The 112,578-nt window shown below is 62.9% G+C and carries 110 protein-coding genes, 1 other RNA gene and 4 pseudogenes (2 of these 115 running past the window's edge); 43 read left to right on the forward strand and 72 right to left on the reverse strand.

From position 1 onward, the window contains the following. Together tilS and ybgF are read right to left on the reverse strand one after the other, a co-directional pair. Positions 1-1,006, reverse strand: partial view of a tRNA lysidine(34) synthetase TilS gene (gene tilS, locus V1273_RS30435; RefSeq protein ID WP_334380160.1) — the 5' portion only. 26 nt of this gene lie to the left of the window's left edge; 1,006 of the gene's 1,032 nt are visible here — the first part of the coding sequence; its start codon is at positions 1,004-1,006; the stop codon falls past the left edge of the window. 50 nt (positions 1,007-1,056) lie between these two features. Next, positions 1,057-2,202, reverse strand: a complete 1,146-nt coding sequence (gene ybgF / locus V1273_RS30440) for a tol-pal system protein YbgF (RefSeq protein ID WP_334380159.1) — start codon at positions 2,200-2,202, stop codon at positions 1,057-1,059. Between the two features lie 181 nt (positions 2,203-2,383). On the opposite strand from ybgF, the gene V1273_RS30445 reads away from it, so the two are divergent. Beyond that, positions 2,384-3,259 (forward strand): alpha/beta fold hydrolase, encoded by an 876-nt coding sequence (locus tag V1273_RS30445; protein WP_334411796.1) that lies wholly within the window; start codon positions 2,384-2,386, stop codon positions 3,257-3,259. A gap of 55 nt (positions 3,260-3,314) precedes the next feature. On the opposite strand, the gene pal is transcribed toward V1273_RS30445, so the two are convergent. From pal to V1273_RS30460, 3 genes are all read right to left on the reverse strand, one after another. Further along, positions 3,315-3,806, reverse strand: a complete 492-nt coding sequence (gene pal, locus V1273_RS30450) for a peptidoglycan-associated lipoprotein Pal (RefSeq protein WP_057838504.1) — start codon at positions 3,804-3,806, stop codon at positions 3,315-3,317. 302 nt (positions 3,807-4,108) lie between these two features. Continuing rightward, complete coding sequence (locus tag V1273_RS30455) at positions 4,109-4,849, reverse strand: N-acyl amino acid synthase FeeM domain-containing protein (RefSeq protein WP_334411797.1); 741 nt, start codon at positions 4,847-4,849, stop codon at positions 4,109-4,111. A 151-nt stretch (positions 4,850-5,000) separates the two neighbouring features. Beyond that, positions 5,001-6,887 (reverse strand): putative bifunctional diguanylate cyclase/phosphodiesterase, encoded by a 1,887-nt coding sequence (locus V1273_RS30460; RefSeq protein WP_334411798.1) that lies wholly within the window; start codon positions 6,885-6,887, stop codon positions 5,001-5,003. A 78-nt stretch (positions 6,888-6,965) separates the two neighbouring features. Between V1273_RS30460 and V1273_RS30465 the strand changes: the two genes are divergently transcribed. After that, complete coding sequence (locus V1273_RS30465) at positions 6,966-7,475, forward strand: hypothetical protein (RefSeq protein ID WP_334411799.1); 510 nt, start codon at positions 6,966-6,968, stop codon at positions 7,473-7,475. A gap of 47 nt (positions 7,476-7,522) precedes the next feature. Here V1273_RS30465 and tolB read toward each other — a convergent pair whose 3' ends face one another. The 4 genes from tolB to tolQ all read right to left on the reverse strand — a co-directional run bounded on the left by tolB (position 7,523) and on the right by tolQ (position 11,130). Then, a complete protein-coding gene (gene tolB, locus V1273_RS30470) occupies positions 7,523-8,854 on the reverse strand; it encodes a Tol-Pal system beta propeller repeat protein TolB (protein WP_334369033.1) in 1,332 nt (443 codons plus the stop codon). A gap of 71 nt (positions 8,855-8,925) precedes the next feature. Next, entirely contained in the window at positions 8,926-9,849 is a 924-nt protein-coding gene (locus V1273_RS30475) for a cell envelope integrity protein TolA (RefSeq protein ID WP_334369034.1), read from the reverse strand. Between the two features lie 53 nt (positions 9,850-9,902). After that, positions 9,903-10,379, reverse strand: coding sequence for a biopolymer transporter ExbD (locus tag V1273_RS30480; RefSeq protein WP_065743115.1), 477 nt, complete (start codon positions 10,377-10,379; stop codon positions 9,903-9,905). 37 nt (positions 10,380-10,416) lie between these two features. Next, on the reverse strand, positions 10,417-11,130 hold the full coding sequence (gene tolQ / locus V1273_RS30485; RefSeq protein WP_028351338.1) for a protein TolQ: 714 nt from the start codon (positions 11,128-11,130) through the stop codon (positions 10,417-10,419). Positions 11,131-12,239: 1,109 nt separating this feature from the next. Here tolQ and V1273_RS30490 point away from each other — a divergent pair. Further along, positions 12,240-13,133 carry a ferritin-like domain-containing protein gene (locus tag V1273_RS30490; protein WP_334365073.1) on the forward strand — a complete coding sequence of 298 codons (894 nt, stop codon included), beginning with the start codon at positions 12,240-12,242 and terminating at the stop codon, positions 13,131-13,133. Positions 13,134-13,243: 110 nt separating this feature from the next. Here the strand turns inward: V1273_RS30490 and V1273_RS30495 are convergent, their stop codons facing one another. The 12 genes from V1273_RS30495 to V1273_RS30550 form a co-directional block, all read right to left on the reverse strand. Continuing rightward, a complete protein-coding gene (locus tag V1273_RS30495) occupies positions 13,244-13,618 on the reverse strand; it encodes a hypothetical protein (protein ID WP_334365074.1) in 375 nt (124 codons plus the stop codon). Between the two features lie 26 nt (positions 13,619-13,644). Next, a complete protein-coding gene (locus V1273_RS30500; protein ID WP_334411800.1) occupies positions 13,645-16,773 on the reverse strand; it encodes an efflux RND transporter permease subunit in 3,129 nt (1,042 codons plus the stop codon). A 14-nt stretch (positions 16,774-16,787) separates the two neighbouring features. Beyond that, positions 16,788-18,443, reverse strand: coding sequence for an efflux RND transporter periplasmic adaptor subunit (locus tag V1273_RS30505; protein WP_334365077.1), 1,656 nt, complete (start codon positions 18,441-18,443; stop codon positions 16,788-16,790). Between the two features lie 637 nt (positions 18,444-19,080). Further along, positions 19,081-19,566: a DUF2852 domain-containing protein gene (locus V1273_RS30510; protein WP_334365078.1), complete on the reverse strand. Its 486-nt coding sequence runs from the start codon at positions 19,564-19,566 to the stop codon at positions 19,081-19,083. 108 nt (positions 19,567-19,674) lie between these two features. Further along, a complete protein-coding gene (locus tag V1273_RS30515) occupies positions 19,675-20,400 on the reverse strand; it encodes a TetR/AcrR family transcriptional regulator (RefSeq protein WP_334365079.1) in 726 nt (241 codons plus the stop codon). Positions 20,401-20,520: 120 nt separating this feature from the next. Continuing rightward, positions 20,521-20,886, reverse strand: coding sequence for a hypothetical protein (locus V1273_RS30520; protein WP_334380151.1), 366 nt, complete (start codon positions 20,884-20,886; stop codon positions 20,521-20,523). A gap of 80 nt (positions 20,887-20,966) precedes the next feature. After that, positions 20,967-21,392, reverse strand: coding sequence for a YciI family protein (locus V1273_RS30525; RefSeq protein ID WP_334365081.1), 426 nt, complete (start codon positions 21,390-21,392; stop codon positions 20,967-20,969). A 153-nt stretch (positions 21,393-21,545) separates the two neighbouring features. After that, on the reverse strand, positions 21,546-21,962 hold the full coding sequence (locus tag V1273_RS30530; RefSeq protein ID WP_334365082.1) for a YciI family protein: 417 nt from the start codon (positions 21,960-21,962) through the stop codon (positions 21,546-21,548). Positions 21,963-22,095: 133 nt separating this feature from the next. Next, positions 22,096-23,304 carry a serine hydrolase domain-containing protein gene (locus V1273_RS30535; protein WP_334380150.1) on the reverse strand — a complete coding sequence of 403 codons (1,209 nt, stop codon included), beginning with the start codon at positions 23,302-23,304 and terminating at the stop codon, positions 22,096-22,098. 94 nt (positions 23,305-23,398) lie between these two features. Further along, a complete protein-coding gene (locus V1273_RS30540; protein WP_334380149.1) occupies positions 23,399-23,767 on the reverse strand; it encodes a nuclear transport factor 2 family protein in 369 nt (122 codons plus the stop codon). A gap of 11 nt (positions 23,768-23,778) precedes the next feature. Then, positions 23,779-24,432: a glutathione S-transferase family protein gene (locus V1273_RS30545; protein WP_334365085.1), complete on the reverse strand. Its 654-nt coding sequence runs from the start codon at positions 24,430-24,432 to the stop codon at positions 23,779-23,781. 54 nt (positions 24,433-24,486) lie between these two features. Next, positions 24,487-25,032, reverse strand: a complete 546-nt coding sequence (locus V1273_RS30550; RefSeq protein WP_334365086.1) for a dihydrofolate reductase family protein — start codon at positions 25,030-25,032, stop codon at positions 24,487-24,489. 115 nt (positions 25,033-25,147) lie between these two features. On the opposite strand from V1273_RS30550, the gene V1273_RS30555 reads away from it, so the two are divergent. The 3 genes from V1273_RS30555 to V1273_RS30565 all read left to right on the forward strand — a co-directional run bounded on the left by V1273_RS30555 (position 25,148) and on the right by V1273_RS30565 (position 28,492). Beyond that, positions 25,148-25,645: a winged helix-turn-helix transcriptional regulator gene (locus V1273_RS30555; protein WP_334365087.1), complete on the forward strand. Its 498-nt coding sequence runs from the start codon at positions 25,148-25,150 to the stop codon at positions 25,643-25,645. A 208-nt stretch (positions 25,646-25,853) separates the two neighbouring features. Then, positions 25,854-27,539: a methyl-accepting chemotaxis protein gene (locus V1273_RS30560; RefSeq protein WP_334411801.1), complete on the forward strand. Its 1,686-nt coding sequence runs from the start codon at positions 25,854-25,856 to the stop codon at positions 27,537-27,539. A gap of 164 nt (positions 27,540-27,703) precedes the next feature. Then, entirely contained in the window at positions 27,704-28,492 is a 789-nt protein-coding gene (locus tag V1273_RS30565; RefSeq protein ID WP_334411802.1) for an SDR family NAD(P)-dependent oxidoreductase, read from the forward strand. A 32-nt stretch (positions 28,493-28,524) separates the two neighbouring features. On the opposite strand, the gene V1273_RS30570 is transcribed toward V1273_RS30565, so the two are convergent. After that, positions 28,525-28,749: a hypothetical protein gene (locus V1273_RS30570; RefSeq protein WP_334365090.1), complete on the reverse strand. Its 225-nt coding sequence runs from the start codon at positions 28,747-28,749 to the stop codon at positions 28,525-28,527. Between the two features lie 269 nt (positions 28,750-29,018). Between V1273_RS30570 and V1273_RS30575 the strand changes: the two genes are divergently transcribed. Beyond that, positions 29,019-29,456 carry a hypothetical protein gene (locus V1273_RS30575; RefSeq protein WP_442893678.1) on the forward strand — a complete coding sequence of 146 codons (438 nt, stop codon included), beginning with the start codon at positions 29,019-29,021 and terminating at the stop codon, positions 29,454-29,456. Positions 29,457-29,571: 115 nt separating this feature from the next. On the opposite strand, the gene V1273_RS30580 is transcribed toward V1273_RS30575, so the two are convergent. The 6 genes from V1273_RS30580 to V1273_RS30605 all read right to left on the reverse strand — a co-directional run bounded on the left by V1273_RS30580 (position 29,572) and on the right by V1273_RS30605 (position 33,433). After that, positions 29,572-29,985 carry a VOC family protein gene (locus V1273_RS30580; RefSeq protein ID WP_334411803.1) on the reverse strand — a complete coding sequence of 138 codons (414 nt, stop codon included), beginning with the start codon at positions 29,983-29,985 and terminating at the stop codon, positions 29,572-29,574. A 161-nt stretch (positions 29,986-30,146) separates the two neighbouring features. Then, complete coding sequence (locus tag V1273_RS30585; RefSeq protein ID WP_334411804.1) at positions 30,147-30,683, reverse strand: SRPBCC family protein; 537 nt, start codon at positions 30,681-30,683, stop codon at positions 30,147-30,149. A gap of 32 nt (positions 30,684-30,715) precedes the next feature. Then, positions 30,716-31,129 carry a DoxX family protein gene (locus V1273_RS30590; RefSeq protein WP_334365093.1) on the reverse strand — a complete coding sequence of 138 codons (414 nt, stop codon included), beginning with the start codon at positions 31,127-31,129 and terminating at the stop codon, positions 30,716-30,718. A 286-nt stretch (positions 31,130-31,415) separates the two neighbouring features. Beyond that, entirely contained in the window at positions 31,416-31,718 is a 303-nt protein-coding gene (locus tag V1273_RS30595) for a hypothetical protein (protein ID WP_334411805.1), read from the reverse strand. Positions 31,719-31,796: 78 nt separating this feature from the next. Further along, positions 31,797-33,068, reverse strand: coding sequence for an RNA polymerase sigma factor (locus tag V1273_RS30600; RefSeq protein WP_334411806.1), 1,272 nt, complete (start codon positions 33,066-33,068; stop codon positions 31,797-31,799). Continuing rightward, the gene (locus V1273_RS30605) at positions 33,065-33,433 is read right to left on the reverse strand and encodes a YciI family protein (protein ID WP_028349210.1); all 369 of its coding nucleotides are present in this window, start codon (positions 33,431-33,433) and stop codon (positions 33,065-33,067) included. The genes V1273_RS30600 and V1273_RS30605 overlap by 4 nt, the downstream gene beginning before the upstream one ends. Positions 33,434-33,857: 424 nt before the next feature. Here V1273_RS30605 and V1273_RS30610 point away from each other — a divergent pair, with 424 nt between their 5' ends. Continuing rightward, positions 33,858-34,823 carry a 2-hydroxyacid dehydrogenase gene (locus V1273_RS30610; protein ID WP_334380145.1) on the forward strand — a complete coding sequence of 322 codons (966 nt, stop codon included), beginning with the start codon at positions 33,858-33,860 and terminating at the stop codon, positions 34,821-34,823. A 215-nt stretch (positions 34,824-35,038) separates the two neighbouring features. Here the strand turns inward: V1273_RS30610 and V1273_RS30615 are convergent, their stop codons facing one another. Beyond that, complete coding sequence (locus V1273_RS30615; protein WP_334411807.1) at positions 35,039-35,698, reverse strand: TetR/AcrR family transcriptional regulator; 660 nt, start codon at positions 35,696-35,698, stop codon at positions 35,039-35,041. 108 nt (positions 35,699-35,806) lie between these two features. Here V1273_RS30615 and V1273_RS30620 point away from each other — a divergent pair, with 108 nt between their 5' ends. Next, positions 35,807-36,451 carry a glutathione binding-like protein gene (locus V1273_RS30620; protein WP_334380143.1) on the forward strand — a complete coding sequence of 215 codons (645 nt, stop codon included), beginning with the start codon at positions 35,807-35,809 and terminating at the stop codon, positions 36,449-36,451. A 172-nt stretch (positions 36,452-36,623) separates the two neighbouring features. Here the strand turns inward: V1273_RS30620 and V1273_RS30625 are convergent, their stop codons facing one another. From V1273_RS30625 to V1273_RS30665, 9 genes are all read right to left on the reverse strand, one after another. Continuing rightward, on the reverse strand, positions 36,624-37,190 hold the full coding sequence (locus V1273_RS30625) for a TetR/AcrR family transcriptional regulator (protein ID WP_334365098.1): 567 nt from the start codon (positions 37,188-37,190) through the stop codon (positions 36,624-36,626). 4 nt (positions 37,191-37,194) lie between these two features. Beyond that, positions 37,195-37,662, reverse strand: a complete 468-nt coding sequence (locus V1273_RS30630) for a nuclear transport factor 2 family protein (RefSeq protein WP_334365099.1) — start codon at positions 37,660-37,662, stop codon at positions 37,195-37,197. Between the two features lie 67 nt (positions 37,663-37,729). Next, positions 37,730-38,182, reverse strand: a complete 453-nt coding sequence (ybgC, locus tag V1273_RS30635; RefSeq protein ID WP_334365100.1) for a tol-pal system-associated acyl-CoA thioesterase — start codon at positions 38,180-38,182, stop codon at positions 37,730-37,732. A 216-nt stretch (positions 38,183-38,398) separates the two neighbouring features. Continuing rightward, positions 38,399-39,310, reverse strand: a complete 912-nt coding sequence (locus tag V1273_RS30640) for a metallophosphoesterase (protein WP_334365101.1) — start codon at positions 39,308-39,310, stop codon at positions 38,399-38,401. 203 nt (positions 39,311-39,513) lie between these two features. Next, on the reverse strand, positions 39,514-40,563 hold the full coding sequence (ruvB, locus tag V1273_RS30645) for a Holliday junction branch migration DNA helicase RuvB (RefSeq protein WP_334365102.1): 1,050 nt from the start codon (positions 40,561-40,563) through the stop codon (positions 39,514-39,516). Beyond that, positions 40,560-40,979, reverse strand: coding sequence for a cytidine deaminase (locus tag V1273_RS30650; RefSeq protein ID WP_065726757.1), 420 nt, complete (start codon positions 40,977-40,979; stop codon positions 40,560-40,562). The genes ruvB and V1273_RS30650 overlap by 4 nt, the downstream gene beginning before the upstream one ends. Positions 40,980-41,020: 41 nt before the next feature. Beyond that, positions 41,021-41,638: a Holliday junction branch migration protein RuvA gene (gene ruvA / locus V1273_RS30655; RefSeq protein WP_028349220.1), complete on the reverse strand. Its 618-nt coding sequence runs from the start codon at positions 41,636-41,638 to the stop codon at positions 41,021-41,023. Between the two features lie 292 nt (positions 41,639-41,930). After that, entirely contained in the window at positions 41,931-42,458 is a 528-nt protein-coding gene (gene ruvC / locus V1273_RS30660) for a crossover junction endodeoxyribonuclease RuvC (protein WP_334365104.1), read from the reverse strand. Between the two features lie 231 nt (positions 42,459-42,689). Beyond that, on the reverse strand, positions 42,690-43,436 hold the full coding sequence (locus V1273_RS30665; RefSeq protein WP_065743088.1) for a YebC/PmpR family DNA-binding transcriptional regulator: 747 nt from the start codon (positions 43,434-43,436) through the stop codon (positions 42,690-42,692). A gap of 200 nt (positions 43,437-43,636) precedes the next feature. Between V1273_RS30665 and V1273_RS30670 the strand changes: the two genes are divergently transcribed. The 4 genes from V1273_RS30670 to V1273_RS30685 all read left to right on the forward strand — a co-directional run bounded on the left by V1273_RS30670 (position 43,637) and on the right by V1273_RS30685 (position 49,406). Beyond that, positions 43,637-45,406: a methyl-accepting chemotaxis protein gene (locus V1273_RS30670; protein ID WP_334380139.1), complete on the forward strand. Its 1,770-nt coding sequence runs from the start codon at positions 43,637-43,639 to the stop codon at positions 45,404-45,406. A 294-nt stretch (positions 45,407-45,700) separates the two neighbouring features. Continuing rightward, entirely contained in the window at positions 45,701-46,180 is a 480-nt protein-coding gene (locus tag V1273_RS30675) for a (2Fe-2S)-binding protein (RefSeq protein WP_442894174.1), read from the forward strand. Then, the gene (locus V1273_RS30680) at positions 46,177-47,193 is read left to right on the forward strand and encodes an FAD binding domain-containing protein (protein ID WP_334365107.1); all 1,017 of its coding nucleotides are present in this window, start codon (positions 46,177-46,179) and stop codon (positions 47,191-47,193) included. The genes V1273_RS30675 and V1273_RS30680 overlap by 4 nt, the downstream gene beginning before the upstream one ends. A gap of 5 nt (positions 47,194-47,198) precedes the next feature. Continuing rightward, entirely contained in the window at positions 47,199-49,406 is a 2,208-nt protein-coding gene (locus tag V1273_RS30685; protein WP_334411809.1) for a xanthine dehydrogenase family protein molybdopterin-binding subunit, read from the forward strand. Between the two features lie 13 nt (positions 49,407-49,419). Here V1273_RS30685 and V1273_RS30690 read toward each other — a convergent pair whose 3' ends face one another. The 5 genes from V1273_RS30690 to V1273_RS30710 all read right to left on the reverse strand — a co-directional run bounded on the left by V1273_RS30690 (position 49,420) and on the right by V1273_RS30710 (position 52,025). Then, positions 49,420-50,241, reverse strand: a complete 822-nt coding sequence (locus tag V1273_RS30690; RefSeq protein WP_334365108.1) for a TIGR00282 family metallophosphoesterase — start codon at positions 50,239-50,241, stop codon at positions 49,420-49,422. Between the two features lie 3 nt (positions 50,242-50,244). After that, positions 50,245-50,820: a 5-formyltetrahydrofolate cyclo-ligase gene (locus tag V1273_RS30695; RefSeq protein ID WP_334380136.1), complete on the reverse strand. Its 576-nt coding sequence runs from the start codon at positions 50,818-50,820 to the stop codon at positions 50,245-50,247. Between the two features lie 197 nt (positions 50,821-51,017). Continuing rightward, positions 51,018-51,178, reverse strand: a non-coding RNA gene (gene ssrS / locus V1273_RS30700) — 6S RNA. 140 nt (positions 51,179-51,318) lie between these two features. Next, positions 51,319-51,702, reverse strand: a complete 384-nt coding sequence (locus tag V1273_RS30705; RefSeq protein ID WP_028349229.1) for a cell division protein ZapA — start codon at positions 51,700-51,702, stop codon at positions 51,319-51,321. Next, on the reverse strand, positions 51,699-52,025 hold the full coding sequence (locus V1273_RS30710; RefSeq protein ID WP_334365110.1) for a DUF4164 domain-containing protein: 327 nt from the start codon (positions 52,023-52,025) through the stop codon (positions 51,699-51,701). Before V1273_RS30710 ends, V1273_RS30705 begins: the two co-directional genes overlap by 4 nt. A 287-nt stretch (positions 52,026-52,312) precedes the next feature. On the opposite strand from V1273_RS30710, the gene tkt reads away from it, so the two are divergent. The 8 genes from tkt to V1273_RS30750 all read left to right on the forward strand — a co-directional run bounded on the left by tkt (position 52,313) and on the right by V1273_RS30750 (position 61,733). Continuing rightward, a complete protein-coding gene (tkt, locus tag V1273_RS30715; RefSeq protein WP_334365111.1) occupies positions 52,313-54,298 on the forward strand; it encodes a transketolase in 1,986 nt (661 codons plus the stop codon). Between the two features lie 140 nt (positions 54,299-54,438). Further along, positions 54,439-55,446 carry a type I glyceraldehyde-3-phosphate dehydrogenase gene (gap, locus tag V1273_RS30720; RefSeq protein ID WP_334365112.1) on the forward strand — a complete coding sequence of 336 codons (1,008 nt, stop codon included), beginning with the start codon at positions 54,439-54,441 and terminating at the stop codon, positions 55,444-55,446. Positions 55,447-55,575: 129 nt separating this feature from the next. Further along, positions 55,576-56,772, forward strand: a complete 1,197-nt coding sequence (locus V1273_RS30725; RefSeq protein WP_334365113.1) for a phosphoglycerate kinase — start codon at positions 55,576-55,578, stop codon at positions 56,770-56,772. A gap of 50 nt (positions 56,773-56,822) precedes the next feature. Continuing rightward, a complete protein-coding gene (gene fba / locus V1273_RS30730; protein WP_057842772.1) occupies positions 56,823-57,890 on the forward strand; it encodes a class II fructose-bisphosphate aldolase in 1,068 nt (355 codons plus the stop codon). A gap of 114 nt (positions 57,891-58,004) precedes the next feature. Further along, positions 58,005-59,030, forward strand: coding sequence for a class I fructose-bisphosphate aldolase (locus V1273_RS30735; protein ID WP_334411810.1), 1,026 nt, complete (start codon positions 58,005-58,007; stop codon positions 59,028-59,030). A gap of 2 nt (positions 59,031-59,032) precedes the next feature. Next, complete coding sequence (locus tag V1273_RS30740) at positions 59,033-59,743, forward strand: thiamine phosphate synthase (RefSeq protein WP_334411811.1); 711 nt, start codon at positions 59,033-59,035, stop codon at positions 59,741-59,743. Positions 59,744-59,752: 9 nt separating this feature from the next. Further along, positions 59,753-60,898 (forward strand): tetratricopeptide repeat protein, encoded by a 1,146-nt coding sequence (locus V1273_RS30745; protein WP_334380131.1) that lies wholly within the window; start codon positions 59,753-59,755, stop codon positions 60,896-60,898. A 40-nt stretch (positions 60,899-60,938) separates the two neighbouring features. Then, positions 60,939-61,733, forward strand: a complete 795-nt coding sequence (locus V1273_RS30750) for an inositol monophosphatase family protein (protein WP_334380130.1) — start codon at positions 60,939-60,941, stop codon at positions 61,731-61,733. A 200-nt stretch (positions 61,734-61,933) separates the two neighbouring features. Here V1273_RS30750 and V1273_RS30755 read toward each other — a convergent pair. After that, positions 61,934-62,130, reverse strand: a pseudogene (locus V1273_RS30755) (transposase); the annotation flags it as partial. A gap of 279 nt (positions 62,131-62,409) precedes the next feature. On the opposite strand from V1273_RS30755, the gene V1273_RS30760 reads away from it, so the two are divergent. After that, the gene (locus tag V1273_RS30760; protein ID WP_334411812.1) at positions 62,410-63,342 is read left to right on the forward strand and encodes a hypothetical protein; all 933 of its coding nucleotides are present in this window, start codon (positions 62,410-62,412) and stop codon (positions 63,340-63,342) included. A 143-nt stretch (positions 63,343-63,485) separates the two neighbouring features. Here the strand turns inward: V1273_RS30760 and V1273_RS30765 are convergent, their stop codons facing one another. Continuing rightward, complete coding sequence (locus V1273_RS30765) at positions 63,486-64,646, reverse strand: Crp/Fnr family transcriptional regulator (protein ID WP_334411813.1); 1,161 nt, start codon at positions 64,644-64,646, stop codon at positions 63,486-63,488. Positions 64,647-64,747: 101 nt separating this feature from the next. Beyond that, positions 64,748-64,993, reverse strand: coding sequence for a DUF1127 domain-containing protein (locus tag V1273_RS30770; protein ID WP_334411814.1), 246 nt, complete (start codon positions 64,991-64,993; stop codon positions 64,748-64,750). Positions 64,994-65,132: 139 nt separating this feature from the next. Here V1273_RS30770 and V1273_RS30775 point away from each other — a divergent pair, with 139 nt between their 5' ends. The 3 genes from V1273_RS30775 (at position 65,133) to V1273_RS30785 (ending at position 67,941) form a co-directional block, all read left to right on the forward strand. Next, positions 65,133-66,683, forward strand: a complete 1,551-nt coding sequence (locus V1273_RS30775; protein WP_334411815.1) for a winged helix-turn-helix domain-containing tetratricopeptide repeat protein — start codon at positions 65,133-65,135, stop codon at positions 66,681-66,683. 224 nt (positions 66,684-66,907) lie between these two features. Then, a complete protein-coding gene (locus tag V1273_RS30780) occupies positions 66,908-67,150 on the forward strand; it encodes a hypothetical protein (RefSeq protein WP_442894122.1) in 243 nt (80 codons plus the stop codon). 236 nt (positions 67,151-67,386) lie between these two features. Continuing rightward, entirely contained in the window at positions 67,387-67,941 is a 555-nt protein-coding gene (locus tag V1273_RS30785; protein WP_334365124.1) for a thioredoxin family protein, read from the forward strand. Between the two features lie 343 nt (positions 67,942-68,284). Here V1273_RS30785 and V1273_RS30790 read toward each other — a convergent pair whose 3' ends face one another. Then, on the reverse strand, positions 68,285-68,776 hold the full coding sequence (locus tag V1273_RS30790) for a peptidoglycan-binding domain-containing protein (RefSeq protein WP_334380120.1): 492 nt from the start codon (positions 68,774-68,776) through the stop codon (positions 68,285-68,287). A gap of 418 nt (positions 68,777-69,194) precedes the next feature. Here V1273_RS30790 and V1273_RS30795 point away from each other — a divergent pair, with 418 nt between their 5' ends. Continuing rightward, a complete protein-coding gene (locus V1273_RS30795) occupies positions 69,195-69,440 on the forward strand; it encodes a hypothetical protein (RefSeq protein WP_334365127.1) in 246 nt (81 codons plus the stop codon). Between the two features lie 462 nt (positions 69,441-69,902). Here the strand turns inward: V1273_RS30795 and V1273_RS30800 are convergent, their stop codons facing one another. The 3 genes and pseudogenes from V1273_RS30800 to V1273_RS30810 form a co-directional block, all read right to left on the reverse strand. After that, positions 69,903-70,325: a hypothetical protein gene (locus V1273_RS30800; RefSeq protein WP_334380118.1), complete on the reverse strand. Its 423-nt coding sequence runs from the start codon at positions 70,323-70,325 to the stop codon at positions 69,903-69,905. A gap of 11 nt (positions 70,326-70,336) precedes the next feature. Further along, positions 70,337-70,558, reverse strand: a complete 222-nt coding sequence (locus V1273_RS30805) for a hypothetical protein (protein WP_334365129.1) — start codon at positions 70,556-70,558, stop codon at positions 70,337-70,339. 121 nt (positions 70,559-70,679) lie between these two features. Continuing rightward, a pseudogene (locus tag V1273_RS30810) lies at positions 70,680-70,943 on the reverse strand (hypothetical protein). 377 nt (positions 70,944-71,320) lie between these two features. On the opposite strand from V1273_RS30810, the gene V1273_RS30815 reads away from it, so the two are divergent. The 3 genes from V1273_RS30815 to V1273_RS30825 all read left to right on the forward strand — a co-directional run bounded on the left by V1273_RS30815 (position 71,321) and on the right by V1273_RS30825 (position 72,949). Then, positions 71,321-72,109, forward strand: a complete 789-nt coding sequence (locus V1273_RS30815) for a mechanosensitive ion channel family protein (protein WP_334411816.1) — start codon at positions 71,321-71,323, stop codon at positions 72,107-72,109. Between the two features lie 2 nt (positions 72,110-72,111). After that, entirely contained in the window at positions 72,112-72,441 is a 330-nt protein-coding gene (locus V1273_RS30820; protein WP_334365131.1) for a hypothetical protein, read from the forward strand. Positions 72,442-72,673: 232 nt separating this feature from the next. After that, positions 72,674-72,949 (forward strand): hypothetical protein, encoded by a 276-nt coding sequence (locus V1273_RS30825; RefSeq protein ID WP_334365132.1) that lies wholly within the window; start codon positions 72,674-72,676, stop codon positions 72,947-72,949. A gap of 304 nt (positions 72,950-73,253) precedes the next feature. Here V1273_RS30825 and V1273_RS30830 read toward each other — a convergent pair whose 3' ends face one another. The 3 genes and pseudogenes from V1273_RS30830 to V1273_RS30840 all read right to left on the reverse strand — a co-directional run. Next, positions 73,254-76,409 (reverse strand): multidrug efflux RND transporter permease subunit, encoded by a 3,156-nt coding sequence (locus V1273_RS30830; protein WP_334411817.1) that lies wholly within the window; start codon positions 76,407-76,409, stop codon positions 73,254-73,256. A 9-nt stretch (positions 76,410-76,418) separates the two neighbouring features. Continuing rightward, positions 76,419-77,624 (reverse strand): efflux RND transporter periplasmic adaptor subunit, encoded by a 1,206-nt coding sequence (locus tag V1273_RS30835; protein WP_334380115.1) that lies wholly within the window; start codon positions 77,622-77,624, stop codon positions 76,419-76,421. Between the two features lie 297 nt (positions 77,625-77,921). After that, positions 77,922-78,281: pseudogene (locus tag V1273_RS30840) on the reverse strand (DUF1488 family protein); the annotation flags it as partial. 569 nt (positions 78,282-78,850) lie between these two features. Here V1273_RS30840 and V1273_RS30845 point away from each other — a divergent pair. The 3 genes from V1273_RS30845 (at position 78,851) to V1273_RS30855 (ending at position 81,496) form a co-directional block, all read left to right on the forward strand. Further along, positions 78,851-79,846, forward strand: a complete 996-nt coding sequence (locus tag V1273_RS30845) for a flagellar motor protein MotA (RefSeq protein ID WP_334365135.1) — start codon at positions 78,851-78,853, stop codon at positions 79,844-79,846. Between the two features lie 175 nt (positions 79,847-80,021). Next, complete coding sequence (locus V1273_RS30850; RefSeq protein ID WP_028349258.1) at positions 80,022-81,047, forward strand: peptidoglycan -binding protein; 1,026 nt, start codon at positions 80,022-80,024, stop codon at positions 81,045-81,047. After that, positions 81,047-81,496 (forward strand): GNAT family N-acetyltransferase, encoded by a 450-nt coding sequence (locus tag V1273_RS30855; protein ID WP_334411818.1) that lies wholly within the window; start codon positions 81,047-81,049, stop codon positions 81,494-81,496. Before V1273_RS30850 ends, V1273_RS30855 begins: the two co-directional genes overlap by 1 nt. Before the next feature lie 18 nt (positions 81,497-81,514). Here the strand turns inward: V1273_RS30855 and V1273_RS30860 are convergent, their stop codons facing one another. Then, positions 81,515-83,368 (reverse strand): ABC transporter ATP-binding protein/permease, encoded by a 1,854-nt coding sequence (locus V1273_RS30860; RefSeq protein ID WP_334411819.1) that lies wholly within the window; start codon positions 83,366-83,368, stop codon positions 81,515-81,517. 180 nt (positions 83,369-83,548) lie between these two features. Here V1273_RS30860 and rpmE point away from each other — a divergent pair, with 180 nt between their 5' ends. Then, positions 83,549-83,776 (forward strand): 50S ribosomal protein L31, encoded by a 228-nt coding sequence (gene rpmE / locus V1273_RS30865; RefSeq protein ID WP_057833964.1) that lies wholly within the window; start codon positions 83,549-83,551, stop codon positions 83,774-83,776. Positions 83,777-83,961: 185 nt separating this feature from the next. On the opposite strand, the gene rcdA is transcribed toward rpmE, so the two are convergent. Together rcdA and V1273_RS30875 are read right to left on the reverse strand one after the other, a co-directional pair. After that, on the reverse strand, positions 83,962-84,474 hold the full coding sequence (rcdA, locus tag V1273_RS30870; RefSeq protein WP_334365141.1) for a protease adaptor protein RcdA: 513 nt from the start codon (positions 84,472-84,474) through the stop codon (positions 83,962-83,964). A gap of 503 nt (positions 84,475-84,977) precedes the next feature. Next, complete coding sequence (locus V1273_RS30875) at positions 84,978-85,169, reverse strand: DUF1192 domain-containing protein (RefSeq protein ID WP_065726730.1); 192 nt, start codon at positions 85,167-85,169, stop codon at positions 84,978-84,980. Between the two features lie 121 nt (positions 85,170-85,290). On the opposite strand from V1273_RS30875, the gene V1273_RS30880 reads away from it, so the two are divergent. After that, the gene (locus tag V1273_RS30880; RefSeq protein ID WP_334380111.1) at positions 85,291-86,289 is read left to right on the forward strand and encodes an NAD(P)H-quinone oxidoreductase; all 999 of its coding nucleotides are present in this window, start codon (positions 85,291-85,293) and stop codon (positions 86,287-86,289) included. A 121-nt stretch (positions 86,290-86,410) separates the two neighbouring features. Further along, positions 86,411-89,287, forward strand: a complete 2,877-nt coding sequence (locus V1273_RS30885) for an EAL domain-containing protein (RefSeq protein ID WP_334365143.1) — start codon at positions 86,411-86,413, stop codon at positions 89,285-89,287. Between the two features lie 95 nt (positions 89,288-89,382). On the opposite strand, the gene V1273_RS30890 is transcribed toward V1273_RS30885, so the two are convergent. Continuing rightward, complete coding sequence (locus V1273_RS30890; RefSeq protein WP_334365144.1) at positions 89,383-89,667, reverse strand: DUF7662 domain-containing protein; 285 nt, start codon at positions 89,665-89,667, stop codon at positions 89,383-89,385. A 133-nt stretch (positions 89,668-89,800) separates the two neighbouring features. Between V1273_RS30890 and V1273_RS30895 the strand changes: the two genes are divergently transcribed. Further along, positions 89,801-91,327: a GGDEF domain-containing protein gene (locus V1273_RS30895; protein WP_334411820.1), complete on the forward strand. Its 1,527-nt coding sequence runs from the start codon at positions 89,801-89,803 to the stop codon at positions 91,325-91,327. A gap of 84 nt (positions 91,328-91,411) precedes the next feature. Here the strand turns inward: V1273_RS30895 and galU are convergent, their stop codons facing one another. Then, positions 91,412-92,290, reverse strand: coding sequence for a UTP--glucose-1-phosphate uridylyltransferase GalU (gene galU, locus V1273_RS30900; RefSeq protein WP_334365146.1), 879 nt, complete (start codon positions 92,288-92,290; stop codon positions 91,412-91,414). A gap of 231 nt (positions 92,291-92,521) precedes the next feature. Between galU and V1273_RS30905 the strand changes: the two genes are divergently transcribed. Both V1273_RS30905 and V1273_RS30910 read left to right on the forward strand, forming a co-directional pair. Further along, positions 92,522-93,916 (forward strand): lytic murein transglycosylase, encoded by a 1,395-nt coding sequence (locus V1273_RS30905; RefSeq protein WP_334412293.1) that lies wholly within the window; start codon positions 92,522-92,524, stop codon positions 93,914-93,916. Between the two features lie 171 nt (positions 93,917-94,087). After that, positions 94,088-95,803: an SGNH/GDSL hydrolase family protein gene (locus V1273_RS30910; protein ID WP_334411821.1), complete on the forward strand. Its 1,716-nt coding sequence runs from the start codon at positions 94,088-94,090 to the stop codon at positions 95,801-95,803. Between the two features lie 139 nt (positions 95,804-95,942). Here V1273_RS30910 and V1273_RS30915 read toward each other — a convergent pair whose 3' ends face one another. From V1273_RS30915 to V1273_RS30925, 3 genes and pseudogenes are all read right to left on the reverse strand, one after another. Further along, entirely contained in the window at positions 95,943-96,317 is a 375-nt protein-coding gene (locus tag V1273_RS30915) for a CsbD family protein (RefSeq protein WP_334411822.1), read from the reverse strand. A 93-nt stretch (positions 96,318-96,410) separates the two neighbouring features. After that, a pseudogene (locus V1273_RS30920) lies at positions 96,411-97,146 on the reverse strand (SDR family NAD(P)-dependent oxidoreductase). A 27-nt stretch (positions 97,147-97,173) separates the two neighbouring features. After that, a complete protein-coding gene (locus V1273_RS30925) occupies positions 97,174-97,758 on the reverse strand; it encodes a GNAT family N-acetyltransferase (protein WP_334411823.1) in 585 nt (194 codons plus the stop codon). A gap of 24 nt (positions 97,759-97,782) precedes the next feature. Between V1273_RS30925 and V1273_RS30930 the strand changes: the two genes are divergently transcribed. Both V1273_RS30930 and V1273_RS30935 read left to right on the forward strand, forming a co-directional pair. Beyond that, positions 97,783-98,562, forward strand: a complete 780-nt coding sequence (locus V1273_RS30930; protein WP_334365153.1) for an SDR family NAD(P)-dependent oxidoreductase — start codon at positions 97,783-97,785, stop codon at positions 98,560-98,562. 100 nt (positions 98,563-98,662) lie between these two features. Continuing rightward, a complete protein-coding gene (locus V1273_RS30935; protein WP_334365154.1) occupies positions 98,663-99,550 on the forward strand; it encodes a TauD/TfdA dioxygenase family protein in 888 nt (295 codons plus the stop codon). A 138-nt stretch (positions 99,551-99,688) separates the two neighbouring features. Here V1273_RS30935 and V1273_RS30940 read toward each other — a convergent pair whose 3' ends face one another. After that, positions 99,689-100,339, reverse strand: a complete 651-nt coding sequence (locus V1273_RS30940; RefSeq protein WP_334380105.1) for a YqgE/AlgH family protein — start codon at positions 100,337-100,339, stop codon at positions 99,689-99,691. A 137-nt stretch (positions 100,340-100,476) separates the two neighbouring features. Here V1273_RS30940 and V1273_RS30945 point away from each other — a divergent pair, with 137 nt between their 5' ends. Continuing rightward, positions 100,477-101,310 (forward strand): protein-disulfide reductase DsbD domain-containing protein, encoded by an 834-nt coding sequence (locus V1273_RS30945; protein ID WP_334411824.1) that lies wholly within the window; start codon positions 100,477-100,479, stop codon positions 101,308-101,310. A gap of 135 nt (positions 101,311-101,445) precedes the next feature. Here the strand turns inward: V1273_RS30945 and V1273_RS30950 are convergent, their stop codons facing one another. Further along, positions 101,446-101,718 (reverse strand): hypothetical protein, encoded by a 273-nt coding sequence (locus V1273_RS30950; protein WP_334411825.1) that lies wholly within the window; start codon positions 101,716-101,718, stop codon positions 101,446-101,448. A gap of 92 nt (positions 101,719-101,810) precedes the next feature. Beyond that, entirely contained in the window at positions 101,811-101,963 is a 153-nt protein-coding gene (locus V1273_RS30955; protein WP_334380102.1) for a hypothetical protein, read from the reverse strand. 304 nt (positions 101,964-102,267) lie between these two features. Here V1273_RS30955 and V1273_RS30960 point away from each other — a divergent pair, with 304 nt between their 5' ends. Both V1273_RS30960 and V1273_RS30965 read left to right on the forward strand, forming a co-directional pair. Further along, positions 102,268-103,626, forward strand: a complete 1,359-nt coding sequence (locus V1273_RS30960) for an oligosaccharide flippase family protein (protein WP_334411826.1) — start codon at positions 102,268-102,270, stop codon at positions 103,624-103,626. A 544-nt stretch (positions 103,627-104,170) separates the two neighbouring features. Further along, the gene (locus tag V1273_RS30965; RefSeq protein ID WP_334380099.1) at positions 104,171-104,998 is read left to right on the forward strand and encodes a sulfite exporter TauE/SafE family protein; all 828 of its coding nucleotides are present in this window, start codon (positions 104,171-104,173) and stop codon (positions 104,996-104,998) included. A 137-nt stretch (positions 104,999-105,135) separates the two neighbouring features. Here V1273_RS30965 and V1273_RS30970 read toward each other — a convergent pair whose 3' ends face one another. The 8 genes from V1273_RS30970 to V1273_RS31005 all read right to left on the reverse strand — a co-directional run. Continuing rightward, positions 105,136-105,924 carry a 3-hydroxybutyrate dehydrogenase gene (locus tag V1273_RS30970; RefSeq protein ID WP_334411827.1) on the reverse strand — a complete coding sequence of 263 codons (789 nt, stop codon included), beginning with the start codon at positions 105,922-105,924 and terminating at the stop codon, positions 105,136-105,138. A gap of 5 nt (positions 105,925-105,929) precedes the next feature. Continuing rightward, complete coding sequence (locus tag V1273_RS30975) at positions 105,930-107,105, reverse strand: patatin-like phospholipase family protein (protein ID WP_334365161.1); 1,176 nt, start codon at positions 107,103-107,105, stop codon at positions 105,930-105,932. A gap of 137 nt (positions 107,106-107,242) precedes the next feature. Then, on the reverse strand, positions 107,243-107,740 hold the full coding sequence (locus V1273_RS30980; protein ID WP_334365162.1) for a CAP domain-containing protein: 498 nt from the start codon (positions 107,738-107,740) through the stop codon (positions 107,243-107,245). Between the two features lie 91 nt (positions 107,741-107,831). Next, positions 107,832-108,881, reverse strand: coding sequence for a sulfate/molybdate ABC transporter ATP-binding protein (locus tag V1273_RS30985; RefSeq protein ID WP_213248446.1), 1,050 nt, complete (start codon positions 108,879-108,881; stop codon positions 107,832-107,834). Beyond that, positions 108,871-109,848, reverse strand: coding sequence for a sulfate ABC transporter permease subunit CysW (gene cysW, locus V1273_RS30990; RefSeq protein WP_334411828.1), 978 nt, complete (start codon positions 109,846-109,848; stop codon positions 108,871-108,873). The genes V1273_RS30985 and cysW overlap by 11 nt, the downstream gene beginning before the upstream one ends. A 10-nt stretch (positions 109,849-109,858) precedes the next feature. Beyond that, positions 109,859-110,665 (reverse strand): sulfate ABC transporter permease subunit CysT, encoded by an 807-nt coding sequence (cysT, locus tag V1273_RS30995; RefSeq protein WP_334369038.1) that lies wholly within the window; start codon positions 110,663-110,665, stop codon positions 109,859-109,861. A gap of 69 nt (positions 110,666-110,734) precedes the next feature. Continuing rightward, a complete protein-coding gene (locus tag V1273_RS31000) occupies positions 110,735-111,724 on the reverse strand; it encodes a sulfate ABC transporter substrate-binding protein (protein WP_334365164.1) in 990 nt (329 codons plus the stop codon). A gap of 137 nt (positions 111,725-111,861) precedes the next feature. Further along, positions 111,862-112,578, reverse strand: the 3' portion of a protein-coding gene (locus V1273_RS31005; RefSeq protein ID WP_442893781.1) for a phosphoadenylyl-sulfate reductase. The gene runs 6 nt beyond the window's last position; the window shows 717 of its 723 coding nt (coding positions 7-723); its start codon lies beyond the right edge, outside the window — the gene reads right to left on this strand; the stop codon is at positions 111,862-111,864.

Here is a 112,578-nt window from a genome sequence, read left to right on the forward strand (position 1 = left end):
CTGCATCGACATAAATTCGGCCTCCGGTAAGGCTGATCGCGGCCCCGGCAAGCGTCTGTTTCAGTCTTGATTGCTTTTGGCCGTTCGCAATGGCGTTGTCCAGCACTGCCAGCAGCGCCTCGACCTTGCCGAGTTCCGCAGGTCCTTCGTGACCGGCCCGGTCAATCGCGCGCTTGAGCAGCCGAAGCCGGATTTCCTCGGGCAGACCGGCAAACGCCTGGGCATCGAACCCGAAGCGCGTGGCATCATCGCGATCTCTCACCGCGAGATAGCGCTCGGCGCCGTCGGCCAGCACTTCAATCGCGGCATTCGCCCGCGCCAGCCTTGATGCCAGCCGCGCCAGATTTCGGCTGTCACCGCCCTCCTCTGCCAAAGCCGGCATCAATGCACGCAGCCGCGGCCGCGTGAAACTCACGTCGCGATTGGTGGGATCATCGGCAAAGGCGATCTTTGCCTTGTCCAACGTCGCAACGAGCCGGGACTTCGGGATGTCCAGCAACGGCCGCGCCAGCCACACGCCCTCTCGCTCGCTCTCGCGCGCCATCGCCGCGAGACCGGCGATGCCGCTGCCGCGCAGCATCCGCATCAGCAGTGTCTCGGCCTGGTCGTCGCGGGTATGCGCGGTCAGGATGTGCGTCGCGCCGCTCGCCCGCGCAGCTTTCGCCAGCAGGCGATAGCGCGCCTCCCGCGCTGCGGCCGGCAAGCCGGTCTTCGGCTTGGCGCCGGTCCAGCGCAGCGTGCGATGGGGCAGATCGAGCGAGCGGGCGAGACGCTTGACCTCGCGCGCCTCGCGGGCGGCCTCCGGCCGCAAGCCATGATCGACAGTGACGGCGATCAACCGCGGCCCGCGCGACAGCGCACGGCGCCAGCGAGCGGCAAGCCACATCAGGGCAAGGGAATCGGGCCCGCCGGACACCGCCAGCACGAGCGCGGGCGCGGCCTTCCAGTGCGCGAACAGCTCTTTCGCTTGCTGTACCGAGATCGGCGCGTGGTCGTCATCAGGCATGGCATCGCCAGTCTATTCGAGACCGATGGCGGCCTCGACCGGCTTATGCTTTAGCACTTAACCCGCTTTTGCTCACGATCGACGGCGGCTTTGACGCCGGCAGATGCGCGCGGATATTTCCGCGTCACCTCGCCGAGAGCTGCGCAGGCGGCTTCCTTTTCCTTCAGCGCCGCCAGCGACTGCCCGAGCCGCAAGAGCGCGTCCGGCGCCTTGCCTGATTTGTCGAACTTGGTGGTCACGCCGAGGAACGCTTCGGCGGCGTCGCGATATTGCTGGCGCTGGAAATAGCTTTCGCCGAGCCAGTATTGCGCATCCCCAATCAGCGGATCGCTCGGATATTTCTGCGCAAAGTTCTTCATGGTCTCTTCGGCCAGCGCATAATCCTTGCGCTGCATGTAGCCGATGCCGAGATCGAACTCGTCCTTCGACGTGGCCGAGGGCGGCAACGGGGTCAGCGCGGCGCTGGCGCCGGGCCCCGGGCCGCGCGGCGGCGGTGCGGCTGCAGCGGGCGGCGGCAAGGCACCACCGGGATCGCGCGGACCGCCCAGATTAAGCGGCTCACCGGGTCCGCGTCCGCCGGGCGCGCCGACCGAAGCTTCATTCGAGATTGGCAATTGGCCGCCGCCGAGTGCACGCGGCGCACCGGGAGCGTTGGGATTCTGGCTGGGGTCGAACGCGTCGCCGCGGCGGCGGCCGCCGACCGCCGGGGCTGCCGGCTCCTGCACGATGGGCGCCGGCGAGGCGATCTGCGGTTGCCGGTCATAGCCGGGCTGGGCCTGCGGATAGCCCTGCGGCTGGCGAGCCCCCTGCTGCGGATAGGCTTGTTGGGGATAGCCCTGTTGCTGCGGCGGGCCGGGTTGAATTGGAGGCGGTGCGGCAGCCACGCTGGGCTGCGCCGCCGGAGGCTGGCCGCCCGGTGCCGGCGGCGCGGCGCCGAGCTGACGCAGCCGCTCTTCGAGCTGGCGGTTGCGGTACTGCAGTTCCTCGTTCTGGCCGGTCAGTTGCCGGAGCTGGTTTTCCAGCCGCTGGATCCGCATCTCCAGATCGGCGTCGTCGGACTGCGCCTGGACTTGCGGGGAGCCTTGCGGAGAACGCTCCCACGGGAACGTGATCTGTGCGGCCGAGGGCTGCACAGACAAAGCCAGCATCGCGGCAATCGCCGCGGCGCCGGCAGCATTGAGGAATCTGAGTGACATTTTGCCCTGACGACGAAAATCACGTGTCAAACGAAAGCAGAACACATTGAGAGAGGGAGTACGCCAGAATTGTGACTGGCGTTTCCGAATCGGTTCGCTGCAGCCCGGTATGGTTTAGTATCCCCTTCAAGACAAGCCGCCCGACGCGGCCGACCGTTCACAAATCGAGGGAGACCCGCCGATGCACGTGTCCGTGAACGGGGTGCGGCTGTTCTTTGATGTCGAGGGCGCGAAATTCGTCCCCGACGGCCCGGTGATGCGGGAAAAGCCGACCGTCCTCCTGCTCCATGGCGGCCCCGGCTTCGACCATTCGATTTACAAGCCTGCCTACTCCGCCTTGGCCGATATCGCCCAGATCGTCTATCTCGACCATCGCGGCAACGGCCGCAGCGAGGACGGTCCTCGAGAGGCCTGGAAGCTAGTGCAATGGGGCGACGACGTGCGCGGGTTCTGCGACGCGCTCGGCATCATCGACCCGATCGTGCTCGGCGCATCCTTCGGCGGGATGGTCGCGCTGGCCTATGCCACGCGTCATCCCGACCACCCGTCAAAGCTGGTGCTGATCAGCACCGAAGCCGCTGGAGACACCTATCTTGACCGGCGCGTGGCGCTATTCGAGCGCTTCGGCGGGCCCGAAGTGGGCGCGCTCGCGCGCAGCAGGTTCCTGGACGTCGACAGCCCGAGAGATCAAGCCGCGGTCGACGCTTGGCGAAAACTCGCCTTCCCCATCTATACGCGGACGCCGCGCGACCCGAACCTCGGAAGCCGTACGATCGTAAAGGCGGCGGTGGGGCTGCACTTTTCCGCAAAACCGGGCGGTGAGAGCCACACCTTCAACATGTTCCCCGACCTCCATCGCATTCAATGCCCGACCCTTGTGATGGGTGGCGAGGACGACCCGATGCATCCGATCGAAAGCCAGGCGGATATCGCGGCTGCCCTGCCGGCCCATCTGGTGCAGTTCGAACGGTTTGCGAACTGCGGCCATGCCGTGGTGCCGGATGCTCCTGAACGGGCGATGGCGGTGATCCGGGACTTCATCGCCCGCCCAAAATAAAACCGGCGCCCGAAGGCGCCGGTTCTGAATTTCTATTTCTGCGACGGCCGAATGCTTATGCGCCGGCGTTCAGCACCGTGACGGCGCGGCGGTTCTGCGACCAGCAGGAGATGTCGTTACAGACCGCCACCGGGCGCTCCTTGCCGTAGGAGATCGTGCGCATGCGGTTCGGGTCGATGCCGCGCGAGGCGAGATAGCTGCGCACCGATTGGGCGCGGCGTGCGCCGAGCGCGATGTTGTACTCGCGGGTGCCGCGCTCGTCGGCATGGCCTTCGATGGTGAAGGAGTAGCGGTTGTAGGTCTGCAGCCACTGCGCCTGCTTCTCCAGCGTGGCGATCGCCTGCGGGCTCAGATCGGTCTGGTCGCTCTCGAAGAAGACGCGGTCGCCGACATTAACCACGAAGTCCTGCTGGCTACCCGGGGTTGCCGCGCTGGCCATCGCGCCATCGGCGCCGACGTTGTTCTTGGCGCAGGCGCCCATCGACAGCGCCACAGCGACCACAGCCGCCAGCTTCCATCCCTGGAGGATACGCATCTGGTATTTCATTCCGGAGCCTCCAACGCTCACGTTTTTCGACTGTTGTCTGGTCTACAGGTCGATGGTTAAGCAAACATTCCGTCAACCTTGATGGAACCTTGCCAGACCCGATCAAATGCCGACAAACCGTGAAAAGCGACTGCGATAGTTAATGGTTTGTAAATGTGGCGCGAGGGTGAAGGCAAGTGCGCAGGGGCCGAAATCACCGGATTTGCGGCGTTTGGGCCACGGTGACCCAGGAATGACAAGCCGCGGAATTCGGATAGGTCCCTATGGGGCCGGATGGTCTGGTCCGTCGTTGTTCGGCCGGTTCAGGAAATCGGAACGATCGAGGCCTGCTCGAAAGATCTGACGACCCCGCGCGGCGTGGAATGGCGCTCACCGGCGCGCTGGAACAGCATCCGCCGCTCGACGGACGTCGAACGCATGATGGGAAAACGGGTCATGACCTTTTCCCGCACGGCCCGGTAATCGGACGCCATCAATGCCACCTTGGGCAAGAAGCCCGGAAACGAACGCGGTTCGGCAATGACCTCGGACATGAAGACCCGGCGATAGAACGCCTGGTGCTCGGCACGAACGAGCGCGAGCCCGGTATCGGCGTTGAAATGCTCGCATGCCATATAGGCCAGGCGCACCGTCAGGTAGGGAAGGTCAGGGAACCGCCTCGCTTTTTCGGGGAGCGCAGCAAGACGAAGCGGATCGATGAAAACTTCACCTTGATCGAGGCGCGGGTGAAGAACATCCCCGAACAAGTCGGCTGAACCGGAAATCCGACATTCTGACGTCACGACGTTGAGGCGGATAGAACTGCAGAGTTCTCCGTCAACATAGATTCCGAAAATCCAGGCGTTGAGCGCATCGTCGTAGTGATCGCTGACGCGCTGAGACTCTGACGGTGCGGTTACGCCGCCATGCAGATAGGCTTTGTACCGCATCAAATAGATGCAATCTTTTTCCTCGGGAGTTTCCATGAGTCGGTAATCGACTCGATCAGACAACCCTGACTCCGGCCCAAAGAGCGAAGTGCGCGGTTCGGCTCCGGCCTTCATCTGTACTCCTAACCTTCCACAACAACTTCCACGAGTGCGAAAGATTAACGGCTCCTTAACAAAATTGCAAAGGCTTAGACACGTTAGGGTTAACCTTGCAGCCCGCAAAAACCCGGAGTAGCCGTCGAGAGCACGAACATATTGGGACTGATTACGCTGACGCGATCGATCGCGAAGAAACAGCGATGAGCTGGTCGTCAGGCATGCGGCGACCGTGCGACGCATTGAGCAACTGCCGGACGCGGACGGCCGGGACCGGCGGGCTGAACAGGTAGCCCTGCGCTTCGGTTACCGCCCCGTCGGCGCTGATCAATTCGAGTTGCTCGTTGGTCTCGATGCCCTCGACCACGACCGACATTCCAAGATCGGCTGACAGCCGCGCCACGCCGCGCAGGAGCGTCAGCGGACGGTCGCTATCGATCCCTTCCAGGAAGGAGCGGTCGATCTTCACCTTCTGCAATGGGAAGTTGTGCAGATAGCTAAGGCTCGAATAGCCGGTGCCGAAGTCGTCGAGCGAGATCCGCACGCCGAGCGAATGCAATTGCGACAGCACGTCGTGGGTCAACTGCGTGTTACGCAGCAGCGAGGATTCGGTGATCTCGATTTCGAGCCGGTTCGCCGGCAGGCCAGAGACCTCGAGTGCATAGCGGACTTCGCTGAGCACGTCGCGCTGATGGAACTGCTGCGGCGAGAAGTTGACGGCAACGCTGACGGCTTCGGGCCATTTCATGCATTCCATGCAGGCCTTGCGCAAAATCCAGCGGCCGAGATCGACGATCAGGCCCATATCCTCGGCGATTGGAATGATATCGGTCGGCGAAACCGTGCCGCGGACTGGATGATTCCAGCGTATCAGCGCCTCGCAGGTCGATATCCGGCCCGACTTGAGGTTGACCAGTGGTTGGAAGAACAGCTCGAACTCCTCGTTGGCCAGCGCCTTGCGCAGATCCAGTTCGAGGATACGGCGGGACTCGACGATTTGCGCCATCTCCTCCCGGAAGAAGCAGAAGGTGCCGCGGCCGTCGGCCTTGGCGCGATAGAGCGCCATGTCGGCATTCTTGAGCAGTGTGTCGGCGCTGACGCCGCGCGAGGTCATGGCAATGCCGACGCTGGCGCCGATCTCGACCAGATGGTTGTCGATCTTGTAGCGCTCGCTCAGGCGATCGACGATGCGCCGCGCGAGACCGGCGGCGTCGTCGGGAGACTGGATGTTCTGCTGGAACACCACGAACTCGTCGCCACCGAAGCGCGCCACGAAATCCTCGGGCCGCAGCATCTCGCGCAGGCGAGCGGCCACCGCGCACAGCAACTGGTCGCCGCAGGGATGGCCGAGCGTGTCATTGACCTGCTTGAACTGGTCGAGGTCGACGAACAGCAGCGCCGACAACTGTTCGGCGCCCTGCTGGGCTGCCAGAAGATGTCCGATCTCGTCGCGGAAGTTGACCCGGTTGGGGAGTTCGGTGAGCTCATCGTAGCGGGCCAGATGGCTGATCTTGGCTTCGGAGTTGCGCCGCTCGGTAATGTCTTCCAGGAGCACCACCGCGCCGCCGCCGGCCATCGGCTGGAAGGTCCACGATAGCGAACGGTTTCTGGTGATGTCGGGGTCGGCGGTGATGACGTCCTTGGCCTGTGAATTCTCGATTTCGGCGAGGATCATTTGTCCACTCGCCGCCGAGATCGATCCGGCAATCACGCAGGCGGCGATGATGTCGGGCGCGCTCGCGCCCTGGTGCACGAGATCTTCGGACAGATCCATCATTTCGCAGAAGCGGTGATTCATCACGGCAAGCTGTCCGTCGCCGCGGAACATGCACAGACCGTGGGGCATGTTGTTCAAGGCGGTATCGAACTGTCCGGCGAGCGCCGCCTCGCGCTCGCGCGCCAGAAGCGCCCGCAAGAATATGCCGTGCAAATTGGCCGACATCTGCATGACAACGATAAGGAATGCCGCGGTGATAACCGACATCGCGACGTAATAGGGCGTGCCACGCAGCGCCAGCGCGATCACGGTTGGACCGAAGGCAAGTGCAGCCTGCAACTGGAATGTCCATTGCCGTCCATAGGCCCTGCCTGCGCCTCCCGATAAGACCCCCGTAATGACGGACAAACAGATCATATGGGCGACGGCATCGTCGCTGCTCAGCATGGTGACGGCGCCCCATATGCCGATTGCAGCGGCCTGGATAATCGCCCCGATCTGATATCGCTTTTTCCACCGCTCAGCTTCATCGGCCGTCAGGTTCGCTTTGCACGCTTGGTAGCGTTGCAAATCGAAAGCCCGGATCGCACCAGCCAACAGGAGAAGCCCGACGCACACCCAGATCAGATTTTCGCCGGTCTTCAGCGCGGTCAGGCTCGACGCCACGGCCAGGAAGAAGATGCCGACGTGCACCGGACCTTGAGTTTCGAACAGCGAATCGATCAGCGCCGCCGCAATCTTCGGCGATATCTGTCGCTGATCTGGCTCTCCGCTCTGATTTGCGAGCTGCATAGGGGGTGTACTGGCGTCCTGGTCGGATGCGTAGTTTTACCCTCTGGAGATGAAGTCTTTCTGAGGGAACATCGTTACCGAGACGTTGCCTTCGATGGACAAGCAACAAAATTGCCTGAAAAATCAGCAGGCTAGGCAATGCTTGCCGATCAATGACAGGCCGTCCGCGCGGCCCGGTTCCATTATGACAGGAGCGGAGACCACGCCGGGTCGGAGGCGAAACCGGGCGTTGGTACGCGCAATTCGTTGCGACCGGAGATATCGACCGTGTACAGCGACGGCCCGCCGCTGCCGCCGGGGTCGCGGAAGAACATGACGACCCGGCCATTCGGCGAAAAAGTCGGACCTTCGTTGTGGAAACCGGAGGTAAGAATGCGTTCGCCCGAGCCGTCGGTCTTCATGATGCCGATGGCGAACGCGCCGCCGCCCTGCTTGGTGAAGGCGATGTAGTCGCCGCGCGGCGACCACACCGGCGTCGAATAGCTGCCCTCGCCGAACGAAATGCGCTGCGCCCCACCGCCGGTGGCCGGCATCACGTAGATCTGTGGCTTGCCGCCACGGTCGGATTCGAAACAGATCCGGCTGCCGTCGGGCGAATAGGACGGCGAGGTGTCGATCGCCGGCGTGTCGGTCAGCCGCGTCGTCGATTTCGAGCGCAGGTCCATCACGAACAGGTTCGAGTTACCGCCCTGCTGCAGGCTCATGATGATGCGCTGGCCGTCCGGCGAGAACCGCGGCGAGAACGACATGCCGGGGAAATTGCCGACGATCTCGCGCTGCCCGGTCTCGACGTTGAACAGATAGACACGCGGATCGCCCTGGCCGAATTCCATGTAGGTGATCTCTTGCGTCGACGGCGAAAAGCGCGGCGTCAGCACCAAATCGGAGCCCCTGGTCAGATACCGGACATTGGCGCCGTCCTGATCCATCAGCGCCAGCCGCTTGACTCGGCGCTCTTTCGATCCGGTCTCGTCGACGAAGACGACGCGGCTGTCGAAATAGCCCTTTTCGCCGGTCATGCGTTCGTAGATCTGGTCGGAGATGATGTGCGCGATCCGCCGCCAGTATTCCGGCGAGGTGAAGTATTGCTGGCCGGTGAGCTGCTGGTTGGTGTTGATGTCCCAGAGGCGAAATTCCGCTTTCAGGCGGCCATCGCCCTGCCGCGTCATCCGGCCCGTCACCAGCGCCTGCGCGTTGATCTGCTTCCAGCTCTGGAATTGCGGCGCAGTGTCGATGTTGGTGATGCGCTCGATATGAGCAGCCTGATCGATCGGCGCGAACAGCCCGCTGCGCTTGAGATTGTTGGTGATGACCTGCGCCACGCCGACGCCAACCTCGGCATCGCCGGGCGTGCCCGCCACGAAATTCGGAATCGCGATCGGCAGCGGAACGAACTCACCTTCAGGGATGGGGATCCGCTTCGGCGCCTGTGCGAAGGCATTGCGACCGCCGGCGACCGCGCCAAGCGCAGCCATTCCGGTAATGATCTGCCGGCGGTTCAGGCGGAACGGCATTTTTGGCAATCCATCTTTGTCAGTCATCGCTTCGATCTTGCTCATGTGTGATCGCCAACGGGCGAGCGCAATCAGACTTTTTCTTTGAACACCGGCGCGAAGTATTTCCATTCCTCATAAAACGCCGCCGGCAGCTTGTACGGCTGGCATTCGATGATCGCGCGTAACGCGCTCTCCTGATAGACCCGCAGGAACGGCGTCGCCGGAACGCCTTCCGGAACCGGCGCGCCCTCAAGCGTGCCGTCGCGCTTCAGACGGATAGCAAACGCGACTTCAGGCTTCTGCGATTCTATCCCGCCATAGGGCTTCTTCCAGCAGCGCTCGACCTGCCGCTGGAACATCGAACCCCAGGTTGCGGAATTATCCGCAGCTGCGCCCTTGGCCGTGCCGAGGGCCGCATTGGAATTCAACGTGTCGCCGGTCGTGGCCTGACGCGACGGATCACGCTTGTCGAGCAGGGCCGCGATCTGGTTCTGATCGAAGTGCCGTTCCACGATTCTCTGCTTCTGCGGCTCCGGCGGCTTGGCGGCCTGCACCGGCTTGGGCGGCGGCTTCTTTTCTTCCTTCTTGAGGGTGTCGCCGATCGGATCGACCTTCGGTGGATCGGGCTTTTTCTCGACCTGCTTCGGCTCTTCCTTCGGCTTCTCGACGACCTTTGGCGGATCGGGTTTCTTCTCGACCGGCTTCTCCTCGACCTTCGGCTGCGGAGGCGCCGCGGTCTCGGTCACGACAGGCGCTTTCTCGGTGACCTTGCCGACGGCGTCATCGACCGGCTTGGCTTCGGCAACCTTCTCGACCAGCGGCTTCGGGTTTTCCTTCTTGCCGGTCTTCATGCCCGCCATCACCTTGGCAAGCTGGTCGGACGAAACGACATCGACAGCCACCGACTCTTCCGGCGGCATTTCGAGCGCTTTGGTCGAGAACGACAGCATCACCCACCCCAGCACGAGGACGTGCAGGGCAACCGACGCCATCACCGTCTTGTCGACCTTGATCTTCACCTGCGCTTTTCCGCTCCGCCGTCAATCACCGCGCGCCGCTGCATGGCTCAGGAGCCCTGCTCCGGCACGATGACGATATTCGCCTTGAACCCTGCCGTCCGAATATACCCCAATAATTTCATCATATCCGTGTAACAGACGTCCTTGTCCCCCCGCAGGTATACCACCCTCTCGGCCTCCGACCGGGTCTCCTTGATCGCCGTTATCTTCGGCAGGAGCTCATTGGCCGGAATCAGCGTGTCCCCGAGATAGAGCTCGACGTTGGAATTGCAGGCACCGCCGGTGCGCTTGACCGACAGCGTCAGCGGCGGCGCGTTGGCTTGCAGTTGCTTGCCGCCGCCGGCGACGGGCAGATCGATATCGATGGTCGAGGTCATCAACGGCGCCGCCACCATGAAGATGATGAGCAGCACCAGCATCACGTCGACCATCGGCGTGACGTTGATCTCCGCCATCACCGCGGCACGACGCCGGCCGCGACGGCCACCACCGCCTCCGGCCGAACCTGCCATGTTCATCGCCATGATCTTGATCTCACGATGCGCTCGTCATTGGCCGCCCTCACGCCCGCTCGTCGATCTGGCGGGACAGGATGGCTGAAAACTCGTCGGCAAAACCTTCCAGCCGCTGCGCCTGCCGGTTCACCTCGGACGTGAACTTATTGTAGAAAATCGTCGCCGGGATGGCGGCGATAAGACCGATAGCGGTCGCAAACAGCGCCTCCGCGATGCCGGGCGCAACGACCGCGAGCGAGGTGTTTTTCGAGGCCGCGATCGACTGGAAGCTCGACATGATGCCCCAGACGGTTCCGAACAGGCCGACGAACGGGCCGGCGGAGCCGACGGTTGCCAGCACCAGAAGCCGCCGCTCCAGCCGCTCGACCTCGCGGGCGATCGAGACGTTCATCACCTTCTCGATCCGCATCTGCAATCCGGCAAAGGAGCGCGACTGGCTCTCGAACGAGCGCTTCCACTCGCGCATGGCGGCGACGAAGCACGCCGCCATCGATTGCGTCGGTTTCGCCGAAAGCGCGCGATAGAGCTCCTCGATCGACTGTCCCGACCAGAACGCCTGTTCGAAGCGGTCCATCGCGCGCTTGGTGCGCGAATAGAGGAAAATCTTGTCGATCGCGATCGCCCAGACCCAGACCGAGCAGGCGAGCAGGCCCAGCATGACCGACTTCACGACCCAGTGGGCCTGCCAGAATAACGCGATCAGCGACACGTCGGCCGAGACGAGCGGCAGAGCTGACGGAGCCACGTCGGCGGGATTCATGAGTAGTATCCTCTCAACGCAAGTGTCCCTAATTCCTCCGGGAGCAAATGGCCGCCGGTTTCACAGCCGCGCGTCGGGCGCGGCGATTTGCGCCAGCGCGAGAGCCTGTTTCCTGTCGCATGGGGGGCCCGCCGAAAGCCGGGCATTGCTTCCCCTGCCAACATGTCAAAACGAGGGCTGCCAGCGCGTCATTCCGTCCCTAACCAGACGCTAAGCTTAGTTAACTTTCGGTTACCAATAGGGAATTCCACTGCCGGAAGTCCAGTGCGGCCGGGCGGTTACGGGGCTCTGGGGTCCGAGTTCCAGGCCCGGATAGGTCGTGCCGGCCGGTGGCTTCGCTCTTCGAGACGGCCGCTCCGCGGCTCCTTCAGGGCGAGAGAACAAGGAATTTGCCGTCGTCCTGCGAACGCAGGGACCCATACTCCGCGGCCGCTATGATTGGAAAGGACCAGATGACAAAGACCTCGCAAAACCAATTGCCGCCGGTGGTTATGGGTCCCTGCCTTCGCAGGGACGACGGAAGAGCTTTCGGACTCAATTTCAAAGAGGTGACATACCTTCACCTTCTCGCGACGCATTGGCGCCCGAGGTTTGCTCTTTACTTCCCGCCCTCTCATTTGGAGGGCGCAGGGAAGACCGGGTGCTTGCTGCACCCGCGGTCTCGTGTGCAAAGTGCGCCAAAGAACACGCACACGAGCATACAGGTACGGCGGAAGCATCCCGGCCTTCCCTGCGCAATGGCTTTACGGCTTACTTCGTGCTCTGCCGTGAGACGGGCGGAGTTATGCCGATGATTTGCCCGTCATGTTAAGCGGAATATTTTTGATTCTTTCTGATTCCTGGACTTGCACGATTTCTGAAAATCAGAAGTGATTTGCCTACGGCGCATTCGCGCCTTTGTCCACTCTTGCATGCACAGGCCAAGCATGGCTCAGCGGCCTCACGACGTCGTGCCTGCCTGGTTTCGAGCTCGCTTGGAACGCGACCTGCCGCCTAACGTTGTACCGCCCCAGCACTGGCTGGGTACCGAGGTCGCGCCATGAGCGCCCTCAATAGCGCTGAACAGCGAGTGGCGCGGCCCCTCGATCCAGAACGGAGGAGGCTACGCCATGGATGCATTGCGCATTTCCCGCCGGCAATCGATCGCCGGCCTATCCGTCGCAGGACTCGCAGGACTGCTTATTCCACCTGCCTATGCCCAGCAGAAGCGCGAGACCACGGGCGTTGGGATCGGCAAGAAGGGAGCAGCGATCGACGACGAGGACATTTTCACCTTCGCGCTGAACCTCGAATATATGGAAGCCGAGTTCTATCTGCGTGCAACGACCGGCAAGGGCATCAGCGATACCGATGCCGGTATGGATGCCGGCAGGGTGGTGGGCGGCCACGAGGCCCAATTCAAAGAGAAAGCGATCCGCGAGTTCATTGAAGAGACGGCGGAGAACGAACTGGCCCACGTTCGCTTCTATCGCAAGACGCTTGGTCGAAGCGCCATTTCAAGACCAGCGATCGACTTCGACGCCGGCTTCAAGGCTGCTGCTCAGGCAGCCGGATTGCCTGCCGATTTCGATCCCTTTGCCGATGACATGTCGGTCCTGCTCGGCGGCATGCTGTTCGAGGACGTCGGCGTGACTGCCTATACGGGCGCGGCTCCCCTGCTCAAGAAAAAGGAATTCGTGGAGGCTGCGGCGGGGATACTTGCTGTTGAGGCCTACCACATGGGAATGGCGCGCTCCCAGCTCTACATGATGGGCGAGAAGGCATGGGACGCCGCCAACGCAATCTCGGATGCACGGGATAAGATTGACGGGACACCCGAAAAAGAAGACGAGGGGATCAGGGTCGACGGCAAAGCCAACTTCGTGCCTTCGAACCCCGACGCGATCGCCTTCCATCGCACGCCGCAGGAGGTGCTGCGTATCGTCTATCTGACCGACAAGGCCGGCGTCAGCAAGGGCGGGTTCTATCCCAATGGAATGAACGGAGAGCTCAGGAGCACCTGACGGTTCGCAGGTTGGCAAAGCAACGGGTCGCAACTACGGAAAACCAGGCGTCAGCACCTGCCGTTCGTCATGGCCGGGCAAGCAAGCCCAGCCATGACCGGCAAACGAGATTAGTCGAAACGCGCGTTCGTCGTTTTTCCGTCCGGCCCGGTGAGCTGAACCGCGCCCTTGACGGTTTGCTGAAGTGGCGAACCGGCCTTTCCTGCAAGCGCGCCCGACTCGCCCGGCCGTAGTTCGATCCTTTCCGCCCTGCCGCCAACCTGAAAGATGGCGACGCCTTTGAAGCCGGCGGCATTCATCGGCTTTTCGTCGGCGTCGCTGATGAAGATTTCAATACTATCGCCCTTGGTCACGAGTTCGGCGTGATAAGGTTTTGCTTCAGCAAGGCGCCCGCCATGCGGCCCCTTCGATGAGTGAGCCGCGGCTGGCGAGGCCATCAAGGCAATCAGAAGCGCAAAACGAACGACAACGCTTGTGTGTCTCATGTGAATTCTTCCTTTTCCGCGTTGCGTCAGTAGGAGTGAGCCGGAGCGGTTCGTTTGCCCGTGTCGTCGGCCTGCCGCTGCAACAAACGCGCAAGCGGCTTTTTCCCGAACCACAGGAACAGCACCGGCGTCACGACGGTATCGAGCAGTGTCGCGCTGACGAGGCCCCCGAAGATCGTCACCGCAACGGGATGGAGAATCTCCTTGCCCGATTCATCGGCGCCGATCAGGAGCGGCACCAGCGCCACCCCCGCCGACAGCGCCGTCATCAGGACCGGTGTCATCCGTTCGAGGCTTCCCCGGACGACCAGCTCCTTCCCGAACGCCATGCCGTCGTGCAGCGCCAGATTGATATAGTGGCTGATCTTGAGGATGCCGTTGCGCGCGGCGATGCCGGTGAGCGTGACAAAGCCGACCAGGCTCGCAACCGAGAGCGGCTGATCCGTGATGGCCAACGCGGCAACCGATCCGATCAAGGCGAGCGGAATGCCGCCCATGATGATCAGCGCCAGCACCGCGGACCGATAGCGGCTGTACAGGATCGAGAAGATCAGAGAGAGCGAGATGAGCGCTAGAATGCCGATGGTCCGGCTCGCTTCTTCCTGCGCCTGGAAGGTTCCTTCGAGGCTTGCGGTCACGCCCGATGGCAGTTTCGCCGCTTGCAGCTCGCCGCGAATTCCCTCGACCAGCTTGGCCATGTCGGCCTTGGCGTCGGAATTTGCGAGGATGACGATGCGCCGCCGTCCGTTTTCCCGCAAAATCTGATTGGGTCCGTCGGTCTCCGTGATATCGGCGATCTGCCGCGCCGGTATCCATCCGGTCGGCGTCTTGATCAGGAGATCGCCGAGCTTTTCCGTGGTTCGCAGACGGTCCGGCAGGCGCATGACAACGTCGAAGCGGCGATAGCCGTCGACGACGCGCGATATCACGCGGCCGCTTGACAGCCGCGACAATTGCTCGACAACCGCGCCCGGCTGAACCCCGTAAAGCGCGGCGCGGGTATAGTTGACGCGGATTTCAAGCTGCGGAATTCGCACCTGCTTTTCGACCTGGAGGTCCTTGATACCGGGCAGACCGGCGATCCGGCTCCGGATTTCCTCGGCGGTACCGCGCAGGGTGTCGAGATCCTCGCCGAACAGTTTCAAGGCGATCTCTGCCCGGACACCGGAGAGCAGGTGATCGAGCCGGTGCGAGATCGGCTGTCCGACGTTGGCGGATAGCGGCAGGACAGCGAGGCGCGAACGTATGTCGGCAACGATGTCCGCCTTCGCACGATCCGAATGCTTCAACGCGACCTCAAGGTCGGAGGAATGCACGCCTTCCGCATGCTCGTCCAGCTCAGCGCGGCCAGTCCTCCGGCCCACGCTGATCACCTCCGGGACGTCCAGCAGCAGCCGTTCGGCGATTGCGCCGACGCGGTTGGATTCTGCCAGCGAAACGCCGGGATTGAAGGCGAGGTTGATGGTGAACGTGCCTTCGTTGAATGCCGGCAGAAAGGCGCGCTTGAGCTGGAACGCGCCCCATCCCGCCGCCACCACCGCGATCAAGGTCAGCGCCAGCAGAAGCTTCCCGCGGACGAAGGCCGCATCAAGTGCGGCGCGGTTGATGCGCTTGAGCTGTCGCACCAGCCAGCCTTCGCCCTCCGCCATGCGTTTGGCACCCGGCAGCAGGTAATAGGCCATGACCGGCGTGAGCGTGATCGACACCACAAGGCTTGCGAGAATGGAAATGATGTAGGCTTGGCCGAGCGGGGCGAACAGCCGCCCTTCGACGCCGGAGAGCGCGAACAACGGCACGAACACCAGCACGATGATCGTCGTCGCATAAACGATGCCGGAACGGACTTCGCTGGAGGCGGCAACGACGACGTCGAACACGCTCCGCGAATTGCCCTGCTCCCTGTTTTCCCGCAGCCGCCGAAAGATATTTTCGACATCGACCACCGCGTCGTCGACAAGCTCGCCGATGGCAATCGCAAGTCCGCCGAGCGTCATCGTATTGATCGACAGACCAAGAAGCTTGAAAACGATCGCCGTGGTCAGGATCGATACGGGGATGGCCGTGAGCGAGATGGCCGTGGTGCGCCAATTGAGAAGGAATGCGAACAGGATCACCGAAACGACGATGGCCGCCTCAATCAGAACCCGGCCGACATTACCGAGCGAATTCTCGATGAAGTCCGCCTGGCGAAAGACGACCTCGTCGGCCTTGATGCCGAACGGAAGCGACGGCGCGAGTTCGGAAAGCGCCTGCTCGATCTGACCCGTCAACCGCACGGTATCGATGCCGGGTTGCTTTTCGACCGAGACAATGACGGCGGGCTTGCTCATATACCCGGCATCGCCGCGCTTTATCTTGGGCGCGAAGTCGACATCCGCGACCTGACGCATGTAGACCGGCCTGCCGTCGATGGTGGCCACGACGATGCTTCGCAGATCCTCCAGGCTTGTCGTCCGTCCGATATTCCGGATCAGGTACTCGCGGGTGTTCTGGTCGGTGAAGCCGCCGCCGGTATTGGTTCCGAACTGGGCGAGCGCAAGCTCAAGCTGTTCATAGCTCACCGAAAGCGCTCGCAACGCCGAAGGCTGCGGCGCAATCCGGTATTGCCTGACTTCCCCGCCGATCGGGATCACCTGTGCGACGCCGGGGATGGCGAGCAGGCGCGGACGGATCGTGAAGTCGGCGACCTCGCGCACTTCCATGGGCGATGCCGTATTCGAGGTCACGGCCACGAGAAGGATCTGCCCCATGATCGAGCTGATCGGGGCGATCTGCGAGGTGACATTGAGGGGAAGCTGACTTTGAACCCGTGCCAGACGCTCGGCCACGAGCTGCCGGTTGCGGTAGATATCCGTTCCCCAGTCGAACTCGACGTAGACGATCGAAAGCCCGATTCCCGAAACCGAACGAACGCGGCTGACGCCGGGAACGCCGTTCATCTGGGTTTCGATCGGAAATGTGATGAGCTGCTCGACCTCGGGCGGCGCATAGCCTTCGGACTCCGTCATGATCGTGACCGTCGGGCGGTTAAGATCAGGAAATACGTCCACGGGGAGTTGTCGGGCGGTGTGGGCGCCGAGAACCACGAGCAGGCCGGCCAAGGCGAGCACGAAAAGCCGGTTGCGGAGCGAGGCGCTGACGAGAAGCGAAAACATCAAGACGCCTCCCTTCAGCGTACGTGTTCAAGGAGCTCGGCTCCTTGCGAGACGATTCGCTTGCCGGCGGCAACGCCCGACATGATCAGCACGTTCTCGCCGTCGAGCGGCTCCGCGCGCACGCTCCTCGGCGCGAACCGCTCGGGCCCGACATGCTCATAGACGAAGTCCTGGCCGTTCGAGCCGCGGACAAGGCTGGTACGCGGGACCGCGATTCCTTCTTTCTCTTCCCGCGTCGGGACAAGAACGGTCAGGAACTGCCCCGCCCTCAAGCCGGCGGTATCGCCGACGATGGAAAAATGCACCGGTACCGACTGGCTGCGGTCGGCAAAGCCGGCGCCGCGATATTCAAGGTCGAGGCTCCGGCCCGAATAGGTCGTGGCGCGCGCGCTCGTTGCGCCTTCGATGGTCTCAAAGCTCAATGCTTCGACCCACAGGCGCGACGGATCGACGATGTTGAAGACGATCGAACTCGGCTGCACGATCTGTCCGGCGACCGCAGTGCCTTCCGCGATCACGCCGGCCACCGGAGCGACGAGCGCTTCGGGTTCGCGACGGGCCTTCTCGATCGAGGCGCGGCGGTCGCGCAACCCTTCGAGTTCAAGGCGGGCCTCTTCGAGCTGTGTTCGGGACACGGCACCGCCCGCCGCGAGCTGCTCGTAGCGCGCCACGCGCCGCTCGACGATCGAGATTTGCTGATCCAGTTCACCCTGCCGCTGGCGCATGTCGGACAGATCGATGGCTTGCAAAGGCGGCGTGACGTAGCCCAGAATATCCCCCTGCTTCACGCGGGTGCCAAGCCGGGGAAAGCCGCCCGTCGACGCCGACAGCCGACCACCGACGGAAGACTGCACGTAACCGCTGGCGGCGGGGTCCGGAATGATACGACCGGGAAGCTCGGCGACCTTGGGATGACGCGCCTTCTCCGTCACCAGCGAGCGCAGGGCAAAGATGCGCTGGACGGACTTCGGAACGAACACCGTGCCATCCGAAAGACGTTGGGCACGTTCCTCCGAATTTGCCCTGATCGCGACCTGCCCCTTTTCCTCCTCGTGACCGTGGCCTTCATGCGCCCGGCCTTGCTGCACGCTGCCGGCGAGTGCCATGCAAGCCAGGGCGACAATGGCCGCGCGGCGGCGGCGCAGGGCAACCGCCGCGACAAGAAGACCCGCAACAAATCCGCCACCGACATGCAGAGCCGTGCGCAGGTCGGCTGACGATCCGGCCTGCGCAACCCGCGATGCAGATGTCTGCGGTGGCGTTTCGATGCTTACCGGCAGGATGTCGGTCAGGTCCCTGGCCGAGATCGAAACGACAAGATCGGTTCGGCCGCCCTTGGCGAGCCAGGGCGCCGCCAGCCGATAGGCGCCATCCGGCTGCTCGCTCGGCGTGGCAGGCCCGGCAGGCGTCTCAACGACCAGGCTGGCGCCGGTGACCGGCTCATTGGTCGCGAAACGGTCCACATAGATATCGATGGCGTCGCCGCGAGCGACCGCAACCAGCTCAAATTCTGCGGAGGCGGCTTCGCCGCGCGGCGCCGCACTGACGCTCGCCGGCGGCTCATCGGCGTGGTCATGGCCTTCATGGGCCGGTGCAGCCGTTGGCGTGGCGCAGGTCGCAACAACGGCAAAGGCGATGGCGCGCGAGATGCGCCGAAACTTTCGAAACATGGCAGTCGTCCTCACTCGAGATTCGTGCCGCGAGAAGCGCCACACGCGGGCGCGCTCACGCGGATTCAGCACTCAGAGGGACGTTCTGGGAGGACGCTCGAAAGATTCCGGGGTGCGGCGTACCCCCGCCTGCGACGGCGGAAAACCTAAGCGCGAGATTTTCTGCAGATAAGGAATGAACAGCGATGCACTGGGAAGTCCCGAAGGGCAACACGAGCCGAAGGCCGAGGAGCAGCACCCGCCCATGCAGGGTCTTTCCGGGGACGCTTGATCTCCATCCTGGTCCAGCTTCGCCTCCGCCGCGGCGGAGAGAGTGGCCTGGTGATGGGTGCTTGCCGTCGCAATGGATGCAACACTCGCGTGATGCGCGGCATGATGTTGATGACCAGAATGGGCCTTGGCTGCAGACGGAACGAACGAAAGCACGGCCAAGACGACCGCCATTCCGAGCATTCGCTGCATCATTCCAAGGAACATCATTTGCCGATTATAGGACGAACGCCGCCGCAGTTACAGCGTTTCAAGGTTGCCGTCCATGCAAAACAAACCGCCCACCTGCTTCTCGCAGATGGGCGGTTGTATCCGCCGTCAGGCGTCATGGGGGCATCACGCCCGCGGCTGAATGCGCATTTCGAGCTCAGCCCTGCTGCGGCTGGTCGTTCGGCGGGGTCGGGCGCTGCTTGTGCTGCGCCATGAAGGCGTCGAACTCTTCCTTGTCCTTGGCGTGGCGCAGACGCTCGAGGAAATTCTTGAATTCGACTTGCTCTTCCTCGAGCCGGCGCAGGGTTTCCATGCGGTACTCGTCGAAGGCGCGGTTGCCGCTGGACGGCGGGCCGAAGCCGAAGCCGCCAAAGCCGCGGCGCTCCATGCGGTCGCGCATCCGGTCCATCTTGTACTGCATCCGCTCCATCTTGTTCTGCCAGCGGTCTCCGTGGCTCCAGCAACCCATTTTTCTGCTCCCTAGTGTGAAAAAGAGAAGGGCAAGCCCGATCGGCCACCAGATGATGAAGCCGAGGATAGTCACCACGATCCAGCCGGGGTGCCAGGGGCTCTCAAGCATATGCGGTCGATAGGTCTGTTCCGTCGGACCGCGCCATCGATTGACATCTGCGGTGTAGGCCATTTCCCTCTCCATGACGGCGATCACGCCGTTGTGAATGTAAATAACATTTACATACCTAAACCATCCCGCGTTTTTGTCAAGCGCGCGGCTGGACGCACCTTCGAAAAATTATTTGCGGGTTCCCCAAGGGCCTGAGGGCGCGCCACCTTCCGGCGGCACCGGCGGCGGGCCGGACGGTTTCTGGTCTGACGGCCGGCGGTCGGTCGGGAAGCCGAGGCCGCGCAGATAAATCAGCACTTCCGCTTCCAACAGTTCTTCCGGCGACATCGGCAATTTGCGGCGCGCGGCGTCGCCGCGGCCGAACAGCGAGGCTATGCCGTGCGACATCGACCAGATATGCAGCGCCATCATCATCGCCGGCGGCCGCGGCGTTCCGGGCGGCGTCATCGCCGCCAGCCGCTCGGCGGCAGCGCGGATAATGGCGAATGCGCGCTCGCTCGCAGCCATCAATGTCGGGTTGGAATCGACTGGAATCCCGGATTCGAACATCGCCGAATAGAACGCCGGCTCGTTGCGCGCGAAGGCGAGATAGGCCTTGCCGACCCGCTCGAACGCCGTGACCGTGTCGGGGCGGCCGTCGTCCCAGGCCTGCGTCAGCAGCGCCTCAAACTGCTCGAAGCCGCGCTGCGCGATCGAGGACAGCAATTCGTCGCGGTCGCGAAAATGGCGGTAGGGCGCGGCCGGACTGACGCCGGCCATGCGTGCGGCGTCCGCAAAGGTGAAGCCGGCCGGGCCCTTTTGCGTAATCAGGTCGAGCGCCGCCTGCAGCAATGCCTCTTTCAGATTGCCGTGATGGTAGCCACGCTCGCCGCGGCGGTCCTTTTGCCAGCTCATGTTAAAGGCTTTTACATGAGGTGGCCGTAAAGGTCACTTAATTTGAGGCCGTTAACTGGTGTTCATCAAGATTAACGGCGTACGGGCGGCGCAAATTCCGACGATTCCAGCCGCCCCGGTCTAACCGCCCGGGATCGGAAGGACCGGCATGATCTCCACGCGCTCGCCGGGAAAGATCGTAAAGTGCGGGTGGTTCTCGAACATCTTTGCGGCGTCCTCATGCGAGCCGGCGCGCACCACCGTGAAGGCGCCCATCTCGTTGGCGACGTCGGCAATACCGTTTGAATCGACCTTCTTGGTCTTGCCGAGCGGGCCGCCCATGGCGACGAGCGCCGCCTGGTGCTTTTCGACCCAGGCCTTCCATGCCGCTATTCCCTGCTGCTCCCTGGCGCGCCGCTCAGCCTCCGGCAGCGCATTCCAGGCCGCCATTTTCGCACTGGTCTTGCTGCCGAGGAAGACGGCGAGGAACGTATCGTTGGTGCTCATGAGGTTTCTCCTCCCTTGCGGTTGACGGATTGCGATAGGCCTGTCGACTTGACGGCGCGCGGAGCCCAGTTACTCCAGGTTCACCGCGCCTTGTGCGCATTTCCCTTCTGCAGCTCCTCGAAGCCTTTGGCGGCCTGCTGCACTTCCTCCGAGAAATCACCGATTTCCTGCACCTGGCGGATTTCGATGATCTCGTTTTCGGACGCCGGGCACTTCTTCGCCCACTCGATCGCCTCCTCGCGCGACTTCACGTTGATCATCCAGTAGCCGCCGAGCACTTCCTTGGCCTCCGTGAACGGGCCGTCGGTAACGACGGGCTTGCCGGTGGCGAAGGAGACCCGCGCACCCATCGAGGGCGGATGCAACCCGTCGAGCGCGATCAGCACGCCGGCCTCCTTCAGCGCCTCGTTGTATTTCATCATCGCCTTGACCCGTTCAGGGTCGAGCTGAACGTCCGGCGGCGCGGTCTCATAGCCCAAGGGGATCATCAGCATCATGAATCGCATGGTGGGTGTCCTTGTTCGGGTGTGGTCATTCCGGGATGGTCCGAAGGACCAGACCTCAGATGTGCAATTGCAGATCGGGGAATCCTTGGATTCTCAGGTGCGCAATGGCGCACCATAGTTCGATGGTTCGCATCGCCCGGAATGACGGGAGAATTATTTCTTCGCAGTCTGCGCCCGCAGCCGCTCTTCCTGCTCGCGAAGTTCAGGCGTGAGGGCTTCGCCGAAATCCTCGGTCGAAAACACCTGGCGGATCTCGACCTCGTCTCCATCGCCGAACGGCGCGCGCTTCATCCAGCCGATCGCTTCATCGAGCGATTTGGCGTTGATCAGCCAGAAGCCGGCGACGAGATCACCCGAGTGCGGGAACGGACCGCGGCTGGCACTGCCCTGCCCGCCTGCATACCTGATCCGCGCACCATTCGAGGTCGGATGCAGGCCCTCGCCCGCTTCCATCATGCCCGCCTGGACCAACTCCTCGTTGAATTTGCCCATCGCCGCCAGTTGTTCCGTAGTCGGCATCACGCCTGCTTCCGAATCCTTGTTTGCCTTCACAATCACCATGAATCGCATCGTCATTCTCCGTATTGATCTTCTTGGGCCAGCCACTTGCCGCGTCGGCCTTCGTCAACAAGACGAGCGGGCCTTTTACGCCGCCGACATGTCCTGCAAAATTATTTCGGAAGTAATTTGACCAGCCGGCCGGTCAATCGTCGATCGCCTGATAGGCCGAGGTCCAGAAGTCGGTCATTACCCGCGGCGGCTGCGGCGATTCCAGCATTCGCTGGGTCAGGACGATCCCGGTGAGGCCTTCGCTGGGGTCGGAATACCAGGACGTGCCGTAGCCGCCGTACCAGCCGAAACGGCCGGGCGTATGAGCGAGATCGTCACGCCGGGTGAAGACCGAGACGCCAAAACCCCAGCCGCTGTTGTCGCCGAAAAAGAGTTCGGAACCCTGCTTTTGCTCGGAGGTGAGTTGATCGCTCGTCATCAGTTCAACCGACGGACGCGACAGAATGCGTTCGCTGCCGAGCCGGCCACCATTCAGCAGCATCTGGGCAAACGCGTTGAAATCGTCGGCAGTCGACACCAATCCGGCGGCGCCATTCTCGAACACCGGCGGGCTTGCATATTTGCCGGTGGCAGGATCATCGAACACTTTCAATTCGCCGCTCGCTTGATCGCGCGCATAGGCGGTCGTGAGCCGGGCGCGCTTTTCCTCGGGCACGTGGAAGCCGGTGTCTTTCATGCCGAGCGGCGCGAAGATGCGATCGCCCAGGAAATTTGCAAGGCTCATGCCCGCGACGCGCGCGATCAGCACGGAGAGGATTTCGCTGCCGCTGTTGTAGAGCCAGCGCTCGCCGGGCTGATAGATCAGCGGCAGCGTGCCGTAGCGGCGCATCAATTCGTCCGGTGGAAACGAGGGAAACACCGGCCCAGGCGCAAAGCCCGCTTCCGCAATCGCCTTCTGGATCGGATAGCGATCGGGAAATATCGGGATCATGCCAAGGCCGAGCCGGAAGGTCAGGAGATCGCGCAGCGTGATGGCGCGCTTCGCCGGCATCGTATCGTCGATGGCTGCGTCGATCGCACGCAGCACCTTGCGGTCGGCCAATTCCGGCAGAAAGGCATCGACCGGGTCATCGAGCCGCAATTTGCATTCCTCGACCAGGATCATCGCGGCCGCCGCCGTCACCGGCTTTGTCATGGAAGCGATGCGAAAGATGCTGTCGCGCTGCATCGGCGTGCCGCCGATCGCCATGCTTCCCATGGCATCGACATGAATTTCGCCGCGGCGGCTGACCAGCGCCACCAGGCCGGGAACACCGCCGTGCTCGACATGCCCCGAGAGGACCTCATGCAAACGGCCGAGCCGCGATCTCGACAGTCCACCGGCATTTGAATTTGTCGGCATGGCTTATGCTCCTCTCGGAATTGCAACCGGCCTCTCCGCCACGACGATCCGGCCTGCTTCTTGCCGACATGGCAGATGACGCGCCGCGTGATTTCTATGACTGCTGCCTGACGAACTTGCCATCCTGGTAGGCCGCGCCGAAATAGACATCGATGCGCTTTACCTTGTCGCCGTCGAACACGAAGAATTCGGTATTGCGGAAGCTCTTTCCGCCCTTGGCCGTGCAGCGGTAGGTCACAAAGGCTTGATCGCCGTCGACGAGAATCCGCTCCAGCTCGTGCCGTTCGATCCAGTCGCTGTTCTGCCAGCAGCGCGCGAAATAGGTCGCCTTATCGACGTTGTCATCGAACGGACTGGTGAAGCGGAAATCCTCGCTGAAGGCATTCTCGACGAATTGGCGATCGTTGGACAGATAAGCTGCGAAGATCTTGCGGATCGTCTCCGCCTTGTTTGCTTCGGCCATTCAGCGCTCCTTTAGGGCTCTTTGGGCACCATCTGGAAATACGGCTCGGCCTCCTTCAACACACGCGCGACGGAGGGGCGCACTTTCAGCCGTTCGAGATAGGCGCTGAGGTTTTTCTGCGCTTCGCCGAACGGCACCGCCATGTTGCCGTAGAACAATGACGGCACTGCCGCGCAATCGGCGAGGCTGAAATCCTGGCCCATCGCCCAGCCGCCGTTCTCCATCTGCTGCTCGATCATGGCATAGGAAATGTGCAACTGCGCCCGCGCCTCCTCGACGCCGTACGGGTCCCGCTTGCCCTCGGGCCGCAGCCGGTCCGTCACGATCTTCTGCATCGGCAGATGCACATAGAGATCGTAGAAGCGGTCGCGCAGCCGGGTCTGCAAGGCGCGGACGGGATCGTCGGGAATAAGCCGGGCGCGGCCGCGATAGTATGAATCGAGATATTCGACGATGATGCTGGATTCCGGCACGGTCTGATCCCGTGCATCGTCGCGCAGCACCGGGAACTTGCCGATCCCCCACAGCTTCAGCAGCGCGGCGCGCTCGGCCGGATTGCCGAGATCGACGAGATTCGGCCGGAACGGAATGTCGTTCTCGTAGAGCGCGATCAGCGCCTTCCAGCAGAACGAGGCCAGCGGGTGGAAGTGCAGCGTCAGCGACATGGAAAACTCCGGTTTGCCGTTTGCAAGACGATCCGCGTCTGGTGATGCCGACATTTATGGCGCCGGCACGTAGCGCAGGATCACGATGCCGGTCGACAACGGCCGGCTGTCGAGCAGCTTCAGCTTGACCTTTTCGCCCGGCTTGAACAGCGGCGTTCCGCCGCCGAGGATGACAGGGCTTACCGCGATACGGAACTCGTCGATCAGCCCATGCGGGATCAGGCTGCTGGCGAGATCGGCGCTGCCGAACAGAAAAATGTCCTTGGCGCTGTCGCGCTTCAGCCGTGCGACGGTCTCCGGCACATCGGCGCTGAACACCTGGGTGTTGTTCCAATCGGATTTCTTCACCGTGCGCGAGAAGACATATTTCGGCGCGGCATTCATGAAGTCGGCAACCTTGCCTGTCGCGCTCGGCCAGTGGCCCGCCATCAGCTCATAGGTGACGCGGCCGAACAGCAATCCGCCGGCGGCGGTCATCTGCTCGATCGACAATTGCTCCAGCTCCTCGCCCCAGACGTCGGAATGCCAGGAAATGTCGCGGTTCGGGCCTTCAACGAAGCCGTCCAGCGTCATCAGGTTCCACATGATCAAGTTCGCCATTGCGATCTCTCCCTAAACTGATTGCGAATTGCAACTGGTTGCATGATGACCGAACTGGTGCAATATTGCAAGCAGTTTTTTGAGGGTGCCTTGGTGCCCGCCTTTGGAGACGACCATGACCGATGCCCAGCGCTCCGGCTGCCCGATCAATCTTTCGCTGGAAGTGCTCGGCGACAAATGGAGCCTTTTGATCATCCGCGACATGATGTTCGGCAACCGGCGGCATTTTCGCGAGCTTCTGACCAAATCGGAGGAAGGCATCTCCTCCAACATCCTCGCCGACCGGCTGAAGACCCTGCTTGAGCAGGGCATCATCACCCGCGAGGACGATCCCACGCACAAGCAGAAGGGAATCTATTCGCTGACGGAGCAAGGCATCGAGCTCTTGCCCGTTCTCGCGCAGATGGCGGCCTGGGGTTACAAATATCTACCCGTCACCGAGGAACTCGGCATCCGCGCACGGCTGCTCAGCGAGGGCGGACCGAAAATGTGGGCCGAATTCATGGACGAGTTGCGCGAGAGCCATCTCGGCGCCAAACGGCGCAGGCGTAGCGGTCCTTCGGTCGGTGAGCGACTGCAGGCAGCGTATGAAAGCGTCGTGAACGGAAGATAGCCCCGAATCCGCGGCTGCATGCTCGTCCGGCGGGCGTCGCGCGCGGGGACATCCTTAAGATCAGCATTACGTCGCGATGCTATCCGTCATCTTACGGAGAATATCGTTAACGCATTCTTTTTTCATTTGATCAAACGTGGCTCGGACAAGGGGGCTCGGCGGCATTAACCAGCAGCCTCGTCATTTTACCCATGCAATGAGGCCTACGGTGTTTCAATTTCTCAAGAGCTCCTCGACAGACAAAGCGCTTGCCGACGCTCTCGGCCGCTCGCAGGCCGTTATCGAGTTCGCCATGGACGGCACGATTCTCACCGCCAACAACAATTTCCTCAAAACCCTCGGCTACTCGCTCGGCGAAATCAAGGGCAAGCATCACAGCATGTTCGTCGATCCGTCGCAGCGTGACAGCGCGGCGTACCGCGACTTCTGGACAGCGCTCAAGCGCGGCGAATACCAGGCCGCCGAATACAGGCGGATCGGCAAGGGCGGTAAGGAAGTCTGGATCCAGGCGACCTACAACCCCGTGCTCGACGGCAGCGGCAAACCCTGCAAGATCGTGAAATTCGCGACCGACATCACTGCCCGCAAGATCAAGAGCATGGAGGATGCCAGCCAGGTCGCCGCGATCAACCGTACGCAGGCGGTCATTGCGTTCGAGATGGACGGCACCGTCATCACCGCCAATGACAACTTCCTGAAAGCGATGGGCTACGCGCTCGCCGAAATCCAGGGCAAGCATCACAGCATGTTCGTCGGTCCGTCGGAGCGCGACAGCGCCGCCTACCGGCAGTTCTGGGCGGGCCTCAACCGCGGCGAAAGCCAACAGGCCGAGTACAAGCGGATCGGCAAGGGCGGGAAGGAAGTCTGGATTCTCGCCTCCTACAACCCTGTGCTCGATGAGAAGGGCAAGCCGTTCCGGGTGGTGAAATTCGCCACCGATATCACCAGCCAGAAACTTTCGACCGCCGATCTCGCCGGCCAGATTGCCGCCATCGGCAAGGCGCAGGCCGTGATCGAGTTCAAGATGGACGGTACCATCATCGGCGCCAACCAGAACTTCCTCCGGACAGTCGGTTACGCGCTGGACGAGATCCGCGGCCGGCACCACAGCATGTTCGTCGAACAGTCGGAGCGCGACAGCGCGGCCTATCGTGAATTCTGGGCGGCGCTCAACCGCGGGGAATATCAGGCGGCCGAATACAAGCGGATCGGCAAGCACGGCAAGGAGGTCTGGATCCAGGCGTCCTACAATCCGATCCTCGACCTCAACGGCAAGCCGTTCAAGGTGGTGAAATACGCCACCGACACCACCGCGCAGGCGCTGGTCCGGATGGGCAACGAGCGCGTGCGCGGCATGATGGAATCGGTGGCGGCAGGCGCCGAGGAACTGAACGCCTCGGTCCGGGAAATCTCCGAAGCCATGACCAAGTCGCGCGAGACGGCGGCGACCGCGGTCGGGCGGGTCGAGGCGGCCGACGCCCAGGCGCAGCGGCTGAACGAAGCGGCGCAAGCGATGAGCGGCATCGTGGAGCTGATCGGCAACATCACCGGCCAGATCAACCTCTTGGCGCTCAATGCGACGATCGAATCGGCGCGCGCCGGCGAGGCCGGACGCGGCTTTGCCGTGGTGGCTTCCGAGGTCAAGAACCTCGCCACCCAGGCCAAGCAGGCGACCGACAAGATCGGCCAGGAGATCAGCAATCTCAACGGCATCTCCGGCGACGTCGTCGGCGCGCTCGACAGCATCAAGAGTGCGATCCAGGGCGTCAGCGAATATGTCACCGCCACCGCCGCCGCAGTCGAGGAGCAGAGCACGGTGACCGGCGAGATGTCGGCCAACATGCAGCGCGCCGCCGCGGAAGCGAAGGCGATCGCGCAGCGCGCGGGCGGCTAGATGCCATCATCGAATGCGTCAGGTACGGGACAGCCGCCCGTACCTGATTTGCTATGCCGGGGCTCGGCCGGCAGCGCTGAAGTCTGCATCACTGTCGCCGGGACATGCGACGGGGGCTGGGTTATAGGAGCGGGAAATCTTCTCTCTCGCAAACGGACCCGCCCATGCCCCCCTCCCCGCAAAAAGTTGCTCTCGTCACCGGCGCCGCGCGCGGCATCGGGCTTGCGACGGCGAAACGCTTTCTCGCCGAGGGCTGGCAGGTAGCGCTGCTCGACATCGAAGGCGAATTGCTGCGCGGCGCGGTCGAAGGCCTCGCCGACCCCGACAATACGCTGGCGCTGCATTGCGACGTCTCCGACGGCAAGGCGGTGGCGAACGCCGTGGCGGCGGTGAGCGAGCGTTTCGGCCGGCTCGACGCGCTGGTCAACAATGCCGGGATCGCGGTGTTCGCGCCGCTGCTCGACACCTCGGATGACGACTGGAACCGCATCCTGCAGGTCAACCTCACCGGCCCATTCCTGTGCACCAAGGCGGCGACGTCCTTGATGCGCGAACATGGCGGCGGCGCGATCGTCAACGTCACGTCGATCTCGGCAGTGCGCGCCTCCACGCTGCGCTCGGCCTACGGCACCAGCAAGGCGGGGCTCGCGCATCTGACAAAGCAGCTAGCCGTGGAACTCGCTTCACTCGGCATTCGCGTCAACGCCGTAGCGCCCGGCCCGGTCGAGACCGCGATGGCAAAGCAGGTCCACACGCCGGAAATCCGCGCCGACTATCACGACGCCATTCCGCTCAACCGCTATGGCCTCGAAGAGGAACTGGCGGAAGCGATCTTCTTCCTGTGTAGCGATCGCGCAAGCTACATCACCGGGCAGATCCTCGCCGTCGATGGCGGTTTTGATGCTGCCGGCATCGGTCTGCCGACGCTGCGCGGTCAGCGGCGGAACGGGTAGTTCCTCAGTGGCTGTGTTGCTTGGAGTGCGGATCAGAGCCCAGTACGAATGACCTTGGCTGGCGGCCCATCATTGCTGGATCGAGGCGGCAGATCATTGTTCAGCGCGCCGCGATGCAGCAACACCGTCCTTTCCAGTGGAACATCCGCTCGCATACTCGGCGTTCCCAGTGCGAACGCCGTCACGAGCAATAAAATGCCCGCACAGATAATGCTGAGAAAAAAATGATCCATGCGGTCCACAACGAAGGGCTGCACAGTTCGTTCCGCTGGGCTGCGCGGCAATTTCGATAAGCAGCGCTGCGCTTCTCGGCGACCGTAAGCTCGGTTCCGCGTGGCTCGTGAAGCTACGGTGGACACCGCCGCCTTGCTACCATGGATCCTGCTGGCGCGCGCCGCACTCACCTGCCACGCCGGGGATGGCAACCTTACCGGGCCCGGGGGTCTCCGACGCGGACGCTTGACCAAACCTTGCCACATGTCCCAGCGTAACTGGGCCGGGGGCAGTGCTGACGGAGGAGCTGCACATGGGAATGGCGGTCATCAAGCTCATCGTTGTCGCCGCCGCGCTGTTGGCGGCAATCATGCCGGTGCGGGCCGAGATTCGCATTCTCGCCAGTCCCGGCGGACAGGTCGGGCCGTTTCTCGAACTGTTCGATCGCGTGCGCGAGACCGGGGAGCGGGTGGTGATCGACGGGCCATGCCTGTCCGCCTGCACGCTGGTGCTGATGACGGTGCCGGCCGAGCGCATCTGCGTGACCCGCCGCGCGGTGCTTGGATTCCACGCCGCGCGCTCGATCGACGGCCGCGGCCGGATCTATGCCGAGCCGGAAGCCTCGCGCGCGGTGCAGGCAGCCTATCCCGACCAGGTGCGGGATTGGATCAGCCGGCACGGTGGACTGACGTCGCGGATGTTGCTGCTGCGCGGGCGTGACCTGGCGGCGATCTATCCAAGGTGCAGATAGGATTCGTCCCTGTGTAGGGTGGGCTAAGGCGCACTTCGCGCCGTGCCCACCATCTTCCTTGTGGCGCGAATGGTGGGCACCCTGACGCTTTGCCCACCCTACGGCGCCAACGAATCTACATATCTTCCTTGGGGCAGTTCACCATCCAGGGAATGCCGAACTTGTCGACGCACATGCCGAAGCCGTTGGAGAAGAAGGTCTTGCCGAACGGCATCCTGATCGTGCCGCCCGCGGCGAGCGCATTGAAGCGGCGTTCGGCGTCGGCGGGATCTTCGACCTGCAGCGCAACCGACATGCCCTGCGGCTGATGGTAATCGCCGGGCGTCGCGTCGGAGGCCATCAGCACTTCGCCGTCGATGGTGATGCGGGCATGCATGATCTTGGTTTTCCAGTCCGCTGGGACCGGCATGTCGGCGGGCCCCTCGCCATACGGCATCTTCGCTTCTATCTGGGCGCCCAATACCTTCTGATAATAGTTCAGCGCTTCCTCGCAATTACCGTTGTAGAACAGATAGGGATTGACCTGCATGTGGGCCTCCTTGGGTTGTCGACCAGTCCTGATGTCGGTGGCGCTCCCCGGACGCGGTGCAGCGCGTTAGCGATGCTGTTCCGGGGTCCATCAATTGGGTCCCGGCGCTGCAGCGCACCACGTCGCGGTGCGCCGCGTCCGGGACACGAGCACGGCAACACTCATTTCTCGGTGAGCGTTTTCAGATTGGCGAGACCGGCTTCGAAATCCCTGCCGATCATGCGATCCAGGTTCATGAACACCTGGATCAGCCTGGACATGAAGTTCGCCGGACCATGCATCAGCCATGTGACATGGGTGCCATCGCCCTGCGGCAGCATTGTGAACTCGGCGGTGTTGTGACCTTCGAACGGCTTGAAGAAATCGAGCTTGATGACGATTTTCGACGGCGCCAGGGTTTCGAGAATTTCCATGCGGCCGGAACCGACATTCTTGTCGCCGTCCCAGGCATAGACGGCACCCTTGCCGCGCTCCGCACCGCTATAGGTGCGCTTCATCGCCGGGTCCTTCTCCTCGTAGGGCGACCAGTTCCGCCACTGCTGAAAGTCGGAGATCAGCGGAAATATCCTTTCCGCCGGCGCCTTGATGCTGATCGCGCGCTGTACCCGTAACGTATTCGGCTTGGTCGCGGCGAGAATGAGCACGATGGCGACGGCAATCGCCAATATGGCGGCGATAACGGTAATGACTTCCAGCATGTCGAGCTCCGTGAACAATCGGTTGAAGCTAATCAGCGGCGAAGGGGGATCAAGCTGCGCAGGTTCTTGTCGCGCAGCCACAGCCCGCCCCACAGCATCAGGCCGAGATAGAGCCCGAACAGCGTGTGCGTAAGCAGGGGGCTATCGATCCGTACATGCGAAGCGATCGCGCCGCCGAGATAGCCGGTGAGCAGGATCGCCCCTAGGATCGAGGTCGGCGGAATAGCGTAGAGCACGGTGCAGACGATGGTGATGGCGCCGAGGCCGCGCATCAGCGCGTCGCTCGAACCGTAACCCATTCGGTCCATGGTTTCGGTAACGACCGGCCACGGCACCAGCTTGATGGCGCCGTCGATCAGAAGGAACAGGATGACGAGGCCGGAGAGAATGCGGCCCGTCCAGCGGGCCGGGTTTGAGACAGGCGCGGTCTCGGCGATGACGGTCATGATCGGTCCCCGTTGTCTTCAATGGCTGCTCGGATTCAAGACGAACAGGGGGAGCGGAAACCGACAGGGTGAGCGAAATTTTTTGCGGCGGCCCGCTTCTTCCCTTCTCCCCTTGCGGGAGAAGGTGGCTCGCTGGCGCGCAGCGACAGCGAGACGGATGAGGGGTCTGTTTCCGCGGAGAGAACCCCTCATCCGGCGCTTCGCGCCACCTTCTCCCACAAGGGGAGAAGGAAGAAGCACGCAGACGAAACTTCCAGACAGAAATACGGACTCTGATCTCGGACAGCTAGCGTTCCCGGCTTCGGTACATTCCTATTGCGGTGCCAAGTATTGAGCCAATGCAAAGCGGTGCGCCGAGCAAGATCATCGGCCAAAACAAGTAGCCCAACAGCATTGTGAAGAACCCTTTGCCCAGAATCTCGGGGCTCCATGCAAGAATGGCGAAGACTACACCAAACACACCGATAAGAACGCCGGCGAAGCCAATCTTGATCAACGACGTAGAACGTGGATCTCGCAGCGAGAAATGATAGGAGCCCCAGGCAGCAATAGCTGCCGGAATCGTCAACGCCAGGATAAACATCATCATGTCGATCGGCCCGCCGATGAGGGTTGGACGCTTCCAGGAGTAATTGTTGAACCGTTAACAATTCCCCGGAGGAATGCCCTACTTCCCTGCCTTTTTGCCGCGGGGCTGGCTGTCGCGCTGCAGGCGGTCGAGGTGCATGCGGATGTGGGCGGCTTCGGCCGAGGTGTTGGCGAGCGCAATGGCGCGGTCGAAGGCCACGCGGGCCTCGTCGTTGCGGCCGAGCTGCATCAGGAAGGCGCCGCGCACGCCGAAGAAATGAAAATAGTTCGACAGCCGCGCCGCTAAGGGCTCGATCATGTCGAGCGCGGCTTCCGGCCCTTTCACCTTGGACACCGCGACCGCACGGTTCAAGGTCACCACCGGCGACGGCTGCATGATCTCCAGCGCGCCATAGAGCAGGTCGATCTGGGTCCAGTCGGTATCCTCGGGCTTCTCGGCGCGGGCATGCAGGGCGGCGATCGCGGCCTGGACCTGATAGGGGCCACTGCGGCGATGGCGCATCGCCTTGTCGATCAGCGCCAGCCCCTCGGCGATCAGAGCCTTGTTCCATTTCGAACGGTCCTGGTCGTCGAGCAGGATCACGGCGCCATCGGCATCGAACCGCGCATCAGCCCGCGCATGCTGCAGCAGCAACAGCGCGGTCAACCCCATGATCTCGGGCTCGCTCTGGAACAGCCGCAGCAGCAGCCGCGCCAGGCGAATGGCCTCTTCGCACAAGGGCGCGCGAATCTCGGCGGTGTCGCCAGAGGCCGAGTAGCCCTCGTTGAAAATCAGGTAGATCATGGCGGCGACGGAAGCGAGGCGCTCGGAGCGCTCCGCTGCGCCCGGCGCTTCGAACGGCACGTTGGCATCGGCGACGCGCGCCTTCGCGCGGGTGATGCGCTGCTCCATCGCAGCTTCCGAGACCAGGAAGGCGCGCGCGATCTGTTTGACCGAGAGACCCGAGACGATGCGCAGCGCGAGCGCGATCTGCTGCGTCGCCGGCAGGTCCGGATGGCAACAGATGAACAACAGCCGCAGGATGTCGTCGCGGTAATGCGAGCCGTCGAGCCGCTCGGCAAGCTCCTCCTCGGCGTCGTCGAGGTCGGAGATCGCCTCATCCTCGGGCAGCGCCGTCTGCTTCTTGCCGCGCCTGATGTCGTCGATCGCGACATTGCGCCCGACCATGATCAGCCACGCCGCCGGATCGCGCGGCGGGCCGTTTTGCGGCCAGCTCTTCAGCGCGCGCAGGCAGGCGTTCTGAAAAGCTTCCTCGGCGGTATCGAGGTTACGGAAATAGCGCAGCAGCGCGCCGACCGCCTGGGGGCGAGCCGAAGTCAGTGCGGCATCGATCCAGGCAGTATCGGTCATGGCTGCACGCTCCCCGCCGTGAAGTGGCCGACGGGACGGATCTCGTAGGCGCCGCCGGGATTGGCCGCGCCGAGATCTCGGGCGACGCCGAGCGCCTCGTCGAGGTCCTTGCAGTCGACGAGATAGAAGCCGAGCAACTGTTCCTTGGTTTCGGCATAGGGGCCGTCCAGCACCAGCGGCGGATCGTCCTTGCGCAGCGTGGTCGCCGCCGTGGTCGGCAACAGACGCGCGACCGGGCCGAGCCGGCCCTGTTTGGTCAATTTGTCCTGCACAACGGACAATTTCTTCATGACCGCGGCGTCCTGTTCCTTGGTCCAGGAACCGACGGTGTCTTCATCGTGATAGCAAAGAATGGCGTACAGCATGAGGCTCAAGCATCTCCGTTGTCTTGATGACGAACGATTATGCCCGGAGCCGACAGGCGCGTCGAAGAAATTTTGAAAATGCCCTGCCTGCCGTCAGGGACCTACAATCGGCGGCGGTGGTGGATTGAAATGCCTGTAGGCATGAATGGCCGCCTTGGAACAAAGGCTGCACACACCGAGAATGAGAACGATGCACCTGAGCGTTTTCATCCGACGGCCCCGACTCTGGCTGGCCCACAGTCGCGGTAATTGTTCTGGCTGGCGAGCGCCAGCCGGACCATCACCGCCACGATGACGAGTTTGCGGATCACCAGCAGATTGGGCATGCAAGGTCTCCCTTGTCGGATGAAAGGAGGCTAGAGAAGCACCTCGGTCCGCGATGTGAGGCGGGTCACGCCGGGTTGGCGACGCGAAAGGAATGGCAATGACGAAGGGTGCGCTTGCGCTGCTGGTGCATGGCGGGACCGAAAACTGGTCGCCGCAGCGCTGGAAGAGCCGGTTCGACGAGGTTTGCGCTGGGCGGTCCGTGCTACTGTTGCCGGATGCGTCGTTCGATCCAGCGGAGGTGCATTACGCGGCGGTGTGGAAGCCGCATCCGGGCGAGCTTGCCGCCTTCCCCAACCTGCGTGTCATCTTCAATCTCGGCGCGGGCGTCGATGCGCTGATGGCCGATCGCTCATTGCCTGACGTGCCGCTGGTGCGCGTCGCGGTCGGCGACCTCACCGCGCGGATGACCGAATATGTCGTGCTGCATGTCCTGATGCACCACCGGCAGGAGCCGTACTTGCGCGAGTCGCAGCGCGAAAAGCGTTGGGCGCCGAAATCGCAATGGGCGGCGGGCGCAATTACGGTCGGTATCATGGGGCTGGGTACGCTCGGCACTGACGCCGCCGACGTGCTGCGGCGGCTGGGCTTTCGTGTCGCAGGCTGGAGCCGCAGCCCGCGAACGATCGAGGGCATCGAATGCTTTCACGGCGAAGCGCAGCTCGAGGCATTCCTGCGGCGCACCGACATTCTGGTATGCCTCCTGCCGCTGACGCCGGAGACGCGGCACATTCTCAATCGCGGGCTGTTTGAGAAACTGAATCGCACGAGCCCGCTCGGCGCGCCGGTCGTGATCAACGCCGGCCGCGGCGGCCTGCAGAACGAGGCCGACATTTTGCAATGCCTCGATGACGGCACGCTCGGCGGCGGCTCGCTCGACGTCTATGCCACCGAGCCGCTGCCCGCCGACAGCCGGTTCTGGACCCATCCAAAGGTGGTGCTGACCCCGCACAATGCCGCCGACACCGATCCCGACGAGATATCGAAATATGTCGCGCAGCAGATCGCGCGGTTTGAGGAAGGCGGCGCGCTGGAGAATGTGGTGGATCGAAAGCGGGGGTATTGACGATGTCGTCGTCCCTGCGAACGCAGGGACCCATACGCCGCGGCCCGCGGAAATGGCACCAGGCGAGACGGCTTTGCTTCAACGACGAAGCGCAGTGGTTATGGGCCCCTGCGTCCGCAGGGGCGACCGATAGAGTGTCGACCGATCTCAAACAATCAGGTCGCTAAGATCGCGCCACTCAAAAGTCCCTGCGTTCGCAGGGACGACGGAGAGAGTTATTTCGCCGCCCCGACCATCACGTCGATCGCACCGTTGACGATCGCCTCCAGTTCCTTGCGCGGCACCTGAGCGCGGGCGCGGATGGCGATGGTGTGAATGGTGGCGGAGGCAAGTTGCGCCAGCACGGTCGCGTCGGCGCTCGCCTGTAGCTCGCCCTTTTCCTGGGCGAGCCGGAAACAGGTGGCAAATGCCTTGTCGAGTTCGGCAAAGCCTTCCAGCACCATCGCGCGGATATCGGGGTCATGCACGGCCTCGGAGGCTGCGGTCATCACGGTGAAGCACCCGCGCGGACCGGATTCGCCGGACAGATAGATGTCGAGCGCCACCGCGTAGATGCGTTCGAGGCGTTTTCGGATCGGCAGCTCGTTCCGGAAGATGTCCCCCATCGCGACCCGCGCGTCGTCGCGATAGCGACGGTAGCTCTTGATGAAGAGTTCGCGCTTGTCGCCGAACGCGCCATAGAGGCTCGGCCGGTTCATGCCGGTGGCGGCGGAGAGATCGTCGAGCGAAGTGGCCGCAAAACCGTCCCTCCGAAACAGGTCGAGCGCCTTGCCGAGCGCCACGCCCGGCTCATAGGCGCGCGGGCGGCCCCGCCGCTTGGGCGGGATTGGGGCATCGATCCGGGGGACCGGAGGCTTCTTCCTTTTTTGTACCATTTCGCAAAGAATTCCTTGACCGGCTTTATATTATGCGGAACAGTATAAAAATCAATCCTGCCCGCCTTGAACGCCGGCCGATTGATCAAACCGCCAAGGAGGCAAATCATGGACCTGTATTTCTCGCCGCTCGCCTGCTCGCTGGCGACCCGGATCGCGCTGTATGAAGCCGGCGTCGATGCCAACTATCTCGAAGTCGATCCCAAGACCAAGGTGGTGCAGAAGGACGGCTCGGATTTCCGCACCGTCAACCCGCTCGGGCTGGTGCCGACGCTGCGCACCGACGACGGGACCGTGCTGACGGAGAACGCGGCGATCCTGCAATATGTCGCCGACCGCTTTCCGGGCGCTGGCATCTCGGCCAACTCCGCTGAGGAGCGCAGCCGCCTGCATCAATGGCTGTGCTTCATCGGCACCGAACTGCACAAGGCGCTGTTCGTGCCGCTGCTCGACAAAACGGCGCCGCAGGACGCAAAGACTTATGCACTGAACAAGAATATGTCGCGGCTCGACTATCTCGAGAACTACCTGAAGGGCCGCGAATTCCTGCTCGATCACTTCAGCGTCGCGGATGCCTATCTCGTCACCATCATCAACTGGACGATGGCGACGCCGCCGATCGAACTGGCGAAGTGGCCGGCAGTGAAGGCCTATCACGAGCGGCTGCGCGCCCGCCCGAGCATTGCAAAGGCGGTCGCCGAGGAGTTCGAACTCTACAAGGCCGAGCTGGCGCGGCATAAGGCAGCGGCGTAGGGCGCCGTCGTGTCCCGGACGCGGTGCAGCACCCCCTTGGTGATGCACCGCAGAGCCGGGACCTATTTCACGGCATGCAGTGGACCCCGGAACAGCAGCGCACCGCCGGAGTCGCGCGAAGCGCGATCCCGAGCGCGCTGCGCAGCATCCGGGGAACGCAGACGATAAGCCGTCACGCCGGCGGCGCCAGCAGCCGCTTCGTCAGATCGCTCAACGCGCGACGAAAAACTTTGGCGTCGCCCCGCGCCCGTGCCAGCACGAGCGCGCCCTGAATGGTGAGCAACGCATCCTCGGCGCGCCGCTGCGCCTGGCTGTTCGTGAGCCCGGATCGCCGCAAGAGCTGCGCCAGCGCCGTTTGCCAGCGCGCGAAATAGCCATCGACCGCTTCGGCAAAACTGTCGCGCGCCGAGCCGAGCGCCACCATGCCGACCAGGCAGACGCGATCGCCCGAGTGGAAATATTGATCGACGCCAGCGATCATCGCAGCGATGGCGCGCGCGGGATCGTCGGCGGTGCGCAAGGGGGCGAAGATATGAAGTTCGAACCAGCCATCGATCTCGGCCAGCACCTCGGCGGCCATCTGCTCCTTGCCGCCGGGGAACAGATGATAGAGGCTGCCCTTGCCGAGCCCGGTAGCCTCCGTGATCAGCGTCAGCGAGGCGCCCTCGTAGCCATGCGCGCGAAACACCTCGCCGAGCGCGCGCAGTACCTCTCCACGTTCGACACCTCTTTTCAGCATCTGATCATAGCGGGTTCTCGCTCAGTCCCGCGACATCCGCCGGGCGCGGACCCGGGGCCGGCCAATGGAAGCGACGCTCGCTTTCCTTGATGGCGATATCGTTGATGCTGGCCTCGCGCCGCCGCATCAGGCCGTGTTCGTCGAACTCCCACTGCTCGTTGCCGTAGGAGCGATGCCACTGCCCGGCATCGTCGTGCCACTCATACTGGAAGCGCACGGCAATGCGGTTCTGATCGAACGCCCAGAGATCCTTGATCAGGCGGTAGTCATGCTCCTTCGCCCATTTGCGGGTGAGGAATTCGACGATCGCCTCGCGGCCCTGGAAGAATTCGGCGCGGTTACGCCAGCGGCTGTCCTCGGTATAGGCCAGCGATACCCGGACCGGATCGCGCGAATTCCAGGCGTCCTCGGCCATGCGCGCCTTCTGGGCTGCGGTTTCGCGGGTGAAGGGCGGCAGCGGCGGACGCGACATGAGGTTTTCTCCGGATTGCTAACCCCGAGACATTGTACCGATCGGTACAGAGAGTCAATCCGAAGGTTTACTCCGGCGCCAGATCGGCCTTCATCAACAACCGCAGCGATTTCGGGATCGGCTTCGCCCGTCCCTCGCTGATGAAGGCAACGCGCACCGCGGCCTTGATGAGGACATCCTCACCTCGCCGCACCTCCTGTGCCAGCGTGATGGAAGCGCCCTTCACAGCAACTGGCCATGTCACCACGTCGAGGACGTCATCCATCCGCGCCGGCCGCAGGAAGTCGAGCTGCATCGAGCGCACCACGAACGCAAAGCCCGGTGTCTCCTCCTGCGCCTGCTCGAACAGCGCATGCTGCGAGGCGCCCATCAGCCGCAGATGATTGGTGCGGCCGCGCTCCATGAAACGCAGGTAATTGGCGTGGTAGACGATGCCGGAAAAATCAGTGTCCTCGTAATAGACACGGACCTGCATGTGATGGCGGCCGTCGCGGATCTCGCCGTCGAGGGAGGGAATCATTTCAAATGATTTACTTGCTCGCGAGCCAGCCTGAGAAACTCTTTCAGATCCCAAGGCACAACACGCCCCGCCTCCACGTCAGCCATACCCTCTTCGATAAGGCTCTTGAGCACAGCGAACTTCCTAGCTTGTTCAGCGGATGAATCCATAAGGTCCAAAGTAACAGCTTTGGTACCGAATGCACAGATGGCGCAACTGTTACGTTGAGCAGCAAAACTACGCCACCGCCGGCCGCCCCGCCCCCAGCGTCACCAGCACGATTTCCGGGGGCACCCCAAGGCGGAACGGCATGATGCTGCAGCCGAGGCCGCCGGAGACGACGACGTCGCAGTTCATCTTGATGTGGCCGTAGGCGAGCTGCTGGCCGGACGGCGAGATCGGCGACCAGCCCAGCATTCGCACCTGGCCGCCATGGGTGTGTCCGGAGAGCTGCAGCGCAACGCGCGAGGGCACGCGCCGCGCGACGTCAGGCTCATGCGCCATCAGAACCACGGGCGCGTCGTCGGTGATCTTCGCCAGCGTCGCGCCGAGATCGTCGACGCCGATCCGCTTGAGCGGCCTGAAGCGGCGCGCCGGCACATAGGCGAGCTGGTCACCGAGACCGGCGAGCCAGAACGAGTGACCATTCTTGCTGAGCTTCTTCGCGTCGTTTTCGTACACCGGGATACCGACCGCTTCCAGCGCACGGCCCGCGCTCGGCAGCCCCTGCCCGTTGCGCTGCACTTCCTTGTCTTCCCACCAGTCGTGATTGCCGAGCACCGCATGCACACCGAGCGACGCCTTCAGTCCGGCCAACGCTCCCGCCCATTCGGCGTCGGGAATGAAGCGCGTCACCTTGCGATGTCCGGCCACGTAGTCGCCGAGCATGACAACGATGTCAGGCTTGAGCGCATTGGTGCGTTCGACGATCTCACCGATATGATCGAGCGACATCCAGGGATCGCAGGCGTGGAGGTCGGCGATGGCGGCGATCCTGAGCTCGAGACCTTCAGGCCATTGCGGCGGCGAGATATTGTACCGCTCGACGCGAAGCCGGACGACCGGCGCGCTGAAACCGTAGGCGGTGGTTGAGGCGCCCAGCGCGCCCAGGCCACCCATGGACTTCAAGAAATGACGGCGTGTTAACATGTGATCCAATCGTGATGCAGCGCCAACATGGTGGCGGATTGGGCCCGAATTGGGGTGCGTTTGTGCAGAACGTTAGCAGACCTCCAGCAGCTTCTCACCAGCGATTCTGCCCCGCCAGCGCGTCCAGCCACGCCTTCAGTTCATCGGGGGCGCACGGGCTATTTTGCCCTTCGTGCACCGCTGGAAGGATTGGATTCGAACGCTCAGTCGTCGCTATCGCCATTGCCGAACAGGCCGAACTGGGCGGGATCGCGTGCGGGCTCTGCAAGCCCCAGGTGGCGGAAGGCGTGCGAGGTCAGGAGCCTGCCGCGCGGGGTGCGCTGCAAATAGCCGCACTGGATCAGGAACGGCTCGATGATGTCCTCGATTGCATCGCGTGGTTCGGACAACGCGGCCGCCATGGTCTCGACGCCGACCGGGCCGCCGCCGTAGTTCAGCGCAATGGTCGTGAGATAGCGCCGGTCCATGGCGTCCAGGCCGGCGGCATCGACTTCCAGTGCGCTCAGCGCGTGGTCGGCGATGGCGCGGTCGACCGAGCTGGCGTCGGCTGCGGATGCAAAATCGCGTACGCGGCGCAGCAGGCGGCCGGCGATACGCGGCGTGCCGCGGGCGCGGCGCGCGATCTCGTTGGCCCCGTCAGGCGTCATGCCGATGTTGAGCACGCGGGCGCCGCGGCTGACGATCTTCTCCAGCTCTTCCTCGGTGTAGAAGTTCAGCCGGATCGGAATGCCGAAGCGGTCGCGCAGCGGATTGGTCAACAGCCCTGCGCGCGTCGTGGCGCCGACAAGAGTGAACTTTGCGAGATCGATCTTCACCGAACGCGCCGCCGGCCCCTCGCCGATGATGAGGTCGAGCTGAAAATCCTCCATCGCAGGGTACAGCACCTCCTCGACGGCCGGGCTGAGGCGATGGATTTCGTCGATGAACAGCACGTCGCGCTCTTCGAGATTGGTGAGCAGTGCGGCGAGATCGCCGGCCTTGGCGATGACGGGACCGGAAGTGGCACGAAATCCTACGCCGAGCTCGCGCGCGACGATCTGCGCCAGCGTGGTCTTGCCGAGGCCGGGAGGCCCGACGAACAGCACGTGGTCCAGCGCCTCGCCACGCTTTCGCGCGGCCTCGATGAAGATTGAGAGATTCTTGCGCGCCTGCGCCTGGCCGACGAACTCGGACAGCAATTGCGGACGCAGCGCGGTGTCGCCGACATCGTCGGACCGGCGCTCGGGCGTGACGATGCGGGAGGGGGTGTTCACCCGTTGCCCCTCCGGTACTTGTTGGGCAAAAGCTCGCCGATGGTGACGACCTTCGGCTCGCGGCCATTGTCGGGAACGATGACCCGCGCCTTCGCATCGTAATCGTGGATCAATTCGCGACAGATGCCGCAGGGCGATACCACGGCGATACTGCCGGGCTCGTCCGGCTTCGGATGGCGCACGGCGACGATGGTCTCGATGCCGCGATCGCCGGTTTCGGTGATGGCGCGCCCAATGGCGATCGCCTCCGCGCAGACGGCGATCCGACCAATATAGGCATCGATATTCACACCGGTGACGATGCGGCCGTCGCGGGTGCGCATCGCAGCGCCGACCTCCTGCCACTTGTTGCGATAACGCGGCCTGATTGCGTCAATCGCGGCGGCAATTAGTTCCTGGTCTTTCTCGCTCAACATGGCAGCAACGCATTCCTTCGACAGTCAGTGGCGAACATAGCCTATTTCGCCAGTTCCTTCAGGCCCAGCCGGATCAGTTGGGCCGTCTCGGCATTCTCGCCCGCGCTGCGCGAGGCGGCGGCGATGGCGGCGGCGGCCTGCGGCTGGCCGTAGCCGAGATTGACCAAAGCCGAGATCGCGTCGGTGACCGGGCGCGGCGCGCGGTGGCTGTCGATGGCGCCGGCGAGATGCACCACGGCGGGATCGACATTGGCGAACGCGGGCGCCTTGTCCTTCAATTCAGAGACGATGCGCTCGGCGACCTTTGGCCCGACGCCGGGTGTGCGCGACACCGCGGCCTTGTCGCGCAGCGCAATCGCATTGGCGAGTTCAGCCGGCGGCAGCGTCGACAGCACGGCGAGCGCGACCTTGGCGCCGACGCCCTGCACGGTCTGCAGCAGGCGAAACCACTCGCGCTCGGTATCGGTGCGGAAGCCGAACAGTTTTATCTGATCCTCGCGGACATAGGTCTCGATCGACAGCACCGCAGCCTCACCGGGCGACGGCAGCGCCTGCAGCGTGCGCGAGGAACAATGCACCTGATAGCCGACGCCGCCGACATCGAGGATCACGTAATCCTCGCCGTAAGAATCGATCAGGCCTTTGAGTTTGCCTATCATTGGGGCAACTCGCTCGCGATGGTGGACCCAACGTTAGCGAGGGGCGCACTAGCGGACGGGTTCCCTCCCCCCTTGCGGGGGAGGGTTAGGGAGAGGGGTGCCGCTTGCTCAGTTGTCTGAGGCGAAGCACTCGCATCCTCACTCATCATCTTGCGGCGTTCGTTGATGGATTGTCGCCGCACGACTTTGATCGGAGCCCGGGGCTTACCCCTCTCCCCAACCCTCCCCCGCAAGGGGGGAGGGAGCCTGATGAGTGTGCTCTCCTCACTTGGCATTACATGGCCACGGCTCATCATGCGCTCGCCACTTTCATCCGCAGCGCCGCGCTCTGGCGGTGGTGGGCATGGGTGATGGCGATCGCCAGCGCGTCGGCGGCGTCGGCGGATTTCGGTTCGGCCTTCGGCAGCAATATCTTCAGCATCACCGCGATCTGGTTCTTGTCGGCGTGGCCGGCGCCGACCACGGTTTTCTTGACCTGGTTGGGCGCATATTCCGCAACCGATATGCCGAACATCGCGGGCGCCAACATGGCGACGCCGCGGGCCTGGCCGAGCTTCAGCGTCGCCACGCCGTCCTTGTTGACAAAAGTCTGCTCCACCGCGGCTTCCGCCGGCCTGAAATCGCCGAGCACGGCGGCGAGCCCCTCATGGATCGCGAGCAGGCGGCTCGCTATGGGCAGGTTGTCCGGCGGCTCCACCGAGCCGCAGCCGACGAAGACGAGCCGGTTGCCCTCGGTCTCGATCACGCCCCAGCCGGTGCGGCGCAGGCCGGGGTCGATGCCGATAATCCGGACGGGGTGGCGAATCGGTGGGGATGTCATGGCGTAGTGATAACGCCAGAGCCGGATGAACGAAACATAAAGAGAACGGAAATCCCCTGGATGCGGGCTGTCGTGCCGGAGGGTTAATGCGCCTTAATCGTCGAACCATCGTCGTCCCTGCGAACGCAGGGACCCATAGCCACCGGCTTTGATTGTTTCACGAAGTAACTATCCCATCACGCTACGGAGAAGCCGCGGCGTATGGGTCCCTGCGTTCGCAGGGACGACAGCCTACCCGCCCATCTTGGCGACCAGCGCGTCGGAGACTTCGAAATTGGCGTAGACGTTCTGCACGTCGTCGTGCTCGTTCAAGAGATCCATCAGCTTCAACAGCTTCTCGCCGGTCTCATCGTCGACAGCGACCGTGTTCTGCGGCTTCCAGGTCAGCGCTGCCTTGCGGGCTTCGCCGAACTTGGCTTCCAGCGCTTTCGCAACCTCGCGAAAGGTTTCCTGCGAGGCGTAGATCTCGTGGCCGCTTTCGCTGGATACGACGTCGTCGGCGCCGGCCTCGATCGCGGCTTCCAGCATCGCGTCGTCGGAGGCCTTGCTGGCATCGTATTCGATGATGCCGGTGCGGTCGAACATGAAAGCGACCGAGCCGGTTTCACCGAGATTGCCGCCGGACTTGGTGAAGTAGGAGCGGATGTCGGAGGCGGCGCGGTTGCGGTTGTCCGTCAGCGCCTCGACGATGATGGCGACGCCGCCAGGGCCGTAGCCTTCGTAGCGGATCTCGTCATAGCTCTCGCTCTCACCGCCGATCGCCTTCTTGATGGCGCGCTCGATATTGTCCTTCGGCATGTTTTCCTGGCGCGCCGCGATCACGGCCGCGCGCAACCGGGGGTTCATCGCCGGGTCCGGCGTTCCAAGCTTGGCGGCGACCGTGATTTCGCGGGCCAGCTTGCTGAACAGCTTGGACTTCTGCGCATCCTGCCGGCCCTTGCGGTGCATGATGTTCTTGAATTGGGAATGACCGGCCATGCGGAGTCTCTTGGATTCGTCCCGGGGATGTAGGGGGTGAAGCGCGGCCTTATAGGCCGACAACTGGCCGAAATCAAAGATTTACAGCCCATCCGGGTATGCCGGTACTGCCGCGCGCCGAAATATCAGGCAGTTGTTAACCATGATTTCATGCTCGGATGAGAGGATTTCGCACCGATGCTCAACTTTTAAGAGACGTCATGGCCTTCGGTTTGTTCAAAAAGCGGGTGCCGGAACCGGTCTTGCCTGCCGTCCGGCCCAAGGCTCAGACGGCGGCTCAGCCAGCCGCCGCCGTGACGGAGGCCGGCTCTGGCGATGGCGAGTCGGCCAGGGCGATCCTCGAACTTCTGGAACTCGAACTCGGCGCGATGATCCGCCAGCTCGAGCGCGCGGCCAATTCGGTCGCCGGCGGCGCCGAGGCGACCGCTGCGACGCTCACCACCATTCGCCAGCGCACCGGCGCCCTGACGAGCCGCACCAGCGCTGCACAGGACACGGCGACGACATTTTCGCACGCCGCCGATAAGTTCACCCAATCGGCGCAAGGGATCGGCTCCCAAGTGCGCGACGCCGGCAAGCTCGCCGACCAGGCCAGCGAGGCCGCCCGCGAAGCCGGCGCCAATGTCGACCGCCTGAGGGAATCATCGGCAGCGATCGGCAACGTGGTCAACCTGATCGCGCAGATCGCGCGGCAGACCACACTCTTGGCGCTCAATTCCACCATCGAGGCCGCACGCGCCGGCGAAGCCGGACGCGGTTTTGCCGTGGTCGCCACCGAAGTAAAGGCGCTCGCGGTACAGACCCAGAACGCGACAGAGGAAATCACCAAGAAGATCGAGGCGCTGCAGCGGGATGCCGCGGGCTCCGTCGATGCCGTGCATCGCATCACGCAGGCGATCGAGGCGATCCGCCCGGTGTTCGAGAACGTCAACGGCGCGGTCGCCGAGCAGAGCGCGACCACCGGCGAGATGGCCGACAATGCGGCCTCCGCTTCGAGCTTCATCGCTTCCGTCGGCGCCAGCGCCGCCGAAATCGACAGCGCCACCAAGGAAGCCGAGGCCCATGGCGAAAGCGTCGCCAAGGCCGGACGCGCCGTCACCACCTTTGCGCAGAAGCTCAAGGCGCGTTGCGCGGTGCTGTTGCGGCAAGGCGAGCGCCCAGAGCGCCGCGAACAGCAAAAGCTACCTTGCAGCCTCAAGATCGAAATAAAGACCCCGCATGGCGTGATATCGGCGCCGGTCTACGAGATTTCGATCGACGGCATCCTGGTCAGCGGACCGGACGCCGAAAGGCTCGCGCAGGGCCAGAGTTTTGAGGCAACGCTGCAGGACATCGGCGCTTGTCGCATTCGCGTCAGTGAGCGCTCGAAGGCCGGCACGCAGGCCCGGTTCGAGCGGTCGAATGCCGCGCTGACCGAGAAGATCGAAGACAAGCTGTGGTCGATTCAGGACGACAACACCGAAGCGGTCACCCGCGCGATGGAAGCCGGCGCAGCACTGAAGAAGATTTTCGAGAACGGTATCGATAGCGGCGCCATCTCGATGGAAGACATGTTCGACACCAACTATGTCGAGATAGCCGGCAGCAACCCGGTGCAATACCGCACCAAAATCCTGGACTGGGCCGATCGCGCGCTGCCGCCGTTCCAGGAAGCGTTCCTTGCCAGGGACAAACGGATGGCGTTCTGCGCGATGATCGACACCAACGGCTATTTGCCGGTGCACAACAAGATCTATTCGCACCCGCAGCGGCCGGGCGACGTCACCTGGAATACCGCCAACAGCCGCAACCGCCGCATCTTCAACGATCCGGCCGGGCTCGCCGCCGGGCGCAATCAGCGCGCCTATCTGATCCAGAGCTACGCCCGCGACATGGGCAACGGCAACACCGTGATGATGCGCGAGATCGACGTGCCGATCCGCGTCAAGGGCCGCCACTGGGGCGGCTTCCGCACGGCCTACCGGCTGTAACCACACTCGCCCTCACCGCGCATATTGCATCAAATTGCATGCGCCGTTTCGCGCCATTGCGCCGATGGCTGCCTGAAAAGCGTGCCGTGAAGCGGATGCGCCTATCGCGCTTTCGCCCTGAACCTTCCTTGTTCGAACTCGTTGATAGCCAGGGTTGGAACCGCGGCTGACGGCTCCCCCAGTCCCGCGCGACCCCACGCGCACCAGCCAAGGCAGGCGGAGATAGGCAGGCGGAGATCAAGCAGGCGGAGGTCAAAAATGGCCCGATCTGGCACAGCAAAGCGTGTAACGCGGATGGCCACCGTGCCGGAGAAAATTCCGATCAGGCTGACCGTCAACGGCAACCGTATGGAACTGACGGCCGCCCCGTGGACGACGTTACTCGACGCGCTACGCGATCATCTCGACCTGACGGGCACCAAGAAGGGTTGCGACCACGGACAATGCGGCGCGTGCACCGTTCTGGTCGACGGGCGACGGATCAATTCCTGCCTGACGCTGGCGGTGATGAAGCAAGGCGCCGAAATAGTCACCATCGAGGGCCTTGCACACGACGGCGAGTTGCATCCGCTGCAGCAGGCCTTCATCGATCACGATGCATTTCAGTGCGGCTACTGCACGTCGGGACAGATCTGCTCGGCCGCCGGGCTGATCGCCGAGGGCAAGGCCAAAACGGCCGACGAGATTCGCGAACTCATGAGCGGCAACATCTGCCGCTGCGGCGCCTATCCGAACATCGTGGCGGCGATCCAGCAGGCGATGGAGCGATCATGACCCCGTTTCAATATGCGCGCGCAAACGACGTCGCCGACGCCATCAAGCAGATTGCCACCGACCCTTCCGCAAAATTCATCGCGGGCGGCACCAACCTGATCGACCTGATCAAATATGATGTCGAGGGACCAAGCCGGCTGATCGATATTTCGCACTTGCCGCTCAGGGGCGTCGAACCAACCTCCGCCGGCGGCGTTCTGATCGGCGCGATGGTGCCGAACACCGACCTCGCCTACCACCCCCTGATCGAAGGGCGCTATCCACTGCTCTCGCGCGCGATACTATCAGGCGCGTCGCAGCAGTTGCGCAACATGGCCTCGACCGGCGGCAACCTGCTGCAGCGGACGCGCTGCTTCTACTATTACGACACGGCGACGCCGTGCAACAAACGTGAGCCGGGTAGCGGCTGCTCGGCGATCGATGGCGTCAACCGCATCAATGCGATCCTCGGAACGAGCGAGGCCTGCATCGCCACGCATCCTTCCGACATGTGCGTGGCACTCGCGGCGCTCGAAGCCACCGTGCATGTCACAGGTCCGGCCGGGAAGCGCACCATTGCGTTTGCGGATTTCCATCGCCTGCCCGGCAACACGCCGCAGCGCGACACCAATCTGGAGCCCGATGAGATCATCACGGCCATCGAGCTTCCGCCGAAAGGGTTTAGCGCGAACTATTCCTACCTGAAGATTCGCGATCGTCTGTCGTACGCGTTCGCGCTGGTATCGGTGGCAGCAGCGCTCGAACTCGACGGCGACACGATTAAGGAAGCCCGCCTGGCGCTCGGCGGCGTTGCACACAAGCCATGGCGCAGTACCGCGGCCGAAGCGGCCCTGCTCGGACAACGCACTGACGCGACCGCATTTGCGAAGGCCGCGGATTGGTTGCTGCACGGCGCCAAAGGCTACGGTCACAACAACTTCAAGATCGGCCTGGCGCGGCGCGCCATCATACGAACGCTCGGCCAGGCCGCGCAGGGCACGCCGCAGTCGACCTCCGACAAGAAAATACGGTGAGTGCCATGGCAGCCTATATCGGATCGGCGACATCCCGCGTCGACGGCAGGGCCAAGGTCACCGGCGAAGCCAAATATGCCGGCGAGTTCAACGTCCCCGGCCTCGTCCATGGCTATGTTGTCGAATCGACGATTCCGAAGGGGCGGATCGTGCGCATCGACACCAGCGGGGCGCTGGAGGTTGACGGCGTGATCGACGTGCTGACCCATCGGAATCGGCCGCAGATGGCCGACAAGGACGACGCGTACAAGGACGAAGTAGCGACGGAAAAAGGCTCACCCTATCGCCCGCTCTATGACGACATCGTCCTTTTCAGCGGACAACCGCTCGCGCTGGTACTGGCCGAGGATTGGGAAACCGCGCGCGTCGCCGCCTCAATGGTGAAAGTCGAGTACCAGAAGGAGCCGCACGTCACCGACTTGCACGCAGAGCGCAGCAGGGCGTTTGCCATCGACGCGCCGGAGAAGCCGCGCGGCGATGCCGAAAAGGCATTCGCGTCCGCCGCCCTGCGTCACGCGGCCGAATATTTCATTCCGACCGAGCATCACAACCCGATGGAGCTGTTTGCCTCGACCGCGATCTGGGAAGACGGCCGGCTCACCGTCTACGACAAGACGCAGGGCGTGCAGAACGTGCAGCAATATCTCTGCGGCGTGTTCAAGATGAAGCCGGACGCGGTTCGCGTCATGTCGCCGTATATGGGCGGTGGCTTCGGCTCCGGCCTGCGCCCGCAATATCAGGTTGTTCTGGCTGTGCTGGCGGCGCGCGCGCTCAAACGTCCGGTTCGCGTCATGCTCAGCCGGGCACAGATGTACGCCCTCGGCCACCGGCCCGCGACCATCGAGCGCCTTGCGCTCGGCGCCAACAGCGACGGCACGCTCGACGCGATGACGCACGAGGCCATCGCCGTGACCTCGCAGTTCGAGGAATTCGCGCGCAACGATACCGGCTGGGGCAATCTGCTTTACAAGAGTCCCAACGCGAAATTCGAGCACAAGCTCGTGATGCTCGACGTGCCGACGTCCTGCGACATGCGCGCACCGGGGGCTGCGACCGGCGTCTACGCGCTCGAATGCGCGATGGACGAACTCGCCGTCGCGCTCAAGATGGACCCGGTGCAGTTGCGGCTGCAATGCTATTCCGACCGCGATCAAGGTACGGATATTCCCTATACCAGCAAGCAACTGCGTGAGTGTTACCGGCAGGGCGCGGCGGCGTTCGGCTGGGACAAGCGCGAAGCGGAGCCGCGCTCCATGCGCGAGGGCAACGACCTGGTCGGCTGGGGCATGGCATCAGGCGTGTGGGAAGCGCTGCAGATGCCGGCCACGGTGCGCATCGTGCTGACGGCGAACGGCCATGCGGAAGTCGCGACCGCGGCCTCCGATATCGGCACCGGAACATATACGATCATGGCGCAGGTCGCGGCCGACATGCTCGGCCTGCCGATCGACAATATCAGCGTCAAGCTCGGCGATTCCACGCTGCCGCAATGTCCGCTCGAAGGCGGCTCGTGGATCGCGTCCTCGGTGTGCAACGCGATTGCCAATACCGCCCGTGCGGTTCGCGGCGACTTGCTGAAGCTTGCAATCGGCATGAAGGATTCGCCGCTGGCAGGCACCGGCGAGGCCGACGTCGCGGTGATCGACGGCAAGATCGTCAGCAAGCGGGATGCGACCCGCGCGGTCTCGATTGCCAGCGCGATGCAGTCCGGCAACGCCGATCGCATCACGCGCGAGGAAGCCAACAAGGTTGCCGAAGACAAGTCTCACGCGCGCAACGTCCACTCGGCCATCTTCGCGGAGGTCAAGGTGGACGAACAGCTTGGCGCGATCCGCGTGACCCGTGTGGTCAATGCCGTCGCCGCGGGCCGCATCCTCAACCCGAAGACCGCCCACAGCCAGGTCATGGGTGGCGTGGTCTGGGGAATCGGCATGGCGCTGCACGAGGAAACGCTGTTCGACCATCGCTTCGGACGCGTCATGAACGCCAATATCGCCGAATACCATGTGCCCGTGAATGCCGACGTGCACGACATCAAGGTGATCTTCGTCGACGAGCCGGACGAGATCGTCAACCCGCTCGGTATCAAGGGCCTCGGCGAGATCGGCATTGTCGGCGTGGCGGCGGCGATCGCCAACGCGGTCTATCATGCGACGGGAAAGCGCGTGCGCGACCTGCCGATTACGCTCGACAAGGTGGTTCAATTCAATTGAACGCCGCGCGGCCTCACGCCCAAAAAGCCGGCACAGCCGGCTCGAGTCTGCCGCCGGCACGCACCGGCGCAACACGCAGCGCGAGACCGGTTAAATCATCGGTCTCGACCGCAACACCGCTGAGTGTCGCCGCGCCTGCGGCCGGCTCGAAACGGGCTGATGGAATACCCGTCGTAAAGCGCCGCAGCGGCTCTTCCTTCTGCATGCCGATGATGGAATCATAATCGCCGGTCATGCCGGCGTCTGTCATGTAGGCGGTGCCGCCGGCGAGGATCTGATGGTCGGCGGTCGGCACATGGGTGTGCGTGCCGACGACAAGGCTGGCGCGGCCATCGCAGAAATAGCCGATGCCTTGTTTCTCGCTCGTCGCCTCGCCATGGAAATCGACCACGATCGCATCCGCGGCTTCGCGCAGCGGACAGGCCTCGAGTTCCTGATTGAGCACCGCGAAGGGATCGTCGAACGGCGTCATGAAGATGCGGCCGATCGCGTTGATAACGAGCGCGCGCTTGCCGTTCTTGGTATCGACCAGCGCCGCTCCACGGCCCGGCGTGCCCTTTGGATAGTTCGCGGGCCGGACCAGTTTCGGCGCGCGCTCGATGAACACCAGCGCCTCGCGCTGATCCCAGGCGTGATTGCCGAGCGTGATGGCATCCGCCCCGGCGTCGAGCAATTCCTGATAGACCGCCTCGGTGATGCCGAACCCGCCGGCAGAATTCTCGCCATTGACGACGACGAGGTCGAGCGCCCAGTCCCTGATCATGCCGGGTAGATATGCCGCGACCGCGGTGCGCCCAGCGCGACCGACCACGTCACCAACGAAGAGAATACGCAAAGTTCAGCTCCGGAAATCGAACACTTTCTTTTCCGTTAGCACATAATCCAGCGCCACGTCGTGCGGAGCTGCGGGAACGGCTCTTATTTCCTGCACGGAAAAGGCGGTGCCGACAGCCGTAATGGCCTTCGCCTTGCGCAAGTGGGCGAGCGTGAAATCGTAATGTCCGGCGCCATAGCCGATGCGGTGGCCGGCGCGATCGAACGCCGCCAGCGGCACCAGCATGATATCGGGCACGAGTTCGGCGGCCGCCGGCGACGGTTCGAGAATGCCGAGCGGCCCCATCATCAACCGGTCATCGGGCGACCATGCGCGAAACGCCAGCGATTTGCCGCGCGACAGCACCGCCGGCAGTGCGAGCTTTGCGCCCTGCTCGGCGAGCTTGCGCATCAGGGGCGCGGGATCGATCTCGCTGCGGATCGGCGAATATCCTGATACGACGAGCCCTGGATCGATTTCGAACGGCAGGCCGCGCTTCGCCATCGCCTGCGCCGCAGCCGCGCGCTGTTCGTCGTTCAACGCATCGCGTTTCGCCAGAGCTGCAGCGCGGAGGTCGGCTTTCGACAGGGTCGCCGTCATGCAGTATCTTTCCGCTGTCATCACCCGCGACCTGTCCACCGAAGCTCAACGAGCGAAGGCGAAAGGCGGGTGATCCAGTATTCCAGAGACTTCAGTGATTCAACCGAGACGCCGCGGCGTACTGGATACCCCGCATGCGCGGGGTATGACGGGACGTGCGCGGGTAGGACGAGGTCGCAAGCAACACAAAACGAAAGTGCGAGGCCGCGAACGCCGTTGAAGCACTCGATCCCGGAGTTCCCTACGAAAGTAGGTGGGCACCATATGTCCGGATCCACGGACCCGGCCAGGGACAGTTCCCTAAAGGATCGATAAGGCCCCGGGGATATATGGCTCCTGACGCACGACGCAGCTTCGCGAAGCCAATGTAAGCGCTCAGCATCGAATCCGCCAGCGGTAATGGGTACAGTTGCGATCGCCCTTAGATTGCGCTTCACTTCACCCTCCCCTGGAGGGCCCTCCAGGGGAGGGAAAAGAAACCAGCGCCAACGCTCGGTCTCACCCGATCGCGACGCCGCTGCCGATGGTGCGGTTGATGACCTGCGTGGTTTTTTCGATGCGGTCGGCGGCGGCGTTGAGCGCGTTGGCGACGGCGACCTGGGTTGCCTTGGCGCGGTCGGCGGCGGCGGTGCGGACGTTGCGCAGGGTTTCGAGTTCGCCCTCCAGCGCGCGGATGCGCGCGTTGGCATCCAGCAGTTCGTCGCACACGGTGAGCGCGGCCATCACGGTGAGACGCGCATCGCCGATTTCGCCGAACTTGCCGCGCAACTCTCCGACCCGCGATTCCAGGCTCTCGGCGAGCTTCAACAGCCGCACCTCCTGCCCTTCCTCGCAGGCCATGCGGTACTGCCGGCCGTTGATGGTGACGTTGATGTGACTCATTCACTCTCCCCGGCGTCGGCATCGAGCACCGCACGGATGGTGCCGATTGCGGCATCCAGCTTTTCCGATATCTCGCGGTTGGCGCGCTCCAGCCGCCGCGTCTTCACCAGCGAACCGTCGAGTTCGTCGGCGAGCCGCGAGCGATCGGCGCCGAGCGCCTGGATCCGGCTCGCCAGCTCGTTCTCGTCGCGGTCGGCGTCGCGCCGCCGCTCGGCCGCAGCCTCGAGCGCATCGAGCGCCATCATCAGGCGCCGTGTGGCGGCGTCGATGTCGGCATAGACCGGCTCGGCATTGCCGGCCCCGTTGGTGTGACGATCGCTCATGAGAGACAGCGCGCACCCTCGCGGTAGGCCCGCCGCGCGGCAGCAAAATCCGCGGTTCGGCAAGCGGTTAGAGCACGAAATTTACGTGGCAAGCGAGCCAAGCGCAACGCCCGCGCGAAGCTATGCACTGCTAAGCAACTTTTCGCATGGCAAGGGCGTTTCCACGCCTTGGACTCCCGGGGATTGAGGTGCTATCCAGCCCGCACTTTCCCTCAAACACGCCCGTATTGCGGCCTTCGCCCGGTACATACCCTAACCAAGCACCTCATTTCAGGCGGATTTCCATCATGACGCAGGTCGATCATACCCGTATGGCCAATGCGATTCGCGGGCTTGCCATGGATGCCGTCGAAAAGGCGAAATCCGGCCATCCCGGCCTGCCAATGGGCGCCGCCGACATCGCGACCGTACTGTTCACGCAGTTCCTCAAATTCGATGCGGCGGCTCCGACCTGGCCCGACCGCGACCGCTTCGTGCTCTCGGCCGGCCACGGCTCGATGCTGCTCTATGCCTTGCTGTACCTGACCGGCAACAAGGACATGACGCTCGATCAGATCCGGAATTTCCGTCAGCTCGGCTCCAAGACGCCGGGACATCCGGAGAATTTCGAGACCAGCGGCGTCGAGACCACCACCGGCCCGCTCGGCCAGGGCATCGCTACCTCGATCGGCATGGCGCTGGCGGAAAAGATGCTGGCCGCCGAGTTCGGCAAGAAGGTGGTGAGCCACCACACCTACGTGCTCGCCTCCGACGGCGACCTGATGGAAGGCGTATCGCAGGAAGCGATCGCGATGGCCGGGCACTGGAAGCTGAACAAGCTGATCGTGCTGTATGACAACAACGGCATCTCGATCGATGGCCCGACCTCGCTCGCCGATTCGGTCGACCAGGTTAAGCGCTTCAAGTCCGCGGGCTGGGCGGCCGAACTGATCGATGGCCAGGACCCGAAGGCGATTGCCGCCGCGATCGCCCGCGCGCAAAAATCCAACAAGCCGTCGCTGATCTCCTGCAAGACCACGATCGGTTACGGCGCGCCGACGCGGGCCGGCACGGCGAAGGCCCATGGCGAGGCGCTCGGCGCCGACGAGCTCAAGGGCGCCAAGGAAAAGCTCGGCATTTCGCTCGACGCCTTCTCGGTGCCTGACGATGTGCTGAAGGCATGGCGTGCCGCCGGTAGCCGCGGCGCTGCCGCGCGCGAGGAATGGGAAAGCGTTTTCGCCGAGCTCGGCCCGCGCAAGCGCGCCGAGTTCGAGCGGCGGATGCGGCACGAGCGGCCGGCCGCGCTCTCGAAGGCGCTGCGGGCGCACAAGAAGGCGCTATTGGAATCGCCGCTGAATGTTGCCACGCGGAAATCTTCGGAAGCCGCGATCGAGGCGATCGCCGCTGCGATGCCGATGGAATTCCTCGCCGGCTCCGCCGACCTCACCGGCTCCAACAACAACAAGGCGAAGTCGGCCGTGGCGTTCTCGGCCAAGGCGCCGAAGGGCCGCTTCATCCATTACGGGATCCGCGAGCACGGCATGGCCGCGGCGATGAACGGCATCTTCCTGCATGGCGGCTTCGCGCCGAACGGCGCGACCTTCCTGGTGTTCACGGACTATGCCCGACCCGCGATGCGGATCGCCGCGCTGATGGGCGCGGGCGTCGTCTACGTGATGACCCATGATTCGATCGGGCTCGGCGAGGACGGGCCGACGCATCAGCCGGTCGAGCATCTCGCGGCGCTTCGCGCCATTCCCAACATGCGCGTGTTCCGCCCGTGCGACGCCGTCGAGGTCGCGGAATGCTGGGAACTGGCGCTCAACCGGGTCGATGGCCCGACGGTACTGGCGCTGACCCGCCAGAACCTGCCGCAGCTTCGCACCAGTGCCCCCAACGATAATCCTTGCGCGCATGGCGCCTATGAGCTGGTCGCGGCGCAGGGCGAGGCAAAAGTGTCGCTGTTCGCCTCGGGCTCCGAGGTCGAGATCGCGGTGGCAGCCCAAAAGCAACTGAGCGAGCGTGGCATCGCGTCGCGGGTGGTCTCGGTACCCTCGCTCGAGCTCCTGCTGGCGCAGCCGGCGGACCGAAAGAAAGCCATTATCGGCAATGCGCCGATCAAGGTCGCCATCGAGGCCGCGGTACGCTGGGGCTGGGACGCCGTGATCGGCCAAGATGGTGAATTCATCGGCATGCACGGTTTCGGGGCCAGCGCTCCGGCCAAGGACCTTTTCAAGCACTTCGGAATTACAGCCGAGGCTGCGGTTAACGCTGTCCTGAAGCGCGTGGGCTGACGGTTGAGCTGTGGGGGAAAAAGGACTACCTAAACCCCCATCTTGACCGTTCCCGCCCGGCCGAACCGGGCGTTCCGCCGTCAGCACCTCCGTGGAACGTCTCCGCGGGGCGGGCACCGGCTATCAGAGGAGAAACCAGCATGGCAGTCCGCATCGGGATCAACGGATTTGGCCGCATCGGCCGCAATATCTTGCGCGCCATCGCAGAATCCGGCCGCAAGGATATCGAAGTGGTCGGCATCAACGATCTCGGCCCGGTCGAGACCAACGCCCACCTGCTGCGTTTCGATTCCGTGCATGGCCGTTTCCCCGGCACCGTGACCGTCGACGGCGACTCGATCAGCCTCGGCAACGGCAAGATCAAGGTTTCCGCCGAGCGCGACCCGTCGAAGCTGCCGTGGAAGGCGCTCGGCGTCGACATTGCGCTGGAATGCACCGGCATCTTCACGGCCAAGGACAAGGCCTCCGCACATCTGACCGCCGGCGCCAAGCGCGTGCTGGTCTCGGCGCCCGCCGACAACGCCGACGCCACCATCGTCTACGGCGTCAACCATGACACGCTGACCAAGGATCACCTGGTCGTCTCCAACGGCTCCTGCACCACCAACTGCCTGGCGCCGCTCGCCAAGGTCTTGAACGACACCGTCGGCATCGAGACCGGCTTCATGACCACGATCCACGCTTACACCGGCGACCAGCCGACGCTCGACACCCTGCACAAGGATCTCTATCGCGGCCGTGCGGCGGCGATGTCGATGATCCCGACCTCGACCGGTGCGGCGAAGGCGATCGGCCTCGTGCTCCCCGAACTGAAGGGCAAGCTCGACGGCGTCGCGATCCGCGTGCCGACCCCGAACGTCTCGGTGGTCGATCTCAAGATCGTCGCCAAGCGCGCAACCGATGCCAAGGAAATCAACGCGGCGATGAAGCGCGCCTCCGAGCAGCAGCTCAAGGGCATCCTTGGCTACACCACCGCGCCGAATGTCTCGATCGACTTCAACCACGATCCCCACTCGTCGACGTTGCACGAGGACCAGACCAAGGTGCAGAACGGCACGCTGGTGCGCGTGATGTCCTGGTACGACAATGAATGGGGTTTCTCCAACCGCATGGCGGACACCGCCGTGGCGATGGGGAAGCTGCTGTAAGTCTCGTGTCCCGGACGCGGCGCGGCACGAAGTGACGCGACGCAGAGCCGGGACCCACTCCAGCGTAGAGGTCCCGGTTCTGCACAGCGGCGCTTGGCGCCGCAGTGCGCCCGGGACAAGAGAGCGCAAATGCCGAAAACATTCCGCACCCTCGATGACGTCGACGTGAAGGGCAAGCGCGTGCTGCTGCGCGTCGACCTCAACGTGCCCATGGAGAACGGCCGCGTCACCGACGCGACCAGGCTCGAGCGCGTCGCGCCGACCATCACCGAAATTTCCGACAAGGGCGGCAAGGTGATCCTGCTCGCCCATTTCGGCCGCCCGAAGGGGCGCGACGCCAAGGATTCGCTGAAACCCGTCGCGGCAGCGCTCAGCCACGTCATCAAGAAGCCGGTTGCGTTTGCCGACGACTGCATCGGCGAGGCTGCCGCCAAGGCCGTCGGCGCCATGAAGGACGGCGATATCCTCTGCCTGGAAAACACCCGTTTCCATAAAGAGGAAGAGAAAAACGATCCGGCGTTCGTAGCCGAACTGGCAAAGCTCGGCGACATCTGGGTCAACGACGCCTTTTCGGCGGCGCACCGCGCGCACGCTACGACCGAAGGTCTTGGCCACAAGCTGCCCGCCTACGCCGGCCGCACCATGCAGGCCGAACTCGACGCGCTGGGCAAAGCACTGGAAGCGCCGACCAAGCCGGTTATCGCGATCATTGGCGGCGCAAAAGTCTCCACCAAGATCGACCTGCTCGAAAATCTCGTTACCAAAGTCGATGCGCTGGTGATCGGCGGCGGCATGGCCAACACCTTCCTGCACGCGCAGGGCGTCGGCGTCGGCAAGTCGCTGGCGGAAAAAGACCTCGCCGCGACGGCGCTGCGTATCCTGGAAAAAGCCACCGCTGCGAACTGCGCCATCATCCTCCCCGTCGATGCCGTGGTCGCCTATCACTTCGCCGCCAACTCGCCCTCGCACGCCTATGGTCTCGACGCCATCCCGGCCGACGGCATGATCCTCGACGTCGGGCCGCAATCGATCGCGCGGATTCACGCCGCGATCGACGACGCCGCGACGCTGGTCTGGAACGGCCCGCTCGGCGCGTTCGAAATGACACCGTTCGACCGCGGCACGGTGGTTGCGGCCAAGCACGCAGCGGAGCGCACCAAGGCGAAGAAACTGATCTCGGTCGCCGGCGGCGGCGACACGGTCGCGGCGCTGAATCAGGCCGGCGTGGCCGATGATTTTTCCTACGTCTCGACGGCCGGCGGCGCGTTTCTCGAATGGATGGAAGGCAAACCGCTTCCTGGCGTCGAAGTTCTCAAACTGCGTTAGACCAGGACTCAATGAAGCGCCGAAGGCGCGGCAAATACAGGAGAATTTGAATGGCTCGCATTACCTTGCGTCAACTGCTCGATCATGCGGCAGAGCACGATTACGGGGTGCCGGCGTTCAACATCAACAACATGGAGCAGGCGCTCGCCATCATGGAGGCTGCCTCCTCGGTCGACGCGCCCGTCATCATCCAGGCCTCGCGCGGCGCGCGCTCCTATGCCAACGACGTGATGCTCAGGCACATGATGGACGCGGTCACCGAAATCTATCCGCAGATCCCGGTCTGCGTGCATCTCGACCACGGTAACGAGCCCGCGACCTGCATGACCGCGATCCAGGCCGGCTTCACCTCGGTCATGATGGACGGCTCGCTCAAGGCTGACGGCAAGACCCCCGGCGACTGGGATTACAATGTCGGCGTGACCAAGACGGTCACCGACATGGCCCATCTCGGCGGCATCTCGGTGGAAGGCGAACTCGGTGTGCTCGGCTCGCTGGAGACCGGCATGGGCGACAAGGAAGACGGCCACGGCGCCGAGGGCAAGCTGTCGCACGACCAGTTGCTCACCAACCCCGACGAAGCCGTGAAGTTCGTCAAGGAGACCAAGGTCGACGCGCTGGCGATCGCGATGGGCACGTCGCACGGCGCCTACAAGTTCACCCGCAAGCCGGACGGCGACATCCTCGCCATGAACGTGATCGAGGAAATCCATCGCAAGCTGCCGAACACGCACCTGGTGATGCACGGCTCCTCCTCGGTGCCGCAGGACCTGCAGGAAATCATCAATGCCAATGGCGGCAAGATGAAGCCGACCTGGGGTGTGCCGGTGTCCGAGATTCAGCGCGGCATCAAGAACGGCGTGCGCAAGATCAACATCGATACCGACAACCGGATGGCGATGACCGGGCAGATCCGCAAAGTCTTCAAGGACAATCCGGAAGAGTTCGACCCGCGCAAATATCTCAAGCCCGCGATGGAAGCGATGGCCAAGCTGTGCAAGCAGCGGCTGCAGGAATTCAATACCGCAGGCCAGGCCAGCAAGATCAAGAAGGTGCTGACGACGGCCGAAATGGCCAAGCGGTACGGCAAGGGTGAACTGGACCCGCGGGTCGCCTGAGCCGGCGCCCCGCGCCTTGCAAACACCCGGGGTGCGACGAACGTTTTCTAGGCAATTGCCCGAGAACCGCCTATTTTGGTGCGCAAGGGCATGATGTTTTCGGAGAACGTTCCCATGAATCTTGCTGACCTCAACAAGGTTGCCCTCGCCATGGTCACCCCAGGCAAGGGCATTCTCGCCGCCGACGAATCCTCGGGCACGATCAAGAAGCGTTTTGACGCCATCAAGGTCGAATCCACGGAGGAGAACCGCCGCGACTACCGTGAAATGCTGTTCCGCTCCACCGAGGCGATGAGCAAGTACGTCTCGGGCGTCATCCTCTACGACGAAACCATCTGGCAGAACGCCAAGGACGGCACGCCGCTGGTCAAGCTGATCGAGCAGTCCGGCGCCATCCCCGGCATCAAGGTCGATGAAGGAACGCAAGCACTGCCGCACTGTCCGGGCGAACTGGTGACCGTCGGCCTCGACAAGCTCGCCGAGCGCCTGAAGAAATATTACGAGCGCGGCGCGCGCTTCGCCAAGTGGCGTGCAGTGATCGATATCGGCAGCGGCATCCCCACGCAGACGGCGATCCACGTCAACGCGCATGCGCTGGCGCGCTACGCCGCGCTGTGCCAGGCGGCGCAGATCGTGCCGATCGTCGAACCGGAAGTGCTGATGGACGGCGATCACGATATCGACCGCTGCTACGACGTGACCCAGCGTGTGCTGAACAAGACATTCCAGGAATTGCGGGTCCAGCGTGTCGAGCTCGAGGGCATGGTGCTGAAGCCCAACATGGCCATTTCAGGCAAGAAGTGCGGAAAGCAGGCTTCCGTCGAGGAAGTTGCGGAGAAAACCGTCCGTCTCCTGAAGGCGTGCGTTCCCGCGGCCGTGCCCGGCATCGCCTTCCTCTCCGGCGGACAATCCGATGAGGAAGCGACCGCGCATCTGAATGCCATGAACCGGATCGGCGGCCTGCCCTGGCGGCTGACCTTCTCCTATGGCCGGGCGCTGCAGGCGGCGCCGCAGAAGGCGTGGTCGGGTAAGGCCGAGAACGTCGCCGCAGGCCAGCGCGCGTTCACACACCGTGCGCGAATGAACGCGCTGGCGAGCAAGGGTGAGTGGGACACCGGCCAGGAAAAGAAGGTCGCCTAGACTTGTCCAACAAACCCGTTCCGCCGCGCCCGGCGCCGCGCCTCTATCTCGCGACGCCCGAGGTGGACGATCCGTCACAGCTCGCAAACCAGCTTCCGGAGCTGTTGGCCGCGGCCGACGTCGCGGCGGTGCTGCTGCGGCTGAAGCAGACCGACCAGCGCACGATGATCGCGCGCGTGAAAGCACTCGCGCCCGCGATCCAGAATGGCGGCGCGGCGCTGTTGCTCGACGGCCATGTCGAGTTGGTGGCGCGTGCCGGCGCCGACGGTGCGCATTTGACCGGCCTCGCCGCGCTGGAAGACGCCTGGCCGTCGCTGAAGCCGGACCGCATCGCCGGCGTCGGCGGCCTTGCCACGCGGCACGATTCGATGGCCGCGGGCGAAGCGGGCGCCGACTACGTGCTGTTCGGCGAGCCCGATGCCAAGGGCCAGCGGCCATCGACTGAAGCGATTGCCGAACGCCTGCAATGGTGGGATGAACTGTTCGAGCCGCCCTGCGTCGGCTTTGCCGCCTCGCGCGAGGAGCTTTTCGAATTTGCGGCTGCCGGCGCCGATTTCGTGCTGGTCGGCGATTTCATCTGGGCCGACCCGCGCGGCGCCAAGGCGGCGCTGATCGACGCCGCGCAGGCAATCGCGCAAGCGTACGAAGCGGCGTTCGGAAAAGCCAGAGCTGGTATCGATAAGTCCGGCACGGATAAGGCCGGGCGCGGATAACGCCGGACAATGAAACTCCTGCGTCCCATATCGCTGCTTGCGGGCCTCTTGATGACGATGGCCGGCGCTTCCGCGCAGGTCTCGCCGACGCCGCCTGCCGCGCAGCCGCCCGCCGGCCCGCCGCCGGCGAAAAAGGAAGCGCCGCCCAAGCCAAAAGCACCGCCTGCGGCGAAGCAGCCCGCCGCGCCGCCGAAGCCGGCGGCAGCACCCAAACCGGCGGCAACGCCCACGCCCGCCCCCTCGCCCACGGCGGCCTTCGAGGATCCCAACGTCGATCTCGTCTACGGCGCCTACCAGCGCGGCATGTACAAGACGGCGTTCGATCTCGCGACGACGCGCGCGCAATATAACGGCGACCCAAAGGCGATGACGATGCTGGGCGAGCTCTACGCCAACGGGCTCGGCATCAAGCGCGACTATGCGAAGGCCGCCGATTGGTACCAGCGTGCGGCCGATGCCGGCGACCGCGAGGGCATGTTCGCGCTCGCTATGATGCGGCTGTCCGGCCGAGGCGGGTCTACCAATCGGGAGCAGGCCGTCAAGCTCCTGGCCTCCGCGGCCAAGCTCGGCAACCCGAAGGCGGCCTACAATCTGGCGCTGCTCTACCTCGACGGCAACACGCTGCCGCAGGATGTCCGGCGCGCTGCCGAACTGCTGCGCGTTGCAGCCGACGCAGGCAGTCCGGAAGCACAATACGCGTTAGCTACCTTCTACAAGGAGGGCACCGGCGTGCCGAAGGACATCGACAAGGCGGTGCGGCTGCTGCAGGCGGCATCGCTGGCCGACAATGTCGACGCCGAGGTCGAGTACGCGATCGCGCTGTTCAACGGCACCGGCACGCCGAGGAACCAGGTTGCGGCGGTCGCGCTGTTGCGGAAGGCAGCGCGGCAGAACTCGCCGATCGCGCAGAACCGCCTCGCCCGCGTGCTCGTGAGCGGCTTGGGGGTGCAGATGGACAAGATCGAAGGCCTGAAGTGGCACCTTGTCGCCAAGACCGCCGGCAAGGGCGATCCCGAACTGGATGAGAGGCTCTCGGAGCTCAATCCCGAGGATCGCGCCAAGGTAGAGGCGGCGGCGCGGAAATGGACCGGTACCGCCGACAAATCACGCCTTGACGGCGGCATATCAGCAGGGCACCCAGTCCCTAAACCCTGACGGCATTGCGCCGTTCCCTCTCACTATAAGCGCTCGCATCATGCTGTATTCAGCCCTTATCAACGTCATGGTGAAAGCCGCGCGTCGCGCCGGCCGCAGCCTCAAGCGCGACCTCGGCGAGATCGAGCATCTGCAGGTGTCGCTGAAGGGGCCGGCGAACTTCGTCACCAAGGCCGACAAGCGCGCCGAGGAAATGCTGTACGAGGACCTCGCCAAGGCACGGCCCGGCTACGGCTTCATCGGCGAGGAAGGCGGCACGCGCGAGGGCGCCGACAAGACCCACACCTGGATCGTCGATCCGCTCGACGGCACCACCAACTTCCTGCACGGCATTCCGCAGTTCGCGATCTCGATCGGCCTGCGGCGCGAAGACACCGTCATTGCCGGCGTGATCTACAACCCGGCCAATGACGAGTTGTACATCGCGGAGCGTGGCAAGGGCGCGTTCCTCAACGACCAGCGGCTGCGGGTCGCCGGCCGCCGCCAGCTCAACGAATGCGTGGTCGCCTGCGGCCTGCCGCATATCGGCCGCGGCGACCATGCGCTGGCGCTGAAGGAAATGGCCGCGCTGCAAAACAAGGTCGCCGGCTTCCGCCGCTTCGGCGCAGCTTCCCTCGACCTCGCCTTTGTCGCCGCCGGCCGCCTCGACGGCTACTGGGAACGCAACCTGTCGCCGTGGGATATCGCAGCGGGGCAGATCATGGTGCGGGAAGCAGGCGGCACGATCTCGGGGATCGAGGGTAATGACGACGCGCTGAAGACCGGGCACGTGGTCTGCGGCAACGAGTTCGTGCACGGCGAACTGGTGAAGATACTCGGGCCGCTGGGAAAATAGGGCGACGGTTCCAAGCCACGCGCGTCGCTTCATCCGCGATCGGGTGATGCAGCCTTCCGGAGGCGGTGGAAGCACACGGAGGAGCCTCGGCGCTCCCAGCCAAAATATTGAAAACAACCCCATGCACAGTAGCCGGCACTCGTCGAGTGCCGAAGTAGACATTTGACACGTCGGGCAAATCAGCGAGACAAGACCATCATCCACCGATGGTAGCGATTATAACAAGTCGTGCGGGGGCCATAGGTCGCGGGCATGTCGCGCCATGGCGCACCTGAACGCAGAACCCAACGATGCCATCGAGCACGCGGCGGCCATCTACTCGCCGAACGCCGCGCGGCTTGTTCGGCAACGTCGGCTTAATGGCGGTCCACTCATGTTCGCTGAATTCGTAGCGCATGATTCGAGGCTTCGGTTTCGAAGCTTGAATGACGTCCAAGGTAGCGCCATCAATCCGCACCGGTCCCTAGCGAAACCGCCAATGCTCTGAATTTACTCCCGCTTTCGGAGGCACAGCCGACATGGCCGGACTTGCCGCTGGGTCGCCCACGTAGCGATTGACCCGTTGCGGACATCGGGAGTCGCTCAACGAACGGTAGCTGAGGCCATCCCCTGGCCCTTACAGTGTGCTACTTTGAGCCGGCACGATCCCCTGTCTTCGGCCCGGAGCCGTTGCACCGTGACCCATGATCATAACCTGGCATGGACCGAGGAAGGCCGCTTCCGCGGTGCCCTCGACGATGTGATAATCATCCCACTTGTTTTTGTCGCGCTCGCTGCAAACAAAATCCTGCGTTTCATTCTTTCGATCTTGATGCGGCTGCTCGACTACGCCTTCCCTTTAGCAATGCAGATTGTTTGGCTTCCGCTCTTCGCGGCCAGGGTTCTTGGCAATGTCATCGTTACTATCATAAGCGGCGCGTTGCGCTTCCTTCCCCTTTCCGAGACGAAACGTCGACAGTGGAGTCTATCGATCCGCCGGAACTGGTGGTGGCTCCGGCGGAAAATCAGCTATCGGGCGTTCGAACATGCTGTGTACATTGCCTTTGAAAGCGGCATGGCATGGGTGTTCCGAAAATGCCGACATCTCACTCCGAACACCGCATTGCTCGTGATCCTGGGTGCGGTACTTTGGCTCCCGATCTCTTTCGGGGCTGCAACGGCAATGCACGCGATATTGTTTGCCAAGGTCACGTCCTGGCCGGCTTGGATGCAACTCTTGCATCCGCTGGCAACGGTCATCGCCAAGAGCAAGCTTTTGGTGCTGCCGGTGTACCCGGCCGCCTGGCCACAGGCCAAGAAACATCCGTTCGTTCAGCGCGTATTCAAGAGCTATGAAACCATCAAGCGCCTGTATGTGATCAAAAAGGTCGGTTTTCGCTATCGGCAGGCAGATACCGCCGGCGTCGCGGCGGTTGAAAGGCTCGAGCGCACCGCCGGCCTCGCATCGGCGGTAAGGTGGCTGGGCAACGCGCATGTCGCCGAACATTTCGGCGTCGAAAGGCCCACTCAGAAATTGCGTTCGTTCTTCTCGAGATGGTCAATTCAGTTCTCTGCCGAATACTACGACGCGAAGGAACGGCAAGCCTCAGGAGCAAGCGACGAACGCTGAGATGATCATTGGGCTGAACCGGACTCCGCGTGGCCATCGCGGAATCGACGCGAATGACCCGAACCGGAAATTGTTGCCTCGCGAGACCCGCACTGCGTCGGGATGTCCTGTTACCAAAAGTGCGGGACATCAAGAGCCAAAGGTTAAGCTATGTCATCCGTAGCTAGAGTCTGCCGTGCGGCTTTCTCTTGTGCGATAATTCCTTCGAGCCGCGAGATGTTTTCCAGCAGGCGCTGGCTGGTCAGGACGAGAAAGTAATAGCCGAATTGCGGATTTTGAAAGTAGATTTCGAGCAGCCTTTCATAAGTTATGGTCAGGACTTGTCCGTCTTCTATGCATTCGACGGTCGCGGTTCGCCTTTTATTGGGAGTAAGGAAGCCAAGTTCGCCCATGAGACGTCCCGGCGGAATTTCGACGCTGATCTCCGTGACCAGGAACTTTCCAGTGACCGTCAGGAACATCTCGGTGGCCGCATCATCCTTCTTGAACAATTTATCGCCGCTGCGATATTTGCGCTCGGTCATGAACGGTTTGAGCCATTCCAACGAGGTATCGCCCTCCGTCGCGATGCGTGCCCTCTTGATCAGATTGAGCATCTGGCGGAGGCGAATTGCATTGATCGGCAGCAACAGCAGATACAGGATAAAAGTCCCGACGTTTCCGGAGAGCGCGCCAAAGGCGACGAAGAATGTACAGCCGGCCATGTTCGCGACGCGCAGCGGCACCATTGTATGCATCAGCAAGGTAGCGACAAGAAAGATGGCGCCAACCAGGGCGAACATATTGGCAAGCGTGATGTTGGCCAGCACAATTTCCAGCAGCCGGTTGAATAGTGCGTCGTAGGTGATGTTGTTCGGATCGAGACCCATCTGAACCAGAATCTTTGCGATCCTGAGATTGTCCGCCGCCGCATCAAGAATGCGGTCTAGTATCGTTGAAGAATCTGCACTGCTGGACTCCATCGGATCATCCTCCGCGCAAAGCCGTCGGTATTCGTCGGATATCCCGGATACTGATAATTGAAGTCGGATAACGACCGTTTGAGTAAGATTACCAGCGGTCTCGGTGCAATCGATTTTACCTCGGGCGGTGAATTCGGCAATTGCCCGCTCTCTAGTTCGCTTTGCCGTCGCATCTGCCCTGAGCTGAAGAGAGGTAACGCCGGCTCCCAGGCGGCTTTCGCAAGTGCAGGGCAATAGTGTCGCAAAAATCGGGAACTTCCGAGTCTGGCCCTTTTCGGACCTGACAGGGTTTGGTTGACGATGCCCGTTGTTGAGGGCAAAGCGGGCTTCCCAGTTGCGCACTCAGATTTCTGAGTTTTGACCCATATCGGAAGTCAGCGTCTGCGCCACGACGCCTATGGTAGTGACCATTCCGACCGTCCACCGCTGCCAGATATCGACATTCATTTACCGGATAGGATGCCTCGCGGATCGCAATCTCGGTGCGAGGCGACGTAGTCGATTTCGCCGCGCGTAATACCGATATCCATAAGCTCCCTGTCACTTAAGTCGCACAAGTTGGCCAGTAATCTCCGGCGTTTGCGCCACTCCTGAAATGCATTCCAATATGTTTCGAGAGGACTGTACGCCTGCCGCCTTGCGGTTACCGGCCCCAGCTCAGTGGTCTCGCGGATCGTGCTCATTAGCATGTGTCCTGTCTGGACTGTTCACTAGGCAGAAGTTGCCGCAAGATGCGCGGGCGGGCTTAACTGGTGGCTTACATTTCTCTTACCGGCGGCTTACTCTTCATGCGCTAGTACAGAGGCGCCACCGAGAAGGAATGGCAGCTTGCGCTATCTTTTCGAGGAATGCGCATTCGACACCGACCGGCGCGAGCTGCATCGGGGGACCGATGCGGTGTCGATCACACCGCAGGTTTTTGACCTGCTCGCTTACCTGATCCGCAACAGGGAGCGGGTTGTCAGCAAGGACGACCTCATCAAAGCCATTTGGAATGGGCGCAGCGTCTCTGACGCGGCGCTGACGACCCGCCTGAATGCCGCCCGGGGTGCAATCGGCGATTCCGGCGAGGAACAGCGCTTCATCAAAACACTACCGCGCAAGGGCTTCCGCTTCGTCGGACAGGTGCGGGAGGCGCGAGAAGTTGCGGGCCCAAATCCGGGCGATGCGCCCGAGAGCGCTCTTGTTCCCGACAGGCCCTCCATCGCCGTGCTGCCGTTCGCGAACATGTCTGGCGATCCCGAGCAGGAGTACTTTGCGGACGGGATGGTTGAGGAGATCACTACCGCGCTTTCGCGGTTCAAATGGTTGTTCGTGATCGCTCGAAATTCGAGTTTCACCTTCAAGGGCAAAGCCGTCGACATCAAGGAAGTCGGGCGCAGGCTTGGCGTGCGCTATGTCCTTCAGGGGGCGGTGCGCAAGGCGTCGGGGAAAGTTCGCATCACGGGCCAGTTGATTGAAGCGGCTACGGGCGCACACATTTGGGCGGACAAGTTCGAGCGTGACATGACAGAAATTTTCGCGCTGCAGGACGACATCACGGTCGCCGTTGTCTCAGCTATTCAGCCAAAGTTGTTTCAAACAGAAATTGCAATGGCGACGCGGCGGCGACCGGAAGACCTCACCGCGTATGATCTTTTGCTCCGGGCTATACAGCAAGCCGTCCCATTGACTCGCGAAGGGTTGGCCGAGGCACTCCGACTGGTCCAGCGTGCCTTGGAGCTTGACCCTGGGCTTGCTGGTGCTGCCGCTCTGGCAGGCGCCTGTCACGCGGAAAACGTGGTTAGGAACTACGCCATCGATCTTCAATTCGAACGCAAGGAAGCCGTTCGGCTCATGCGCTTGGCATTGAGCCTCGACGATGGTGATCCAGACACGTTGGCAAGTGCTGCCTTGATCTCGGCACTTCTGGTCGGCGATTGTGAGACTGAGATCGAGATGTCCGACCGGGCGGTTAAGCTCAACCCAAATTCATATCGCGCGTGGCACTGCAGAGGCTGGGTCTATAAGATTGCGGGGCAGCCAGAGGAAGCGATCCGGAGCTTTGAACGTGCCATGCGCATGAGCCCAGTAGACCCGCAACTATACACAGCGTTTACCGGGATGGGATTTGCCTTTATTGAGCTTCGTCGCTTTGACGAGGCCATCGTTGCAGGGAAGAAAGCCCTGCGGCAGAACCCTGGCTATCCAGGACCGTACCGCTGCCTCGCGTCCGCTTTCGCCCATCTCGGACGCGACGCTGAGGCCCGTGAGGCGGCGGCTCGTGCGGTTGAGATCGACCCCGCTTTCACAATATCGGCGTGGATCGCTCGGAGCCGGATATCAACAAATGCGAAGCTGATGATTGAGGGTTTTCGCAAAGCGGGGTTGCCCGAGTAGTTCTCCAATGTCCACGAGGTGATTGAATAGCGGCACTCTTCTGCGGCGCACGAGTCCGGTTATGGCCCCGATTCGGACATTGAGGACGTCGGCTTCGGCCGCAACCATCTGCGCTTCGATATGGGTGTTGACTCGCAGGCACGCGCACCATGCATGGGGCCTTGGCGCGGAACCGCCGCGCGCAGTAGGCGTTGTTGTCGCGGCCGCACCGACGGGAGAACGCGATGAAAATGTCCTTGTGCACGGTACTATGTGCGGCCGCATTGATGTTCGCGGCCGGTGCTGCCTCCGCTGATCCCTGGAAGGACGAGAGTGGTAAGGGCCGCTGGCGCGGTGATACCGGGTGGGGCGACTCGGAGCGCAAATCCAAGTTTCGCACCGCCGGCGGCTGCGAGGTCGAGTGGAAAAAGGGCGAATACGAAGAGAAGGTGAAGTGCAAGCCCGGCCGCTACGGCTACCGATACTGATCCGCATTGCCCACTCTACCTGCAAGGAGTAGTGCCGCGCAATGCACGGGCGCCATCGTGTCAATCCGCAATGGCAGCTTTTGGCCCACACCGACGAAATCCCGCGCTCGTCCAAATGTCGGCTGTTAAGGGTCGACCGGAAATGCCTGACGTATGGCCAAAACGACGCGACTGGCGAGCAGGCTTTGGAAACTGTGCCCCCCGTCAGCATATATTTGGGCACAAGGAGGTGCGATATGGCGACAACAGCTACTCAAGTCGTTCTTGATACGCCTGCGGCGGAGTTTCGGCTTCCGGCCACCGACGGCAAGACTTACGCACTGGACGACGTTGCGGGCGAAAAAGGCACGGTCGTCGTCTTCATCTGCAACCATTGTCCCTATGTTAAAGCGGTGATCGACCGCATGGTTTCGGACGCCCGCGTGCTGATGACGGAGAGCATAGGCTTTGTGGCGATTTGCTCGAACGATGCGGCGAGCTATCCCGAAGACTCATTTGAGAATATGAAGCGTTTCGCGAAGGCTCATGATTTCCCGTTTCCATATCTCCACGACGAGACCCAGACAGTCGCTCGGGCGTATGGAGCGGTCTGTACGCCGGACTTCTTCGGTTACAATGCCGACCGCAAGCTCAAGTATCGCGGCCGGCTCGACGAAGGCCGCACAACTCCGCCTCGCGCGGGGGCGCCCCGAGAGCTTGTCGAGGCCATGCGCGCGATTGCGACCACCGGTCTGGCGCCGGCTGACCAAAAGGCGTCTATTGGCTGCTCGATCAAATGGAAGGACGAGTAAAGCCGAGCCCTGTCACCATGTTTCGTATCTAAGACCGCCGCGTGCGGCAGCATTTGCTGCACATGTGCGATTTTGACTAGCGGCATCACGAGGGCCCAACGGCGGCTGCCGGAGTCGCATTTCGCCCCTTCTGCTTCAGGTCTGCTTCCAGGGCAACACGGACATCAACCGGTGAGATACCCGGCTAAGTCGGTCGGAAAATGGACCCATCTCCGACATAACGCTCCGGCCCCTAGCCACGCGCATGCCCTGAGTTCGCCCTAGGCGATTCGATCGTCACAGCCGTCCTACAAAGTGCTAGGCTGCTCAGGACGTATTTCCAACTATCTTGAGGCTGGACGAGTCACCTGCGGAATAGTCCGCCCACCACACCCCCCACAACGCCGTGCACCGCGCCGCCGATCGCGCCGATTGGACCGCCGACACCACGCGAATGGCGAGTACGGCTCCCAGCGCGACGACGGTCTTGACGGCCGGATTTGCCAGCCTCTGCCGCGGCTTCCGTTAGTACCCTGTGCTGGGCGGCGTTGAGAAAGCCAGTGGTAGGGTAGCCGTGCTCCTCCTGCCAGCGCGCGATGACGGCGCGAGTCGATTCGTCGAACTTCCCATTGACCTTGGTCTTGAACCCGAGCTTGGTTAGCCCACGTTGCACTCCACGACGCTTTGCCTTGGTGAGGCCGATCTGTTCCTCGGTCTCCTGAGTCGCTTCGTCGGTAGCGATTGCCGTTTCGGCGGGGGCCAACGTTTCGCGAGGCGTGCTGCTCAGACCAGCCTTAGCAAAGTGCGCGCTGTCGACGATCGCTAGGATGCACAATGCTAGGATCAAGGCGCGCATGGCCTTCCTTCGCCCCCAAGTCTGCCGATGGTTCGGTCTAGAAAGTAAAGATACACTGCGCCGTCCTGAACTATCAACGTCCGACGGCGCCACTCCGCTTCGTCGCAGAGGTAACTGTTGCCCGCGGCACACGGTTCCCTAGCCTCGCGCCGATTGTTACGCCGCATTGCACGCGGGGGGCATGGGATCGGCGCATCGCCCTTGGAGCTTAGAGACGTCTAGAGCAAGCGCCGCCGAGGTCAGCTTCTGGCCCCAAGCCGCCGGTAAAGGCCGATTAACTGAGTGACCCACTTTGATTTTGCGAGCATTTTTTGCGAGATCGATGCGCGAATGAACGCTGCATGAACGCCGGTTTCAGCCAATGAACAACCGCACGGCGCTAAGCGTAACCAGATGAGACGCCAGAGGAGGATGGGCAATGAAATACGCACTCGCCGCGCTCTGCGCACTCACAATGCTGGCGGCTCCGGCCGCTGCCGATCCATGGAAAGACGAGAGCGGCAAAGGCCGCTGGGGCTACTATGATCGCGGGCACCGCGCCTATGGTTATGACCGCGAATACAAGCAGGAATTCCGCCAAGGAAACTGTAAGATCGAACGCAAGTGGGAGCGCGGCGGCGAGTATAAGGAAGAGATCAAGTGCAAAGGCGGATACCGCTACTAGCTGCACTACCGCAGAGCGTTGTCGTCCTGCTCGCCTTCGGTGTCATCTGGCTAGCAGTGGTAGCCGCAATCATCGGTATATTCGCCTTGTTCAAGTAAGGCCGCCTCAGTTGGCGGCCTCTTTCGTTTCGAATGTCACCTGGTGGCCCATAGCGTCGTTTCGCTGCATGCAGCGGCACGTCGGCTATCGGGGCATGGCGGACTCTGGCGCGGCATCAGCCCGGCAAATTTATGGGTGCATGGACTGGATGCATCGGCCGCCGCCTGCGCCAAGGCTTCTCGACGGCCCGAGACCGCAAGTCCCTGCCAAGCCCTGCGCGTCGCGGGGTCACGGAGCATGACAGCGTCTCTTCAGAGGAAAAAGTCATGAAAAAGCTTGGCATAAACATCGCCCTGGTTGCCAAACACCAGCGTAAGTCGGCATAGAGCGGCTCCGCCACAGCAACGACGCCGATTTGCGTTCTCAGCCGAGAGGTCGGCTTTGCCTGAAATGGAAATTGTTCGGAGTAAACCTCCTGGCCACGGCGCGCGCCTGGCCCTCGCATGTCTCCAGCGCGATCTTCTGGGCAAGCATGACGTCTCCGATCGGCAGAGCGCCGATCGGCATGAAACACAGCCCCTCCTGCAGGCGACCTCTTTTGTCGATCTCGCACACATTCACCGAGGCCCCGGCGTGGATCCTGTACCGCTTTCCGCTGTCGCTTCCGACGACCTCGAAGTAGCCCTTTCTGGTGAACTGCTCTCGCTGTGCCGGCGACAACCATTCTCGCAAGAGCCGCAGCGAGCGGCCCTCCGGCGTGCCCTCGGCGCCGTGCCTGATGAAGAGGGCTCGCGTCGCGCTTATGCGCGAGCGGCCGCCCGGCGGCCACGGTCGAAAGCCGAACATGGCCGGGCCGGTTACCCGCCGACCAGCCTGGGGAAGAAGACAGTTTCTTCCGCAGTGGGGTCGAACGATCGTAGGTGCGAGGTCTGACCCGGACCCGTCCTAACTGCCGCGGTGAAGCCGGCATTGGTGAGCTCGTAGAACCGCTGCTCCGCTTTCGCCAGTTCTTGTGCGTCATCCGAATTGAAGGGGTGACGGCGGTCGCCGCTGCGGTCCATCACGATCTGGATCGGCATGATCGTCCTCCTGGGATTGCTGGTGGCAAGGACCTGCTCCAGTATCCGACCGACCTCACGGACTTTCAAGAAGAACATTCCATCGCAATCGCCGGTCGTCTGCCGATCGCAGCAAGCGCAATCAGGCTGGCAGACACTCCGGGCAGGTGTCGCCGAGCGAGTCCAGGACGTCCCGAACTTCAGCGACGGCCGCCTCCGGAGAGACGCCGGACGGCGGATCCTGACGGGCGATGACGAGAGCGCGCTCTTGGGCATGGGGGATCAGCGCGGGCCTGCATCCAGCCATGCTCCTCGCATCGCGGATCGCTCCGGCTTCCTGCAACACGGAGACGGCCCAGCCCCGCAGCGTCCTCATGGCGGGCTGCCGTTCCTTCGTCATCCGCATCGAAATGGCTCCTGCCGAAGACCAATCTGACCGAACCGTCTTCCGTTCCGGGGACCGGTTCTGACCAAGCGCGTGATCCATCGCGATCCGAATTCCGCTGGCGCCATTCAACGGTGGAAGCTGCCGAACGCGTCATCCGGATGCTGGCCGACATGCGCCGCTAAGGCGGCGATCGCGCGCGGCGATGCATGGTCCGGCTGCTCGCCGGGATGGGATCGGTGCCGCCTTCGCAGCTGCAAAATCCCCGTCTCACCCCAAAGTTCTGACTTAGAACTGCAAGCGTCAGAACCTTTCCGGTGTTCACGGTGTTGACTTTGTGAGTTCCGCGCGCTGGACGGGGACGAAGCCGTCCGCGCCCTCACCGGGAGGAAGTCACCATGAATACGACGTTTACGAGCATTCGGGATTGGAGCGAGGCTTTGCTCACATCCCTTGCGGCCGCGATGGCCGTATTCTTCGCCGCCATTCCCAAGATCCTTGCATTTGCCGCGATCCTAATTATCGGCTGGTTCGTCGCGGCCTTAGTGGCAAGCGCAATCGCGGCGGTGCTTCGGCGAGTCCGCTTCAACGAACTATCCACGCAATCGGGGTTCACCGGCTTCGTTCATAACATGGGGCTGGAGACTGATGCCTCGGGAGCGATTGCCCTCACGACGAAATGGTTCATCAGGCTGATCGCGCTTGTGGTTGCGTTCGACGCTTTGGGTCTACCGGCTGTTTCGGACGTGTTGCGACAACTCCTGTTGTGGATTCCCAACCTTATCGTCGGAATCGTCGTTCTCGTCATCGGTGGCTTGGCGGCGAATGCCCTGGGTAACTTGGTCCGAGGCGCCACGGCACAGGCCGACCTGGGCAATCCCGACCTCCTCGCCAAGATTGCAAAGGTCATGGTGTGGGCCTTCGCCATCGTCATAGCCGTGAACCAGATCGGTGTTGCACAGACGTTGGCCAACACGCTGTTCACGGCTGTCGTCGGCGCAGCAGCTCTCGCGCTCGGTCTGGCCTTCGGGCTCGGTGGACGAGAGACTGCAGCCGAGATTGTCCGTCGATGGTACGACTCGTCGCGAGGTGTCGCGTCGAAGCTCGACGAAGCTGCTGAAGCCGGCCGTCGCTTGGGCGAACACGCGGCAGGTACTTCCCAACCGCCGCGCCAGTCCAGCAGGTGAACATGATGATACCGGAAGACGCGAAGGCGACGATTGAGCATGTTCCGCAGAACACTGGACGCGATGGTGCCGTCGACCTTGTTGCCAAGATGCACGAGTTCGGCGTCTTCTCGCATTCTGCCGCCGCCAGAGAGCTATACTGCAGCTCGAACGGGGCACGCTGGTACCTAGCCTGTGACGCTGACAGAGTTTCTGTTGTGCACGTGCCCAACGTCTCTTCCGGCGGACGCACGGAGAAGTTAGAGATCAGGGAATTCTTAGCGCGAGGCGGAGACGGACCGGAGCATCAAGAGTTGTTGCGTCTCATTGGGACGCTGGTGGAGGCTATTTAGCCCGAGGGCGCTGCTGTCTTGATCTCGCTGCTGCGCCATAGGCCTAGCCTCCAATCACAGGGCCAATGGGTGAGGTGGCCCGGCCTTGGCTCTCAAACCTCGTACAGGGGCAGCTACGCACGCATTCATGAGTACAAGCGAAGCGGACGTTGTTTCGATATGCTGTCCTCAAAGGGACTGAAGACAACCGCTCGGTGAGTTCGCGGCCATCATTGCGCGCATTGGAGGCCTCATGCGATTCATTTTCCGTGTTCTCGCCGCATCCGCGGTTCTCGTCTTCTATCTCCCCGTGATCTCGGGAGTCATGCTTGCGACTGCTGATGCGACTGGTGGGTTGCCGGGCACTCTCACCGGCTGGTGGAAGTATATCGGCGATGTGATCGCCGAAGGCGCTGGCTTTTCTGCAAGCTACAAAGAGAACATGTTCACTATATGGGGCATCGCCGCGCTCCTCAGCGTCATCGGTCACACACTGCTTTCGATTTCGAGGGCGTGGATGCATCGATGAGGAATTTCGGAAACCCCGCTATTTGCCTTAACGCAACCCGAAGGGAATGACTGCGCGGTCGTGCACCAGATCGCTCGCGGCCTGCGCGGCTGTCCGCTTCCGGCACATAGCGTCGTTTCGCTGCTATGCAGTAGCACGTCGGCTATCGGGGCATGGCGGACTCTGGCGCGGCGTCAGCCCGGCAACTTTATGAGTTCACGGACTGGATGCATCGGCCGCCGCCTGCGCCAAGGCTTCTCGACGGCCCGAGACCGCAAGTCCCTGCCAAGCCCTGGCGTCGCGGGGTCACGGAGCATGACAGCGTCTATGACTTCACCGGCGCCGGCGGGCCAGCCACCTCGGCTGCCGCCGCTTCCTCCGCCTTCTCCCGGTCCCCCGCCAGCACGCGCTGCACAGAGACGAAGAACACCGGCACCATCAACAGCGCCAGGATCACGACCGCGATCATGCCGCCCATCACGCTGGTGCCGAGCGCCTGCTGGCTGGCGCCGCCGGCTCCCGTCGCAATCGCCATTGGCAGCACGCCGCAGACGAAGGCTAGGCCGGTCATCAAAATCGGGCGGAAGCGCAGCGAACAGGCTTCGACCGTGGCTTCGATCAGCGGCTTACCTTGCGCACGCAGATCCTTGGCGAATTCGATGATGAGGATGGCGTCTTTCGCCGCCAGGCCAATGATGGTGATCAGGCCGACGGTGAAGTAGACGTCGTTCGGTAGCCCCCGCATGGTCGCGGCAATCACCGCGCCGCAGATGCCAAGCGGCACCGTCAGCAAGACCGCAAGCGGAATGGTCCAGCTCTCATAAAGCGCAGCAAGCAGCAGGAACACCACCAGCACCGAGAGGCCGAGCAGGAACGGCGCCTGCGAGCCCGACAGCTTTTCCTGCAGCGACTGGCCGGTCCATTCGAAACCGAAGCCGCGCGGCAGCTTGTTGGCCAGCCGCTCCATCTCGGCGATGGCATCGCCGGAGGTGAAGCCGGGCTTGGCTTCGCCTGAGATGCGCACGGCGGGATAGTAGTTGAAGCCCGCGATCTGGGTCGGCCCCTTCGACCACTGGACCGTGGCGAAAGCGGAGAACGGCACCAACTGACCGCGGCTGTTCTTGACGTTGTAATTGAGGATGTCGTCGGCGTTCATGCGGCTGGCGCGGTCGGCCTGCACGATCACGCGCTGCATCCTGCCGCGGTTCGGAAAGTCGTTGATATAGTTCGAGCCGAGATTGGTCGAAATCGTCTGATTGATGTCCTCGAAGGTGACGCCGAATGCGCCGGCTTTCTCGCGGTCGATCATCAGATTGACCTGCGGCGCTGGCGGCAGGCCCTCGACATAGACCTTCTGCAGGATGGGGCTGGCGTTGGCTTCCGCGATCAGCCGGTCGGATGCGGCGACCAGCGCCGGATAGCCCTTCTGGCCGCGGTCCTGCAGGCGGAACGAGAAGCCGGAGGAATTGCCGAGGTTGTCGATCGGCGGCGGCTGCAGCGCCGAGATCCTGGCGTCGCGGATCGACGAGAGTTCGCGGTTGATGTCGGCGACGATCGCGGCGGCGGAATCCTTTTTGCCCCGTTCCGACCAGTCTTTCAACGTGATGAAGGCCTGCGCGGTGTTCATGCCCTGGCCGAGGAAGCTGAAGCCGGTGAGGAACGTGACGTCCTCGACGCCGGCGCGATTGAGCAGATACTTCTCCACGGCCCCGACCGCCGCTTCGGTGCGAGCGTAGGAGGAATCGGACGGCGTCTGCACGTCTGTCGTGATGAAGCCCTGGTCGTCGACCGGCAGGAAGCCGCCGGGCAGCCGGACGAAGGCCCAGCCGAGGCCGATGAGCAGCGCGGCGTAGATCAGCATCAAACGCCCGGTGCGCTTCAGCGAGCCCTGCACGGTGCGCGAATAGCCGCCACGGCTCGTCTCGAGCACGCGGTTGAACCAGCCGAACACGCCCTTGCGCGCATGGCCGTGGCCGGCCTCGACCGGCTTCAACAACGTCGCGCATAGCGCCGGCGTCAGCGAAAGGGCCAGCAGCGCGGAGAAAGCGATGGCCGAGATCATCGTGACCGAGAACTGGCGATAGATGATGCCGACCGAACCCGGGAAGAACGCCATCGGCACGAACACGGCCATCAGCACCAGCGTGATGCCGATGATGGCGCTGGTGATCTGCGACATCGCCTTGCGGGTCGCTTCCTTCGGCGGCAGGCCCTCTTCCGCCATGATCCGCTCGACGTTCTCGACCACGACGATGGCGTCGTCGACGAGAATGCCGACCGCCAGCACCATGCCGAACATGGTCAGCATGTTGATGGAATAGCCGGCCGCCATCAGCATCGCACAGGTGCCGAGCAGCGCCACCGGCACCACGATGGTCGGAATGATGGTGTAGCGGATGTTCTGCAGGAACAGGAACATCACGATGAAGACCAGCACCACCGCTTCCACCAGCGTCATCAACACCTTGTTGATCGAGGCCTTGACGACGGGCGTGATGTTGTACGGGATTTCGTAACCGATATTGGCCGGAAAGAATTTTGACAATTCCTTCATCTTGGCTTCGACGGCGCTGGCGGTGGCAAGCGCGTTGCCGGTCGGCGACAGCAGCACCGAAAGGCCCGCCGTCGGCTTGCCGTTGAGCCGCGTGTTGAACTGGTAGCTCAGGCCGCCAATCTCGATGCGGGCGACGTCGCGCAGCCGCACCGTCGATCCATCCGGATTGGCGCGCAGCGTGATGGCGCCGAATTCATCCGGCGATGAGAGCTGACCCTTGACCAGCACCAGCGCGGAAATCCTCTGCTCCGGCGTGCTCGGCTCGGCGCCGACGCTGCCCGAGGCGACCTGGGCGTTCTGCGCCGAGATCGCCTTGTTGACGTCGTCGGCGGTAAGGCCGTAGCCGACCAGCTTGGCCGGATCGACCCAGATCCGCAGCGAACGTTCGGTGGAATAGAGCGTGGCGCGGCCAACGCCGGGAATGCGCCTGATCTCGCCGAGCACGTTGCGGATCATGAAGTCGCCGAGGCCGATTTCGTCGAGCGAGCCGTCGGCCGAATTCAGCGTAATGATCTGCAGCACGGCAGAGGAGGCCTCCTCGACCAGGATGCCCTGCTGGATCACCGCGCGCGGAAGCCGAGCCTCGACGCGCTTGAGTCGGTTCTGCACTTCGACCGACGCCGCACCCGTCTCCGTGCCGGGCACGAAGTTGGCGATGATTTCGACCTGTCCCAGCGAGTCAGAGGTAGATTCGAAATTGAGGATGCCGGAGGCGCCGTTGAGTTCCTCCTCGATCAGCCGCGTGACGCTGTTGTAGAGGTTCTCCGGCGACGCGCCGGGATAGCTGGTCGAGATCGAGATCGAGGGCGGTGCGATGATCGGATATTGCGCGACCGCCAGCAACGGGATCGAGATCGCGCCGATCAGGCAGATGAAAAGCGCGACCACCCAGGCGAAGATCGGCCGGTCGATGAAGAAGCTGGGCATGTCCCGGTCTCAGCGGGACGCTTGCGCTGCCGGTGCTGGCGGTATCGAACCAACCGAGGCATCCGCATCGATCCACGCCTTCGCCTTGACCTTGTCGCCGGCAACAAACTTCTGGAACCCGTCGACGATGACGCGGTCGCCCTCCTTGAGGCCCTCGCTGATCAGCCACACGCCGTCCTGCATCGGGCCGGTGCGGACCGGCTGCGTCGCGACGCGGCCGTCGTCCTTGACCACGAAGACTTCGCTGCCGCCGCCGGCATCGCGCTGGATCGCCTGCTGCGGCACGGCCATGGCATCGGAATCGATGCCCTGTTCGATCAGGACGCGGACATACATGCCGGGCAGTAGTTCGCGATTCGGATTCGGAAACTGTCCGCGCAGCGTGACCTGCCCGGTATAGGCGTCGACCTTGGCATCAGAGAACAGAAGCTTGCCGGGAATCGAATAGGCCGGACCATCGTCGAGCACGAGGCGGACCTTGGCCACGTCGGGCGCGATCCGGTCGAGGTCGCCGCTTTCGAGCGCACGGCGCAGCTTGTTCATCTCCGCGATCGATTGGGTGAAATCGGCGTAGATCGGGTCGAGCTGTTGGATCGTGGCAAGGCTGGTGGTCTCGTTCTGCACCACCAGCGCGCCTTCGCTCACCAGTGCGGCGCCGACGACGCCGCTGATTGGCGCACGGATTGTTGCATAGTCGAGATTGAGCTTCGCGCGGGCGACATCGGCCCTGCGGCTGCCAACTTCAGCCTCAGCCTGGCGTTGGGCTGCGATGGCCTTTTCGTTCTCTGCCTCCGGCGCCGCGCGCTGGCTGGTCAGCGTCGCAATGCGCCGGGCGTGCTGGGTGGCGAGATCGAGCGCAGCTTCCGCCTTGTCCAGCGCGGCTTCGCTCGCCTGCAGTTCCACCTCGAACGGTTTGGGGTCGATCCGGTAGAGCGGATCGCCGGCCTTCACCTCGGTGCCCTGCTGGAACAGGCGCTCGACGACGATGCCCGAAACCCGCGCACGGACTTCCGAGACCCGGGTGGGTGCGATTCGGCCGGGCAATTCACGAACGATGGCGCGGGGCTGAGATCTGACGGTGAAAGTGCCTACTTCAGGCTCGGGCGGCTTTGCCGCTGCGGTCGCGGCGATCGGTTCATTGCAGCCAGCCAAAAGCGGCGCCATCGCAGTCAACATCACAATGATGCATGCCGATTGCGTTCGTAGTCCGGACATTGAAAGCATTGCCCCAGTTCAGGTTGGAAGGCGCGAGTTGAGCATTCGCGACGTTGTCGTAAGAGTCTTGGGAACTCACGGTTAGTGGAAGATAGGATAGGGACAGACTGCTGCGACGCAATACGATTTCGCGGCGGCCCAATGTCACACAACGCTATCACACTGAACTACCGCTCATTTTTCCAGATTCACTTGATTGTGAGACGGTTCCATTGCGTTTGGCCGGAAACAGACGGCCGGGAACCCGCCGTTTCGCTGCAGCAGATGACCGCGCGGGAGGCATCCGGCACGAATCGGTTAACGCCTGGCTACCGCCGCCTTGAGCCGGTAATGGCTGATGCCCCACTCGCTGCCACCGGCGTAACCGAACAGGCCTGCGGTGGCGAGCAGGAACCAGCGCCAACGCCGCATCCACAGCGCAGTCTCGCCGCCATAGACCTTGCGAAGCACGCGCTCGATTTCGTCGCGATGTCGGTCGAAGTTCGCCAGCCAGTCCTGCGCGTTGCGCTGACAATGCATGCTGCTCCAGCGCCATTCCCTTTCGACCCCGAACAGATCGGCATATTGCCGGATCAGATGATGGCTCGGCATCACGCCGCCGGTACAGAAATGCTGCGCAATCCCGTCCTCGCCATCGGCGCGATCGAACACATTCGATGGCGCGTGCCGCCACTTCGTCGGCGAGCCAGGCATCGCTTTCGGCATTTCCGGTGGCGAGTTTCGTGGCGGTGCGTGAGCAGAGCTGGTGGATTGCGGCCCGGATAATCACGTCGGGCAGCGGCACCCGCTCGGCGGTGCCCAGGATCGCGGAGACGAAGCCATGACACTCCCTCCATTTTGGCACGATCCTTTTCAAAAACCGGTCCCCGCACGGGCTAACGCGACCCTCCGGGTCGGATCATGCCGGCGGCGGCCGCCGGAAGAACGGGCTGGTCTGCAACCGGCAGTCGCGATACAGCCACTGCTCCTGCACCACCTAGAGGCGCCCGCCATCAGAACCGGGAAAGATGCGGCAATGGCCAACACGCCTCGGGATATATAAGAGCGTCATGAAAAATCTCGGTTGGACATCGAACCGTTCCAAAATACGCTGATGTCAAAGCCCGGTTTCGGGAAGATGTTCCACCACCGTCGGCCCGAAATCGCGGCTTGCCAGCTTTTTTCTCCAGCCCGCTGTGCCATATTGGCGCCAGCGCGGCTTTTCGTAACCGGATGACACCCCGCAAATGCCTTCAGGCCCCTCCTCCCGCTCCGAAATGGAGATCGAACTGAGCAAACTGTCCTCACCACGGATTTTCCTGGTGCGGATGCTCGTGTTCCTGGTGCTCTGCGCGCTGGTCACGGTCGTGCTCTATAAGCAGATCACCGTGGCGTTCTTTGCCAACCCTGGCCTTAACGCGCTGATCGGCGGGGTGCTCCTGATCGGCATCATCCTGTCATTCCGGCAGGTGGTTCGGCTCTATCCGGAGGTGGCCTGGGTCAACAGTTTCCGCATCGCCGATCCGGGGCTCGCAATCGACCGGCGCCCGACCCTGCTGGCGCCGATGGCGGCAATTCTCGGCGGCGAGCGTACCGGGCGCATGACGATATCGCAGCAGACCATGCGGCACTTGCTGGATTCGATTGCGACGCGGCTGGACGAAGCCCGTGATATTTCCCGCTACATGACAGGCTTGCTGGTCTTCCTCGGCCTGCTTGGCACCTTCTGGGGCCTGATCGAAACCGTCGGTTCCGTCGGCAAGGTGATCGACGGCCTGAAAGTCGGCGGCGATGCCGGCTCGCTGTTCGACACTCTCAAAGAGGGGTTGGCCGCCCCGCTCGGCGGCATGGGCATTTCGTTCTCGTCCTCGCTGTTCGGCCTCGCGGGCTCCCTGATCCTGGGCTTTCTCGACCTGCAGTCGAGCCAGGCGCAGAACCGCTTCTATACCGACCTTGAAGACTGGCTCGCCTCCACCGTGCGCGAATATGGCGATGGCAGTTCCGGGATCGGCGGTGAACTGCAGCATGCAATGGAACGTATCCGCGCAGTGGTGGAAGAGAGCGGCGGCAGCCGCAACACCACGGCGGCGATGGCCAATCTGGCCGAGGCGATCCAGGGCCTGGTTGCGCATATGCGCACCGAGCAGCAGATGATCCGCGAATGGGCCGACGGTCAGGGCGAACAAAACCGCGAGATCAAGAAGCTCCTGGAACGGATCGCCAGACAGCCCGAGAAGAGCTGAAGTGGAAAGTTCGTGTCCCGGACGCGGCGCAGCAGGCAAAAGCGCGTTTACGCGCGTCTTCGACACGCTATGGTGATGCGACGCAGAGCCGGGACCCAGCACGAATAGGTCCCGGCTCTGCGGCGCAGCGTTTCCACGCCGCGCCGCGTCCGGGACACGAGATTGGAGACGACAAATGGCCCTCGCCCGTGCACGCCGCAGTGAATCCGGTTTCAACTACTGGCCGGGCTTCGTCGATGCGCTGTCGACGCTGGTGCTGTCGATCGTGTTCCTGCTGTCGGTGTTTTTGGTGGTGCAATTCTTCCTGTCGCAGGAGGTCACCGGCAAGGACAAGGCGCTCGAACAACTCAACGCCAAGATCGCGCAGTTGAACGACCTGCTGTCGCTGGAAAAGCTCGGCAAGATCACGCTCGACGACCAGCTCGCGCAATTGCGCGCCGGCCTCGCCGCCGCGGAAGGCGAACGTGACCGCATCAAGGGGCTTTACGAGGGGTTGAGCGGTGCCGGCGACGCCCAGGGCCGCGCCAACGAGCTCAACAAGGCGCTCGAGTCCGAAAAGGCCGTGAGCTCGCGCGCGCTCGCCCAGATCGAGGTGCTGAACCAGCAGATCAGCGCGCTGCGCCGCCAGCTTGCGGCGCTCGAGGAAGCACTGGAAGCCTCCGAAAAGCGCGACAAGGAATCCCAGGGGCGGATTGCCGATCTCGGCCAGCGCCTGAACGTCGCGCTGGCGCAACGCGTGCAGGAACTGTCGCGCTACCGTTCGGAATTCTTCGGCCGCCTGCGCGCCATTCTGGGCAATCGCCCCGATATCCGCATCGTCGGCGACCGCTTCGTATTCCAGTCGGAAGTGTTCTTCGATACCGGCCAGGCGGTGCTGCTTCCCGAGGGCCGCTCCGAACTCGACAAACTCGCCACCGCGCTGATCGATCTGGACAAGCAGATACCGAGCGAGATCGGCTGGGTGCTGCGGGTCGACGGCCACACCGACATGCGCCCGATCAACTCGCCGCTGTTCAAGTCGAACTGGGAATTGTCGTCGGCGCGCGCCATCTCCGTGGTGCAATATCTGGTTTTCCTCGGCGTTCCCGCGCAACGGCTGGTCGCCGCCGGTTTTGCCGAGTTCCAGCCGCTCGATTCAGCACCCAACGAAGACGCCTACAAGCGCAACCGCCGCATCGAGCTGAAGCTGACGGAACGGTAGTGGCCGCAGATTTCACGCTCCGCCCCTATCGCGCCGAGGACGAGGATGCGGCGATCGAGCTGTGGCGCCTGACGTGGCAGCAGGCCTATCCGTCGATCGACTTCAATGCGCGGGTGGCGTGGTGGCGTGAGCGGTGGCGGAACGAGCTGGTGGCAAACGCCCAGATCATCGTCGCCGAGCAGGCGGATGTGCTGATCGGCTTCGTGACCATCGATGCATCTGGCTATCTCGACCAGCTCGTGGTCAGTCCGGATCATTGGGGCTCGAAACTTGCGACAAGTCTGGTCGACGAAGCCAAGCGCCTGTCGCCCAATGGCGTCACGCTTCTGGTCAACAAGGACAACGCCCGCGCGATCCGCTTCTACGAGCGCAACGGCTTTGAACATGCCGGCGAGGATGTAAACCCGACTTCAGGCAGGCCGGTGTTGAAGATGGAATGGAGGGCGTAACACCCTCACCCAGATCGGCTACACGCCCTCGAACTGCAGCCGTGCCAATCGCGCGTACAGCCCGTTCGCCGCGACCAGCTCGGCATGCGTGCCCTGTTCGACGATCCTGCCCTGGTCCATCACCATGATGCGGTCGCAGGAGAGCACGGTGGCGAGGCGATGCGCGATGACGAGCGTGGTGCGGTGGCGCATCAGTTCTTCCAGCGCCGTCTGCACCAGCGTCTCGCTTTCGGCATCGAGCGCTGACGTCGCTTCGTCGAGTAGCAATAGCGGCGCGTCACGCAGGATCGCGCGGGCGATCGCTATGCGCTGGCGTTGGCCGCCGGACAGCGTCACGCCGCGCTCGCCGAGTTGCGCCTCGAAGCCGCCGGGCAGCTTGCGCAGGAATTCGGTGGCGTGCGCGAGATCGGCGGCGCGCTCGACCTCGGCGTCGGTGGCATCGGGCCGGCCGAAACGGATGTTTTCGCGCGCCGTGGCCGCAAACACCACCGAGTCCTGTGGCACCAGCGCAATCCGCGAGCGCACGTCAAGCGGATCCGCCGATTTGATCGGCACGCCGTCGAGCGAGATCGTGCCCTTGCCCGGATCGTAGAACCGCAGCAGGAGATGAAACAGCGTGCTCTTGCCCGCTCCCGAGGGACCCACGATCGCGACCTTCTCGCCGGCCCTGACCGAGAGCGAGACCTGATCGATCGCGAGCACATCCGGCCGCGCCGGATAGGCAAAGCTGACGTTCTCGAACCCGACGTCGCCGCGCGCAGGCTGCGGCAGCGCGACGGGCTGCGGCGGGGCCGTGATCTGCGACTTGACCCGAAGAATCTCGAACAGCCGCTCGGCGGCGCCGGAGGCGGCCGAGACTTCGCCCCATACCTCGCTAAGCTGTCCGAGACCGGCGGCGGCGAACGCCGCATACAGTACGAACTGACCGAGCCGGCCCGGCGTGATCTGGCCGGTCAGCACGTCGTGCGAGCCGACCCAGAGAATCGCCACCACGCTGGAGAACACGATGAAGATGATGATCAGCGTCAGCACCGCGCGCGCCCGTGTCGAGCTGCGCGCCGCCTCATAGGCCTGTTCGACATCGCCGCCGAAGCGGGCGGTGGCCATCCGTTCGCTGGTATAGGCCTGCACGGTCCTGATCGCGCCGACCAGTTCGGAAGCGTACGCGCTGGCATCCGCCAGCGTATCCTGCGCGTTGCGCGACAGCCGCCGCACCCAGCGCCCGAAGGCGACCAGCGGGATCACGATCACGGGGATCGCCAGCAGCACGAAGCCTGAAAGCTTGGGGCTCGTGATCACCATCATGGTGGCGGCGCCGATGAACAGCATCATGTTGCGCAGCGCGATGGACACCGAGGCGCCGACCGCGGACTTGATCTGGGTGGTATCGGCCGTCAGCCGCGACACCAACTCGCCCGAACGCGCGGAATCGAAAAATGCGGGCGAGAGTGAGATCAGATGCGCGAACACGTCGCGCCTGACGTCGGCAACGATGCGCTCGCCGATCGTCATGACGAGGTAGTAACGCGACGCGCTGGCGGCGGCGAGCACCGCGACGACCGCGATCATGACGCTGAAATAGCTGTTGATCAGGGCGATGCCTTCGGGACTGAAGCCGAAATCGATCATGCGCCGGATGGCGATCGGCACGACCAGCGTGGTGATCGCCGCGACCGTCAACGAAATGAAAGCGAGCGCCGCACGCCCGCGGTAGCGCGCAACATAGGGCGCGAGCGCCAGCAGCGGGCGCAGCCTGGCGCCCTTCCTGGCCGGCGATTGCGTCAACTGGCGCTCGATGAAGGCCTCTTCCTCGAGCAGGGCGTCACGCGGCGGCGTGCCGCGGGGGGCTTCAATCTGTTCCACTGCGCTCATGAAATCCGACCCGTTTTTCTGCCTCCAGATAGGCCTCCGCGCCCCCCTCTGGCAAATCCGGGAGATTCCCAATCAGGACATATACGTAGCTTGTTTTGACAGGCTTCCTGAGCTATAGAGCCGCCAAATCCCGTATCCCCTGACAGTTGAGACGGGCGCCGGCGCGCCGAAGGATATGCCATGAAAGCCGAAATTCATCCGAATTATCATACGATTACGGTCGTGATGACCGACGGGACAGAGTACCAGACCCGCTCCACCTGGGGCAAGGAAGGCGACAAGCTGAACCTCGATATCGATCCCAAGTCGCACCCGGCCTGGACCGGCGGCTCGCAGCAGATCCTCGACCGCGGCGGCCGAGTGTCGCGCTTCCAGAAGAAGTTTTCGGGCTTCCTCAAGAAGGACTGAGGCCGTCCGGTCCTGCTTTCTTGGGTTCAGAAATGCGAAACGCCCCGGTCAGCCCGGGGCGTTTTTATTTTGGTGCTGCGGCCTATCCTCGTCGTTGCGAGGAGCAAAGCGACGAAGCAATCCATCGCTCCCCGCGCTTAGAGATGGATTGCTTCGCTACGCTCGCAATGACGGCGGAGAGAACCTTACTGCTCGAACGCCGCTTTCAACCTGTTGAGCTGCGGCACCAGCGGATTGCCGATCGGCCCGCGTTCCGCGGGCGCCGCGTGGATCGAGATGTCGAGGCGACGGACCCGCGTCTGCAGGCTCATCGATCGCGCAATCAGATCCTGCAATTGCTGCGGGAGCTTCTCGATCATGTCCTGCGGCCCGGGATCGGCGGCCGTGAGCTTGACCTTGGTCTTTTCCCGATTGGCCTGGGTCAGCGTCATCTCGCCTTCCTTGACCGCGCGATGCAGCAACAGCCATGACGCAAGCTGCATCAAGCGGGTGGTCAGGCGCATGCTTTCGGTTGCGTAAGTAAGGCTGACAGAACGTTCGAGCGCCTTGGCTTCGGTGCGGCCGTCGCCATCGAGATAGGCGGCGGTTTCCTCGACCAGATCCATGCCTTCCCGGAAGAGAGTTCCGAACGCCACCGAATTAGTCAGCCGCTCGCTGAACAGAACGAGCGCGGATTCGCTTTGCGAACGGTCCGCCATGGTTAACGCCCTCACGCCACTATTTGCCCCAACCGGCTGTGAACCACCGGCTTATGATGAACAAATCATTGCTCGGGCGAAGTCGAGAGTCCAGCGGCAACCGGATTTATGGTTTCCAGCTCGTGGGGGCACAAAATAGCCGTGGAGAGCACAAAAAAGAGCCGCCGTTTCCGGCGGCTTTTGAAGTTGATAACAGGGAGGCGTCAAACAGAGTGGACAGGAGCCACTCGGTGTCCAAACGAGGACGATGACAGTCATAATCGAGAAAGCTTAACGGACCGTAAACGAACGATTTTCTTTAGAGATTGTTTGCCATGTCGGCCATTGGCCGAGTTTGTGATTGACTTCATCCACGGGTCGTCCCCGCGAACGCAGGAACCCATAGCCACCGGCAGATGAAATTGAGGGAAAGTCGGCCAGCGGCCCTGCCACAAGATGGGCCGCGGCGTATGGGTCCCTGCGTTCGCAGGGACGACCAGGAATGAGCGCGCGTTCTAAAAATCCTACGATTTGAAGAAACTGTTCGCGGCGTCCTTTGACGCGCGCTTTTTGGTGACCGCCTCTTGCAGCCGCGCGATTTCCGAATTCAAGAGCGCGATCCGCTCCGTCAGTTCCTCGACCGAGAGCAGCGACAGGTCCTGGCCGATCTCATGGCTGATTTTCTTCCGTGGCTTGTCGTCGTCTTCGATGGCCATGCGTTTCCTCCTTTCGGCATTTCCCTGCAGATCTGGCCGTCCCTTCTCGCGGTTGCCAGCCGCAGCCGGGCTGGCTAATCAGGGGCCGTCTTCAATTCTCAGCCTTTCGCAAGGACAAATCATGGAAAAGCTGCCCGCGCAAATGACCGTCATCGGCATCAGCAAGCCAGGCGGCCCCGAAGTGCTGTTGCCCGAAACCCGCAGCGTTCCAGCGCCCGGCCCAGGCGAGATCCTGGTCAAGGTGATGGCGGCGGGTGTCAACCGCCCCGACGTTGCGCAGCGGTCCGGCGCTTACCCGCCGCCGCCCGGCGCCAGCGACCTGCCCGGCCTTGAAATCGCGGGCGAAGTGGTGGCGCTTGGCGAAGGCGCCAAAAAGCACAAGCTCGGCGACAAGGTGATGTCGCTGGTCGCGGGCGGTGGCTACGCCCAGTATTGCATTGCGCAAGACGCGCAGGCGATGGCGGTGCCGCCGTCGCTGTCGATCCAGGAGGCCGGCGCGATCCCGGAAACGCTGATGACCGTCTGGCACAATGTGTTCGAGCGCGGCGCGCTCAAGCCCGGCGAAACGCTTCTGATCCACGGCGGCTCGTCCGGCATCGGCACCATGGCGATCCAGCTTGCGAAAGCGTTCGGCTCCAAGGTGATCGTGACCGTCGGCTCTCAGGACAAGATCGACGCCTGCCTCAAGCTCGGCGCCGACCGCGCGATCAATTACAAGACCGAAGACTTCGTCGCCGTGGTCAAGGCCGAGACCAACAATGTCGGCGCCAACCTGATCCTCGACATGGTGGCCGGCGACTATGTCGATCGCAACTATGACGCTGCCGCGGTCGATGGCCGTATCGTGCAGATCGCGACGCTCAATAGCCCCAAGGTCACCGTCAACATTGCCAAGGTGATGGTGAAGCGGCTGACCCATACCGGCTCCACGCTGCGCCCCCGTACTAATGCGGATAAGGCAGCGATGGTCGCCGCAATCGAGGCCAAGGTGATGCCGCTACTGCGCGAGGGACGTGTAAAACCGCTGATGGACAGCTCATTCCCGCTGGAAAAAGCGGCCGACGCGCACCGGCGGATGGAGACCTCCGCACATATTGGCAAAATTGTGTTGTCGGTCTAGCCGATCGCGAGCGAAGCGCGGGTGGAAACCCTTTGATTTGCTTCGCTTTCATGTCATTTATCGCGGCAACGCCGACCCCGTTCGCTGGGCCGGGAGAATCGTTGGTCGCGGAGTACTGACATTGCGTCTGATCAGGTGCCTTGCGCTATTCGCGCTGGGCCTCATGATTGTTATGGCCGCGCCTGCGGCGCATGCCATCGACGCGGTCAGCGTCCGCAGCGACGCGCCTGCCATCGATCTCACCGCAGTGCTCGACCATCAGCGCAGCGAAACCGATCGTATCCAGGTTTCGACAGCGCCGGGAACCGATGGCATCGTCCGCCGTATCGAAGTGCGCGCCCGCGAAGGCGGACAGAACTGGGTCGTGTTCGCGCTTGCCAACAACACCGACGACCAGCTCGACCGCCTGATCGTCGCGCCACACTATCGCATCGTGTCATCCGGCCTCTTGTGGCCCGACCTCGGCCTGTCGCGCATCGCAACCATCACGCCATCGACCGGCGATCGTCCCGAGCGCCAGGAAAGCGCAACGGCCGACATCTTCCGCATCACGCTCGACCCCGGCGCCGTCATCACCTTCGTGGCGGAGCTGCGCACCGACAAGCTGCCGCAGCTCTATCTCTGGGAACCCGACGCCTACAAGGACAAGGTCAACTCGTTCACGCTCTACCAGGGCATCGTGATCGGCATTTCCGGCCTGCTGGCGCTGGTGCTGACGATCCTGTTCGTGGTCAAGGGCAGCATCATGTTCCCCGCCGCAGCCGCGCTGGCCTGGGCAGTGCTGGTCTATATCGGCGTCGATTTCGGCTTCTGGGGCAAGGTGCTCGACATGTCGAACAATGCCGAGCGCGTCTGGCGCGCGGCCGGCGAAGCGATCCTCGCAGCGACGCTGCTGGTGTTTCTGTTCGCCTATCTCAACTTGAGCCGCTGGCATGTGCGCTATTCCCACATCACCGTCGGCTGGCTGGCCTTCCTGGGATCGCTGGTAGCGCTGGCGCTGTTCGATCCCGCAGTCGCCTCGGGCATTGCCCGCATCTCGCTGGTCTTGATCGCCTTCGCCGGCTTTGCGCTGATCGTCTATCTCTCGACGCATGGTTTCGACCGCGCGGTGTTGTTGATCCCGACCTGGTTCCTGCTGGTGGTCTGGGTGATCGCCGCCGGCATGACGGTGGCGGGAAGCGTCACCAACGACATCGTAGGTCCGGCGCTGCTCGGCGGCCTCGTGCTGATCGTGATGCTGATCGGATTTACGGTGATGCAGCACGCGTTCGCCGGTGGCGGCGCGACAACCGGCATTGTCTCCGACATCGAGCGCCGCGCGCTGGCGCTGACCGGCTCCGGCGACCTGATCTGGGACTGGGACGTCTCTGCCGACAAGGTGTTCACCAGCCCGGAGACCGAAAGCCTGCTCGGGCTGAAGCGCGGCACGCTGGAAGGTCCGGCCGCAAAATGGCTGGAGGTGCTGCACCCGCTCGACCAGGATCGCTTCCGTGCCGCGCTGGACAGCGTGCTCGACCAGCGCCGCGGCCGGCTGGTGCAGGATTTCCGCCTGCGCACGCCTGACGGCCACTTCATGTGGTTCGCGCTGAAGGCGCGCCCGGTGGTCGGCTCCGACGGTGAAGTCTCGCGCGTGGTTGGAACGCTGACCGACGTCACCGAAATCAAGAACGCCGAAGAGCGCATGCTGCACGACTCCGTGCATGACAACCTCACCGGCCTGCCCAACCGCAAACTGTTCATGGATCGCCTCGGCGCGGTGGCGAATTTCGCCAAGAGCATGCCGAACCTGCGGCCGACGCTGATGGTGATCGACCTCGATCGCTTCAAGCAGGTCAACGATTCCGTCGGCATTGCGGTCGGTGACTCCATCCTGCTGACGCTGGCGCGTCGGCTGACGCGCATCCTGAAACCGCAGGATACGCTGGCGCGGCTGGCCGGCGACCAGTTCGGCCTGATCCTGATGTCGGAACAGGACCCGGCACGTATCACCGCCTTCGCCGAAACCATCCGCAAGACCATCCGCGCGCCGATCGCCTTCAACGACCGCGAGATCTTCCTGACCGCGTCCATCGGGCTCGCGCTGTCGGATCCGCAGACGCAATTGTCCGACGAGATCATCAAGGACGCCGAGCTTGCGATGTATCACTCCAAGCGCATCGGCGGCGACCGCATCGACGTCTACAAGCCGGCGATGCGCGCGCGAAAGACCGACCGCCTGACGCTGGAAAGCGAATTGCGCCGGGCCATCGAGCGGCAGGAAATCACCATTCTCTACCAGCCGATCGTGCGGCTGGAAGATCGCTCGATCGCCGGCTTCGAGGCCCTGGCGCGCTGGGATCATCCCAAGCTCGGCCGGATGTCGCCGTCAGAATTCATCACGATTGCCGAGGAGATCGGCCTGATCGTCGATCTCGGCATGTTCGTGCTGGACCAGACGGCGCGGCAGCTCTCGGTATGGCAGCGCGCGATGCGCTCGCGCGAACCGATCTTCGCCTCCGTCAACGTTTCCTCGCGGCAGTTGCTGCGCCATGACTTGATCCACGATATCCGCACCGTGCTGTCGCGTTCGTCGGTGGCGCGCGGCACGCTTAAGCTGGAGCTCACCGAGTCGCTTGTGATGGAGAATCCGGAGCATGCCGCGCAGATGCTGGCGCGCATTCGCGAACTCGGCACCGGACTATCGCTGGACGATTTCGGCACCGGCCATTCCTCGCTGGCGTACCTGCAGCGCTTCCCCTTCGACACCATCAAGATCGACCAGTCCTTCGTGCGCACCACCAGCCGCGGCACGCGGCCGGTGATCCTCAAATCGATCATTGCGCTGGCGCATGACCTCGGCATGGACGTGGTGGCTGAAGGCGCGGAGACGGATTCGGATGCGGTCGAGCTCTATCAGTTGGGCTGCGAATACGCGCAAGGCTTTGCCTTCGGCGAGCCGATGGACGCCGACGCAGCGATGCGGCTATTGACCGAAGAACGGCTGGAAGCGGCGAGCTGATGTCTTCGTCGCCCCTGCGAAAGCAGGGGCCCATACGCCGCGGCTTTTCCGTGAAACGATGGGCCAATTGCCTTCGCTACAACAACGCCCGGTGGTTATGGGTCCCCGCGTTCGCGGGGACGACGGCGGTCTTGAGGCATTCTCTTGAACTTCACGCTCGTTCCATCCGCCTGCCGCGTTGCGATGTAGCCGGCTTCGAGGCAGGCCTCGCGCTGCGGCATCTTCTCCTGCGGGCTCCGCAACGTCTCCCACCATGACGCACGGTGCGCGGCGCGCGGCAGCGCCGCATCGATGATCTCCTCGATCTCTTCGAAGCTCAACACGAATTCGGTGCGCGTCTGCGCCTTCAGATAGTCCCGCAACGGATCGTAAACGTTCACGCGTGTCCTCTTAAGCGAATTGCACAAAACCGTCGGCGCCGGCAACTGAATGTTAACTGTCTACCATATCGCCGTCGCCGCTTAAGACCGCAACAATTTATCCGGCGCATACCGGAAGGCTTGGAGCGGATGAATGCTATTCGAGCGGCAAAGCGACGTAGCCAGAAAGGGTTGGTTCAGGAAAGACTCCGGCCGCCGCCCCTGGCGATTGTCCGTAAAGCTGTTGATCGCGTCGTCGGTCGCGGCCGTGATCGGCTTCTCCGCGATTTGCACCAGCGTCATGTTCGACATGCGCCGCGGCGAGGAAGAGCTGGCGCGGCAGACGCTGGAAAATCTGGCCTCGAGCATCGACGCCGATATCAGCCGGAATATCGAACTCTACGATCTGTCGCTACGTAACGTCGCCACCAATCTGGTGATGCCGGAGATCGAAAAGGTCAGCAAGGAGATTCGCCATCTGATTCTGTTCGATCATGCCGCGACTGCCAGGCATTTCGGCGCGATCCAGGTGTTCGACGCGCAGGGCAAGCTGACCATCGATGCAGCAAGCCTCGACCCCGTGCCGGAGGATCGCAGCGATGAGGAATACTTCTTCGTCCATCGCGACAAGCCCGACGTGGGCTTGTACATGAGCCGTCCGATGCTGCATCGCAGCGCCTATTCGATCGTGCTCAGCCGACGCGTCACCGACGCCGATGGTGGTTTTCTCGGTGTGGTCGTGGGCTCGATCCGCTTCAGCTATTTCCACGATTTGTTCGGGCGGCTGACACTCGATCCCACCGATACGATCACGGTATTGCGCCGCGACCGGACGATCATCATGCGCAAGCCGTTCGACCTCGACATCGTCGGCAAAAATCTGGCAGAGCGAAAAGACTGGAATCCGGCAAATCTGAAGCAAGGCGGGTCCTACGCCGGGGTCGGACCGGTGGACCCGACGCCGCGGCTTTACGTTCGAAGCGCCAATACGAGCCTGTTCTTTGTCGTAGTCGGAAAACCGCTGGCGAGCATCCTGAGCCTCTGGCACCGGGAGGTGATCCGGATCGGCGCGGTCATGGTGGCCCTGATCCTGTTCGTGCTCGGCACCACATTGTTCCTCGCGCGCGAGATCGGCCGCCGCGCCGAGGCTGAGGAAAAGCTGGAAGAGCTTGCGACCACTGACGCGCTCACCGGCCTGAAGAACCGGCGCAAATTCGATTCCGAGATAGACCTGGAATGGCGGCGGGCGACGCGCAACCAGACCCCCGTCGCGGTGCTGATGATCGATGCCGATCATTTCAAATCGTACAATGACACGTTTGGACATCAGGCCGGCGACCAGGTGCTGGTCGGCATTGCGATCTGCATTTCGGATTCGGTGGGGCGAGCCGGCGACTGTCCGGCCAGATACGGCGGCGAGGAATTCGCGGTACTTCTGCCCGGCCTCTCGGCGGTGGAAGCGCTCACTGTCGCCGAAACCATCCGCCTCAAAGTCGAACAATGGGCCGAAGACCCCAGCGTGACGACGGTGAGTATCGGCGTGGCGAGTATGACGCCCACGGCAGCGAACGATTGGTCCTATCTGATCGAAGCGGCCGACAAGGCCCTCTACGCGGCCAAGGCCAACGGCCGCAACCAGTCGGTGGTCGCCGCCATCCCGCAGCTCGCGCTGGTGGCTTAAGGCACAGTCTCGTCATGCCCGCCACCCGGTCCGGCCTCTGGCCGACCGGATGACAGCGGAGAAATGCGCAATGCGTCCTCGCCCCTATTCCACCAGATACTTCTTCATCTCCGCGCGCAGGCCTTCGCGCAGCTCGGCGCGGGCCATGCCGTAGGCGATGTTGGCGCGAAGGAAACCGGATTTCGAACCGCAGTCGTGCCGCTCGCCCTCGAATTCCACGCCGTAGAACTTTTGCGTCTTGGCGAGAGTTTTCATCGCATCGGTGAGCTGGATCTCGTTGCCTGCGCCGCGCTCCTGGGTTTCGAGGATCTTGAAGATTTCCGGCTGCAGGATGTAACGCCCGGTGATCGAAAGGTTTGACGGCGCGGTGCCCTTCGGCGGTTTCTCCACCATGCCGTCGACCTCGAACATGTTTTTGGCCAGGCGCTTGCCGACGCCGCAAATGCCATACTGGTGGGTGAATTCGTCGGGCACCGCCTCCACCGCGAGCAGATTGGATTTGGCGCCGAGTTTCGCTGCGGCCTCGATCATCTGCTTCAGGCAACCCGGGCTGTTGAGCACCAGTTCGTCCGGCAGCACCACGGCGAACGGCTCATCGCCAACAATATCGCGTGCGCACCAGACCGCGTGGCCGAGGCCGAGCGGCGCCTGCTGGCGGGTGAAACTCATGGCGCCGGCTTCGGGCTGGTCGCGCGCCAGGATGTCCTGCTCGGCCTTCTTGCCGCGCTGAGCCAGCGTGGTGTCGAGTTCGAACATCCGGTCGAAATGGTCCTCGATCACCCCCTTGTTGCGCCCGGTGACGAAGACGAAATGCTCGATGCCGGCCTCCCTGGCCTCGTCGACCACGTATTGAATCAGCGGCTTGTCGACGATGGTCAGCATTTCCTTCGGCATCGCCTTGGTGGCGGGCAGGACGCGGGTGCCGAGGCCGGCGACCGGGAAGACGGCTTTACGGATTTTCATGGGATGTCGGGCGCCTTGATATTGAGATTTGGAAATGAGGAAAGTGCTTTGATTGCACGTTGATAGCCGGTTTGCACCCTTGAACAAAGGCGGATGTATGGTGGCGTTCCCGCCCGACTTGCGCCTCCCCTTGCGCGCGCCGGGCGGGACAACAAAATGCCCTCTGTTAAGCTATTGGAAACCGTGTCAGGGCCTTCTGGCACGGGGTTGGTTTCGACGGACGGGTACGGCATGGGCCTCTTGGAACGAGTGACGAGTAATCGAACCGGCGCGATCTTAATCGCCGCAGCGCTGTTGTGTTCCAGCGGCCAGTCCCAGGCCCAATCTCAAGCCCAATCCTCCGGCAACGGGGTTTCGAACTTTTTCGGCAACATCTTCTCAGGTCAGAAGGCCGTGGCGCAGCAGGCTACGCCCGGCCCGGACGGCAGTCCGCCGCCCTGGAGCGGCGAAGACGGCGCCTCCGGCCATCCGCTGATGACGGCATCCGCGATCCGGCAGGCGGCGGCGAATTTTCAAAATTGCATCGCCTCGATGTGGCCGGATGCTGCGCGCCGCAACATCACCCAGCAAAATTTCGAGCGCTTCACCGCCGGCCTCGAGCCTGATTTGCGTATCATGGACCTGATGGACTCGCAGCCCGAATTCACCAAGGCGATCTGGGACTATCTCGACATCCTCGTCAACGACAACCGCCTTGCCAAAGGCAGCGAGATCCTCGCCCAATACAAGCCGCAATTCGACGCGGTGGAGAAAGCCTATGGCGTCGACCGCTACATCATCGCATCGATCTGGGGCATCGAATCGAACTACTCGACGCAAGTGGGCGACCGCAACGTGGTCCGATCGACCGCGACACTGGCCTGCATCGGCCGCCGCCAAGCCTATTTCAAGGATGAATTCCTCACCGCGATCGAGATCCTCAACCGCGGCGATCTCAGACCCGAACAGATGCGCGGCTCCTGGGCCGGCGCGTTCGGGCCGACGCAGTTCATGCCGACCGCCTTCAAGCGCTATGCCGTCGACGCCAACGGCGACGGCCGCCGCGACGTCGTCGACAACGTCGCCGATCTGATCGCCTCCACCGCCAACAACCTCAAGAAAGACGGCTGGCAGACCAGCCGGAGCTGGGGTTACGAGGTAGTGCTGCCGGAGGGCTTTAATTTCATGCTGGCGGACAAGTCCAAGGCGATGACGATTGCGCAGTGGCAGAGCCAGGGACTGAAGCGGGCCGATGGCAAGCCGTTTCCCGACACAACCGAGAGGGCCTATCTGCTGGCGCCGGCCGGCATGCAGGGGCCCGGCTTCCTGATGCTGCAGAATTTCCGGGTGATCATGAAGTATAACCCGGCCGAGGCCTATGCGCTGGCGATCGGCCATTTTGCTGACCGCCTGCGCGGCGGGCCGCCGTTCGTGCAACCCTGGCCCCGGCAGGAACGGGTGCTGTCGCGGGCGGAGCGACTGGAACTGCAGCAGCTCCTGGCGCAGCGCGGCTTCTACAAGGGCACGCCGGATGGCCAGTTCGGTGGCCAGACGCGGGAGGCGCTCCGCAGCTTCCAAGCTTCGATCGGAGCGCCAGCGGACGGATTTGCCTCTTCCGACGTGCTGGAGCGGCTGCGGGGCCGTTAAGACCTGTTTTCAGCGCTTAAATGACCAAAAACCGCGATTCGAAACCACGATTCGGCAGGAGCCTTGACGCTGGGCCTGGAACCTCGGTTTATGGGATGTGAAATCTGCCCGCTTGCGGCCCGATTCCGCTGCTATATTTGACGCTTCACGATCCATTTGCGACCGAGCCGGATGCGAAAGCCAACGTCCTTCTTGCGCGTGTTTACCGAGACCGGGCCACTGGTGGCGCTGGCGGTTGCGATCGCGCTTCTGATCGGGATCGTGGGACCCGCGTCGGCGCAGTTTTTCAATTTCGGCGGCTTTGGCGGGCCGCCGCAGCGGCAAGCGCCGCAGCGCGGCTGGTTCGGCGGCGATATCTTCTCGCCATTCCAGCAGCAGGCCCCGCAGGCGCCGCGCCAGGATTTCTCACGCGCGCCCGCGCCTGCCAAGCGAGACACGGTGCCGGAACGTAACGTTCTGGTGCTCGGCGACGCCATGGCCGACTGGCTCGCCTATGGCCTGGAAGACGCCTATTCCGAGCAGCCCGACATGGGCGTGATCCGCAAGCACAAGACCGTCTCCGGCCTGATCAAGTATCAGCCGCGCGGCGAGCCCGCCGATTGGACCGCGGCCGCCAAGGGCATCCTCGCCACCGAAAAGCCCGATGCCATCGTCGTCATGCTCGGCCTCCACGACCGCCAAGCCATCCGCGAGGCGGTCACCGAGAAGAAGACCGACAAGAAGGAAGACAAGAAGGACGCGCGCGGCAAGACAGATACCAAGACAGATACCAAACCGGCGGAGGCAAAGAAGCCGGAAGGCTCGGCTGACACGGCAAAGCGCGACGATAAGCCGGCCGATGCCGAATTGTCGCCTGACGATGCAGCCGATAACGACACGCCACAAAACGCCGCACCCGCGCGATCTGGCGGCGGACTTTACGAATTCCGCGACGAGCGCTGGGTCGAGCTCTACACCAAGAAGATCGAAGAGCTGATCGGCGTGCTGAAATCCAAGGGCGTCCCGGTGTTGTGGGTCGGCCTGCCGGCGATCCGCGGGCAAAAGGGAACGGCCGACATGCTGTTCCTCGATGCGCTGTATCGCGACGGCGCCGGCAAGGCTGGCATCACCTATGTCGATATCTGGGATGGCTTTGTCGATGAAGCCGGCCGGTTCCTGCAGAAGGGTCCCGACTTCGAAGGCCAGATCCGCCAGCTCCGCACGGCCGATGGCGTCTTCTTCACCAAGCCCGGCGCCCGCAAGCTCGCGCATTATGTCGAGCGCGAGGTCACGCGCCTGCTGGCTGCCCGCTCCGGGCCGATCGCGGTGCCGATCGAACCGGCAACGCCGGAGGCCAATGTCGCGCCCGGCCAGCCGGCGCCGCGTCCGCTTGCCGGACCGGTCATGCCGCTGGTGGCCTCTTCCGTCGGCACCGATCAATTGCTCGGCGGTCCCGGCTCGCGTCCGGCAGCGGTCGATGCGCTCGCCGCGCGCACGCTGGTGAAGGGTGAAGCGTTGGCCGCGCCGGCCGGCCGCGCCGACGACTACATATGGCCTCGTCGCGAGATCGGCCGCGAGCCGGCGAAGGGCGATACGCCGATGGCGGCCACCTCACCGAGCGGAACCGCGGCAGCCGCCCCGCCACAGAAGCAGCTTTTACTGCCGCCGCCGCAGCAAACGCTGCAGCAACAGAAGAGACCACTGCCGCCGCCGATGCAGATCCGCCCGGCGCAAAACAACGGTCCATCGCTACGTGACTTCTTCGGCGGCTTCGGTGCGGCGCCGCGGCCGCCTGCACCACCCGCGGCTGCGCCGCCGCGTGGACCCGCTGCTCTTCCGGGCGCGCCGCGGCCGCCGGGCAATGTCGGGCGCTCGGCAGAGGTTCCGCCGGGCAATTTCACGCGATGATTTAGATGGTCCTCACCATGGTGAGGAGCGCGTCTTCGCGCGTCGGCGGACGATGCTTCACATCGCCGCGCGAACCATGAAGCCGCGATGCCGCCCTCCTTCGAGACGCGGCCAAGAGGCCGCTCCTCTCAGGATGAAGTTAGCCGTAATAGCGCCAGCGCGGTGGCGGGCGGCGCGGCGGGCGGGTCATCAACAGCGCCAGCGCAAAGCCAATTCCGGCTGCGACCAACAGCGCACCGAGCGGATTTTCCTGCACGGTTTTCGCTACCGTCTGCTGGCCGCTACGAATGGTTTCGCCGCTGTGCTCAATGGCGTCCTTGGCATAGCTGACGGCGGTGTCAGTGGCGTCGCGAGCGGCGTCCTTGGCCTGGCCGTAGAGATTTTGCACGGTGCCCGCCGCTTCGCGCACGCGGCCCTCGGCTTGCGTCTTCGCATCGCCAGCCATGTCGCCGACGGTGCTTTCGACCTTACCCGCAAAATCCTGGGCCGAGCCTGCAATCCGATCCTTGTCCATCGCGGTCACTCCTGTTTTCCGAGGACGTAACCGGAGAGACCCCGTTCGGGTTCCTACCGCGATCGAAACGCACTTCTAATCAAGATGCCGGGCTTACAGGATCAGACCACCGTCGACCACGATGGTCTGGCCGATGATGTAGGGCGCAAGCGGCGAGGCCAGGAACAGCGCGGCACCGGCCATGTCGGCCGGCGTGCCGAGCCGCTTCAACGGGATCCGCTCGAGCGCGCCTTCGAGGCGTTTCGGATTGGCGGTGGTCGCCTTGGTCATCTTGGTGTCGACCAGGCCGGGCGCGATGCCGTTGACGCGGATGCCATCCCCGGCCCACGCCTCGCCGAGCGTGCGCGTCAACCCGACCGCGCCGGTCTTCGAGGCGTTATAGGCCGGATTGCCCATGGTCGAGTGATAGGCGGCGGTCGAACTGACGATGATGAGCGCGCCTTTGCTGGCGCTCAGCATCGCGTGGAATTTGGTCGCACAGGCCATCAGGCTCATCAGGTTGACTTCAACCACCTTGCGAAAGCCATCCATCTCGAATTCGCCGCGGCGGTAGATCACCGCGCCCTGCGCCAGCACCAGCACGTCCAGTTTCGTGAAGGATGGGCTGGAAGGATTCAATGGCCTGCGCGTTGCTGACGTCGAGCTGAAAATACTCCAGCCCGTCAAGAAGCGAGCCTTCGTCGGGCGAATAGTCGGCGGCGCTTTCGCGGGTACCGCAAACGGCGACACGCGCGCCCTTGGCACTAAACGCCTGCGCGATGCCATTGCCGATCCCGCTGGAGCCGCCGACCACCAGCACCTGCCTGCCGCTGAAATCCAGTTCGCTCATCCCTGCGATCCTCCCTTGTGTTCTAGTTCAATCTTCGTCGAGGAATTTGACCATCAGGACGTGGTCATAATATCGCCCGTCATGCTTGAGGCCCCTCTTTTCATAGCCGTATTCGACGAAACCCGCGGCGCTGTAAAGGCGGCGCGCGCCTTCATTCTCACTCACCACAGTCAGTTGAACCATCTCCACGCGTCCGCGTGCATGGTCGAGTACCGCCGCAACGAGCTTCTTGCCGAGCCCCAAGTTTCTTGCAGTGTCTCGAACATACATGCCCCAGAGGGTCGCCCGATGCGCTTGCTTCGTACCTTCCTGCGCAGCATAGGCCGCGACGCCTCCGAGCGTCTCCTCCATGAAAGCGCCGAAGATGGCGGTACGGCCAAGGACGGCTTCGAACCACGACAGCGGTAACGCGCTTTCCTTCTCAAACGTGCTGCCGAAGGCTTCCGGATTTCGCTGCAGGCCTTCCAGCCGGATATCCCTGAACAGCGCAGCGTCCGAAGGCTCCAGGCGGCGGATCTGCAGGCCGCGAATATTCGTCACGTTTGCACCTCGCTCGGCTCGTTTGACCTGTCTGCGGATCGGTGCCAGCCTTGTCAATCCTGCAACGCGCACCTCGCATCTTTGTCCGGATCCGCCATGTCAGATTTCAAAGAGCTCAGTCGTTCGGTCAAAGGTTTGACCGTTCTCGTCACCGGTGCTGCCAGCGGCATGGGCCGCGCGACCGCGCTCGTGTTCGCGGCCGAGGGCGCCAACGTCGCGGTTACCGATTTAAACGCCGAGCTTACCCAGGTGGTTGCCAGCGAAATCGCAGCAAATGGCGGCGCGGCGAAAGCGTGGACGCTCGACGTCGCGAAGCCCGACGACATCATCAAGGTGGTCAATGAGGTTGCCGCACATTTCGGTGGACTCGACATCGTCATCAACAATGCCGGCATCTCCGTGCACGTGGCGATCGACGAGGAAGGTTATGAAGCAGCCTGGGACAAGGCGCTGGCCGTGATGCTGAGCGCGCATCCACGTATCATCCGCGCCGCGTTGCCGCATTTGCGCCGATCGAACTGCCCGCGGATCGTCAATATCGCCTCCACCGAGGCGCTCGGCGCGACCGCGCTACACAGCCCCTACTCGGCAGCGAAAGCCGGCGTCACCGGCTTGACGCGCTCGCTCGCCGTCGAGCTCGGCCGCGAAGGCATCACCGTGAACTGCATCTGCCCGGGCCCGATCCGCACCGCGATCACCGAGCGGATTTCCGAAGAGCACAAGACGATCTATGCCAAGCGCCGCACCGCACTCGGCCGCTACGGCGAGCCGGAGGAAGTGGCGCACATGACGCTGAGCCTCTGCCTGCCGGCGGCTTCGTTCCTGACCGGCGCGGTGATCCCGGTCGATGGCGGCTTGATGGCGCGGAATGCGTAGCGGGCATGCGTCCGCGGCGTTGACTTGGACATTTCGGCGAGTAATTTTTCTTACAAACAGAGCGGGCAAAACCGCCCGCCGCGCTTTCGGGAGAGACGCCATGGTGATCGCAATCCGGCAATTGCATCCGCATTTTGTCGGCGAAGTATCCGGGCTTGATCTGCGACAACCCCTGACGCCGCAGGAAGCAGCCGACGTCGAAGCCGGCATGGACAAGTACGCCGTGCTGCTGTTCCGCAACCAGGACATCACGGACGAACAGCAACTCGCATTTGCGCTGAATTTCGGCAAGCGCGAAGACGCTCGCGGCGGCAATATCGTCAAGCCTCAGGATTCGCGCCTCTCGACCGGCCTCAACGACGTCTCCAATCTCGGCAAGGACGGCAAGCCGTTGCCGCGCGACAGCCGCGCGCATCTGTTCAACCTCGGCAATTGCCTGTGGCACTCCGACAGCTCGTTTCGTCCGATCCCGGCGAAGTTCTCGCTCTTGTCGGCGCGGGTGGTGAATCCGAAGGGCGGCAACACCGAATTCGCCGACATGCGCGCGGCCTATGACGCGCTCGACGACGACACCAAGGCCGGGATCGAGGACCTGATCTGCGAACATTCGCTGATGTATTCGCGCGGCTCGCTCGGCTTCCTGGATTATACCGACGAAGAAAAAGAGATGTTCAAGCCGGTGCTGCAGCGGTTGGTGCGGACGCATCCGGTGCATCGCCGCAAATCGCTGTATCTGTCATCGCACGCGGGCGCGATTCTGGGCATGAGCATGCCCGAGGCGCGGTTATTGCTGCGCGACCTGACCGAGCACGCCACGCAGAAGGAATTCGTCTACGTCCACAAATGGACCGTGCATGACCTCGTGATGTGGGACAACCGCCAGACCATGCACCGGGTGCGGCGCTACGACCAGTCGCAGCCCCGCGACATGCGCCGCGCCACGGTTGCCGGTACCGAGCCGACGGTGACGCAGCAGGCCGCGGAGTAAGTAGCCACAAAAATCGGTGTCGTCCCTGCGAACGCAGGGACCCATAACCACCGGCTTCGGTTGTTTTGAACGGCAACTGCCCCATCGGCTCACGGATGGGCCGCGGCGTATGGGTCCCTGCGTTCGCAGGTACGACAACTAAGCGTGCCCGGCCTCGTTCGACAGCATGCCGGGGTCGATGCCGATCTTGCGCAACGCGCGTAGATATTTGTCGTCGACGTCGTCGCCGAAGATCAGATCCGGGTCGGCGTCGCAATGCAGCCAGCCATTGTGCTGGATCTCGTCCTCGAGCTGCCCGGGCGCCCAGCCGGCGTAGCCGAGCGCCAGGATCGCGTGCTTCGGCCCGGTGCCCTTGGCGATCGCCTTGAGGATGTCCACCGTCGCGGTCAGGCAGATGCCTTCGTCGATGTTCAGCGTCGCGTCCTTGATGAAGAAATCGCTCGAATGCAGGACAAAACCGCGGCCGGTATCGACCGGACCGCCCTTCAGCACCTGCATGGTCTCGGCGTTTTCCGGCAGTGTGATCTGGTCGGCCTTCTCGATGATATCGAGCTGCACCAGCAGCCCTGGAAAATCGATGCTGCCGGCCGGACGGTTGACGATGATGCCCATCGCCCCTTCCGACGAGTGCGCGCACATGTAGATGACGGAGCGCTCGAAACGCGGATCGCCCATGACCGGCATGGCGATCAGCAGCCGGCCGTCCAGATAGCCCTCGCCGGACGAATTATCGCCAAAGCCAGCGGTTTTGCGGCGGACAGGCTTCGATGTCTTGCCTTCAGGGCTCATCCGCAAAGGCCTTTCTCTTGCAGGTTCATATCCTGATATCGGGTGCGGTTTCTGTCAATCAAGCTTCCGGCATCATTCGGCTGCCGATCACACGCAATTCAATGGTTTGCCTCGAAACTTGCCTGTAAAGACGTGCCATGAGCGTACTAGTTCCCCTGCGCGCCGCACTCGGCGTCGCCGCCTTGAGTGTCGCGTGTGCGGCGTCGGAGGTTCGCGCCCAGGATGCCTCGCCGTGGCAACACGACGCCCATTCCGCGGTGCGGTTGCTGGCGGGATCACGCAGCGGCGCGGTGTTGCTCGGCGGCGTAGCCATCCAGTTGCAGCCGGGATGGAAGACCTATTGGCGGACGCCCGGGGATTCCGGCGTGCCACCCCGCTTCGACTTCTCCAAATCCGACAATGTCGAAGCTGTGACGGTGCTGTGGCCGGCACCGATGAAATTCGACGACGGCGCAGGCGGCACTGCGCTGGGATACAAGCAACAGGTCGTGCTGCCGTTGCGGATCGTCGCCAAGAATGCCGACAAGCCGGTGACGCTGCGCACCCACATCAGCTACGCGGTTTGCGAAAAGCTCTGCATTCCCGTCGAAGCCCATGCCGAACTCGCTTTTGCCAGCGTGGCAAGCACCGAGGACGGCACCCTGTCCGATGCGCTCAATGCGGTGCCAAAGCCGGCCAATGTCGGGGACCCCAATCCGCTGACCATCCGCGACGTCAAGCGCGAGGGAAAGAACGTGCTGGTCGACGTGACCGCGCCCGAGGCCAGGGAGGTCAACCTGTTCGCCGAGGGGCCGACGCCCGACTGGGCGTTGCCGGTTCCCAAGCTCGTGGAGCAAGGCCCGCCCGGCGTCAAACGCTTTGCCTTCGAACTCGACGGCCTGCCGCCCGGCGCCAGTCCGGAAGGCGCCGCACTCAAACTGACGCTGGTCGGCGGCGACCGGGCCTACGAGTTCAACGTCAGTTTGAATTGACGCGACCTGCCGACCCTGCGGACGTGCTCAGCCGCGCCACGATGCCGCAAGGTGTTTCCACCCGGTGCAGCGACGCTTTCCAGTCAAAGGAGAGCCGGCGCCTGGCAGCTCTCCTCTTCAGCAACGTGTGTCCTCCTAGCTCTTCTGGCCGCTCATCTGCTGAGCGCGCATATAGCTCTTGCAAGCGCTACGCATGTCGCCCTTTGACATGGCGGCATTCGCCGCACCCATCTCTTTCATCATCGCAAATTTGCCGGGGCTATCAGGCATAGCGTTACCGGACGCGACGAGCTTGGCCATGTTTTCGCTTGTGCAACCCGTCTTCTGGGCAGAAGCCTTCTGGGCAGAAGCCGGGCTGACAGCCAGCGCGGTGGTGATCGTTACGGCGGTGACAAGCAGTAGTTTCATATCTTTCCTCCCCGGCCGCACCATGCGGCCGAAGCTCAAGTTATAAAAAGCCAGAAAAGTTCCGCCAACCCCCGGGGCCAACCGGCATGAAGCTACGAAACCGGGGATACCTGCACGGCTGGCGGGGGCCTGTGGGTCGGTATGGGATCGGGCGCGTTGATGACGTAGAGCGCGCCGGCCACCAGCATGATGGCAGCGATCACCAATCCCAACATGGCCAAGACCAGATCGTTCGGGTCATCCATCTCGCGGCCCGGACATGCGGGCGTTCGGGTGCGATGGCAGCCATCGCCTTTGGCTATCCGCGCGAGCGCCTGCAATGAATAACGGCGGGTCCGAAGACCTTTGGCTATCCGCGACATGCGCCGTTGTGAACGGCGGGCGATGGCTCCGCGGCATCAAACGACGGCTCAGCTGTTTTGTTCCTGACTTCGTCGTTTCGCAGCTTCAGGCGACAGCACACCCAACCGAATCTTAACGAATGGTTGATACATCCGATCGTCGCCGCCGCCTCGCGGCACGTTTCGGGGATGTACTGTTGTGGCCGTAATGGATTCGCAATCCGCAACCGCTCCGCCTGGTGGCGTGATCGCGCGCCTGCGTGCGCTGCTTGGCGGCTCCAGTGAAGCCTCCGTTACAAGGCGGCTGGCCGGCACGATCTTCGTGATCCGCGTCTTCAGCGCAGCGCTTGCCTATTTCTCGCAGATCCTGCTGGCGCGCTGGATGGGTGGCTCGGACTACGGCGTCTACGTCTATGTCTGGACCTGGGTGCTGCTGCTCGGCAGCATGATGGATTTCGGCATCTCGGCATCCGCGCAGAAGCTCATTCCGGAATATCGTACACGCGGCGAACATGCGCTGCTGCGCGGCTTTCTCTCCGGCAGCCGATGGATGACGTTCGCAGTCTCCTCCATCGTCTCGCTGCTGCTGGCGGGCGCGGTGAAGGGATTGTCGCCGTGGATCGACGGCAACGCGATCGTTCCCCTCTACATCGGTTGCCTGACACTGCCGGCATTCGTCGTCGCCAACACCCAGGACGGTATCGCCCGCTCGCACGACTGGATGCGGCTTGGCCTGGTGCCGCAGTTCATCGCGCGCCAGTCGCTGATCATTGGCCTGACCGCCGGCGCCTTCGTGCTCGGCTTCAATCTTGGCGCCACCGCCGCGATGTGGGCCAGCGCCGCGGCGGTATGGATCGCGATGATCGGCCAGATGATCGTGCTCAACCGCAAGCTCGGCGGCCACATCGAACCCGGCCCCCGGGCCTACGACTTCCGCGGCTGGCTCGCGGTCTCGCTACCGATCCTGATGGTGGAGAGCTTTTATCTGCTGTTGTCATACACCGACGTACTGGTGCTACAGCAATTCCGCCCCTCGGAAGAGGTCGGCATTTATTTTGCCGTGATGAAGACGCTGGCGCTGGTCTCCTTCATTCACTACGCGATGGGGGCTTCGACTGCGCATCGCTTTGCCGAGTATCACGCGCAGGGCGACAAGCCGCGGCTGTCGGCCTATGTGGCGCATGCGATCCAGTGGACGTTCTGGCCGTCGCTCGGCGCGACCATTCTGCTGCTGGCGCTGGGCAAGCCGCTATTGTGGCTGTTCGGACCGCAGTTCGTCGTCGGCTATGACATCATGTACATTGCAGCGATTGGCCTTGTGGTGCGTTCCGCCATCGGCCCGGTCGAGCGGCTCCTGAATATGCTCGGCCATCAGCACATCTGCGCGCTGGCCTATGCACTCGCCTTTGTCATGAACGCTGTGCTGTGCGTCGTCCTGGTGCCCCACTTCGGCGGCCATGGCGCGGCAGCGGCGACCTCGATCTCGCTGACGTTCGAGACGGCGCTGCTGTTCTGGATCGTGCGCCGGCGGCTCGGACTACATGTGCTGGCGTTCGGGAAGCGCTGATCCTGGAGGCCACTGGAGCGGTTGGAAGACGGCCTTTGCAAAATTTCGCAAAGCATGAAGCTCGTCTATTCAAGACGAGCGCTCGCTGATCTCGATGGAATTTCGGCCTATTACGCGGCCTTACGCAAGCTCCGCGATAGCTGATTCCGTCGGACGACGGCTGAAAGATGTCATCGACCGCATTTGCGGCGCCCCTGATTCTGCTCCGAGAGTCTCGCAGAGATCTCCGTGTCGTAACCGTCCTGCGTTATCCGTTCCGGATTTTCTATCGTGCGCAAGGACCCGATCGATATCCTGCACATCCGACATACGTCGCGACGGCCCGTTAACGAGGTTGACCAGTAGGGCACCGCCAGGCGGCCGACAGCATCGGCGAGGCAGGACACCGGTTTCGCTCTGCACCGCCAAATTGGGGAAAATAACCACCGGATTCCGATGTGCGCATGAAATATTCTTATTTCACCCGATGCGCCGCCATCGATAGGACGTTTATCCCCTGCGTTGATATATACTCGCACATGCCAAATGGAACTTGCACCCGGAAATGATTGATCCACTTTATGTTGCGTCGGGATTCGGCGTCGGCTTGCTGGTCGGAATGACCGGTGTCGGCGGTGGCTCGCTGATGACGCCGTTGCTGATTCTACTATTCGGCATCCACCCGTCGACCGCTGTCGGCACCGACCTTCTATATGCCGCGGCCACCAAAACGGGCGGCAGCCTGGTGCATGGCTTTGCACGCAGTATCCACTGGCCGGCAGTGATGCGCCTTGCCAGCGGCAGCATCCCGGCAAGCGTCGTTACCTTGCTCGTGCTGTGGCAACTCGAGCTCAAGGGGGAGGCCGCGCGCAGCCTGGTCAATCTGGTGCTGTGCTTCGCGCTCCTCCTCACGGCGACATCGTTGATCTTCCGCAGGGCGATCATGGATCACTATCGCCGCCGCATGGAAGGGTTCGATGCCGCGGCGACCGGCCGCGCCACCGTGATGGTCGGCGTGGCGCTTGGTGTGCTGGTCTCGATTTCATCCGTAGGTGCCGGCGCAGTCGGCGTCACCGCGCTCTTGCTGCTCTATCCGCGCCTGCCGATGGCGAGCATTGTCGGCTCCGACATCGCGCATGCGGTGCCGCTGACATTGGTAGCCGGCATCGGACACTGGGCGCTGGGTTCGGTCGATTGGGCGCTGATGAGTGTGCTGTTGATCGGATCGCTGCCCGGCATCGTGATCGGCAGCTACTGCGCGGTTCGCGTGCCGGAGACGGTGCTGAGGGTGGTGCTGGCCTCAGTCCTGATTCTGGTGGCCAGCAAGCTCGGCTTCAACGAGCTGCATTTTTCTCAGAGCATCGCAGCCGTGACCGGGAGCGTCGCCCATTAGCGCGTTTTCCAGCGAAGTGGACACCGGTTCGCGTCAAGAAAACGCGTCAAAACAAAAACCCAGAGCCGGTTCTGATTGAATCAGAACCGGCTCTGGGCGCGCTTCCCGGGCCGTTCGAAATTCCTCGTTCGCAATTGCTATGCAGCGGTCCATCCGCCGTCGATCGACAGATTGGCGCCGGTGATCTGGGCGGCATCGTCGCTGCACAGGAATATCGCCAGTGCGGCGACCTGTTCGGAGGTCACGAACTCCTTGGTCGGCTGCGCCTCCAGCAACACGTCGTTGATGACCTGCTCCTTAGTCAGGTTGCGCGCTTTCATGGTGTCGGGAATCTGCTTCTCCACCAGTGGCGTCCAGACGTAACCGGGGCTGATGCAGTTGCAGGTGATCTTGAACGTCGCAAGCTCCAGCGCCACCGTCTTGGTGAGGCCGGCAATGCCGTGCTTGGCCGAAACGTAGGCCGCCTTGAACGGCGACGCCACCAGCGAATGCGCGGAAGCCGTGTTGATGATACGGCCCCAGCCGCGCTTCTTCATGCCGGGGACAGCGGCACGGATGCCGTAGAACGCCGACGACAGGTTAATCGCAATAATGGCTTCCCACTTCTCGGGCGGAAACTCCTCGATCGGCGACACGAACTGGATGCCGGCATTGTTTACGAGGATATCGACCGAACCAAACGTCTTCTCGCCAAGCGCGACCATTTCGGCAATCTCGGCGGGCTTGGTCATGTCGGCGGGCGAGTGCACGGCGCGGACCTTGAAGTCGGTCTCGATGCCGGAACGCTCGCGCTCAATATCGGCCGGCACGCCCATGCCGTTGAGGACGACATTGGCACCGGCGGCGGCAAAAGCGCGCGCGTAAGCCAATCCGATGCCGCTTGTCGAGCCGGTCACGACAGCGGTCTTGCCTTTTAACGTACCCATTCCATTCACTCCTGCTTGCCTGCGGCGGTCTTCGAAACATCCGCCGTCATATCGTAGGCCATCATGGTCTGGCCGGATTGCGGACGCTCCAACACATCCTTGTGACGCATCGACAGATGAACGTCGCGGACGCCTGCGTTCCAGTGTTCGACCATGGCGACATGCGAAAAGTCGTAATCCTTGGATGACGTTTCGTAGTTCTTGCTCTTGTAAATCAGATGCACGACGGTGACGGTGTTTTCCTTGGCCGCGTTGCAGAGAACTGCCACCGACGGATCGTTCTTGAGATCATCGGGCAGCTTTTCGAGCAGCTCGCGCAGCGCCTTCCGCGCGTTGTGCACCTGCTTGTTCTTGTCGGTAGCCATCCGGGTGCGGCTGGAATAGCGGATGTCCTTTTCCCGCTCCGCGGCCTCCAGCAGCGACGTCGGCAATTCGCCGCGCGCGCTGAACAAATCGACCTGAAAGATCAGGAGATCGCGATTGGTCTCCTCGCCCAGCACGTAATCAAGCGGCGTGTTGGAGGCGATGCCGCCGTCCCAGTAGTGCTCGCCTTCGATCTCGATGGAAGGAAAGCCGGGCGGCAGCGCGCCGGAGGCCATGATGTGCTCCGGGCCGATCTTCTTGCCGCGCTTCCTGAAATCGAAATTGTCGAAATATTTCAGGTTGCCCGAGGTTACCCCGACCGCGCCGACGCTGAGCCGCGTCTTCAGATCGTTGATGCGGTCGAAGTCGACCAGCCGCTCCAGCGTTTTCTTCAGCGGCGCAGTGTCATAATAGCTTTGCGATTGCCGGCTGCCCGGCGGCCACAAAGGGGCAGGCGGAATGCGCGGCGTGAAGAAGCCCGGTACGCCGAAGGTCGCAATCAGCGCGGCGCTGGTTTCGTTGAACAGCGAGCGCGCGCGGTCACCTGATGCGACAGGCTTCCATGGCACCGGAGATGACACCAGCTCCCAAAATTCCTTCAGCCGATCGACGCGCTTTTCGCCTTCGTTGCCGGCAATGATCGCGGCATTGACGGAGCCGATCGAAATGCCCGCGATCCATTCAGGTTCAAACCCCGAGCGGCACAGCGCCTGAAAGGCACCTGCCTGATAGGAACCGAGCGCGCCGCCGCCTTGCAGGACCAACACACGCTGCGCTTTGGCGGGCGTGGTTGCCGGCGCAGTATCGGAATAATCCATCGTGACCGTCGGCTAGTGGACAATGACCGGGGCACCGTGGCGGCAGTTCGCGACGGCGTCAATCAGGCAAGATCGAAGCCGGGATCACGCCGAGTTTATCGGCTTGTGAGACGTCGAAGCCCGAATCCGGCGTTGCCTCAGGTTGATGCAAGGATCAGCGTCCAGAACACTTTGTATTTGGTATTTGGAGAGTAAACTGCGGCGATGCCCAATTTTGTGACACCGTTCTTGAGCATATTGGCCTTGTGCGGCGGCGAGTCGCGCCAGCCGGAAAAGGCTTCCGCCATCGTGTGATAGCCGGCCGAGATATTCTCGACGGCAAGCTTCGCCGGATAGCCTGAGGCCCCCAGCCGCTTCTCCAGCGGGCCCTTCACATTGTGGTCCATCTTGTTGCGGGCCGCCATCGCCTGGGACTGCTGCTCCGCCAGCTTGATCAGATCGGGATCGACCACGACGGCGCCGAGGCCGTTGTTCTGGCGATATTGCGAGATCAGGATCGCTGCCGCCACAGGGTCGAGCGTGGCGCCGGGTTGGGCCATGTCGAGATACATGGCCGGTTGTTCCGGAATTTTGACGTCTGCCGAGCAGCCGGCAAGCAGCAATAGGCCGATAATGGCGGTGGTCGCCCGTTTCACTGAAAGAATCCCCCGAAGAGCCCCTAAGCCTGGACGGACGCTTGTTGCATACCAACCGTGGCTGAATGGTGAACGGGCCGTCGTTTCGACGTCATTCCTGCGCGGCAAAGATCCGGTAGCGGCGGGGTTGCAGGCTGATGATTTCGCCGGCCTGGAGTTCCCGGTCCCGGGGGGCGTCGATCTCGATCACGGTCTTGCCCTCCCCGCCCGTCAAGGCGATCTCCGCCCGCTGGATCGGGCCGAACGAGCGGACATGGCGCACCGCGCCCTCCAGCGAGCCGGTTCCGGCGGGCCCGATCTGCATGTCGTGGCGACGGACGAACAGCTTTGAGGCGCCGGAGGCCGCACCATCGGCGGCGATATTAAGCGGCCGGCCGCCGAGCCGCACCGAGCCGCCTGAGACCTCGACCGGCAGCACGATGGATTCGCCGATGAAGCCGTGGACAAAGGCGGTCGCCGGATTGTCATAGACATCGCCGGGCGTGCCGATCTGCTCGATGCGCCCCTTGTCCATCACCACCACGCGGTTGGCGACTTCCAGCGCCTCTTCCTGGTCGTGGGTGACGAAGATCGAGGTGACATGGATTTCGGAATGCAGCGAACGCAGCCATTGCCGCAGCTCTTTGCGCACCTTCGCGTCGAGCGCGCCGAAGGGCTCGTCGAGCAGGAGAATGCGCGGCTCGATCGCAAGCGCGCGGGCGAGCGCAATGCGCTGCCGCTGGCCGCCCGACAACTGGCTGGGATAGCGGTTTGCCAGCCAGTCGAGCTGCACCAGGTCGAGCAATTCCTTGACGCGGGCACGGATCGTGGCCTCGTCCTTGCGGACGGCGCGCGGCTGCACGCGCAGGCCAAAGGCGACGTTCTCGAACACCGTCATGTGGCGGAACAGCGCGTAGTGCTGGAACACGAAGCCGACGTGGCGCTCGCTGGCGCCGTGTCCCAGCGCATCCTCGCCATCGATCCGTACCTCGCCTGCATCGGGCCAGTCGAGGCCTGCGATAATCCGCAGCAGCGTGGTCTTGCCCGAACCGGATGGCCCAAGCAGTGCCAGCAATTCGCCCTTGCCGACCTTCAAATCGACATTGTCGAGGGCTGCGAACGCGCCGAATTTCTTGACGATGTTTTTGACTTCAATGGTCACTTGGATTGTCCCTTGGAATCTGTCCTTCGTCGTCCAGACGCTGCTCGAGAACGGTCTTCACGACCAGCGTGATCAGGGCCAGCATCGCCAGGAGCGAGGCAATCGCAAACGAGGCTACGAATTGATATTCATTATAGAGGATCTCGACCAGTAGCGGCATGGTGTTGGTCTCGCCGCGGATATGGCCCGACACCACCGACACCGCGCCGAACTCGCCCATGGCGCGCGCATTGCACAGCAGTACGCCATACAACAGGCCCCATTTGATATTGGGCAGAGTGACGCGGAAGAAGGTCTGCAGGCCTGACGCTCCCAGCGAGATCGCAGCTTCCTCCTCCTGCGTGCCCTGCTCCTGCATCAGCGGGATCAGCGAGCGGGCCACAAACGGAAACGTCACGAAGATGGTCGCGAGCGCAATGCCGGGCACAGCGAACAGAGTATGGACGTTGTGGGCCTGCAGCCAGGTGCCCCAATAGCCCTGCGCGCCGAACAGCAGCACGAAGACGAGGCCCGAAATGACCGGACTGACCGAGAACGGCAGGTCGATCAGCGTGACCAGGAAGGTCTTGCCGGGGAAATCGAACTTTGCGATCGCCCAAGCCGCGATCACCCCGAACAGCAGATTGAGACCGACCGAAATCGCCGCCACCAGCAGGGTCAGCCGGATTGCCGACAGCGCCTCCGGCTCGGCCAGCGCGGCGAAATAGGCACCGAAGCCTTTCGACAAGGCCGATGCGAACACCACAACCAGCGGCAGCACGACAAAGATGGTGAGGAAGCTTACGGCAAGCGCGACGATGACGAAGCGGACCGGCCCCGGCTCTGTCCGAAAATCATTGGGTGAAGCAATCGCCCGCGGACGCTCGCGAGCTTCGCGGCGCGACAGCGAGGAAATGGCCGCCCCCGCCGTTGACGCGTAGGCCTTTAGCGGCGCCTCCGGAGTCACAAAGCTCGTTTGCGTCGACATCGATCGGCTCTCAATGCGCGGGAATGCGGATTTGCGCCCAGCGTTGCAGGCGATTGACGGCAAAGATGATCACGAACGAAGCCAGCAGCATGACGACGGCAATCGCCGTCGCATCGGCGTAGCGAAATTCGGATAACCGGATCACGATCAGCAGTGGCGCGATCTCCGATACATTGGGCAGATTGCCGGCGATGAAGATCACCGACCCGTATTCGCCGACCGCGCGCGCGAATGCCAGCGCAAAGCCGGTCAGCAGCGCTGGAATCAGGCTCGGCAAAATCACCCGGAACACGGTGTGCCAGCGGTTGGCGCCGAGGCTTGCGGCCGCTTCCTCGATTTCCGGATCGAGATCGATCAGGACGGGCTGAACCGTCCGCACCACGAAGGGGATGCCGATAAAGACCATCGCGATAAAGATCCCGATCGGCGTGAACGCCACCTTGATGCCGAGTTCAGCCAGCGGCGCGCCGAGCCATCCCTTCTGTGCGAACAATTGCGTCAGCGCCACACCCGCAACCGCGGTCGGCAGCGCAAAGGGAATATCGACGATAGCATCGAAAATTCGCCGGCCCGGAAAGCGGTAGCGCACCAGCGCCCACACGATGATGGTGCCCATCACCAGGTTGACGCAGGCTGCGGCAAAGGAGAGACCGAACGAAATCTTCAGCGCATTCAGCGTGCGGCGACTGGTGAGAATTTCCCAGAACTGCGCCGGCGAAAGCTCGAGCGTCTTGAGGAACAGGCCGGCGAGGGGAATGAGGATGATAACGGAGAGCCACGTCAGCGTCAGGCCCATGGTGAGACCAAACCCTGGCAGGCTGCTTTGCCGCGCGACCGCTGTGTTCACAAATCCCCCTGCTTCCGCTACGGCCGCCCGTTGGCCAGATCAGTTCTTGTAAATCTGGTCGAAAATGCCGCCTTCGCCGAAGTGATCTTTCTGCGCCTTGGTCCAACCACCAAAAACTTCGTCGATCGTAAAAAGTTCGACCTTGGCGAAGGATTTTTCATGCTCCTTCGCAATTTCCGCATCGCGCGGACGATAGGAATTGCGCGCGGCGATTTCCTGGCCTTCCTTGGTATACCAATACTTCAGATAGGCTTCGGCGACGGCTCGCGTGCCTTTTTTATCGGCAACCCTGTCGACGACCGAGACCGGAGGCTCAGCGAGAATCGACAATGGCGGCGCCACGATCTCGAACTTGTCCTTGCCGAATTCGCGCTGCGCCAGGAACGCCTCGTTCTCCCACGCCAGCAACACGTCGCCGACGCCGCGCTCGACGAAAGTTACGGTCGAGCCGCGCGCGCCAGTATCGAGCACCGGCACGTTTTTGAAGAGATCGGCGACGAACTTCTTCGCCTTGTCGGCGGAACCGAATTTCTTTTCGGCAAAGCCCCATGCCGCCAGGTAATTCCATCGCGCGCCACCCGAAGTCTTCGGGTTCGGCGTAATCACCTGCACGCCGGGCTTGATCAGATCGTCCCAATCCTTGATCGCTTTTGGGTTACCCTTGCGCACCAGGAATACGATCGTCGAAGTATACGGCGATGCATTGAGCGACAGGCGCTTCTGCCAATCCGGCGCCACCAGCCCCTTCGCAGCGATGGCGTCGATGTCATAGGCCAGCGCCAGCGTGACAACATCGGCCTGCAGCCCGTCGATTACCGCGCGCGCCTGCGAGCCCGAGCCGCCATGCGACTGCTTGATCTCGACGCTCTTGCCGTTCTCTTTCCGATAGGCCGCCGCGAACGCCTTGTTGAAATCGGCGTACAGCTCGCGCGTCGGATCGTAGGACACGTTGAGCAACGTGTAGTCGGCAGCGAAGGCCGAACTCGCCCAGAGCAATCCGGCAACAAGCGGCAGAATGCGACGGATCATCGTTGATCTCCATTCGGCTTGACGAAGCATATCATCAACCACGAATGCATAAGTCGCGACGAAAGGCCGCTTAGTCAATGAAACCACATTTCAATGTTTGCGGTTCCGCGGCTTCCTTGTCCTATGAAGTCCGGACTCTAGGAAGTTTTGGTCGTATGGATGCCGCATTCCGTCTTGGGCCTGCCGCGCCAGCGACCGGCGCGGGCGTCCTCGTCCGGCGCCGTGCGGCTCGAACACGGCATGCACCCGACCGACAGGTAGCCAGAGGCGACCAGCGGATGCGGCGGCAATTTGGCGAGCTTGTAGATCGCCTCAATCTCTTCGCGCGACACGTTGGCAAACGGATTGAATTTCAGCTTATCGCCGTCGTCCTCGACAACGGGAATCTCAGCGCGCGCGCCGCCCTGAAAACGCTTGCGTCCGTTGATCCAGGCCGAGAACGGTTTGAGCGCCCGCGTCAGCGGCTCTACTTTACGGATACGGCAGCAGGCGTCGGGGTCGGAAAACCACAATTCACGATCGGGATCCTGGCGTGAGACCGCTTCAGCCAGCGGCTTGATCGAGCGGACGTCGCGGAGACCAAGCGCAGCAATCAGCGTATCGCGATAGGCGAGCGTCTCCTCGAACAGCCAACCTGTATCGAGGAAGATCACGGGAATCGCGGGATCGACGTCCGCCATCACCTTTAGCAGCGCCGCCGATTCCGTACCGAACGACGACACCAGCGCAAGCTGCGCGCGGCCGATGGTCTTCAGCGCGGTTTCAATGACATGCGCCGGCGAAGCGTCGCGCAAGGTATGGTCGAGCGTCTGCGCCGAATGAAGGATCGCTGGACCCGCAGCGACCACCTGCTG

The organism is Bradyrhizobium sp. AZCC 1721 (genome assembly GCF_036924715.1).
GTDB lineage: Bacteria > Pseudomonadota > Alphaproteobacteria > Rhizobiales > Xanthobacteraceae > Bradyrhizobium.

Coding starts and splice junctions, on each gene's coding strand:
- ruvA (WP_028349220.1), bottom strand. CDS start 41,638: ATGATAGGCAAACTCAAAGGCCTGATCGATTCTTACGGCGAGGATTAC.
- V1273_RS30835 (WP_334380115.1), bottom strand. CDS start 77,624: ATGTCCGGACTACGAACGCAATCGGCATGCATCATTGTGATGTTGACT.
- V1273_RS30555 (WP_334365087.1), top strand. CDS start 25,148: ATGACCGATGCCCAGCGCTCCGGCTGCCCGATCAATCTTTCGCTGGAA.
- V1273_RS30795 (WP_334365127.1), top strand. CDS start 69,195: ATGAAATACGCACTCGCCGCGCTCTGCGCACTCACAATGCTGGCGGCT.
- V1273_RS30620 (WP_334380143.1), top strand. CDS start 35,807: ATGGACCTGTATTTCTCGCCGCTCGCCTGCTCGCTGGCGACCCGGATC.
- V1273_RS30625 (WP_334365098.1), bottom strand. CDS start 37,190: ATGCTGAAAAGAGGTGTCGAACGTGGAGAGGTACTGCGCGCGCTCGGC.
- gap (WP_334365112.1), top strand. CDS start 54,439: ATGGCAGTCCGCATCGGGATCAACGGATTTGGCCGCATCGGCCGCAAT.
- V1273_RS30455 (WP_334411797.1), bottom strand. CDS start 4,849: ATGAAGGCCGGAGCCGAACCGCGCACTTCGCTCTTTGGGCCGGAGTCA.
- V1273_RS30830 (WP_334411817.1), bottom strand. CDS start 76,409: ATGCCCAGCTTCTTCATCGACCGGCCGATCTTCGCCTGGGTGGTCGCG.
- V1273_RS30800 (WP_334380118.1), bottom strand. CDS start 70,325: ATGTTCGGCTTTCGACCGTGGCCGCCGGGCGGCCGCTCGCGCATAAGC.
- ruvC (WP_334365104.1), bottom strand. CDS start 42,458: ATGACATCCCCACCGATTCGCCACCCCGTCCGGATTATCGGCATCGAC.
- V1273_RS30515 (WP_334365079.1), bottom strand. CDS start 20,400: ATGAGCTGGCAAAAGGACCGCCGCGGCGAGCGTGGCTACCATCACGGC.
- V1273_RS30615 (WP_334411807.1), bottom strand. CDS start 35,698: ATGGTACAAAAAAGGAAGAAGCCTCCGGTCCCCCGGATCGATGCCCCA.
- V1273_RS30585 (WP_334411804.1), bottom strand. CDS start 30,683: ATGCTGGAAGTCATTACCGTTATCGCCGCCATATTGGCGATTGCCGTC.
- V1273_RS30860 (WP_334411819.1), bottom strand. CDS start 83,368: ATGAGCGCAGTGGAACAGATTGAAGCCCCCCGCGGCACGCCGCCGCGT.
- V1273_RS30940 (WP_334380105.1), bottom strand. CDS start 100,339: ATGAGCCCTGAAGGCAAGACATCGAAGCCTGTCCGCCGCAAAACCGCT.
- V1273_RS30805 (WP_334365129.1), bottom strand. CDS start 70,558: ATGCCGATCCAGATCGTGATGGACCGCAGCGGCGACCGCCGTCACCCC.
- V1273_RS31000 (WP_334365164.1), bottom strand. CDS start 111,724: ATGATCCGTCGCATTCTGCCGCTTGTTGCCGGATTGCTCTGGGCGAGT.
- tolQ (WP_028351338.1), bottom strand. CDS start 11,130: ATGAATCCCGCCGACGTGGCTCCGTCAGCTCTGCCGCTCGTCTCGGCC.
- V1273_RS30545 (WP_334365085.1), bottom strand. CDS start 24,432: ATGTCGCTGACGCTGCACTTCCACCCGCTGGCCTCGTTCTGCTGGAAG.
- V1273_RS30770 (WP_334411814.1), bottom strand. CDS start 64,993: ATGCTAATGAGCACGATCCGCGAGACCACTGAGCTGGGGCCGGTAACC.
- V1273_RS30640 (WP_334365101.1), bottom strand. CDS start 39,310: ATGTTAACACGCCGTCATTTCTTGAAGTCCATGGGTGGCCTGGGCGCG.
- V1273_RS30685 (WP_334411809.1), top strand. CDS start 47,199: ATGGCAGCCTATATCGGATCGGCGACATCCCGCGTCGACGGCAGGGCC.
- V1273_RS30670 (WP_334380139.1), top strand. CDS start 43,637: ATGGCCTTCGGTTTGTTCAAAAAGCGGGTGCCGGAACCGGTCTTGCCT.
- V1273_RS30510 (WP_334365078.1), bottom strand. CDS start 19,566: ATGGCCTACACCGCAGATGTCAATCGATGGCGCGGTCCGACGGAACAG.
- V1273_RS30530 (WP_334365082.1), bottom strand. CDS start 21,962: ATGCGATTCATGGTGATTGTGAAGGCAAACAAGGATTCGGAAGCAGGC.
- ybgC (WP_334365100.1), bottom strand. CDS start 38,182: ATGATTCCCTCCCTCGACGGCGAGATCCGCGACGGCCGCCATCACATG.
- V1273_RS30575 (WP_442893678.1), top strand. CDS start 29,019: ATGGGAATGGCGGTCATCAAGCTCATCGTTGTCGCCGCCGCGCTGTTG.
- V1273_RS30675 (WP_442894174.1), top strand. CDS start 45,701: ATGGCCACCGTGCCGGAGAAAATTCCGATCAGGCTGACCGTCAACGGC.
- V1273_RS30895 (WP_334411820.1), top strand. CDS start 89,801: ATGCTATTCGAGCGGCAAAGCGACGTAGCCAGAAAGGGTTGGTTCAGG.
- V1273_RS30605 (WP_028349210.1), bottom strand. CDS start 33,433: ATGCTGTACGCCATTCTTTGCTATCACGATGAAGACACCGTCGGTTCC.
- V1273_RS30490 (WP_334365073.1), top strand. CDS start 12,240: ATGGATGCATTGCGCATTTCCCGCCGGCAATCGATCGCCGGCCTATCC.
- V1273_RS30780 (WP_442894122.1), top strand. CDS start 66,908: ATGAAAATGTCCTTGTGCACGGTACTATGTGCGGCCGCATTGATGTTC.
- V1273_RS30525 (WP_334365081.1), bottom strand. CDS start 21,392: ATGCGATTCATGATGCTGATGATCCCCTTGGGCTATGAGACCGCGCCG.
- V1273_RS30825 (WP_334365132.1), top strand. CDS start 72,674: ATGCGATTCATTTTCCGTGTTCTCGCCGCATCCGCGGTTCTCGTCTTC.
- V1273_RS30480 (WP_065743115.1), bottom strand. CDS start 10,379: ATGGCGATGAACATGGCAGGTTCGGCCGGAGGCGGTGGTGGCCGTCGC.
- V1273_RS30975 (WP_334365161.1), bottom strand. CDS start 107,105: ATGGATTATTCCGATACTGCGCCGGCAACCACGCCCGCCAAAGCGCAG.
- tolB (WP_334369033.1), bottom strand. CDS start 8,854: ATGCCGTTCCGCCTGAACCGCCGGCAGATCATTACCGGAATGGCTGCG.
- V1273_RS30910 (WP_334411821.1), top strand. CDS start 94,088: ATGCGAAAGCCAACGTCCTTCTTGCGCGTGTTTACCGAGACCGGGCCA.
- V1273_RS30695 (WP_334380136.1), bottom strand. CDS start 50,820: ATGACGGCGACCCTGTCGAAAGCCGACCTCCGCGCTGCAGCTCTGGCG.
- V1273_RS30665 (WP_065743088.1), bottom strand. CDS start 43,436: ATGGCCGGTCATTCCCAATTCAAGAACATCATGCACCGCAAGGGCCGG.
- V1273_RS30610 (WP_334380145.1), top strand. CDS start 33,858: ATGACGAAGGGTGCGCTTGCGCTGCTGGTGCATGGCGGGACCGAAAAC.
- fba (WP_057842772.1), top strand. CDS start 56,823: ATGGCTCGCATTACCTTGCGTCAACTGCTCGATCATGCGGCAGAGCAC.
- V1273_RS30520 (WP_334380151.1), bottom strand. CDS start 20,886: ATGAGCACCAACGATACGTTCCTCGCCGTCTTCCTCGGCAGCAAGACC.
- V1273_RS30960 (WP_334411826.1), top strand. CDS start 102,268: ATGGATTCGCAATCCGCAACCGCTCCGCCTGGTGGCGTGATCGCGCGC.
- V1273_RS30495 (WP_334365074.1), bottom strand. CDS start 13,618: ATGAGACACACAAGCGTTGTCGTTCGTTTTGCGCTTCTGATTGCCTTG.
- pal (WP_057838504.1), bottom strand. CDS start 3,806: ATGAAATACCAGATGCGTATCCTCCAGGGATGGAAGCTGGCGGCTGTG.
- tkt (WP_334365111.1), top strand. CDS start 52,313: ATGACGCAGGTCGATCATACCCGTATGGCCAATGCGATTCGCGGGCTT.
- V1273_RS30600 (WP_334411806.1), bottom strand. CDS start 33,068: ATGACCGATACTGCCTGGATCGATGCCGCACTGACTTCGGCTCGCCCC.
- V1273_RS30650 (WP_065726757.1), bottom strand. CDS start 40,979: ATGTTGAGCGAGAAAGACCAGGAACTAATTGCCGCCGCGATTGACGCA.
- V1273_RS30595 (WP_334411805.1), bottom strand. CDS start 31,718: ATGATGATGTTTATCCTGGCGTTGACGATTCCGGCAGCTATTGCTGCC.
- V1273_RS30790 (WP_334380120.1), bottom strand. CDS start 68,776: ATGCGCGCCTTGATCCTAGCATTGTGCATCCTAGCGATCGTCGACAGC.
- V1273_RS30815 (WP_334411816.1), top strand. CDS start 71,321: ATGAATACGACGTTTACGAGCATTCGGGATTGGAGCGAGGCTTTGCTC.
- V1273_RS30915 (WP_334411822.1), bottom strand. CDS start 96,317: ATGGACAAGGATCGGATTGCAGGCTCGGCCCAGGATTTTGCGGGTAAG.
- V1273_RS30970 (WP_334411827.1), bottom strand. CDS start 105,924: ATGGGTACGTTAAAAGGCAAGACCGCTGTCGTGACCGGCTCGACAAGC.
- V1273_RS30630 (WP_334365099.1), bottom strand. CDS start 37,662: ATGTCGCGTCCGCCGCTGCCGCCCTTCACCCGCGAAACCGCAGCCCAG.
- rpmE (WP_057833964.1), top strand. CDS start 83,549: ATGAAAGCCGAAATTCATCCGAATTATCATACGATTACGGTCGTGATG.
- V1273_RS30820 (WP_334365131.1), top strand. CDS start 72,112: ATGATGATACCGGAAGACGCGAAGGCGACGATTGAGCATGTTCCGCAG.
- ybgF (WP_334380159.1), bottom strand. CDS start 2,202: ATGTCACTCAGATTCCTCAATGCTGCCGGCGCCGCGGCGATTGCCGCG.
- V1273_RS30950 (WP_334411825.1), bottom strand. CDS start 101,718: ATGAAACTACTGCTTGTCACCGCCGTAACGATCACCACCGCGCTGGCT.
- V1273_RS30580 (WP_334411803.1), bottom strand. CDS start 29,985: ATGCAGGTCAATCCCTATCTGTTCTACAACGGTAATTGCGAGGAAGCG.
- V1273_RS30710 (WP_334365110.1), bottom strand. CDS start 52,025: ATGAGCGATCGTCACACCAACGGGGCCGGCAATGCCGAGCCGGTCTAT.
- V1273_RS30955 (WP_334380102.1), bottom strand. CDS start 101,963: ATGGATGACCCGAACGATCTGGTCTTGGCCATGTTGGGATTGGTGATC.
- V1273_RS30565 (WP_334411802.1), top strand. CDS start 27,704: ATGCCCCCCTCCCCGCAAAAAGTTGCTCTCGTCACCGGCGCCGCGCGC.
- V1273_RS30590 (WP_334365093.1), bottom strand. CDS start 31,129: ATGACCGTCATCGCCGAGACCGCGCCTGTCTCAAACCCGGCCCGCTGG.
- V1273_RS30505 (WP_334365077.1), bottom strand. CDS start 18,443: ATGTTTCGAAAGTTTCGGCGCATCTCGCGCGCCATCGCCTTTGCCGTT.
- V1273_RS30705 (WP_028349229.1), bottom strand. CDS start 51,702: ATGAGTCACATCAACGTCACCATCAACGGCCGGCAGTACCGCATGGCC.
- V1273_RS30850 (WP_028349258.1), top strand. CDS start 80,022: ATGGCCCTCGCCCGTGCACGCCGCAGTGAATCCGGTTTCAACTACTGG.
- cysW (WP_334411828.1), bottom strand. CDS start 109,848: ATGTCGACGCAAACGAGCTTTGTGACTCCGGAGGCGCCGCTAAAGGCC.
- V1273_RS30445 (WP_334411796.1), top strand. CDS start 2,384: ATGCACGTGTCCGTGAACGGGGTGCGGCTGTTCTTTGATGTCGAGGGC.
- V1273_RS30725 (WP_334365113.1), top strand. CDS start 55,576: ATGCCGAAAACATTCCGCACCCTCGATGACGTCGACGTGAAGGGCAAG.
- V1273_RS30785 (WP_334365124.1), top strand. CDS start 67,387: ATGGCGACAACAGCTACTCAAGTCGTTCTTGATACGCCTGCGGCGGAG.
- V1273_RS30465 (WP_334411799.1), top strand. CDS start 6,966: ATGGGCGACGGCATCGTCGCTGCTCAGCATGGTGACGGCGCCCCATAT.
- V1273_RS30550 (WP_334365086.1), bottom strand. CDS start 25,032: ATGGCGAACTTGATCATGTGGAACCTGATGACGCTGGACGGCTTCGTT.
- V1273_RS30935 (WP_334365154.1), top strand. CDS start 98,663: ATGGTGATCGCAATCCGGCAATTGCATCCGCATTTTGTCGGCGAAGTA.
- V1273_RS30945 (WP_334411824.1), top strand. CDS start 100,477: ATGAGCGTACTAGTTCCCCTGCGCGCCGCACTCGGCGTCGCCGCCTTG.
- V1273_RS30875 (WP_065726730.1), bottom strand. CDS start 85,169: ATGGCCATCGAAGACGACGACAAGCCACGGAAGAAAATCAGCCATGAG.
- V1273_RS30845 (WP_334365135.1), top strand. CDS start 78,851: ATGCCTTCAGGCCCCTCCTCCCGCTCCGAAATGGAGATCGAACTGAGC.
- V1273_RS30880 (WP_334380111.1), top strand. CDS start 85,291: ATGGAAAAGCTGCCCGCGCAAATGACCGTCATCGGCATCAGCAAGCCA.
- V1273_RS30750 (WP_334380130.1), top strand. CDS start 60,939: ATGCTGTATTCAGCCCTTATCAACGTCATGGTGAAAGCCGCGCGTCGC.
- V1273_RS30905 (WP_334412293.1), top strand. CDS start 92,522: ATGGGCCTCTTGGAACGAGTGACGAGTAATCGAACCGGCGCGATCTTA.
- V1273_RS30680 (WP_334365107.1), top strand. CDS start 46,177: ATGACCCCGTTTCAATATGCGCGCGCAAACGACGTCGCCGACGCCATC.
- V1273_RS30965 (WP_334380099.1), top strand. CDS start 104,171: ATGATTGATCCACTTTATGTTGCGTCGGGATTCGGCGTCGGCTTGCTG.
- galU (WP_334365146.1), bottom strand. CDS start 92,290: ATGAAAATCCGTAAAGCCGTCTTCCCGGTCGCCGGCCTCGGCACCCGC.
- V1273_RS30930 (WP_334365153.1), top strand. CDS start 97,783: ATGTCAGATTTCAAAGAGCTCAGTCGTTCGGTCAAAGGTTTGACCGTT.
- V1273_RS30500 (WP_334411800.1), bottom strand. CDS start 16,773: ATGTTTTCGCTTCTCGTCAGCGCCTCGCTCCGCAACCGGCTTTTCGTG.
- V1273_RS30535 (WP_334380150.1), bottom strand. CDS start 23,304: ATGCCGACAAATTCAAATGCCGGTGGACTGTCGAGATCGCGGCTCGGC.
- V1273_RS30540 (WP_334380149.1), bottom strand. CDS start 23,767: ATGGCCGAAGCAAACAAGGCGGAGACGATCCGCAAGATCTTCGCAGCT.
- V1273_RS30735 (WP_334411810.1), top strand. CDS start 58,005: ATGAATCTTGCTGACCTCAACAAGGTTGCCCTCGCCATGGTCACCCCA.
- V1273_RS30745 (WP_334380131.1), top strand. CDS start 59,753: ATGAAACTCCTGCGTCCCATATCGCTGCTTGCGGGCCTCTTGATGACG.
- rcdA (WP_334365141.1), bottom strand. CDS start 84,474: ATGGCGGACCGTTCGCAAAGCGAATCCGCGCTCGTTCTGTTCAGCGAG.